Origin of the sequence: Stenotrophomonas sp. PE591 (assembly GCF_018320795.1) — a bacterium.
Classification (GTDB): Bacteria; Pseudomonadota; Gammaproteobacteria; order Xanthomonadales; family Xanthomonadaceae; genus Stenotrophomonas; species Stenotrophomonas maltophilia.
This window is the reverse complement of the sequence record NZ_JAAOKO010000002.1, coordinates 55,947-170,039: the sequence shown is the minus strand read 5'-3', so window position 1 is coordinate 170,039 and position 114,093 is coordinate 55,947. Positions and strand designations below refer to the sequence as shown.

At 67.1% G+C, this 114,093-nt stretch carries 98 protein-coding genes and 1 riboswitch (2 of these 99 running past the window's edge); of the genes, 38 read left to right on the top strand and 60 right to left on the bottom strand.

The annotated features are described in order from the left end of the window. Together JLDANKMP_RS05945 and JLDANKMP_RS05940 are read right to left on the bottom strand one after the other, a co-directional pair. On the bottom strand, positions 1-437 hold the beginning of the coding sequence (locus JLDANKMP_RS05945) for an amino acid permease (RefSeq protein WP_005410628.1). Its footprint begins 931 nt before the window's first position; only the first 437 of its 1,368 coding nucleotides appear in the window; the start codon lies at positions 435-437; the stop codon falls past the left edge of the window. Positions 438-519: 82 nt separating this feature from the next. Further along, positions 520-1,242 carry an AraC family transcriptional regulator gene (locus tag JLDANKMP_RS05940; RefSeq protein ID WP_005410629.1) on the bottom strand — a complete coding sequence of 241 codons (723 nt, stop codon included), beginning with the start codon at positions 1,240-1,242 and terminating at the stop codon, positions 520-522. A gap of 114 nt (positions 1,243-1,356) precedes the next feature. On the opposite strand from JLDANKMP_RS05940, the gene JLDANKMP_RS05935 reads away from it, so the two are divergent. Together JLDANKMP_RS05935 and JLDANKMP_RS05930 are read left to right on the top strand one after the other, a co-directional pair. Beyond that, on the top strand, positions 1,357-3,447 hold the full coding sequence (locus JLDANKMP_RS05935; RefSeq protein WP_005414177.1) for a catalase: 2,091 nt from the start codon (positions 1,357-1,359) through the stop codon (positions 3,445-3,447). Between the two features lie 22 nt (positions 3,448-3,469). Beyond that, on the top strand, positions 3,470-3,961 hold the full coding sequence (locus JLDANKMP_RS05930; protein ID WP_005414176.1) for a hypothetical protein: 492 nt from the start codon (positions 3,470-3,472) through the stop codon (positions 3,959-3,961). 9 nt (positions 3,962-3,970) lie between these two features. Here the strand turns inward: JLDANKMP_RS05930 and JLDANKMP_RS05925 are convergent, their stop codons facing one another. Beyond that, positions 3,971-4,711, bottom strand: coding sequence for an alpha/beta hydrolase (locus JLDANKMP_RS05925; RefSeq protein ID WP_212560726.1), 741 nt, complete (start codon positions 4,709-4,711; stop codon positions 3,971-3,973). A gap of 140 nt (positions 4,712-4,851) precedes the next feature. Here JLDANKMP_RS05925 and JLDANKMP_RS05920 point away from each other — a divergent pair, with 140 nt between their 5' ends. Continuing rightward, positions 4,852-5,391, top strand: a complete 540-nt coding sequence (locus JLDANKMP_RS05920) for a hypothetical protein (protein ID WP_171968980.1) — start codon at positions 4,852-4,854, stop codon at positions 5,389-5,391. A gap of 14 nt (positions 5,392-5,405) precedes the next feature. Next, entirely contained in the window at positions 5,406-5,696 is a 291-nt protein-coding gene (locus JLDANKMP_RS05915; protein WP_005410634.1) for a hypothetical protein, read from the top strand. A gap of 90 nt (positions 5,697-5,786) precedes the next feature. Here the strand turns inward: JLDANKMP_RS05915 and JLDANKMP_RS05910 are convergent, their stop codons facing one another. Next, positions 5,787-7,913: a methyl-accepting chemotaxis protein gene (locus JLDANKMP_RS05910; protein ID WP_212560725.1), complete on the bottom strand. Its 2,127-nt coding sequence runs from the start codon at positions 7,911-7,913 to the stop codon at positions 5,787-5,789. A 232-nt stretch (positions 7,914-8,145) separates the two neighbouring features. Between JLDANKMP_RS05910 and JLDANKMP_RS05905 the strand changes: the two genes are divergently transcribed. Both JLDANKMP_RS05905 and JLDANKMP_RS05900 read left to right on the top strand, forming a co-directional pair. Then, positions 8,146-9,108, top strand: a complete 963-nt coding sequence (locus tag JLDANKMP_RS05905; protein WP_111687559.1) for a L,D-transpeptidase family protein — start codon at positions 8,146-8,148, stop codon at positions 9,106-9,108. A gap of 4 nt (positions 9,109-9,112) precedes the next feature. After that, positions 9,113-9,790, top strand: coding sequence for a M23 family metallopeptidase (locus JLDANKMP_RS05900; RefSeq protein ID WP_212560724.1), 678 nt, complete (start codon positions 9,113-9,115; stop codon positions 9,788-9,790). Here JLDANKMP_RS05900 and JLDANKMP_RS05895 read toward each other — a convergent pair. The 5 genes from JLDANKMP_RS05895 to hflK all read right to left on the bottom strand — a co-directional run bounded on the left by JLDANKMP_RS05895 (position 9,726) and on the right by hflK (position 14,416). Beyond that, a complete protein-coding gene (locus JLDANKMP_RS05895; protein WP_005410638.1) occupies positions 9,726-10,388 on the bottom strand; it encodes a hypothetical protein in 663 nt (220 codons plus the stop codon). The two genes, JLDANKMP_RS05900 and JLDANKMP_RS05895, sit on opposite strands and share 65 nt — an antisense overlap. Positions 10,389-10,505: 117 nt before the next feature. Further along, positions 10,506-11,798, bottom strand: a complete 1,293-nt coding sequence (locus tag JLDANKMP_RS05890; RefSeq protein WP_005410639.1) for an adenylosuccinate synthase — start codon at positions 11,796-11,798, stop codon at positions 10,506-10,508. Positions 11,799-12,169: 371 nt separating this feature from the next. Further along, positions 12,170-12,355, bottom strand: coding sequence for a DUF2065 family protein (locus JLDANKMP_RS05885; RefSeq protein WP_212560723.1), 186 nt, complete (start codon positions 12,353-12,355; stop codon positions 12,170-12,172). A 67-nt stretch (positions 12,356-12,422) separates the two neighbouring features. Next, the gene (locus tag JLDANKMP_RS05880; RefSeq protein ID WP_005414169.1) at positions 12,423-13,286 is read right to left on the bottom strand and encodes a protease modulator HflC; all 864 of its coding nucleotides are present in this window, start codon (positions 13,284-13,286) and stop codon (positions 12,423-12,425) included. Continuing rightward, the gene (gene hflK / locus JLDANKMP_RS05875; RefSeq protein WP_005414168.1) at positions 13,283-14,416 is read right to left on the bottom strand and encodes an FtsH protease activity modulator HflK; all 1,134 of its coding nucleotides are present in this window, start codon (positions 14,414-14,416) and stop codon (positions 13,283-13,285) included. The genes JLDANKMP_RS05880 and hflK overlap by 4 nt, the downstream gene beginning before the upstream one ends. A 153-nt stretch (positions 14,417-14,569) precedes the next feature. On the opposite strand from hflK, the gene JLDANKMP_RS05870 reads away from it, so the two are divergent. Both JLDANKMP_RS05870 and pilH read left to right on the top strand, forming a co-directional pair. After that, complete coding sequence (locus JLDANKMP_RS05870; RefSeq protein ID WP_212560722.1) at positions 14,570-15,565, top strand: YhdH/YhfP family quinone oxidoreductase; 996 nt, start codon at positions 14,570-14,572, stop codon at positions 15,563-15,565. An 88-nt stretch (positions 15,566-15,653) separates the two neighbouring features. Then, a complete protein-coding gene (gene pilH, locus JLDANKMP_RS05865; RefSeq protein WP_005410644.1) occupies positions 15,654-16,025 on the top strand; it encodes a twitching motility response regulator PilH in 372 nt (123 codons plus the stop codon). An 88-nt stretch (positions 16,026-16,113) separates the two neighbouring features. On the opposite strand, the gene JLDANKMP_RS05860 is transcribed toward pilH, so the two are convergent. Then, positions 16,114-17,007, bottom strand: a complete 894-nt coding sequence (locus JLDANKMP_RS05860) for a DnaJ C-terminal domain-containing protein (RefSeq protein WP_005410645.1) — start codon at positions 17,005-17,007, stop codon at positions 16,114-16,116. Positions 17,008-17,267: 260 nt separating this feature from the next. On the opposite strand from JLDANKMP_RS05860, the gene JLDANKMP_RS05855 reads away from it, so the two are divergent. Continuing rightward, positions 17,268-17,750 carry a peroxiredoxin gene (locus tag JLDANKMP_RS05855; protein ID WP_212560721.1) on the top strand — a complete coding sequence of 161 codons (483 nt, stop codon included), beginning with the start codon at positions 17,268-17,270 and terminating at the stop codon, positions 17,748-17,750. A 29-nt stretch (positions 17,751-17,779) separates the two neighbouring features. Beyond that, a complete protein-coding gene (locus JLDANKMP_RS05850; RefSeq protein ID WP_005410647.1) occupies positions 17,780-18,355 on the top strand; it encodes a ferritin-like domain-containing protein in 576 nt (191 codons plus the stop codon). 72 nt (positions 18,356-18,427) lie between these two features. Here the strand turns inward: JLDANKMP_RS05850 and pbpC are convergent, their stop codons facing one another. From pbpC to prpB, 9 genes are all read right to left on the bottom strand, one after another. Then, positions 18,428-20,809, bottom strand: coding sequence for a penicillin-binding protein 1C (pbpC, locus tag JLDANKMP_RS05845; RefSeq protein WP_005410648.1), 2,382 nt, complete (start codon positions 20,807-20,809; stop codon positions 18,428-18,430). Positions 20,810-20,873: 64 nt separating this feature from the next. Continuing rightward, entirely contained in the window at positions 20,874-25,781 is a 4,908-nt protein-coding gene (locus tag JLDANKMP_RS05840; RefSeq protein WP_212560720.1) for an alpha-2-macroglobulin, read from the bottom strand. A 163-nt stretch (positions 25,782-25,944) separates the two neighbouring features. Beyond that, a complete protein-coding gene (locus JLDANKMP_RS05835; RefSeq protein ID WP_212560719.1) occupies positions 25,945-27,405 on the bottom strand; it encodes a bifunctional 2-methylcitrate dehydratase/aconitate hydratase in 1,461 nt (486 codons plus the stop codon). Positions 27,406-27,529: 124 nt separating this feature from the next. Continuing rightward, a complete protein-coding gene (gene prpF / locus JLDANKMP_RS05830; protein ID WP_005410651.1) occupies positions 27,530-28,708 on the bottom strand; it encodes a 2-methylaconitate cis-trans isomerase PrpF in 1,179 nt (392 codons plus the stop codon). Positions 28,709-28,711: 3 nt separating this feature from the next. Next, positions 28,712-29,074, bottom strand: a complete 363-nt coding sequence (locus JLDANKMP_RS05825) for a type II toxin-antitoxin system RelE/ParE family toxin (protein WP_005414161.1) — start codon at positions 29,072-29,074, stop codon at positions 28,712-28,714. Next, positions 29,071-29,313 carry a type II toxin-antitoxin system ParD family antitoxin gene (locus JLDANKMP_RS05820; RefSeq protein WP_049450973.1) on the bottom strand — a complete coding sequence of 81 codons (243 nt, stop codon included), beginning with the start codon at positions 29,311-29,313 and terminating at the stop codon, positions 29,071-29,073. The genes JLDANKMP_RS05825 and JLDANKMP_RS05820 overlap by 4 nt, the downstream gene beginning before the upstream one ends. A gap of 100 nt (positions 29,314-29,413) precedes the next feature. Beyond that, positions 29,414-32,032 carry a Fe/S-dependent 2-methylisocitrate dehydratase AcnD gene (acnD, locus tag JLDANKMP_RS05815; protein WP_212560718.1) on the bottom strand — a complete coding sequence of 873 codons (2,619 nt, stop codon included), beginning with the start codon at positions 32,030-32,032 and terminating at the stop codon, positions 29,414-29,416. A 97-nt stretch (positions 32,033-32,129) separates the two neighbouring features. Continuing rightward, positions 32,130-33,287: a 2-methylcitrate synthase gene (gene prpC, locus JLDANKMP_RS05810; protein ID WP_005410655.1), complete on the bottom strand. Its 1,158-nt coding sequence runs from the start codon at positions 33,285-33,287 to the stop codon at positions 32,130-32,132. A 36-nt stretch (positions 33,288-33,323) separates the two neighbouring features. Beyond that, the gene (prpB, locus tag JLDANKMP_RS05805; RefSeq protein ID WP_010482769.1) at positions 33,324-34,217 is read right to left on the bottom strand and encodes a methylisocitrate lyase; all 894 of its coding nucleotides are present in this window, start codon (positions 34,215-34,217) and stop codon (positions 33,324-33,326) included. A gap of 154 nt (positions 34,218-34,371) precedes the next feature. Between prpB and prpR the strand changes: the two genes are divergently transcribed. Continuing rightward, positions 34,372-35,955 (top strand): propionate catabolism operon regulatory protein PrpR, encoded by a 1,584-nt coding sequence (gene prpR, locus JLDANKMP_RS05800; protein WP_005410657.1) that lies wholly within the window; start codon positions 34,372-34,374, stop codon positions 35,953-35,955. Positions 35,956-36,182: 227 nt separating this feature from the next. Here the strand turns inward: prpR and JLDANKMP_RS05795 are convergent, their stop codons facing one another. From JLDANKMP_RS05795 to pdxH, 4 genes are all read right to left on the bottom strand, one after another. Further along, entirely contained in the window at positions 36,183-36,644 is a 462-nt protein-coding gene (locus JLDANKMP_RS05795) for a DoxX family protein (protein ID WP_212560717.1), read from the bottom strand. Positions 36,645-36,766: 122 nt separating this feature from the next. After that, positions 36,767-37,117, bottom strand: coding sequence for a hypothetical protein (locus JLDANKMP_RS05790; protein ID WP_005410659.1), 351 nt, complete (start codon positions 37,115-37,117; stop codon positions 36,767-36,769). Beyond that, positions 37,114-37,575 (bottom strand): aminoglycoside N-acetyltransferase AAC(6')-Iz, encoded by a 462-nt coding sequence (gene aac(6')-Iz / locus JLDANKMP_RS05785; RefSeq protein WP_099480907.1) that lies wholly within the window; start codon positions 37,573-37,575, stop codon positions 37,114-37,116. Before aac(6')-Iz ends, JLDANKMP_RS05790 begins: the two co-directional genes overlap by 4 nt. Next, positions 37,572-38,171: a pyridoxamine 5'-phosphate oxidase gene (pdxH, locus tag JLDANKMP_RS05780; RefSeq protein WP_005410661.1), complete on the bottom strand. Its 600-nt coding sequence runs from the start codon at positions 38,169-38,171 to the stop codon at positions 37,572-37,574. Before pdxH ends, aac(6')-Iz begins: the two co-directional genes overlap by 4 nt. Before the next feature lie 40 nt (positions 38,172-38,211). Here pdxH and JLDANKMP_RS05775 point away from each other — a divergent pair, with 40 nt between their 5' ends. Continuing rightward, positions 38,212-39,039, top strand: coding sequence for a hypothetical protein (locus JLDANKMP_RS05775; RefSeq protein ID WP_005410662.1), 828 nt, complete (start codon positions 38,212-38,214; stop codon positions 39,037-39,039). A 6-nt stretch (positions 39,040-39,045) separates the two neighbouring features. On the opposite strand, the gene JLDANKMP_RS05770 is transcribed toward JLDANKMP_RS05775, so the two are convergent. Continuing rightward, positions 39,046-39,249 carry a dodecin family protein gene (locus JLDANKMP_RS05770; RefSeq protein ID WP_005410663.1) on the bottom strand — a complete coding sequence of 68 codons (204 nt, stop codon included), beginning with the start codon at positions 39,247-39,249 and terminating at the stop codon, positions 39,046-39,048. 98 nt (positions 39,250-39,347) lie between these two features. Between JLDANKMP_RS05770 and JLDANKMP_RS05765 the strand changes: the two genes are divergently transcribed. From JLDANKMP_RS05765 to mdtD, 5 genes are all read left to right on the top strand, one after another. Next, positions 39,348-39,890 (top strand): shikimate kinase, encoded by a 543-nt coding sequence (locus tag JLDANKMP_RS05765; RefSeq protein WP_005414151.1) that lies wholly within the window; start codon positions 39,348-39,350, stop codon positions 39,888-39,890. Then, complete coding sequence (gene aroB, locus JLDANKMP_RS05760; protein ID WP_111687571.1) at positions 39,887-40,999, top strand: 3-dehydroquinate synthase; 1,113 nt, start codon at positions 39,887-39,889, stop codon at positions 40,997-40,999. The genes JLDANKMP_RS05765 and aroB overlap by 4 nt, the downstream gene beginning before the upstream one ends. 101 nt (positions 41,000-41,100) lie before the next feature. Beyond that, complete coding sequence (locus tag JLDANKMP_RS05755) at positions 41,101-41,340, top strand: WGR domain-containing protein (RefSeq protein WP_005410666.1); 240 nt, start codon at positions 41,101-41,103, stop codon at positions 41,338-41,340. Between the two features lie 26 nt (positions 41,341-41,366). Further along, positions 41,367-42,449 carry a uroporphyrinogen decarboxylase gene (hemE, locus tag JLDANKMP_RS05750; RefSeq protein WP_032965943.1) on the top strand — a complete coding sequence of 361 codons (1,083 nt, stop codon included), beginning with the start codon at positions 41,367-41,369 and terminating at the stop codon, positions 42,447-42,449. 92 nt (positions 42,450-42,541) lie between these two features. Further along, positions 42,542-43,951 carry a multidrug transporter subunit MdtD gene (gene mdtD, locus JLDANKMP_RS05745; RefSeq protein ID WP_005410668.1) on the top strand — a complete coding sequence of 470 codons (1,410 nt, stop codon included), beginning with the start codon at positions 42,542-42,544 and terminating at the stop codon, positions 43,949-43,951. Positions 43,952-44,466: 515 nt separating this feature from the next. Here the strand turns inward: mdtD and JLDANKMP_RS05740 are convergent. Both JLDANKMP_RS05740 and JLDANKMP_RS05735 read right to left on the bottom strand, forming a co-directional pair. Then, the gene (locus JLDANKMP_RS05740) at positions 44,467-47,994 is read right to left on the bottom strand and encodes a hybrid sensor histidine kinase/response regulator (RefSeq protein ID WP_099474504.1); all 3,528 of its coding nucleotides are present in this window, start codon (positions 47,992-47,994) and stop codon (positions 44,467-44,469) included. Between the two features lie 94 nt (positions 47,995-48,088). After that, on the bottom strand, positions 48,089-51,631 hold the full coding sequence (locus JLDANKMP_RS05735) for an ATP-binding protein (protein ID WP_212560716.1): 3,543 nt from the start codon (positions 51,629-51,631) through the stop codon (positions 48,089-48,091). A gap of 164 nt (positions 51,632-51,795) precedes the next feature. On the opposite strand from JLDANKMP_RS05735, the gene JLDANKMP_RS05730 reads away from it, so the two are divergent. Genes JLDANKMP_RS05730 through JLDANKMP_RS05720 form a run of 3 tightly spaced genes read left to right on the top strand, consistent with a single transcriptional unit; the run spans position 51,796 to position 53,587 of the window. Continuing rightward, on the top strand, positions 51,796-52,428 hold the full coding sequence (locus JLDANKMP_RS05730; protein WP_212560715.1) for a YceI family protein: 633 nt from the start codon (positions 51,796-51,798) through the stop codon (positions 52,426-52,428). Positions 52,429-52,438: 10 nt separating this feature from the next. Further along, entirely contained in the window at positions 52,439-53,011 is a 573-nt protein-coding gene (locus JLDANKMP_RS05725; protein WP_005410672.1) for a cytochrome b, read from the top strand. A 3-nt stretch (positions 53,012-53,014) separates the two neighbouring features. Further along, on the top strand, positions 53,015-53,587 hold the full coding sequence (locus tag JLDANKMP_RS05720) for a YceI family protein (protein ID WP_005410673.1): 573 nt from the start codon (positions 53,015-53,017) through the stop codon (positions 53,585-53,587). Positions 53,588-53,705: 118 nt separating this feature from the next. Here JLDANKMP_RS05720 and JLDANKMP_RS05715 read toward each other — a convergent pair whose 3' ends face one another. Then, complete coding sequence (locus JLDANKMP_RS05715; protein ID WP_212560714.1) at positions 53,706-53,936, bottom strand: glutaredoxin family protein; 231 nt, start codon at positions 53,934-53,936, stop codon at positions 53,706-53,708. 100 nt (positions 53,937-54,036) lie between these two features. Here JLDANKMP_RS05715 and JLDANKMP_RS05710 point away from each other — a divergent pair, with 100 nt between their 5' ends. Then, complete coding sequence (locus JLDANKMP_RS05710) at positions 54,037-55,419, top strand: L-serine ammonia-lyase (RefSeq protein ID WP_005410675.1); 1,383 nt, start codon at positions 54,037-54,039, stop codon at positions 55,417-55,419. A 193-nt stretch (positions 55,420-55,612) separates the two neighbouring features. Further along, positions 55,613-56,608, top strand: a complete 996-nt coding sequence (locus JLDANKMP_RS05705; protein WP_212560713.1) for an alpha/beta hydrolase — start codon at positions 55,613-55,615, stop codon at positions 56,606-56,608. Positions 56,609-56,713: 105 nt separating this feature from the next. Here the strand turns inward: JLDANKMP_RS05705 and JLDANKMP_RS05700 are convergent, their stop codons facing one another. The 3 genes from JLDANKMP_RS05700 to JLDANKMP_RS05690 are packed head-to-tail and all read right to left on the bottom strand — an operon-like array spanning position 56,714 to position 60,041. Continuing rightward, complete coding sequence (locus tag JLDANKMP_RS05700; protein ID WP_212560712.1) at positions 56,714-57,781, bottom strand: homoserine dehydrogenase; 1,068 nt, start codon at positions 57,779-57,781, stop codon at positions 56,714-56,716. Further along, on the bottom strand, positions 57,778-59,013 hold the full coding sequence (locus JLDANKMP_RS05695; protein ID WP_212560711.1) for an O-succinylhomoserine (thiol)-lyase: 1,236 nt from the start codon (positions 59,011-59,013) through the stop codon (positions 57,778-57,780). The genes JLDANKMP_RS05700 and JLDANKMP_RS05695 overlap by 4 nt, the downstream gene beginning before the upstream one ends. Continuing rightward, positions 59,010-60,041 (bottom strand): homoserine O-succinyltransferase, encoded by a 1,032-nt coding sequence (locus JLDANKMP_RS05690; RefSeq protein WP_005410679.1) that lies wholly within the window; start codon positions 60,039-60,041, stop codon positions 59,010-59,012. The genes JLDANKMP_RS05695 and JLDANKMP_RS05690 overlap by 4 nt, the downstream gene beginning before the upstream one ends. A 77-nt stretch (positions 60,042-60,118) precedes the next feature. Continuing rightward, positions 60,119-60,237, bottom strand: a riboswitch (SAM riboswitch). 148 nt (positions 60,238-60,385) lie between these two features. Between JLDANKMP_RS05690 and JLDANKMP_RS05685 the strand changes: the two genes are divergently transcribed. The 4 genes from JLDANKMP_RS05685 to JLDANKMP_RS05670 all read left to right on the top strand — a co-directional run bounded on the left by JLDANKMP_RS05685 (position 60,386) and on the right by JLDANKMP_RS05670 (position 65,794). Further along, positions 60,386-61,267, top strand: coding sequence for a M23 family metallopeptidase (locus JLDANKMP_RS05685; RefSeq protein ID WP_212560710.1), 882 nt, complete (start codon positions 60,386-60,388; stop codon positions 61,265-61,267). Between the two features lie 66 nt (positions 61,268-61,333). Then, positions 61,334-62,938: a peptide chain release factor 3 gene (locus JLDANKMP_RS05680; RefSeq protein ID WP_005410681.1), complete on the top strand. Its 1,605-nt coding sequence runs from the start codon at positions 61,334-61,336 to the stop codon at positions 62,936-62,938. Between the two features lie 160 nt (positions 62,939-63,098). Then, positions 63,099-63,737, top strand: coding sequence for a hemolysin III family protein (locus JLDANKMP_RS05675; protein ID WP_005410682.1), 639 nt, complete (start codon positions 63,099-63,101; stop codon positions 63,735-63,737). An 83-nt stretch (positions 63,738-63,820) separates the two neighbouring features. Further along, positions 63,821-65,794 (top strand): AsmA family protein, encoded by a 1,974-nt coding sequence (locus tag JLDANKMP_RS05670; RefSeq protein WP_212560709.1) that lies wholly within the window; start codon positions 63,821-63,823, stop codon positions 65,792-65,794. 170 nt (positions 65,795-65,964) lie between these two features. Here the strand turns inward: JLDANKMP_RS05670 and JLDANKMP_RS05665 are convergent, their stop codons facing one another. From JLDANKMP_RS05665 to mtgA, 3 genes are read right to left on the bottom strand one after another with little or no spacing between them, the layout of a single operon-like run. Then, positions 65,965-66,396, bottom strand: a complete 432-nt coding sequence (locus tag JLDANKMP_RS05665; protein WP_005414236.1) for a CBS domain-containing protein — start codon at positions 66,394-66,396, stop codon at positions 65,965-65,967. After that, positions 66,356-67,375: a glycosyltransferase family 2 protein gene (locus JLDANKMP_RS05660; RefSeq protein WP_212560708.1), complete on the bottom strand. Its 1,020-nt coding sequence runs from the start codon at positions 67,373-67,375 to the stop codon at positions 66,356-66,358. The genes JLDANKMP_RS05665 and JLDANKMP_RS05660 overlap by 41 nt, the downstream gene beginning before the upstream one ends. Before the next feature lie 46 nt (positions 67,376-67,421). Further along, on the bottom strand, positions 67,422-68,171 hold the full coding sequence (mtgA, locus tag JLDANKMP_RS05655) for a monofunctional biosynthetic peptidoglycan transglycosylase (RefSeq protein WP_212560707.1): 750 nt from the start codon (positions 68,169-68,171) through the stop codon (positions 67,422-67,424). A gap of 77 nt (positions 68,172-68,248) precedes the next feature. On the opposite strand from mtgA, the gene JLDANKMP_RS05650 reads away from it, so the two are divergent. After that, positions 68,249-69,142: an Hsp33 family molecular chaperone HslO gene (locus JLDANKMP_RS05650; RefSeq protein WP_005410687.1), complete on the top strand. Its 894-nt coding sequence runs from the start codon at positions 68,249-68,251 to the stop codon at positions 69,140-69,142. Positions 69,143-69,291: 149 nt separating this feature from the next. Further along, positions 69,292-70,104 (top strand): hypothetical protein, encoded by an 813-nt coding sequence (locus JLDANKMP_RS05645; protein ID WP_024956328.1) that lies wholly within the window; start codon positions 69,292-69,294, stop codon positions 70,102-70,104. 217 nt (positions 70,105-70,321) lie between these two features. Here JLDANKMP_RS05645 and JLDANKMP_RS05640 read toward each other — a convergent pair whose 3' ends face one another. Further along, positions 70,322-73,279 (bottom strand): TonB-dependent receptor, encoded by a 2,958-nt coding sequence (locus JLDANKMP_RS05640; RefSeq protein WP_049395373.1) that lies wholly within the window; start codon positions 73,277-73,279, stop codon positions 70,322-70,324. Positions 73,280-73,509: 230 nt separating this feature from the next. Further along, positions 73,510-74,109 carry a TetR/AcrR family transcriptional regulator gene (locus tag JLDANKMP_RS05635; RefSeq protein WP_005410690.1) on the bottom strand — a complete coding sequence of 200 codons (600 nt, stop codon included), beginning with the start codon at positions 74,107-74,109 and terminating at the stop codon, positions 73,510-73,512. 141 nt (positions 74,110-74,250) lie between these two features. On the opposite strand from JLDANKMP_RS05635, the gene JLDANKMP_RS05630 reads away from it, so the two are divergent. The 4 genes from JLDANKMP_RS05630 (at position 74,251) to JLDANKMP_RS05615 (ending at position 78,608) form a co-directional block, all read left to right on the top strand. Beyond that, positions 74,251-75,168, top strand: a complete 918-nt coding sequence (locus tag JLDANKMP_RS05630) for an alpha/beta hydrolase (RefSeq protein ID WP_005410691.1) — start codon at positions 74,251-74,253, stop codon at positions 75,166-75,168. Continuing rightward, positions 75,165-77,642, top strand: a complete 2,478-nt coding sequence (locus tag JLDANKMP_RS05625; RefSeq protein ID WP_005410692.1) for an acyl-CoA dehydrogenase — start codon at positions 75,165-75,167, stop codon at positions 77,640-77,642. The genes JLDANKMP_RS05630 and JLDANKMP_RS05625 overlap by 4 nt, the downstream gene beginning before the upstream one ends. A gap of 75 nt (positions 77,643-77,717) precedes the next feature. Beyond that, positions 77,718-78,197, top strand: a complete 480-nt coding sequence (locus JLDANKMP_RS05620) for a hotdog fold domain-containing protein (protein ID WP_014038166.1) — start codon at positions 77,718-77,720, stop codon at positions 78,195-78,197. Positions 78,198-78,224: 27 nt separating this feature from the next. Continuing rightward, on the top strand, positions 78,225-78,608 hold the full coding sequence (locus JLDANKMP_RS05615; protein WP_232289652.1) for a hypothetical protein: 384 nt from the start codon (positions 78,225-78,227) through the stop codon (positions 78,606-78,608). 29 nt (positions 78,609-78,637) lie between these two features. Here JLDANKMP_RS05615 and JLDANKMP_RS05610 read toward each other — a convergent pair whose 3' ends face one another. The 3 genes from JLDANKMP_RS05610 to JLDANKMP_RS05600 form a co-directional block, all read right to left on the bottom strand. Further along, positions 78,638-78,985 (bottom strand): DUF1304 domain-containing protein, encoded by a 348-nt coding sequence (locus JLDANKMP_RS05610; RefSeq protein WP_099562609.1) that lies wholly within the window; start codon positions 78,983-78,985, stop codon positions 78,638-78,640. A gap of 34 nt (positions 78,986-79,019) precedes the next feature. Further along, entirely contained in the window at positions 79,020-79,943 is a 924-nt protein-coding gene (locus JLDANKMP_RS05605) for a hypothetical protein (RefSeq protein ID WP_212560706.1), read from the bottom strand. Between the two features lie 79 nt (positions 79,944-80,022). Then, the gene (locus tag JLDANKMP_RS05600; protein WP_212560990.1) at positions 80,023-81,312 is read right to left on the bottom strand and encodes an MFS transporter; all 1,290 of its coding nucleotides are present in this window, start codon (positions 81,310-81,312) and stop codon (positions 80,023-80,025) included. Positions 81,313-81,636: 324 nt separating this feature from the next. Between JLDANKMP_RS05600 and JLDANKMP_RS05595 the strand changes: the two genes are divergently transcribed. Continuing rightward, complete coding sequence (locus JLDANKMP_RS05595; RefSeq protein WP_212560705.1) at positions 81,637-83,037, top strand: serine hydrolase domain-containing protein; 1,401 nt, start codon at positions 81,637-81,639, stop codon at positions 83,035-83,037. A 99-nt stretch (positions 83,038-83,136) separates the two neighbouring features. Here the strand turns inward: JLDANKMP_RS05595 and JLDANKMP_RS05590 are convergent, their stop codons facing one another. Continuing rightward, entirely contained in the window at positions 83,137-83,895 is a 759-nt protein-coding gene (locus JLDANKMP_RS05590; RefSeq protein ID WP_012481034.1) for an SDR family oxidoreductase, read from the bottom strand. 114 nt (positions 83,896-84,009) lie between these two features. On the opposite strand from JLDANKMP_RS05590, the gene JLDANKMP_RS05585 reads away from it, so the two are divergent. After that, positions 84,010-84,903 (top strand): LysR substrate-binding domain-containing protein, encoded by an 894-nt coding sequence (locus JLDANKMP_RS05585; protein WP_212560704.1) that lies wholly within the window; start codon positions 84,010-84,012, stop codon positions 84,901-84,903. 119 nt (positions 84,904-85,022) lie between these two features. On the opposite strand, the gene JLDANKMP_RS05580 is transcribed toward JLDANKMP_RS05585, so the two are convergent. The 10 genes from JLDANKMP_RS05580 to nudE form a co-directional block, all read right to left on the bottom strand. Next, positions 85,023-85,529, bottom strand: coding sequence for a hypothetical protein (locus tag JLDANKMP_RS05580; protein WP_005410700.1), 507 nt, complete (start codon positions 85,527-85,529; stop codon positions 85,023-85,025). Positions 85,530-86,303: 774 nt separating this feature from the next. Continuing rightward, positions 86,304-86,699: a glycine cleavage system protein GcvH gene (gene gcvH / locus JLDANKMP_RS05575; RefSeq protein ID WP_005410701.1), complete on the bottom strand. Its 396-nt coding sequence runs from the start codon at positions 86,697-86,699 to the stop codon at positions 86,304-86,306. A gap of 93 nt (positions 86,700-86,792) precedes the next feature. Next, positions 86,793-87,905 (bottom strand): glycine cleavage system aminomethyltransferase GcvT, encoded by a 1,113-nt coding sequence (gene gcvT / locus JLDANKMP_RS05570; RefSeq protein ID WP_212560703.1) that lies wholly within the window; start codon positions 87,903-87,905, stop codon positions 86,793-86,795. Between the two features lie 155 nt (positions 87,906-88,060). Continuing rightward, on the bottom strand, positions 88,061-88,501 hold the full coding sequence (locus JLDANKMP_RS05565) for an NfeD family protein (protein WP_005410703.1): 441 nt from the start codon (positions 88,499-88,501) through the stop codon (positions 88,061-88,063). Position 88,502: 1 nt separating this feature from the next. Then, positions 88,503-89,462: an SPFH domain-containing protein gene (locus JLDANKMP_RS05560; RefSeq protein WP_005410704.1), complete on the bottom strand. Its 960-nt coding sequence runs from the start codon at positions 89,460-89,462 to the stop codon at positions 88,503-88,505. A 66-nt stretch (positions 89,463-89,528) separates the two neighbouring features. Next, the gene (locus tag JLDANKMP_RS05555) at positions 89,529-89,831 is read right to left on the bottom strand and encodes a DUF962 domain-containing protein (RefSeq protein ID WP_005410705.1); all 303 of its coding nucleotides are present in this window, start codon (positions 89,829-89,831) and stop codon (positions 89,529-89,531) included. Positions 89,832-89,956: 125 nt separating this feature from the next. Beyond that, a complete protein-coding gene (locus JLDANKMP_RS05550) occupies positions 89,957-90,286 on the bottom strand; it encodes a YnfA family protein (protein WP_061478892.1) in 330 nt (109 codons plus the stop codon). After that, positions 90,283-91,122 (bottom strand): nucleoside triphosphate pyrophosphohydrolase, encoded by an 840-nt coding sequence (gene mazG / locus JLDANKMP_RS05545; protein ID WP_212560702.1) that lies wholly within the window; start codon positions 91,120-91,122, stop codon positions 90,283-90,285. Before mazG ends, JLDANKMP_RS05550 begins: the two co-directional genes overlap by 4 nt. Before the next feature lie 13 nt (positions 91,123-91,135). Beyond that, positions 91,136-91,939, bottom strand: a complete 804-nt coding sequence (gene cysQ / locus JLDANKMP_RS05540; RefSeq protein WP_212560701.1) for a 3'(2'),5'-bisphosphate nucleotidase CysQ — start codon at positions 91,937-91,939, stop codon at positions 91,136-91,138. Next, positions 91,936-92,499 carry an ADP compounds hydrolase NudE gene (gene nudE, locus JLDANKMP_RS05535; RefSeq protein WP_033833433.1) on the bottom strand — a complete coding sequence of 188 codons (564 nt, stop codon included), beginning with the start codon at positions 92,497-92,499 and terminating at the stop codon, positions 91,936-91,938. Before nudE ends, cysQ begins: the two co-directional genes overlap by 4 nt. 77 nt (positions 92,500-92,576) lie before the next feature. Between nudE and bioA the strand changes: the two genes are divergently transcribed. Together bioA and JLDANKMP_RS05525 are read left to right on the top strand one after the other, a co-directional pair. Further along, positions 92,577-93,968, top strand: coding sequence for an adenosylmethionine--8-amino-7-oxononanoate transaminase (gene bioA / locus JLDANKMP_RS05530; protein ID WP_249336816.1), 1,392 nt, complete (start codon positions 92,577-92,579; stop codon positions 93,966-93,968). Then, positions 93,959-94,696 (top strand): 16S rRNA (uracil(1498)-N(3))-methyltransferase, encoded by a 738-nt coding sequence (locus JLDANKMP_RS05525; protein ID WP_212560699.1) that lies wholly within the window; start codon positions 93,959-93,961, stop codon positions 94,694-94,696. The genes bioA and JLDANKMP_RS05525 overlap by 10 nt, the downstream gene beginning before the upstream one ends. A 102-nt stretch (positions 94,697-94,798) precedes the next feature. Here JLDANKMP_RS05525 and JLDANKMP_RS05520 read toward each other — a convergent pair whose 3' ends face one another. The 7 genes from JLDANKMP_RS05520 to pilG form a co-directional block, all read right to left on the bottom strand. Then, entirely contained in the window at positions 94,799-95,263 is a 465-nt protein-coding gene (locus JLDANKMP_RS05520) for a chemotaxis protein CheW (protein WP_005410712.1), read from the bottom strand. After that, positions 95,260-96,585: a chemotaxis protein CheB gene (locus tag JLDANKMP_RS05515; RefSeq protein ID WP_212560698.1), complete on the bottom strand. Its 1,326-nt coding sequence runs from the start codon at positions 96,583-96,585 to the stop codon at positions 95,260-95,262. The genes JLDANKMP_RS05520 and JLDANKMP_RS05515 overlap by 4 nt, the downstream gene beginning before the upstream one ends. Continuing rightward, a complete protein-coding gene (locus tag JLDANKMP_RS05510) occupies positions 96,572-103,249 on the bottom strand; it encodes an Hpt domain-containing protein (RefSeq protein ID WP_212560697.1) in 6,678 nt (2,225 codons plus the stop codon). Before JLDANKMP_RS05510 ends, JLDANKMP_RS05515 begins: the two co-directional genes overlap by 14 nt. 100 nt (positions 103,250-103,349) lie before the next feature. Beyond that, entirely contained in the window at positions 103,350-105,386 is a 2,037-nt protein-coding gene (locus JLDANKMP_RS05505) for a methyl-accepting chemotaxis protein (RefSeq protein ID WP_005410715.1), read from the bottom strand. 41 nt (positions 105,387-105,427) lie between these two features. After that, the gene (locus tag JLDANKMP_RS05500; RefSeq protein WP_005410716.1) at positions 105,428-105,958 is read right to left on the bottom strand and encodes a chemotaxis protein CheW; all 531 of its coding nucleotides are present in this window, start codon (positions 105,956-105,958) and stop codon (positions 105,428-105,430) included. Beyond that, positions 105,958-106,320 (bottom strand): response regulator, encoded by a 363-nt coding sequence (locus JLDANKMP_RS05495; protein WP_005410717.1) that lies wholly within the window; start codon positions 106,318-106,320, stop codon positions 105,958-105,960. The genes JLDANKMP_RS05500 and JLDANKMP_RS05495 overlap by 1 nt, the downstream gene beginning before the upstream one ends. Before the next feature lie 18 nt (positions 106,321-106,338). Continuing rightward, positions 106,339-106,740, bottom strand: coding sequence for a twitching motility response regulator PilG (gene pilG, locus JLDANKMP_RS05490; RefSeq protein WP_005418455.1), 402 nt, complete (start codon positions 106,738-106,740; stop codon positions 106,339-106,341). Between the two features lie 240 nt (positions 106,741-106,980). Here pilG and gshB point away from each other — a divergent pair, with 240 nt between their 5' ends. Next, on the top strand, positions 106,981-107,928 hold the full coding sequence (gene gshB, locus JLDANKMP_RS05485) for a glutathione synthase (protein ID WP_005410718.1): 948 nt from the start codon (positions 106,981-106,983) through the stop codon (positions 107,926-107,928). Further along, a complete protein-coding gene (locus JLDANKMP_RS05480; protein WP_212560696.1) occupies positions 107,928-108,812 on the top strand; it encodes an energy transducer TonB in 885 nt (294 codons plus the stop codon). Before gshB ends, JLDANKMP_RS05480 begins: the two co-directional genes overlap by 1 nt. 575 nt (positions 108,813-109,387) lie before the next feature. Here JLDANKMP_RS05480 and tsaB read toward each other — a convergent pair. From tsaB to mrcB, 4 genes are all read right to left on the bottom strand, one after another. Then, positions 109,388-110,101, bottom strand: coding sequence for a tRNA (adenosine(37)-N6)-threonylcarbamoyltransferase complex dimerization subunit type 1 TsaB (gene tsaB, locus JLDANKMP_RS05475; protein ID WP_212560695.1), 714 nt, complete (start codon positions 110,099-110,101; stop codon positions 109,388-109,390). 9 nt (positions 110,102-110,110) lie between these two features. After that, positions 110,111-112,159 carry an ATP-dependent DNA helicase gene (locus JLDANKMP_RS05470; RefSeq protein ID WP_212560694.1) on the bottom strand — a complete coding sequence of 683 codons (2,049 nt, stop codon included), beginning with the start codon at positions 112,157-112,159 and terminating at the stop codon, positions 110,111-110,113. Between the two features lie 554 nt (positions 112,160-112,713). Beyond that, on the bottom strand, positions 112,714-113,250 hold the full coding sequence (locus JLDANKMP_RS05465) for a hypothetical protein (protein ID WP_005414256.1): 537 nt from the start codon (positions 113,248-113,250) through the stop codon (positions 112,714-112,716). Beyond that, positions 113,247-114,093, bottom strand: the end of a protein-coding gene (gene mrcB / locus JLDANKMP_RS05460) for a penicillin-binding protein 1B (RefSeq protein WP_044571433.1). The gene runs 1,592 nt beyond the window's last position; only the last 847 of its 2,439 coding nucleotides appear in the window; its start codon lies off the right edge, out of view; the stop codon is at positions 113,247-113,249. Before mrcB ends, JLDANKMP_RS05465 begins: the two co-directional genes overlap by 4 nt.

The following is a 114,093-nucleotide window of genomic DNA, read 5'->3' as shown; positions in this document are numbered from 1 at the left end:
AGCAGGTTGATCGCGGTGAAGAACAGCATGAAGGCCAGCGCCGCCATCGGTACAGGTACTGCTGGCCAGACCGTGGCCAGCAGACCGGCCGCTCCCACCGCCTCGGCGGCGATCACGATCACCAGCTGCACCCACCACAACCAGCCGACGGTGGCACCGGCGGTGGCGCCCATGGCATCGGCGGCATAGACCGAGAACGCGCCGCTGGTCGGTTTGGCCGCCGCCATTTCGCCCAGAGCGTTCATCACGATGATCACCAGCGCGCCGGCGACCAGATACGACACCAGGACCGCCGGACCGGCCGCCTGCACACCCACGCCCGAGCCGAGGAACAGGCCGGCGCCGATGGCGCTGCCCAGGCCCATCATGATCAGCTGGCGGGGCTTGAGCGAATGTCCGAGGCGGGACGGCGAAGCGGTCGGAATCGAGTTGGGCATCGGCAGGGCTGGCGGCGGGCTACAGGGGCGACACCTTACCCTGTCCCATGCCCGCGGGGATAGGCACAGCGCAGCAGGCGGCTCAGGCCAATGCCGGCTCTCCGACACTGCCACCAATACGGGCGCGGTAGGCACGCGGCGAGAAACCGGTTTCAGCCTTGAACTTGCGGGTAAAGGCGCTCTGGTCGCTGAAACCGCAGGCCTGGCCGATGCTGGCGATGCTCTCGTCACCGTGCAGCAGGTGCATGGCCATCTGGATCCGCAGCCGGGTCAGCACCTGCTGCGGGGTCATCTGGAACACCTTGCGGAAGCTGCGCTCCAGCTTGGACAGCGAAAAGCCGGTGATGTCCAGCAGGGTCTGCATGCGCACGTTCTCGGCGTAGTGCGCGTTGAGGTGCGCCAGCGCCAGCCGCAGCTGCTCGTACTGGGTACCCAGACTGTCCTTCTGGCCAAGGTCGCGGGAAATGCCGATCAGGCCCTCGATGGCCCCATCGACCACCAGCGGACGCTTGCAGGTCAGGCACCAGCCCGGTTCGCGGTTGGCGAACAGGTGCAGCTCCATCAGGTTCTCGATCACCTCACCGGCCAGCACGCGGGCGTCCTGGTCCACGTAGTCGGCGCTCAGCCCGGTCGGGTAGATCTCCGCCGCGGTACGCCCGATCACGTCCTTGCGGGCGCGCAGGCCCAGCCGCCGCAGCATGGTCTGGTTGACGTGGGTGTAACGCCCCTGAAGGTCCTTGATGAAGAACAGCACATCCGGGATGGCGTCGAACAGGGCTTCGATGTCGGCGGGCTCGACTCGCATGGAGCAAGCATACCCGAGCCTGCTTTTGCCTGTACGTTCACCTTTGCCGGACCTCGGTTTAACGGGCCCGGTTCCAGTGTCGTGGTTCTCTTTGAGCATCCGGAGCCAACGTCAATGGCCGCCAGCAAGCCGACCGGCAAGCGCGCAACCACCCACGCCGAGAACCACCACCGCGGCAACGGCGATGAACTGCACCAGCAGGCCGGGGGCAGTCATCCGGCGATGACCACCGATCAGGGCATCCCGGTGGCAGACAACCAGAACTCCCTGCGGCAGGGACCTCGGGGGCCTACACTGCTGGAGGACTTCATCCTGCGCGAGAAGATCACCCACTTCGACCATGAGCGCATTCCCGAGCGCATCGTGCACGCCCGCGGCAGCGCTGCGCATGGCTACTTCGAGTTGACCCGATCACTGAAGGCGCATACCCGCGCGCGCATCCTGACCGAGGTTGGCGTGAAGACACCCGTGTTCACCCGCTTCTCGACCGTGGCCGGTGGCGCAGGTTCGGTGGACACCCCGCGCGACGTGCGCGGCTTCGCGGTGAAGTTCTATACCAGGGAGGGCAACTGGGACCTGGTCGGCAACAACATCCCGGTGTTCTTCATCCAGGACGCCATGAAATTTCCGGACCTGGTGCACGCGGTGAAGATGGAACCGGACCGTGCCTTCCCGCAGGCCGCGTCGGCCCATGACACGTTCTGGGACTTCATTTCGCTGATGCCCGAATCGATGCACATGATCATGTGGGCGATGAGCGACCGCGCCATACCGCGTTCGCTGCGGATGATCGAAGGCTTCGGTGTGCACAGCTTCCGCCTGCTGAACGAGGCCGGCGAGTCAACGTTCGTCAAGTTCCACTGGCGGCCCAAGCTGGGTATCCAGTCCACGGTCTGGGACGAAGCATTGAAACTGCAATCGGCCGACAATGACTTCCATCGCCGCGACCTGTTCGAGGCCATCCAGCGCGGCGACTTCCCGGAATGGGAACTGGCGGTGCAGTTGTTCACCGAAGAAGACGCCGACGCATTCCCGTTCGATCATCTGGACCCGACCAAGATCATTCCCGAATCGCTGGTGCCGTTGCAGGTCATCGGGCGCATGGTGCTGGACCGCTGGCCGGACAACTTCTTCGCCGAGACCGAGCAGGTGGCTTTCTGCCCGGCCAACGTGCCACCGGGCATCGACTTCAGCAACGACCCGCTGCTGCAGGGGCGCCTGTTCTCCTACCTGGACACCCAGCTGCTGCGCCTGGGCGGCCCGAACTTCCACCAGATCCCGGTGAATGCGCCCAAGTGCCCGTTTGCCAATCATCAGCGCGACGGCCACATGCAGATGCAGGTTCCCAAGGGCCGGGTGGCCTACGATCCCAGTTCGCTGCAGGAGGACACCCCGCGCGAGACGCCTGCCGGATTCCGCAGCCATGCCAGCGCCGACGATGGCCGCAAGGGTCGCACCCGCGCGGAGAGTTTCGCCGACCACTACAGCCAGGCCCGAATGTTCTTCCGCAGCCTCGAAAAGCCGGAGCAGGCCCACCTGGCATCGGCGCTGGTGTTCGAGTTGTCCAAGGTGGAAACGCTGAAGGTGCGGGTACGCACCGTCAGTCACCTGCGCAACATCGATGACTCACTGGCGCAGCGCGTGGCCGATGGTCTGGCGTTGCCTGCACTGCCCGACCCGGCGCCGACCGCTACTCCAGTGCGGGACATGCCCCCCGCCCCCGAGGTGCGCGTGATTGGGCGCAACAAGCCTACCCTGCAGGGTCGCTGCATCGGCATCCTGTTCGATGAGGGTTCTGATGCCCGGATCATTGCCAGCCTGAGCAAGGCAGCCAGGAAAGCAGGTGCGGATGTGAAGCTGGTCGCCCCCAGAGTGGGTGGCGCCACGCTCAGCGATGGCGCGCTGCAGGCGGCGGATGGGCAACTGGCGGGCACCCCGTCGGCCGTGTTCGATGCAGTAGCCGTGGTGCTCAGCCCGGAAGCGGCGAAGGCCTTGTCGAAAGAGAGTGCAGCCATCGAATTCGTCAGCCAGGCGTGGGCGCACCTGAAGGCCATCGCCAGCGATGCGGGCGGCCAGACGCTGCTGAAGGCGGCAAGGGTCGGCAACGACGCCGGCATCGTCGAAGCGGAAGACGCCAAGGCATTCCTGGCGGCGGCCGCCACCCGCCAGTGGGCGCGCGAACCCAAGCTGCGCCTGCTGGCCTGACTACAACAACAGGAGAACTGTCATGCCCCGTGGTGACAAATCCGCATACTCCGATAAACAGAAGCGCCAGGCCGAGCACATCGAGGAAAGCGAGCGCGAGCGCGGTGCCAGCGAAGGCACCGCCGAGCGCATTGCCTGGGCGACCGTGAACAAGCAGGATGGTGGTGGCAAGCGTAGCGGCAGCGCGCGCAAGGGTACGAAGAAGGCGACCAGCAAGAAGGCTGCCAAGAAGGCGCCTGCCAGGAAGTCGGGCACAAAGAAGGCCACGACCAAGGCGACGGCGGCGAAGAACGCACCTGCGAAGAAGACGACAGCCAGGAAGGCGGCGGCAAAGAAGGCACCGGCTCGCAAGACAGCCACAAAGAAAACCGCAAAGAAGACAGCGACCAAGAAGGCCGGTACAGCCGCCTCGCGCAGTGCTGCAGCGAAGAAGGCGGCGAAGACACGTGCGGCGAAGAAGACCGTGCGCAAGGTGGCGGCGAAGAAGGCCGCGCGTACCCGCGCGCGCGGCTGAGTCCTTCGATCAGGGCGACAGCGTCCTCATCCACGCGGCAACTTCGGCTGCGGCTGCGTCAGCGCGTGCCTGCAGCAGCAGATGCGGCCCTTCCAGCGAAACATGCCGGGCATCCGGCAAAAGGGCCTGCAGTTCTGCCACGCTGGGCGGCCACAGCAGGCGGTCATGGCACGCGTGCAGGCACAGCGTCGGCACGTCGATTGCCGGCAGCAATGCGCGTACGTCGACGCGCAGGGTCGCTGCGGCGCGTCGCCGCAGTGTGGCCGCCGGAATCCGGGCCAGCGCATCGCGCAGCATCGACAGGTGCTCGCGGGTGCGCCACCGCCCCAGCAGAAGGCGCGCCAGCAACGCCACGGGAGGCAGAGGCCAGGCCGGCGTCAGCAGGGCTGCGCTGGCTGCCGGCAATGGCACCGGCCGACACGCAAAGGTCGCGGCAAGCACCAGTCCGCGCAGCCCGGCGGGCTGCCGCGTGGCCAGTTCAACCGCCAACGGGCCCGAGAAGGACTCGGCAAGCAGGATGAAGGGATGGCCGGGCAGCTGCGACCACAGCCGTTGGGCCAGCGTGGCGTGATCCTGCCCTCCCTGCGCAGGCAGCGTAATCGCCTGCGTCGTCAGCCCATGAGCCTGGAGTGCTGACAGAAACGGGATCGACAGCCTGCCGGAGCCATCCAGCCCGGGCAGCATCAGCACGTGCTGCGGCGTGGGTGATGCTGAATCACAGCCCGGCTTTTCCTCGCTCCCGATTCCCATGTCACCTCCTTTGCTGGCAAGCATCGCCCACATCGGCAGGCAGCGGAACCTCTGCTCCGGCTCTCCTGCTGCTTTGCCGGTCAAGGTTGAGCGATACTGCCCGCTCTGCCGCGGGACGCGGCTGCCAAGGAGAGCCTCTGATGCGATGGACCTACGCGCTGGCCATGATGGCCATGATGCTGCCACTGAACAGTTCCGCCAACGATGGCTGGATAAACGGGGCAGGCAAGGCGATGCCGGAGACCGATGCCATGAAATCCAGCGGTGGCTTTGCGGCATCGCTGCTGGTCACCTCCGATGCCGACTGGCAGGCCAAGTGGGAGACCCCGCCAGAGACCACTCCCGGTTTTACCCAGGCCGACGAAGTCCACCCGGGCGGTGAATTGTTCCTGCTGACATTCCTGTCCAACCCGCAACTGGATGAGAACCGCGTACCCAAGGTGCACTGCGATCTGCGCATGCTGCGCCCGGACGGCAGTACCAGCATCGACGAACGCGATGTTCCCTGTTTCACCGCTGCCCTGCCCGGCCCGCCAACCCTGTTGTACATGACCAACCTGCACCTGAAGTTCGTGGCCGAGGCCAGTGATCCGAAAGGCACGTGGACTGCGCAGGTGGTGGTCAGGGATCTGCTGCGGAATGTGAGCCTGCCTCTGCAGGCTCACTTCGACGTCCGTTGAACGGAGGCATGCGGATGAAGATGCGGCGATTACTGAGCTGGACCGGTCTTGCGCTTTGCGTGGTCTACCTGCTGTTGACCGCATGGCTGGTTCACGGCGCGCAGTCGGATGCGGACCCGAAGGGGGCCTATATCCTGATGTCGCTCCCCATCACCCTGCAGTCTGCTGCACTCGATGCCATCGGCGCAGGCAGCCTGCTGTACGGCAAACCCTGGTCGACCGCGTATGCAGTACTGGTTCCGCCAACACTGCTGTTGCTGTACGCAGCCGGCTGGCTGATCGAACGCGCCGCGCGCGGCCGCTAGCCAGCGGCACCGACCGGTTGCGTGCATGCGGTGCCCTGCATGCGGGGCATCGCGATGCAGGGCGTCATCCAACATCCAGTCGCAGGTTGCTTACGCCGCCTGCGCAGGCACGATGGGCAGGCGCGCGCCCTGCTCCACTTTGAACACCGCCACCGACGTGGTCAGCGCATGCGCCTGTTCCTCCAGCGCGCGGCTGGCGGCAGTGGCTTCTTCCACCAGCGCAGCGTTCTGCTGGGTCACCTGGTCCATCTGCACCACCACCTGGTTGACCTGCTCGATACCGGCGGCCTGTTCCTTGCTGGCCGCTGCGATGTCGCTCATCAGCTGCGTGGTGCGCGAGCTGGCCTGGGCCACGCGGGCGATCGCGGCTTCCGATTCAACGGTCACCGCCAAGCCGCTCTTCACCTTGGCAGCGGCGTCTTCGATCAGCTCCTTGATTTCCTTGGCGGCGACACCGGCACGCTGCGCGAGCGTGCGTACCTCGCTGGCGACCACGGCAAAACCACGGCCCTGCTCACCTGCACGCGCGGCTTCAACCGCAGCATTCAGCGCCAGGATGTTGGTCTGGAACGCGATGCCGTCGATCACGGTGGAGATTTCCGAGATGCGTGCCGAGGACTGATCGATCTCACCCATCACCGACGCCATCTGCGCCATCGCCTGCTCGGTTTCGCGTACGGCGGCACCGGCGGCATGCGCCTCACTGTCGGCCTGACGAGCGAGCTCGGCATTCTGGCGCACAGTCGAGGTCAGTTCCTCCATCGATGCGGCGGCTTCTTCCAGGTTGGCGGCCTGCTGCTCGGTGCGGCGCGACAGGTCGTTGTTGCCGGCGGCCAGTTCCTGCGCCGCGTTGTTGATGCTGTCGGCGGCCACCTGGATGCCACGCACGATGCCGGTCAGCTGCGCGGTGGTGGTGTTGGCGTCGTCACGCATGCGGGCGAATACACCGTCGTACTCGCCGTCCATGCGTGCAGTCAGGTCGCCGTGCGAGATCGCGCGTAGCACGTCGGAAACGTCGGCGATGCTGGCCTGCGAACTGGCCATCATGCCGTTGAGGTGCTCGACCATCGCCTTGAACTGGAACTGGAACGCAGCGGCATCGCCACGCATGCTGAAATCACCGGCGCGCGCGGCCCGGGCCAGTTCATCGATCTGCGCGTTGATCGCCATCAGGCTCTGCTTCACTGCGGCCAGAGTGCGGGTCAGCGTACCCTTCTCGCCCGGGTAGTCCGGCAGGTCGCGGCTGAGGTCACCGATGGCGTAACGCTGCATCACTTCGGCCATCAGCAGTTCCACCTGCACGTGCGATTCGACCAGGCTGTTGGTGGCCTGCACCATGCGGCCGAAATCGCCGGGGAAGGCGCTGGCGTCCATGCGGTAGCGGATCGCACCCGCCTCGTGCTGTTCGGCCATCTGCAGCTGTGCGCCGATCGCCGCCTGCACGCTCTGGCGCACGCTGGCCATCGCCTCGCCCAACTGGGTCAGTTCGTCACGGCCGCCGAGGCGGAACTCCTGGTCCAGCTGGCCCTTGGACAGGCGTTCCGCCAGGTTCACCGCGCGGGCCAACGGGCCGGTCAGGCTGCGCCCGATCATCACCGAGGCACCGATGCCCACCAGCAGCGCGACGCCGCCCAGCACCAGCAACTGCAGCAGGCTACGCTCGCCCAGGCGGATTGCCTCGGCAGCAGCCTCACGGCTTTCCTTCTCCTCGAAGTCCACGCCATCGGACAGCGCCTTGTTCCAGCCGTTGGCGGCTTCCTGCACCGGGCCCAGGGTCAGCGCCACGGCGCCCGGGTAGTCGCCCTGCTCCATCAGTTCGCTGGTCTGCTTGTTGAGCGGACGCGCGATGGCACGCTTGGCGGCGATGGTTTCGGCAATGGCCTTGCCCTCGGCGTCGCTGGGCAGCGCCTGGTAGGCGGTCCAACTGGCCTCATAGCGCTTGACCAGATCGGCGATGCGCTGCTCATCATGGCCACGGTCATCGCCCTGGCGGATCAGCATCTCGCGGCGAACGACCATCATCTGGTTGTTGGCATCGAGCATCTGCGAGAGCAGACGCACCTTGGCCACGCTGACATCGACCACCTGCTGCATCGCGCGCTTCTGCACGACACTGGCGGTGGCGCCGGTGGCCACCACGGCCGCAACCAACAGCAGCAACAGGCCAAAGCCCAGCCCAAGACGCCAGGCAACCCTGACATTCCTCAAGTAGTTCATCGGTACATCCAAAACGGGGGGATGTGGCGTTATCGGCGGCCCGCCAGGCAATCTTGATCGCCGACCGCCAACGGCGTGGGGCACCATTCACCTTGGTGAGCCCTTGGCCGGCGGCACCCGCGCGGGGACGGTGGCGCAACGACCCGACTGCTCATGCAGACGTCAGATCTCTTTCACGGCGGCTCGGCGCGGCCTGCAGGCAAGGTGGTGGCGTCATCTGCTGGAGTTCCCAATGCCATTACCCGTGTACCGATCCACCCTGCTCGCTCTCTCGCTGCTGGCATCGCCGGCGTTCGCGCAGGCACCGCCGCCTGGACTGCCCGCCCCCATTGCCGAGAAGGCCGGACCGGACACCGCAGCACGTTCCGCCCTGCATGCCCAGGTGCTGCTGGATCGCGCGAATTTCTCGCCCGGCCAGATCGACGGTGAAGTAGGCAGCAACCAACGGCGCGCGGTGTCGGGTTTCCAGGCGGCGCACGGCCTGGCCGTCACCGGTGAACTGGACGACGCGACCTGGCAGGCCCTGCAGGCTGATACGGTCCCCCCCCTGGCCAGCTACACGCTGACCAGCGAGGATGTCGCCGGGCCGTTCCAGGCGGTGCCGAAGGGCCCCGCCGCACAGGCCAAACTGAAATCGCTGGGCTTCAACAACGTCGAAGAGTCGCTGGGCGAACGCTTCCACGCATCCCCTGAGCTGTTGAAGCTGCTCAATCCGGGCGTGGATCTGAGCAAGGCGGGCAACCGCATCCAGGTGCCCAATGTCGCACCATCGCCGCTACCGAAGGCGGCCAAGGTGGTCGTCGACAAGTCCGATTCCAGCCTGCAGTTGCTGGATGCGCAGGGCAAGGTGATCGCTCAGGTGCCGGTTTCCTCCGGCAGCCAGCATGATCCGCTGCCGATTGGCGAATGGAAGATCCTGGGCGTGTATCGCGACCCGCCGTTCCACTACAACCCCAAGCTGTTCTGGGATGCGCGCAAGGGCGAAAAGAAGGCGACACTGCCGCCGGGCCCGAACAATCCAGTCGGCCGGGTCTGGATCGACCTGTCCAAGCCACACTACGGCCTGCATGGCACGCCCGAGCCCGGCCATGTCGGCAAGACCGAGTCACATGGTTGCGTGCGCATGACCAACTGGGATGCGCTGCGCGTGGCCGATGCGGTGGATACCTCCGTCCCTGTGGTGATGCAGGAGTGAGCCGATGCGTCTTTCGCAGCTGATCGTGCTGGGTGTTCTGCTGGGACTGGGGGCCGGCTGGTGGCTGCGCCGCGATGCAGGCGAGCCGGTAGCCGCCTCGCTGCCGGAAGCACAACCGGCAGCAGCTGTGGCGCCGGCCAAGGGATCCGTAGCGCCGCTCGGCACGGCCCCTGCCCCCGCCGCCACCGTACCGTCAGCCGCGCGGACTGCGGATGCGCCGTCGGGTCTGCTGCTGCCGGTACAGGGCGTCCTGGCCTCCCAGCTGCGCGACACGTTCACCGATGCGCGCAGCGAAGGCCGCGTGCACGATGCCATCGACATCATGGCCGATGCCGGTACGCCGGTGCTGGCAGTGGCCGATGGCACGGTGGAAAAACTGTTCGACAGCGAGCGCGGTGGCCTGACGATCTACCAGTTCGAGCCCAGCGGACGCTGGTGCTACTACTACGCGCACCTGCAGCGCTATGCCGATGGCCTGACCGAAAAGCAGGTGATCAGGCGCGGGGAGGTGATCGGTTATGTGGGCAGTACCGGCAACGCCAGCGCTGAGGCCCCGCACCTGCATTTCGAGGTGCACGTGCTGGGACCGGAGAAACAGTGGTGGAAGGGCGAATCGATCAATCCGTACCCACTGCTGAATCCGCCTGCTTCGAAGCCCGGTGCTGCCAGCGCCGCAAAGTGAACGTGAACACCGCCAAGGCAGCTCCTGGAATCAACAGGAGCAGTGCCGCCACTTTCCAGAAGAAGAACGGCCACAACCAGACATAATCCAGGTCAGTCAGCTTCAACAGGTCCAGTGGCGGCTGCAGCTCGACGGTGGCCGCGCGATCGGCCAGCGCCGGGTCCACCTCCAGCACGGTTACCCGGACCCATGAGCGGCCGCGTGGCAATGCGTCGCCACGGCCATAGCCGAAGTAGGACGCCATGAGGCCGCTGGACTCAACCGAAGCCAGCCCACGATTGATACCCTGCCCGGCCACTCCCGAACGCTCCCCTGCGCGGAAGTCTCCATGATCGGTCGGAGTTTCGATGCGCAGCAGCACCTCGGGGTCAGCGTCCGTACCGTCCGCGGCATAGCGCAGGCGCAGCCGCAGTTGATCATCGATGAGGCGGTAGACGGTGATCTGGGCGGTTGCGCCAGGGCTCAGCACCAACGGCACCGTCTGCGTGCGCGAAGCCAGGGTATTGGCGGCCGCGCCCAGCACCAGTACCAGGCAGGCGATGCCCCACAGGCTCCACAACACCCACAGGGTGATCCGCACGACCGTTTCGCCCTTCACGCTGACATCCTGGTCATCGCTTTGCTTCCTCGCCGACCCCGCTGACACAGTAACGAAAAAGCCCCGCTTGCGCGGGGCTTTTCCTGTCACCTACGCCGGGCAGCGCCCGGCGTTACCTCAGGCAAACGGATCCTGCAGAACCATGGTGTGGTCGCGGTCCGGGCCGGTGGAGACGATGCTGATCGGGCAGCCGGCCAGCTCTTCCAGCGAACGCAGGTAGGCGCGCGCAGCCGGCGGCAGGTCGTCCCAGTTGGTGATGCCGTGGGTGTTCTCGCTCCAGCCCGGGAACTCCAGGTACACCGGCGTGCACTCTTCCCAGCCCTGCGCGTCCAGCGGCGCGTACTCGGTGCGCTTGCCGTTGTATTCGTAGGCGATGCAGACCTTCAGCTTTTCCATGCCGTCCAGCACGTCCAGCTTGGTGATGCACAGGCCGCTGATGCCGTTGATGGCCACGGCACGCTTCAGCGCGACGATGTCCATCCAGCCGCAACGACGCGGACGGCCGGTCGACGCACCGTACTCGGCGCCGCGGTCACGGATGCCCTGGCCGACTTCGTCGTCCAGCTCGGTCGGGAACGGGCCACCGCCGACGCGGGTGGCGTAGGCCTTGGCGATGCCCAGCACGTAGTCGATCGAATCGGCGCCGACGCCGGAACCGGCCAGCGCGCCACCGACGGTGGTGTTGGAGCTGGTGACGTACGGGTAGGTGCCGTGGTCGATGTCCAGCAGCGCGCCCTGCGCGCCTTCGAACAGCACGCGCTTACCCTGCTTGCGCAGGTCGTGCAGGATGCCGGCCACGTCGGACTTCATCGGCTGCACGTATTCGCCGAAGGCCAGCGCTTCGTCGAAGGTCTTCTGGAAGTCGACCGCATCGGTGTTCAGATACTTGGTCAGCACGAAGTTGTGGTAATCCAGCGCGGTGCGCAGCAGCTCTTCCAGCTGCTTCGGGTAATGCAGGTCGGCGATGCGGATGCCGCGACGCGCCACCTTGTCTTCGTAGGCCGGGCCGATGCCACGACCGGTGGTGCCGATCGCCTTGCCACCGGCAGCGCGCTCGCGCGCCTGGTCCAGGGCGATGTGGTACGGCATGATCAGCGGCGCGGCCGGGGAGATCTTCAGGCGCGACCGCACTTCCACGCCGGAGGCTTCCAGCTCGGCGATTTCCTTCTGCAGCGCGGCCGGCGAGATCACCACGCCGTTGCCGATCAGGCACAGCGCGTCGTCACGCAGGATGCCCGACGGGATCAGGTGCAGGACGGTCTTCTTGCCGTTGATGACCAGGGTGTGGCCGGCGTTGTGGCCGCCCTGGAAGCGCACGACGGCGCCGATTTCCTCAGTGAGCAGATCGACGATCTTGCCCTTGCCTTCATCGCCCCACTGGGCACCCAACACTACGACAGACTGACCCATGACGGGCTCCTCGATTTGTTGCGGCCATCGGGGCCGCGGACGGGTAAACCGTGGCGGGGCTGGCCAGCACCTGCAAGGCGGCTCCAAACGGGGAGCGGCCGGCGATGGAAGGCCCAGACACGGAAAAAGCCGGACGGGGAGGCCCGTCCGGCTTTTGTGCATTATCCGGGTTTCCGGGGTCGGGTGCCACCTTTCCGACGGGTGGCTTTACCGGCCGGTCAGCCGCCCCGCCCGGTCGTGCCGGCCGCCGGCCGGCAACGCCAACCAAGGTTGGCGTCTACCAGAGCCTGGCCACGCATGTGAACGCAGGCGGTAGTGCCGGCCGCTGGCCGGCAATCCCGGGTTGCCGGCCAGCGGCCGGCACTACCCTTTCAATGCCGCACCCACCACAGCAGGCTCAGGCCGGCCAGCAGCACCAGCCCACCGAAGCTGCGCAGGGCCGGGCTGGGCAGGTCCAGCAGACGTTCGGCCATGCGCTTCCAGACGAACGGTGCGACGAACAGGAACAGGCCTTCCAGCACCGCGACCAGGCAGACAGCGGCAAACAGATCTTTCATGGGGGACTCCGGAAAAAGCACGGGGCCCGGCATATGGCCGGGCCCCGTGGGGTACTGCCCTGCGACCTCAGCGGTCGTTCTTCAGGTACTGCAGGAACGGGTCGTTCTTGTCGAGCACGATCACGCCGTTGCCGTCGGTCATGGAGCCACGGTAGGCCTCCAGGCTGCGGTAGAACGCATAGAACGACGGATCGGCCGAGCCGGCCTTGCCGTAGATGCGGGCCGCCTCGGCATCGCCTTCACCGCGCAGGCGCTGGGCATCACGCTCGGCCTCGGCGATCAGCACGGTGCTGTCACGGTCGGCCTGGGCGCGAATGGTCAGCGACTGCTCCTCGCCCTCCGCGCGCAGCTTTGCGGCTTCCTGCTTGCGCTGGGCACGCATGCGCTCGTACACATCGTTGATCACCTGGCTGTCGGTCGGCAGGTCCACCTGCTTGATGCGCAGGTCGATCATCTGCATGCCCAGGCCGGCCACCGCCTCGTTGATCCCCTTCAGCTGCTCGGCGATCAGCTCGCTGCGGTCGCCGGAGACCAGCTGCTGCAGGGTGCGCGAGTTGATCTGGTTGCGCAGCGAGTCGGTGATGATCGGTGCCAGGCGGGCGTTGGCGATGCGCGGATCGCCGCCGGTGGCACGGAAGTAGTCACCCACGTTGGAAATGTAGCCGATGGCGAAGAAGTCGACGCTGACGTCCTTCTGCTCGGCGGTGAAGTAGCGCGCCGGCGCGGTGTCGAGCACCTGGAAGCGGCGGTCGAAGACCTTCACCGTTTCCACCACCGGCACCTTGAAGTGCAGGCCCGGCTTGATGTCCGAACGCACCACCTTGCCCAGGTTCAGCACCATGGCGGTCTGGTCCTCACGGACCACGTACACCGAGCCGAGCAGGCCCAGCACCACCGCCACGATCACGGCGATCCAGATAGGACTCTTCATCGGCTGCCCTCCTCACGGCCGCTCGGTCGCCCGGTCGGGCGGCCCACCGGCCGGCCCGGATCACGGGAAGCTTCCGTCGCTGCACCCGGCAGCGACGGCATCACCACGTCCGGGTTGGCCACTGCGGCCGGAGCCGACGTGCTCGGACGGGTATCGCCGGTCATCGGCACGTAGATCAGCTGGCGGCCATCGCCACCGATCACCTTGCGGTTCTCGCTCAGTACCTGCTGCACGGTCTCCAGCCACAGGCGCTTGCGGGTCACTTCCGGGGCGTCCTTGTACTGGGCCTGCAACAGGCTGAAGCGCTGCGCGTCACCCTCGGCCTTGGACACCACGGCCTGCTTGTAGCCTTCGGCGGTGGTACGGGCGCGCGAGGCCTGGCCCCGGGCTTCCGGCACGACCTTGGCGGCGTAGGCCTGGGCTTCGTTGATCAGGCGTTCCTTGACCTGCTGGGCACCGTTGACCTCGTCGAAAGCCGGCTTCACTTCTTCCGGCGGACGGGCATCCTGCAGGGTCAGGCCGGTCACGGTCAGGCCGGTCTTGAACGCCTTCAGCAGCGCCTGCAGGCGCTCCTCGGCGGCCACGGCCAGCGGGCCACGGTTGTTCAGCACGGCGTTGAGATCGGCGCGGCCGACTTCCTCGCGTACGGCGCTCTGCGCCGACTGCTCCAGCACCTGGTTGGCATCGACGGTGCCGAACAGGTACTGCTGCGGGTCGTCGATGCGGTACTGGACGTTCAGCGAGACGTTGACGATGTTCTCGTCGCGGGTCAGCACCGGCACCTGGATCGAGAACGTCTTGATCTCGGTGGCGTTGACCTTGGTGACCGATTCGATCGGCCACGGCAGCTTGAAGTTCGGGCCGGGCTGCAGGATGCGCGAGAACTGGCCGAAGCGCAGCACCACGCCACGCTGCTGTTCGCCGATCAGCTGGAAGCTGGAGAACAGCACCAGCAGCACCACGGCTGCCACCACCCAACGCACGATGCCGCCGTCGAACAGGTCCTTCAGCGGCCCGGGCAAACCGCCCCAGCCACCACCATTGCCACCGCCGCGTGACCCGAACGGCCCGCGTCGATTGTCCTCGGGGCCTTGTCCGCCCTTGTTGCCGCCGGGTGTATTCCAGGCCATGCACGCTCCATCAAGATTTGGGCTGCGGCGCGGGCCCTTCCCGCACCGCCAGCCGTGAAACCATCACCGATCATACAAGATGGGGCGGATCGGCAGGATCGAAAGGGGGGCAACGGGGTAAGGTGGCGTTTTCCTCGAAGTCAGGCAACGCCGATGGCCCCCACCACCCCGTTCACCGCCTTCCGCATCGAAAACGACGACGCCGGCTACCGCAGCGGCCTGGTCCGGCTCGGGGTCGACGACCTCAACCCCGGCCAAGTGCTGATCCGCGCCCACTGGTCCTCGGTCAACTACAAGGACGCGCTGGCCGGTACTGGAAAAGGGAAGATCCTGCGCCGCTTCCCGCTGGTGGGCGGCATCGATGTGGCCGGCACCGTGGTCGCCAGCACCGACCCGGACTGGCGTGAAGGCGACGCGGTGCTGGCCACCGGCTGCGGCCTCAGCGAGACCCACGACGGCGGCTACAGCCAGTACGTGCGGCTGGAATCGCGCGCGGTGATCGCCCAGCCGGCCGGGCTGACCCCACACGAGGCGATGGTGCTGGGCACCGCCGGCTTCACTGCGGCGCTGGCCCTGCTGCGCATGCAGGACAACCGCCAGACCCCGGAACTCGGCCCGCTGGCGGTTACCGGTGCCAGCGGCGGTGTCGGTGCGCTGGCGCTGTCCATCTTCAGCCGTGCCGGCTACAGCGTGCACGCGGTCAGCGGCAAGCCGGACCAGGCAGGATTCCTGCGCAGCATCGGCGCCACCGAGGTACTGCCGCGCGACGCGCTGGCCGACACCGGCGCGCTGCAGTCGGCCCGCTTCGGGGGTGGCCTCGATAATGCCGGAGGCGACATGCTGGCCAGCCTGCTGGCGCAGACCGTGCCCTACGGCAGCGTGGTCAGTGCCGGCCTGGCAGCCAGTCCGACGCTGGACATGACGGTGATGCCGTTCATCCTGCGCGGTGTCTCGCTGCTGGGCGTGTCCTCGGCCAATGCGCCACGCGGACTGCGTGAGGAAGTGTGGTCGCGGCTGGGGAGTGACTGGAAGCCGCAGCACCTGGACCGCATCTGCACCGCCGAAGTCGGCCTCGATGGCCTTCCTGCCGTGTTCGAACGGATGCTGGCGGGCGGTTCGCTGGGTCGCACCGTGGTGCGGATCGACTGAACGTCGCAGGCAGGCGACGGACGGCAGACGTGGCCCTCCCGCCGGTAATGGGCCCGCACTACACTGCGGGCATTACATGGGGAACAACATGGCACGCATTCTGATCGTCGACGACTCACCGTCGCAGCTGTTGGGGATACAGCGCATCGTCGAGAAGCTCGGGCACCAGATCCTGACCGCCACCGATGGCGCCGCCGGGGTCGAAACCGCCAAGGCCGAGCTGCCCGACCTGGTCCTGATGGACGTGGTGATGCCCAACCTCAACGGCTTCCAGGCCACCCGTACCCTCGCCCGCGACGAGGCGACCCGGCATATCCCGGTGATCCTGGTGACCACCAAGGACCAGGACACCGACCGCATGTGGGGCATGCGCCAGGGCGCCAAGGCCTACATCACCAAACCGTTCTCGGAGGACGAGCTGTCCGAGGTGCTGGAGCGCGTGTTCGCGGGCCAGGGCTGAGACGCGCGCGGTAGTGCCGGCCGCTGGCCGGCAACCACGCATCACCGTCCAGGGCAATGAAGTTGCCGGCCAGCGGCCGGCACTACCTTCAAATGGTCTCGCCGAACGCCTTGGCCAGATTGCGGTACGCCTTCTTCTGCGCCTCATCGGTCGCAGCCGGGGCCACGATCTCGATCTCGACGATCTGGTCGCCATCCGGGTTGCCCGGCAGGCCGCGCCCGCGCAGGCGCAGCTTGCGACCGGCATCGGAATCGGCCGGAATCTTCAGTTCCACCGCGCCGCCCAGGGTCGGCACGCTGATGCTGGTGCCCAGCGCGGCCTGCCACGGCGTGAGCGGCAGCGTATAGAGGATGTTGCGGCCATCGACCTCGAACTGCGGGTGGGCGGCGTATTCCACTTCCAGCAGCAGGTTGCCGCCATGGTTGCCCTGCCCTGCCAGGCGGATCACCTGGCCCGGGCGGATGCCTTTGGGCACGCGCACGTCCAGCTGCTTGCCGTTGACGGTGATGCGCAGGCTGTCGCCGCTGTAGGCCGCTTCCAGTGGCACCGACAGCTTGGCGCGGGTATCGCGGTTGGGCGCATGGCCCTGGCTGCTGAAGCCCGGACCGGCCCCCGCGCCCGCTCCACCGCGCTGGCGCGCGAACAGGCTTTCGAAGAAGTCGCTGAAGCCGCCGTTGGGGCCGCCGCCACCGAACACTTCCTCGAAATTGAAACCACCGGCGCCACCGTAGTTCGGCGGCACGTTGAACTCCTCGCCCGGGCGATAGCCCTGCGCGCGCAGCTGGTCGTAGGCCGCGCGCTTTTCCGGATCACGCAGCGCCTCGTAGGCCTCGTTGACCGCCTTGAACTTGTCTTCGGCCCCAGCCTCCTTGCTGACGTCCGGGTGATACTTGCGTGCCAGCCGGCGGTAGGCGGTCTTGATCTCCGCCTCGCCCGCGCTCGGTTCCACCCCCAGGGTGGCGTAGTAATCCTTGAATTCCATCCAGCTACCTCGATTCGCTTCGGCCGCGCCGGTGGCGCCGCCCCGGGTTCATTCTACGCGCCTGCGAGGCTACGCCGCCCCTCGTGCGGCCCCGGTGAGGCCGACTGATCCTGCGCAATGCGGCTGCCATCCCCGTGCGCCACGCTGTGGCTGGAAGCCCCTGCCACAAAGCCGGAAGATGGGGCCTGCACACCGGGTTTCCAATGTCTTGACGCCCCTGTCCCATCCGGCCCACTAGCCTGCCCCAGCAAGGAGTTCCCATGACCATCCATGTCGGCGACCGCATTCCGGAAGTGACCCTCAAGCGCATCCGCGAGGGCATTGAAACGCTTGATACGCATTCGTTGTTCGATGCGCGCAAGGTGGTGCTGTTCGCCGTGCCCGGCGCGTTCACCCCAACGTGCTCGGCACGTCACCTTCCCGGCTACGTCGAAAAGTTCGAGGCCTTCCGCCAGCGCGGCATCGACGTCTACTGCATGGGCGTCAACGACCCGTTCGTGATGAAGGCCTGGGCCGCCGACCAGAGCGTGCCCGACGGCCTTCTGATGCTGTCCGACGGCAATGCCGAGCTGACCCGCGCCCTGGGTCTGGAGCTTGATGCGAGCGCGTCGGGCATGGGCATCCGCTCGCGTCGTTTTGCCCTGTACGTCGACGACGGCGTAGTTCGAGAGGCCTGGGTTGAACAGCCCGGCCAGTTCGAAGTGTCTTCGGCCGAATACGTGCTGGAGCATCTCCCCACCTGATTCCCCACCGCAGAAGGAAACGGCCAGCCATGTCCAGCAAGCCAGCCAAAGCCAGCAAGCCCGCCGCGAACGTTCCTGGCATCAGCGATCGCGCAACCCTGCGCGAGCGCGCCCGGCGCAACCTCGAAGACGGCGCGATCACAGACAGCTACAGCGCTGACCGCGAGGTGGTGATCAAGCTGCTCAACGACGCCCTGGCTACCGAGTACGTGTGTGTGCTTCGCTACTACCGGCACTACTTCATGGCCAAGGGCATGCTGGCCGACGCGGTCAAGGCCGAATTCCTCGAGCATGCGCAGCAGGAACAGGCGCATGCCGGCAAGCTGGCCGAGCGCATCGTCCAGCTGGGCGGCGAGCCCGACCTCAACCCGGATACGCTGACCGCGCGTTCGCACGCCGAATACAAGGAAGGCAGCGACCTGCGCGACATGGTGCGCGAGAACCTGGTGGCCGAGCGCATCGCCATCGACAGCTATCGCGAGATGATCAACTTCATCGGTGACCGCGATACCACCACCAAGCGGATCCTTGAAGAGATCCTGGCGCAGGAAGAAGAGCACGCCGACGAGTTCGCCGACCTGCTGGATGGGTGGATCGGGGAATAGCGGCCCCGCATACGCCTTGGCAGATGCCCACCCTGGTGGGCGCATGTGTCGCGTGCCAACCAAGGTTGGCACCTACCGCAGGACGTTGAACCTTACCTGTGTCCACGCGCCATCTGCCGCCAGCGCGGTCAAGGTGTGCGCGCCCGGCTCGGCGAACTCGCGCTGCATCAGCTGCGCACCGCGCGTCTGTGCGATCCAGCGTCCATCGAGCAACCAGTCCACCGCCTGCTCGCTACCCAGCGCGCGCAGCTGCAGGCGTACGCCATGTTCCGAATTCGGCGCGCGCGCCAGCGTGGCGCCATCGTTGAGCCCATCGATGTGCAGCGCAACGCTGGCCTCGCGGCCATCATCACGGCAGTCCGGCGACAGCGCCGGCAGCTGCGAGGCTTCGCGCGTGGCCTTGGACAGCCACGGCGACAGCAACGCTGGCCAGCGCGCGATCTCGCGCGCGACTTCTTCGTGCGGCAAGCGGCAATCGGCTGACACGCGCAGACCGGTACGCGCATCGGCAAGGTAGCGCTGCCGACCTGGTTGCCAGCGCCGTGCCTCGCGTTCGGGGAAGGTCGGTGGTGCCGCGCCTTCCAGCAGATAGGCTGGCATCAGCCGCTGGCAGAGCGCAGCAGGCAGGCCTTCGGCACGCTCACCGGTCGGCCAGCAGATGTCTTCCTGGCTGACGCTGGCCGGCATCGGCGCAGCGGCCGAGTCACCGCGCTGGCGCGGCAGGCTGTCCACCACCTCGAACATCAGCGGCAGCGCGGTCACCGCGCCGTACTGGCCCGGTAGCGGTGTGCCGTCCGGACGCCCCACCCACACGCCCACGGTGTAGTGGCGGGTGCTGCCGATCGCCCACGCATCGCGGTACCCGTAACTGGTGCCGGTCTTCCACGCCACGCGCGGGCGGCCACCGACATCGAACGTCCCGACGCTATACCCCGGCCGCGGATTCGATTCCAGCATCTCGCGCACGATCCAGCTGGCGCCTGGCGAGGCCAGGCGCCGCTCGATCATCGGTTCTTCATCGGTGTAGCGCACGCGCCCGGCGATGCCGTTGCGGTTGAGCGCTGCGAACGCACCGACCAGATCTTCCAGCCGCGCACCGGTGCCGCCCAGGATCAGCGACAGGTTGGGCGTGCTGCCCGGCGGGAAGCGCAGCTGGATGCCGGAGTGCGACAGGCGCGCAGCAAAGCGCGCCGGACCGACCCGCTGCAGCAGGTCCACCGAGGGCACGTTGAGTGACAGCCGCAGCGCGCTGGAGGCGCCGATCGGTCCATTGAAGGCCATGTCGAAGTTGCCGGGGCGGTAGCTGCCGAAACTCTGCGGCGCATCGACCAGCAGGCTTTCCGAATGGATCAGGCCATCGTCCAGCGCCATTGCATACAGGAACGGCTTGAGCGTGGACCCAGGCGAGCGCCAGGCCTGCACCATGTCCACGTGGCCGAGCCGCTGGCGGTCACCGAACGCCAGCGTGCCGACATAGGCACGCGCCTGCAGGGTCTGGTTGTCGACCACCAGCAGGGCCGCCGAAGTGCGCTCGGGCAGCGTGGAGAAGTAGCTGGCCACGCGTTCTTCCAGGGTGCGCTGCAGGCCGATGTCGATACTGCTCTGGATGCGTGCCTGGCCCGGATGCGCCGAGTGCAGGCGCTGCGCCAGCAACGCGGCATGCAGCGGCGGCCGCAGCGAGCGTGCGACCACGTTCTCGATGCGCGCATCTTCCACCTCTTCCGCTGTCCACGCGCCCAGCTCGGCCATGCGTGACAGCACCTTGTCGCGCGCCTTCTGCGCCGCTTCCGGATGGCGGTCCGGGCGCAGCCGGCTCGGCGCCTGCGGCAGCACCGCCAGCAACGCGGCCTCGGCATGCGACAGCTGCGCCGCCGGCTTGCCCAGGTAGGCCCAGCTGGCCGCTTCCACGCCCTCGATGGTGCCGCCGTAGGGTGCGCGTTCCAGGTACAGGGCCAGGATCTGCTGCTTGCTCAGGTGCACTTCCAGCTGCACCGCACGCAGCATCTGCTTGAGCTTGCCCCAGGGCGTGCGCGTATGCGGATCGAGGATGCGTGCGACCTGCATGGTCAGGGTCGAGCCACCGGACACGATGCGACCACCGCGCAGCAGCTGGCCACTGGCACGCAGGATCGCCAGCGGGTTGATGCCCGGATGGCGCCAGAACCAGCGGTCTTCGTAGGTCAGCAGCGCCTGCAGGTACAGCGGCGAGACGCTGTCGGTCGATGCCGGATAGCGCCACACGCCCTCGGCGTCGGCGAACGCACGCAGCGGCGTGCCATCGGCAGCCACCACCAGGGTGCTGGTATCGCGTTGCTTCGGCAGCGGCGGCGGGAAGACGAAATCCAGCACCAGCAGAAGTGCCAGCGTGGCGGCCATACCCCAGCGCAGCCACGGCCACAGTGGCTGCAGCCGGCGGCGCAGGGCTGCCAGCCGGGTCGTCATCGTGTTCTTCATTGCAGCGTGCCGCATTGGAGCTTGCCAGCTGGACGGGCCGCACCGTCGCGGCCCGTCCGCGCGGTCACGGCTGTACCACCGTGATCGTGGTCGGGTTGCTGCGGCCGACGCCGCGCAGCTGCGGCCGGTACATGTCCTCCACCAGCGGCGGCGGCACCGAGTAGGTACCCGGGGTCACCGCGCGCACCAGGTAGAACACGTTGGCCTTGCTGCCACGCGAGAGCTTCAGCGCGGCCACGTAGCGGTCGTCGCGGAATTCCTCGTGCTTGGTATCGGCCGCTTCACCCCGGTCGCTGATGGTGATGCCATCGACCACCACGTCGGCCCACTGCTTGGCATCGCCCAGGTTGAAGTTCTCGATCTCCAGGCCGGCCGGCAGCAGGTCGGTCAGTAGTGCATCGGGCATCGTGGTGTCGGCAGTGACGGTGACGCGCACGATCAGGGCTTCGCCTTCCTTCAGCGGGCGCGGCGACCACGGCTTGCCATCGGTGCCGTAGTAGCTGCGCTCGACGCCCAGCACGCTGTTGTCCGGCGCCGGCGCGCTGCGCGGGATACCGGCCACGTCGATGCTGGCGAACATCGGCGGCTGGCCCTGCGGGGTGAAGCGCACGCCGCTGGCGAGTTCATTTGCACTGAAGTTGCGGCCGAACAGCTTGCGTTCGCCGATGGCTTCGGTGTTGCCACCGATCACCAGTTCACCGGCCACCAGCGCCTTCTGGTTGGCGGCCAGTGCCTTGCCAAGGCGGGCGATCGCTACCTGTTCCTGCGTGCTCAGCCACATCCAGCCGGCATTGCGGCGCGCATCCAGGCCACGGCCGAGGTCAACCGCACGTGCATCCCAGGCCGGCTTGGCCACCTTGTTTTCGTGGGTCAGCGCGATCATCAGCGCGTCATCACGGATCGCACTGCCGTAGTCGCCGAAGTACGACGGGCGTTCGCTGCTGGACTTGGCGAAGGCCGCCGCCAGCGCGGCCTGGCCGCGCTTGGCATCGCCCTGCAACGACAGCGCCACGCCCAGGTGGACCAGCGACAGGCCGCCGACCGCCTTGCTGCGCTCGTTGTCGTACAGCGTGCGCAGGGTACCCAGCGGCGCACGGTTGACCCTGGCCAGCACGTAGCCCGAATACGCCTGGTTGGCGAACTTCAGCTTCTCGCGGTCGTCCTGGCCATAGAACTGGTTGCCACCGGACAGCAGATCCTCGCTGAGGCGGTTGAGTGCCTTCTGCAGCACGTTGTCGGGCACGGCGAAGCCGGCGTCCTTGGCATCGAGCAGGAACTCGGTGATGTACGGGGTCAGCCACGGGTTCACGTAGCCGTCGTCACCCCACATCGAGAAGTTGCCATTGGCCACCTGCATCGACGCCAGGCGGCCAAACGCACCTTCCATGCGCTCGCGGCGGGTCTTGGCATCCAGCCCGTCGGCACCGAGCATCGACGAAGTGGCCTGGTCCAGGATCAGCGCGGCGTAGCCCTTGCTGGTGGTCTGCTCGGCACAGCCATACGGGTAGTTCAATGCACCCTGCAGCGCACTGGCGAACGGGATCGGCGGCAGCGGGCTGACCAGCAGGCGGGCATTCACCGACTCGGCCATCAGGCCATCGGTCAGGCTGTTGTCGAGGCTGACCGCGGCCAACGGATCAAGCGTGCGCACCTGCGAACGCAGCACCTGCGGCCACGCCGCACGCACCGGCAGGTCGTAACGGCGATCGGCCTTGAAGCCGTTGCCGTCCACCCGCACCCGCACCTTGGCCACGCTGTGGCCCTCGCGTGCCGAAAGCGGGAAGCTCAACGTGGTCTTGGCGTCGGCATTCAACTGCACGCTGCGGCTGCCTTCGCCCAGGTTCAGCGGGCCCTCGCTTTCCACCTTCACGTTGAACTGGCCCGGCTTGCCGGTGAAGTTCTGCACATCCAGGGTCACGGTGCTGCGGTCGCCCGGAGCGAGCACGCGCGGCATGCTGGCTTCGGCGAGGATCGGCGCACGCACAACGGTTTCCACGTCGCGCTTGCCGTACTGGTCATCGCTGTAGACCAGTGCCGACACCCGCAGGGTGCCGTTGAAGTCCGGCACCTTCAGGCGGATGCGGGCGATGCCCTTGGCATCGAGCTGCACCGGGCCAGAGAACAGGTCCACGGTCTGCACGCGCGCGGTCGGGCGCTTGGCCTGCGGCAACGCCTGCAGCGCCATGTCGCCACCGAACTTCAGCTTGCCGGCACCGCCGTCAAAGCTCTCGATCACCCGGCTGTAGATGTCGTAGGCATCAATGCCGAGACGACGCTGGGCGAAGAAGTGCGCACCGGCGTCGGGCACCGGGAAGCGGGTGATGTTGAGGATGCCCACGTCCACCGCCGAGACCGTGACGTGCGCCATTTTGCCGGCCAGCTGCGGTGCGCTGACCGTCACCGGCAGATCCTGTTCCGGTCGCATCTGCTTGGGCGCTGCCAGGCCGACGGCCACGGTGCGCCCCTTGCGGTCCATCGGTACGTGCACCACGCCCACCGCACGGGCCGGGGTGATCTTGCTCGGCGCACTGCCGCCGCGGAACACCAGCGCGGTGATGTAGACGTCGTGGCGCTCCCAGTCAGCGGTGACCGGAATCTTGAAGGTCGAACCCGGCTTGGCGTCGATGTCCTGCACGTAGAGCATGCGGTCGGTCTCGACCATCAGGATGCCCTTGCCGGCGTGCGGCGGGGTCACCGTCACCTCAAGCGTGTCGCCTGCCTTGTAGCCGGTCTTGTCCAGGCCCAGCTTGATCTTGTCCGGGCGCGCGTCCAGGCCGCGGTTGTCATCACCCCAGCTCCAGCCGGCGCGGAACGGGTAACGGCTGGTCAGGCCGGTGGACGGGTCGAACACGTCCACCCGGTACTCGCCCCACTCCACCGGGAAATCGAAGGCGACCGCACTGCTGCCGGCATCGACGGTGCGGGTTTCCTTGTTCTCGAAACGGCGGGTGAAATCGTAGTCCCAGCGATTGTCGTTGAAGGTCCAGTGGTAGTCGCGCAGCTCGCGCACCAGGGTGATCTTCAGGCCCTTGGCCGGCTGCGGCGTACCAGCAGCATCCACGCGCATCAATTCGAAGCGCGCGTTGCCGTTGGAATCGGCACCGTCCTCCGGGTTGAACAGCGGGCGTACACCGACCAGGGCGTTGGCCGGCCACATCACCCGCTTCAGGGTACGGGTGACCGTGCGGCCACCGGTTTCATACAGGCTGCCGGACAGCACTACGGCAATCGGCGCCTTGGCCTTGGCTGCCTCTTCCGGCAACGCGACGTCCTCACGCAGCTGGCCGTTGCCCGGCAGCGTGGTATCGATCACGTCCTTGGCCTCGCGCGGCAGCTGCAGGGTCGGGTCACCGAAGAAATAGCCCGGCAGGCCCTCCACCGGCTTCTGCTCGGCGGCCACCGCCATGCGCGCGGTGAAGCGGTTGCCATCGGCCGGCGCGCCATACAGATAGGCACCATTGGCCTGCAGGCGCAGGTCCTCACCGGGCTTCAGCGTCTTCTGCGCGCTGTCCAGGTCCAGCTTCATGCGCTCGGGCAGGAACTCCTCGATGCGCAGGGTCATGCCCTGGATCGCTTCCTTGCTGGCCGGGTCGGTGCGGAACTCGACCTGCCAGCGCCCGGTCGGCGCCTCGGCGGGAATGACCTGCTCGAAGTTGATGTAGCCCTGGTCCCCCGGCTGCAGGCGGGTCTCGCGGAAGGTCTTGCCGTCGGGCTGCTTCAGGCGCAGGAATACCGGCTGCGCCTTGACCGGCTTGCCGTCGTTGTCGCGCAGCAGGGCGGACAGGCGCACCGTCTCGCCCGGGCGGTACAGGTCACGGCCGGACCAGGCGTAGACGTCGAACCACGCATTGTCACGGCCGGCCACGGCGAATTCGCTAAGATCCAGCGCCGGCTGGTTGAACGGCAGGAAGCTGGTGTCCTTGCCGGTGCTGGCGACCAGCACGTGGGTGGCATCCAGGGTGTAGTTCAGCAGCGCGTTGCCATTGCCATCGGTGCTGCCCTTCAGCACCACCTCGCCCTTGGCATCGAGCACGCGCAGGTCGATGCCCTTCAGCGGCGCGCCGTCCTTCAGGCCGGCGGTATGGACGAACAGCTTGTCCTTGTAGGCGCGGGTATGCAGGCCGATGTCGCTGACCGAGAAGAACGCGGTATCGAACTCGCCTTCGTAGTCACCGGTGCGCTTGAGCAGGGCGAAGTACAGGCCCGGCTCCTGCAGTTCCTTGATGTCCTGGGTCGGCAGGTAGGTCAGCACCCGCTCGTTCTTCTTGCCGCCCAGGATGAAGCGGTTGACGTAGACCGGCTCTGCCAGCTTGTTGATCGGGCTGCGCTCGTAGTCGCTGCTCAGCTCCCAGCTGCCGCGGCGGCCACCGCGCTGGTACTGGCTGAAGAAGGTCGGCAGGTCCTTCTCGCGCACGCGCAGGAACTCGACGTCGACCTCCGGCACGTTCACCGAGACCACCGGCAGGCCACGACTGTCCTTGGCCGGCAGCACGCTGCCCTGCGAGGCGAAGCCGACCACCGGTTTCAGCTCGCCGCTGAACACCTTCTGTTTCAGTTCCTTGCCCAGGCGGCTGCCATCGGCGGCCAGCAGGTTCGGCGAGACCACCAGGCTGAACTCCTTGCCGGCCTCGACGAACGGGTAGCGCAGGGTCAGGCCGTCATCGGACAGCGTCCAGCTGCTGTCGTCGGTGCCGACCTTCTCTTCGAAGCGCACCAGCTTGTCGAAATCCTGGGTACCGACCAGCGGGCGCGAGAACTCCAGCGCCAGCGACAGGCCGTCATTCTTCTGGTCCGGGTAGGCACGTAGCAGGGTGAATTCCTTCACCTGCTCGGCCTTGGTGGTGATGGCTTCACCGCTGGCCTTGGGCAGCTGCCCGCTGTCATTGCGGCAGCCGGCCAGGCCCAGCAACAGGCCTCCTGCCAGTACCGCCGCCGCCCATCCCCACCGCTTCCGCCGTGCCGGACCGCTCATGTCGTCACTCCTTGATCGAGGCGGCCATTATAGGCAGGCCGCGTCAAGGTGTTGACGCGATTTCGGCAATTGCCCCAAGTGCGGGTAGTCCCGGCCGCTGCCCGGCAACCGGCATGGCAGGTTGGATGGAATTGCCGGCCAGCGGCCGGCACTACCGATCGCCCTAGCCCGGCAGGTACAGGTCCACGTAGTCGGTCACCGGCATTGCCGCCAGCGCCACCGGGTCCAGCGATGCGGCCAGGATGCGCTGCTGCTGGCTGGTCGGGAAGCGGTGGGCCAGGTGCCGGCGGAACTTGTCCATCAGCAGCGGAATGCCTTCCTCGCGACGGCGCGCGTGGCCCAGCGGGTACTCCGCCAGTACCTCGGGCAGCTCGGTGCCATCGGTGAAGCGCACGCTCAGGCCGTTGGCGATGCTGCGCTTGTCCGGGTCCAGGTAATCGGCGCTGAGCTGCGGGTCTTCATGGCAGGCCATCTTCGCGCGCAGTGCGTCGATGCGCGGGTCGGCGGCAACGTCGTCCTCGTAATCCTCGGCCGTCAACCGCCCGTGCAGCAGCGCGATGGCGACCATGTACTGCACGCAGTGGTCGCGGTCGGCCGGGTTATGCAGTGGGCCCTGCTTGTCGATGATGCGGATGCAGGCTTCCTGGGTCCGGATCGCGATGTGCGCGATGTCCTCGACCCGCCGCCCCATCGCACGCAACTGCTGGTGCAGCATGACCGCGGCCTCCACTGCGGTCTGGCCGTGGAACTCGGCCGGGTAGCTGATCTTGAACAGCACGTTCTCCATCACATAGCTGCCCAGCGGTCGCCCCAGCGTCAGTGCCTGACCGCGCATGGACACGGCCTCGAAGCCCCAGGTTGGCGCGCTGAGCACGCTGGGATAGCCCATCTCACCACTGGCCGCCATCAAGGCCAGGCGCACGCCACGGCTGGTCGCATCGCCGGCCGCCCAGCTCTTGCGCGAGCCGGTGTTGGGTGCGTGCCGGTAGGTGCGCAGCGCTTGGCCATCGACCCAGGCCAGCGACAGCGCATTGAGCATGCGCTCGCGGTCCAGCCCAAGCAGTTGGGCGACCACGGCAGTGGTGGCCACCTTGACCAGCACCACGTGGTCCAGCCCGACCCGGTTGAAGGAGTTCTGCAGCGCCAGCACGCCCTGGATCTCATGCGCCTTGATCATCGCCAGCAGCACGTCGTGCACGGTCGGCGGCGGACGACGCAGAGCCTGCGCGTTGCGCCCCAGCCAGTCGCAAACAGCCAAGATGCCGCCGAGATTGTCGGAAGGATGGCCCCACTCGGCAGCCAGCCAGGTGTCGTTGAAATCCAGCCAGCGCACCATTGCGCCGAGATTGAAGGCGGCCTGCACCGGGTCCAGCACGTAGTGCGTGCCCGGCACGCGCGCGCCGTTGACCACGCTGATGCCCGGCACCAGGGGACCGAGCAGCTTGCTGCAGGCCGGGAAAGAAAGTGCCTCCAGTCCGCACCCAAGCGTATCGAGCAGGCAGTGGTGCGCGGTCTGGAACGCCAGCGGTGAGTCGGTGCGTGCGTCGCGCACGTAATCGACGATGTCCACCAGCAGCGCATCCCACGCTGCACGCTCGTTGGATGGGGTGTGGCTGTCGGACATCGTCGATCTCCTCGTTGCGGTGCACGGTTGCCCGTGCACCATGCCAACCAAGGTTGGCATCTACCAAAGCAATCGATCTCTGCGGCCCGGTAGTCGCCAACCTTGGTTGGCGTTTACCAACGCATCACTCGGCCGGTACCCGCACCTTGCCTTCCATCAGCACGCGGGCGCTGCGGCTCATGATGGCCTTGGTCACCGTCCACTGGCCGTCAACGAGACCGGCCTGCGCACCCACGCGCAACGTGCCGGAGGGATGGCCGAACGTCACCGCTTCGCGTTCGCCGCCACCGGCGGCGCGATTGACCAGCGTGCCCGGAATCGCCGCGGCGGTACCGATCGCTACGGCGGCGGTACCCATCATCGCGTGGTGCAGCTTGCCCATCGACAACGCGCGCGCATGCAGGTCGATCGCCGAGGCCGGGATGGCCTTGCCACTGGACGACACATAGTCCTGAGCCGGTGCAACGAACGCCACCTTCGGCGTGTGCTGGCGCGTCGCCGCGTCCTCCAGGTTCTTGATCAGACCCATGCGCAAGGCGCCGTAGGCGCGGATCTTCTCGAAGCGCTCCAGCGCTCCCTTGTCCTCGTTGATCGCCGGTTGCAGCTCGATACCGGTGTAGCCGAGGTCGGCGGCGTTGAGGAAGATGGTCGGGATGCCGGCGGTGATCATGGTCACCTCGAAGCTGCCCACGCCGGGCACGTCCAATGTATCGACCAGATTGCCGGTCGGGAACATCGCGCCCGCATCACCGTCATCGGACGGATCGATGAATTCCAGCTGGATCTCGGCCGCCGGGAAGGTCACGCCATCCAGCTCGAAATCGCCGGTCTCCTGCACTTCGCCATCGCGCATCGGCACGTGGGCGATGATGGTCTTGCCGATGTTGGCCTGCCAGATGCGCACGGTGCACAGGCCATCGCGCGGCACCCGGGCCGGATCGATCAGCCCATGGGCGATCGCGAACGGACCCACCGCGGTGCTGAGGTTGCCGCAATTGCCGCTCCAGTCGACGAAGGCGGTATCGATCGAGACCTGGCCGTACAGGTAGTCCACATCGTGGTCCGGCACCGAAGCGGTGGAGATGATCACGCATTTGCTGGTGCTGGACGTTGCACCGCCCATGCCATCGGTCTGCTTGCCATACGGATCGGGCGAGCCGATCACGCGCATCAGCAGCGCATCGCGTGCGGCGCCCGGCACCTGCGCGGCCTCGGGCAGGTCCTGCAGGCGGAAGAACACGCCCTTGCTGGTGCCACCGCGCATGTAGGTGGCGGGAATACGGAGTTGCGGGAGGAAGGTCATGGATCAGTATCCTGGATGCGACGAACCAATATCGGGGTTGAGCTTCTCGTCTTCGAACAGTGCTTCCATGCCCCGCGAAGCATTCCAAATGCGCACGATGGAAACGTGCGCAGGTAGCTCCACGTAGTAGATCAGGTAGCCGTTGAAGCGACGAACCGGATGAAAACGCAACGGCGCTGGCAGCGAGGGCAATAGACCCGCATGCAGTGCGGAACCAGCACCCGGGTGGGCCTCGATCAGCTTTACAACGGATTCCACCGCATCGATGAAGCCGATTTCCAGCACTTCTCCGCCCTGATCTGCATACCAGCCTGCTGCCTGGTCAAGATCTCGAACCGCTGCGGGGGACCAGTGCGAGGGCTTCACTTGCGGTTCCGTGCACGCTCACGCAGCTTGTCAAAGTGATCCGGCGCCAGAGGCGCCGAATGACCAGAGGCCAGCCCCTCGGCAATCAGCTGCTTGAGCAGCTCTTCAGCCTTGCTGCGCTGGCGCTGGCGGATCAGGTCACGCACATAGTCCGACGTACTGGAGTAGCCGCCTTCGCGCACTTCTTCGTCCACGAACTGCTTGAGCGGATCGGTCAGCGAAATGTTCATGGTGGCCATGAAACTCTCCTTTGGCAGTTTTTGCCAAGCCAGTGTGCGCCCTGCCCTGGGGTCGGACAAGCCCGCCCCCGGCCTCCGGGGGCGGGCATTCAGCCGGCTATCACGCCACCTTGGCGCCTTCCAGGAAGTCCTGGGCGAAGCGCTGCAGCACGCCGCCGGACTCGTAGATCGCCACTTCCTCGTCGCTGTCCAGGCGGCAGGTGACCGGCACCACCACGTCCTGGCCGTCACGGCGGTGGATGACCAGGGTCAGCTCGGCACGCGGGGTACGCTCGCCGATCACGTCAAAGGTCTCGGTGCCATCGATCCCCAGGGTCAGCCGGGTGGTGCCCGGCTTGAACTCCAGCGGCAGCACGCCCATGCCGATCAGGTTGGTGCGGTGGATGCGCTCGAAGCCCTCGGCCACGATCGCCTCCACGCCGGCCAGGCGCACGCCCTTGGCGGCCCAGTCACGCGAGCTGCCCTGGCCGTAGTCGGCACCGGCGATGATGATCAGCGGCTGCTTGCGCTCCATGTAGGTCTCGATCGCTTCCCACATGCGCATCACCTTGCCTTCCGGCTCCACGCGCGCCAGCGAACCCTGCTTCACGCTGCCGTCGTCATTGCGCACCATTTCGTTGAACAGCTTCGGATTGGCGAAGGTGGCGCGCTGCGCGGTCAGGTGGTCGCCGCGATGCGTGGCGTAGGAATTGAAGTCCTCTTCCGGCAGGCCCATCTTCGCCAGGTATTCGCCGGCGGCACTGGACGCCAGGATCGCGTTGGACGGCGACAGGTGGTCGGTGGTGATGTTGTCCGGCAGCACCGCCAGCGCGCGCATGCCTGCCAGCGTGCGCTCGCCGGCCAGTGCGCCCTCCCAGTACGGAGGACGGCGGATGTAGGTGCTCTGCGGGCGCCAGTCGTACAGCGGGCTGACCGCGGTGCCGTGCTCCACGCGCACGTTGAACATCGGGTTGTAGACCTTGCGGAACTGCTCGGGCTTCACCGAGGCCTTCACCACCGCGTCGATCTCGGCATCGCTGGGCCAGATGTCCTTCAGGCGCACTTCGTTGCCGTCGGCATCCACGCCCAGCACGTCCTTCTCGATATCGAAGCGGACGGTGCCGGCGATGGCATAGGCGATCACCAGCGGCGGCGACGCCAGGAAGGCCTGCTTGGCGTACGGATGGATGCGGCCATCGAAGTTGCGGTTACCCGACAGCACGGCCGTGGAATACAGGTCACGGTCGATGATTTCCCGCTGGATCTTCGGATCCAGCGCACCACTCATGCCATTGCAGGTAGTGCAGGCGAAGGCGACGATGCCGAAGCCGAGCTGCTCCAGGTCCGGCAGCAGGCCGGATTCTTCCAGGTACAGCTGGACGGCCTTGGAACCCGGCGCCAGCGACGACTTCACCCACGGCTTGCGCTGCAGGCCACGCGCGTTGGCGTTGCGCGCCAGCAGAGCTGCGGCGATCACGTTGCGCGGATTGGATGTGTTGGTGCAGCTGGTGATGGCCGCGATGATCACCGCGCCATCGGGCATCAGGCCCTGCGCCTGCTCGGCCTTGCCCGCTTCCAGCTTGGCCTCGTCGGCGATGCCGCGCTCGGCCAGCTCGGCAGTGGCCACGCGCTTGTGCGGGTTGGACGGGCCAGCCATGTTGCGCACCACGCTGGACAGGTCGAAGCGCAGCACGCGCTCGTACTGCGCGGTCGCCAGATCGTCGGCCCACAGACCGGTGGTACGTGCGTAGTTTTCCACCAGCGCTACCTGCGACTCCTCGCGCCCGGTCAGGCGCAGGTAATCGGTGGTCTGCGCGTCGATGTAGAACATCGCGGCGGTGGCCCCGTATTCGGGGCACATGTTGGAGATGGTGGCACGGTCACCGATGGTCAGTGCCGCGGCACCCTCGCCGAAGAATTCAAGCCACGCGCCGACCACGCGTTCCTTGCGCAGGAACTCGGTCAGCGCCAGCACCACGTCGGTGGCGGTGATGCCCGGCTGCGGGCGGCCAGTCAGTTCGACACCGACGGTGTCGGGCAGGCGCATCCACGACGCGCGGCCCAGCATCACGTTCTCCGCTTCCAGACCACCCACACCAATGGCGATCACACCCAGCGCATCCACGTGCGGGGTGTGGCTGTCGGTGCCCACGCAGGTATCCGGGAAGGCCACGCCGTCCTGCACGTAGATCACCGGAGACATCTTCTCCAGGTTGATTTGGTGCATGATGCCGTTGCCCGGCGGAATCACATCCACGTTCTGGAATGCCTGCTTGGTCCAGTCGATGAAGTGGAAACGGTCTTCATTGCGACGATCTTCGATCGCGCGGTTCTTCTCGAACGCCTGCGGATCGAAACCACCGCACTCCACCGCCAGCGAGTGATCGACGATCAGCTGCACCGGCACAACCGGGTTGACCTTGGCCGGGTCGCCACCCTTGTCGGCGATCGCATCACGCAGGCCGGCCAGGTCGACCAGCGCGGTCTGGCCGAGGATGTCGTGGCAGACCACGCGCGCCGGGAACCACGGGAAATCGAGGTCGCGACGGCGCTCGATCAGCTGCTTCAGCGAATCGCCGAGCGTGGCCGGATCGCAGCGACGCACCAGGTTCTCGGCCAGCACGCGCGAGGTGTACGGCAGGGTGGCGTAGGCGCCGGGCTGGATCGCATCGACAGCGGCACGCGCGTCGAAATAATCCAGCGCGCTGCCGGGGAGGTTCTTGCGGTAATCGGTATTCATGGGCTGGCGGAGTACTTGGGGCGGGCCGGGTGCCGGCGGTGCGGCGGCGAAAGCACCCGGCCGGCACGCGGCCGGCCGGATGGGTACGGCAGGTGGATCAGACGCGCTTGTCGATGGCGACGAAGTCGCGGTCTTCCGGACCGATGTAGTTGGCGCTCGGGCGGATGATCTTGCCGTCGATACGCTGCTCGACGATGTGCGCGCTCCAGCCGGCGGTGCGGGCGATCACGAACAGGGGAGTGAACATCGCGGTCGGCACGCCCATCATGTGGTAGCTGACAGCGCTGAACCAGTCCAGGTTCGGGAACATCTTCTTGATGTCCCACATCACCGATTCCAGGCGCTCGGCGATGTTGTACATCTTCATGCTCGACTGCTCTTCGGACAGCTCGCGGGCCACGTCCTTGATCACCTTGTTGCGCGGATCAGAGACGGTGTAGACCGGGTGGCCGAAACCGATCACCACTTCCTTGCGCTCGACGCGGGCCTTGATGTCTTCCTCGGCCTCATCGGGACTGTCGTAGCGCTTCTGCACTTCGAACGCCACTTCGTTGGCGCCGCCGTGCTTCGGACCGCGCAGCGCGCCGATGCCACCGCAGATCGCGCTGTACATGTCGCTGCCGGTGCCGGCGATGACGCGGCAGGTGAACGTCGAGGCGTTGAACTCGTGCTCCGCGTACAGGATCAGCGAGGTGTGCATCGCCTTCACCCACGATTCCTGCGGCTTCTCGCCGTGCAGCAGGTGCAGGAAGTGGCCGCCGATCGAGTCATCGTCGGTTTCCACGTCGATGGCACGGCCGTTGTGACTCCAGTGGTACCAGTACAGCAGCATCGAACCGAGGCAGGCCATCAGCTTGTCGGCGATGTCACGCGCGCCCGGATGGTTGTGGTCGTCCTTCTCCGGCGCCACGCAGCCGAGCACGGACACGCCGGTACGCATCACGTCCATCGGGTGTGCCGACGGCGGAAGCTCTTCCAGCGCCGCCTTCACCGCAGCAGGAATGCCACGCAGCGACTTCAGTTTGGCCTTGTACGAAACCAGCTCGGCGCGGGTCGGCAGCTTGCCGTGCACCAGCAGGTAGGCGATTTCCTCGAACTCGCTGGTGTTGGCCAGGTCCAGGATGTCGTAGCCGCGGTAGTGCAGGTCGTTGCCGCTGCGGCCCACGCTGCACAGCGCGGTGTTGCCGGCGGCGGTGCCGGACAGGGCGACGGACTTCTTCGGCTTGAAGGTCGGGGTTGCGGTCGTATCGTTCATGTTTCCCTCCGAAAACTTGATGGTGCAGGGTACTGCTTATTTCTTGGCGGCGAACAGTGCATCGAGCTGCTGCTCGAAGGCGTGGTAGCCGATGCGGTCGTAGAGTTCTTCGCGGGTCTGCATGGTCTCCACCACATTGCGCTGGTGGCCATCGCGGCGCACCGCCTGGTAGACGTTCTCGGCGGCCTTGTTGGCGGCGCGGAAGGCCGACAGCGGGAACAGCTGGATCGCAACGCCGGCAGAAGCCAGTTCATCGCGGCTGAACAGCGGGGTGGCGCCGAACTCGGTGATGTTGGCCAGCACCGGCACCTTCACCGCGTCGACGAAGCGGCGATAGGTGTCCAGGTCGTAGGCCGCCTCGGCGAAGATGCCATCGGCACCGGCCTCGACACAGGCGATGGCGCGCTCGATGGCCTTGTCCACGCCGTCCACCTGGATGGCGTCGGTACGCGCGATCAGGAAGAAGTCCGGATCGGTCTTGGCATCGGCAGCCGCCTTCACGCGGTCGACCATTTCACCCTGCGAGACGATTTCCTTGCCCGGGCGGTGACCGCAGCGCTTGGCGCCGACCTGGTCTTCGATGTGGCAGGCGGCCGCGCCGGCCTTGATCAGCGACTTCACGGTGCGCGCGATGTTGAACGCGCTCGGGCCGAAGCCGGTGTCGATGTCGACCATCAACGGCAGGTCGCAGACATCGGTGATGCGGCGCACGTCCACCAGCACGTCTTCCAGGGTGTTGATGCCCAGGTCCGGCAGGCCCAGCGAGCCCGCGGCAACACCGCCGCCGGACAGGTAGATGGCGCGGAAGCCGGCGCGCTTGGCCAGCAGGGCGTGGTTGGCGTTGATCGCGCCGATCACCTGCAGCGGCGATTCGGCAGCCAGCGCCTCACGGAAGCGGGCACCGGCGGAGAAAGGAGTGGAAGCGGTCATGCGGCAATCCAGGTTGAAGTACGGGAAAGAGAGCGCAAGCACCATGCCAAGCTGCAAGCCGTTGATTTCACGGGAATGACGCCCATGCAACAGCGAAACATATGAAACATTGAAACAGATGTATCATGAAACATCCCGTCCAACGCGCGCCGCCATGTACCTGCCCCGCTCGCCCCTGCGCCACGCCGATGCCGACCCCAGTCGGCCGGTGATCTGGACCGTCAGCGTCTCGCGGCTGACCGGTCTTCTCGGCGACGTCATTCCCGAGTTCGATCGCCGCGCGCGTATCGAGCAGATCAACCTCGGCTTCGAGGAAGCGGTGGACGTGATCGGCCAGCGCCTGCGCCGCGAGCACTGCGACGTGGTCATCGCCGGCGGCTCCAACGCGGCCTGGCTGCGCAGCCGGCTGGAGCTGCCGCTGGTGCCGATCCAGGCCAACGGCTTCGACCTGATGGAAGCCTTGGCGCGCGCACGGCGGATCGCCGGCCGTATCGGCCTGGTCACCCACGCCAGCGACGTGCCGGTGTTCAGCAACTTCCAGCAGAGCTTCGGCCTGGACATCGAGCATCGCCGCTTCGTCACCCGCGAGGACGCCCGCGACTGCATCGCCGACCTGCGCGCCAACGGCATCGAGGTGATCGTCGGCACCGGCATGGCCATCGACCACGCCGAACAGGCCGGACTGCCCGGCGTGCTGCTGTACTCGGCAGATTCGGTACGGCAAGCGTTCGAGCACGCGTTGGAACTGACCCAGACCCTGGCCCGCTCCGGCGGCAGCCGGCCCGCGCCGCGCCGCCGTGCCGCACCGCGCAGCGATGCCCACGACCTGCTCGGCGACAGCGAGGCCATGGCACAGGTGCGCGCACAGATCGCGCTGTACGCCCCGCATGACAGCACCGTACTGGTCACCGGCGAAACCGGCACCGGCAAGGAACTGGTGGCGCGCCAGCTGCACGCCGCCAGCGGACGCCGTGGCCGCTTCGTCGCACTGAACTGTGGCGCGATCAGCGAATCGCTGCTGGAAGCGGAGCTGTTCGGCTACAGCGATGGCGCCTTCACCGGCGCACGCCGTGGCGGCCGCGTCGGCCTGGTCGAGGCCGCTGACGGCGGCACCCTGTTCCTGGATGAAATCGGCGAACTGCCGCTGCCACTGCAGACCCGCCTGCTGCGGGTGCTGGAAGAACGCGAGGTACTGCGTGTCGGTGCCACCGAGCCGACCCCGGTCGACCTTCGCGTGGTGGCCGCGACCCTGCAGTCGCTCGAGCAGCGCGTGGCGGCCGGCAGCTTCCGCCGCGACCTGTATTACCGCCTGGCCGCGCTGCGCATCGCCCTGCCCGCACTGCGTGCCCGGCGCGGTGACATCCCGCTGCTGGCGCAGCATTTCTTCCGCCAGCTGCGTGGTATCGACGCGCCACTGGATGCGGAGGCACTGGCGGTGCTGACCACCGCCGAGTGGCCAGGAAACGTGCGCGAATTGCGCAATCTGGTGGATCGGCTGCGCATCCATTGGCAACCCGGTGAAGGGCTGATTGATGCCGCGCGACTGCTGCAGCTGGCACCCGAGCTGGTGAATGAGGGCGCCGCTGCGCTACCGGTGGAAAGCAACGGCAAGCGGCCGCCGCGTGCGCAGTTGGAAACGCTGTTGCAGGAACACCGCAATGACCGCGAGGGCATGGCGCAGGCGCTGGGCGTCTCACGCACTACGCTCTGGCGCTGGCTGCGCGCAGAAGGGTTGTAACGTCCTGCCATCTGGCTGATGCACACCGATCTCTGGCAGGGGCGAACCGATGCCGATGTCTGTTTGGGGGCAAACCGATGCCCTCGGCGGTGCGAAGCGATTCCCGGTGGGTGCGAACCTTGGTTCGCATCGCTTTTCCCAATCACCCCATCCACGCACGGCGTGGATCTACTGGAGCGTCCAGGCGCTACAGCACGCTCGTCGGCCGGGCGCGGAATAAAGTGCAATCAGCGTGCCCAGCGCACTTCTATCGCGAACCGTCCACTCCCAACTGCGGCAATCCACAACAGCAGCACACCCAGCGGCACTTCGCTCAGATAGAAGAACCAGCTCAGCCAATCCGGCACGCTCAGCCCCGCAGGAATGCGCGCGATGCCATCGGTCAGCGCCGCCACCGCACAGATCCCCGCCAGCAGCAGGGCCGAAGGCCGGCTGAGCAGGCCCAGCACCAGCAGGCCGCCCGCAATCCATTCAATGCAGCCGAGTACCGGCGCACTGAACACCGGGAACGGGATCCCCGCATCAACCAGCGTATGCACCATGCGTTCGCGGCCCGCATCGGTGAACACCTTGTTCCAACCGGACACGCAGAACATCACACCGGCGACGATGCGGGCGAGCAGCAGCAGGAGTGCTTCCACGCCGCGGCGCGGCGGCGGCACCGCAAACAGGCAACGCCAGGAGGGCATGGCAACTCCGGAAGTCGAGAACATCCGTCGGAGTGTGCCGGTTAAGGGCCTGCTCGCAGATGAAGCAAGCCGGTCCATTTGCGACAGCCTGCTCTTGTGGAGTCGAGCCCTGCTCGACTGCCTCATGCGTCGGCCAGCAGAAGCTCGATTTCCTCCACCTGCACCACCGGCACCTGCCACGGATGATGCGGCACGATGCCCTGTTCGAAGATGCGCTGCAGCCGCTGCGGATCGCGCGGCAGGCAGAATTCCAGGCGTACGCTGTCGACCACTTCGGTGCGCCCCGCCTCACCCTGCACGGGCGACGCACCCACGCGCGGGCGGAACTGTTCGAACCCCGGCGCCGACCACCACATACCGTGCTCGTAGTCGCCGGCCGCCAGCGCATCCACCGCCAGGATGCCCTGCTTCACAGCGCCCAGTGCTGCCGACGGCACGAACACCACCACGCGGTACAGCGCCACGCGATTCACGCCGATGGCTCCAGCGGCATGCGGAAATAGACGACCCGTTCGGTCTCTTCGAAGCCGCAGGCCCGATGCGCGGCGTGAGCCTGCACGTCTTCCACGCGACTGTCCGAAGCCAGTTCGCGGCAGCCCGCATCGCGCGTCCACGCCTGCACCGCCGCCAGCAGGGCGCGGCCGACGCCGCGGCCTTGCCACTGCGGCTGCACGTACCAGCCCTCCAGGAACCCCACCGGCGAAGACTCGGTGCCGTTCACGTAGTCATGGCGCAGGCGCACTTCAGCGAAACCAACCGCCTCGCCATCCGCCGCACAGGCCAAGAACACAGCACCTTCGGCATCTGCCAGCGACTGCGCCAGTTCCTCCAGCGGATCATCGGCATCAGGCCACAGGCCGAGACGCAACTGCGCCCACGCGGCCGCATCGGCCGGCGTGGCCTGGCGGATCGTGGGCGCGCTGTCGATCACGGGTACAGCAGGCGCTTGCTCCAGCGCCCTTCGGCACCGGCTTCATAGCACCAGCGTTCGTGCAGGCGGAACTGCGCGCCGTACCAGAACTCGATGCGGTCGGGCACCACGCGCAGGCCGCTCCAGCCCTCCGGGCGCGGCACGTCCTTGCCCTCGAAGCGGGCTTCGACCTCGGCCACGCGCGCATCGAATTCCTCGCGCGTTGCCAGCGTCTTCGACTGCTGCGAGGCCCACGCGCCAATCTGGCTCATGCGCGGGCGGCTGGCGAAATAGGCATCGGCTTCGGCATCGGCGACCTGCTCGACACGGCCTTCAATGCGCACCTGGATACCGGCTTCGCGCAGGCTGCGCCACAGGAACAACAGCGCGGCCTGCGGATTGGCCTGCAGCTCCCGGCCCTTATGGCTGTCCAGGTGGGTGTAGAACACGAAACCACGCTCATCGAACGCCTTCAGCAGCACGGTACGTGCAGAGGGACGGCCGTGCGTATCGGCGGTGGCCACGGTCATCGCGTTCGGCTCGACCTCGCGGCTCTGTTTGGCCTCTTCGAACAGGCCGGCAAACGTGGACAGGGCTTCGGCGTACAGGTCGCTCATGATTGCGTTCTTCTCACACGGATTGGGCTATTGTGGCTGCATGGCCGCTGCTGCGTATATGCCCCAGGTGAAAGGATTCCCCGAAACATTGGCCGAACAGGTGCTGGACGATGCACTGGGCAACGCTGCAGCGGTTCCAGTATTGGCGATCAGCGGCCTGCAGGGGAGCGGCAAATCGACGCTGGCCGCGCAGGTGGTGGCGCGCGCCCAGTCGCGCGGCCTGAACGCCGCCACGCTGTCCATCGATGATGTCTACCTGACCCGCGCACAGCGGCAGCGGCTGGCCCGCCAGGTGCACCCGCTGCTGATCACCCGAGGCCCGCCGGGCACCCATGACCTGCCGTTGGCCCATGCAGTGCTGGACGCCGTGGCCACACGCCAGCCCTTCGCGATGCCACGCTTCGACAAGCTGGCCGATGAACGCCTGCCCGAAGCGCACTGGCCGCAGCTGCAACGACCGCTGGACCTGCTGGTCTTCGAAGGCTGGTTCCTGGGCACCCCCGCGCAGGATGAGGACGCGCTGGACAGCCCGTTGAACGCACTGGAGCGCGAAGCCGACGCCGATGGTCGCTGGCGGCGCTGGTGCAACCAGGCGCTGGCCCGCGACTACCCGGCGCTGTGGCAGCGCTGCGACCGCCTGTGGTTCCTGCAGCCACCGGATTTCTCGGTGGTACCGCGCTGGCGCTGGCAGCAGGAGCAGAACCTGCAGGCCGCGCAGCCGGGCCGGCACGGCATGAGCCGGCCACAGCTGGAGCGCTTCGTGCAGTACTACGAGCGGGTCAGCCGCCAGGCGCTGCATGCCCTGCCCGCCCTGGCCGACCACGTGGTGGTGCTGGACGGCCAGCGACAGGTGCAGGACGTGCGCTGAGCGCGCCTATTCCACCAGGAAGGTCACCCGCAGGTTGACCCGCCATTCGGTGATTTCGCCGCTGCCATTGGTCACCACCTTGGTCTCGTTCACCCAGGCGCCCTGGATGCCCTTGACCGTCTCGGAGACCTTCTTCAGACCGCTGCGCACGGCGTCCTCCACGCTCTTCGGCGAGGAGGCGGTGATTTCGATGACCTTGGCGACCGTCATGGCCTGTACTCCGGTTGGCGCGGGAAACCCCGCAGGAACGCCTACCCTGACGTGAAGGACGTAAAGGCCAGGGCACGGAGGTGTTAGCATCACAGGGCATGAATCCTGCTCCGAACCTGATCCTGATCGGCCCGATGGGCGCCGGCAAAACCTGCATCGGCCGCCGCCTGGCCGAGCGCTTCACGCTGGACTTCGTCGATGTCGACCAGGCCATCGTCGATGCCGCCGGCGCCAGCATCCCGACCATTTTCGAGCACTCCGGCGAAGCCGGCTTCCGCAGCCATGAACGCGAGGCGCTTGCCCGCGTGCTGGAGGGTCGCGGCCAGCTGGTCTCCACCGGTGGCGGCGCGGTGCTGGATCCTGGCAACCGCGCGTTGATCGCCCAGCGCGGCTTCGTGGTCTACCTGCGGGTCAGCGTGACCGCGCAGCTGGAGCGCCTGGCCCGCGACAAAGGCAGGCCGCTGCTGCAGCGCCCGGACCGTGAGCAGGTGCTGCACGATCTGGCCGCGCACCGCGACCCGCTGTACCGCGAACTGGCCGACATCACCCTTGATACCGACCCGTACACCGCTGCCGACGCGACCGCCCACCTGGTGGTCAAGCTGGCCACGCAATGGCAGCGCCAGGACCTGACCCCATGACTTCCCCCGCCCTGCTGCAGGTCGCCGTCGGCGGCGACCGCCCTTACCCCATCACCATCGGCGCCGGTGCGCAGGCAGACGGCACCGCGCTGGCCTCGCATGTGCGTGGCCGCCACGTGCTTTTGCTCAGCGACAGCGAAGTGGCCCCGCGCTATCTGGATGCCGTGAAGCAGACCCTTCTGACCGCACGCCCCGACCTGATCGTCGGCGAGCATGTGCTGGCCGCGGGCGAGGCCTCCAAGACGCTGGCCGAATTCGGCCGTGCCATCGAAGCCCTGGCCGCGCTCGGCGCCACCCGCGACGCCTGCGTGTTCGCCCTCGGCGGCGGCGTGGTCGGTGATCTCGCCGGCTTCGCCGCGGCCTGCTGGATGCGCGGCGTGGACTGCGTGCAGCTGCCGACCACCCTGTTGGCGATGGTCGATTCGTCGGTGGGCGGCAAGACGGCGGTCGACATCCCGGCCGGCAAGAACCTGGTCGGCGCGTTCCATCCGCCGCGCGCGGTGATCGCCGATACCCGTGTGCTGGCCACCCTGCCGCCGCGCGAGCTGCGTGCCGGCCTGGCCGAAGTGGTGAAGTACGGCGCGCTGGGTGATGCCGTGTTCTTCGAATGGCTGCAGCAGCATGCCGATGCGCTGCTGGCCGGCGAGGATGCGGTACTGGCCGAAGCCATCGCGCGCAGCTGCCGGCACAAGGCTGCCATCGTCGAGCGTGATCCGTTCGAGAAGGGCGAGCGCGCCCTGCTCAACCTCGGCCATACCTTCGGCCATGCCATCGAAACCGAGCAGGGCTACTCGGCCCCGGGCCGCGATGCACTGAACCACGGCGAAGCGGTCGCGGTGGGCATGGTACTGGCGGCGAAGCTGTCCACCGATCTGGGCCTGGCCGACGATGCCGATCGCGCACGCCTGCAGGCGCTGCTGGAACGGCTCGGCCTGCCGGTGTCGATCCCGGCCGGGCTGGACCCGCAGGCCCTGCTCGGCCGCATGCGGCTGGACAAAAAGAATGTGGCCGGCCGCCTGCGCCTGGTGCTGTGGCGCGGCATGGGCCGCGCCGAAGTGGTGCCGGACGTGGATGAGGCGGCGGTGCTGAAGGTGCTGTCGGCCCGGTAGTGCCGGCCGCTGGCCGGCAACGTCAGCAACGAGGAAGCCCGCCAGCCGCCGGCACGACCGCGTTGCGGCCGGGGTCACCCTGGCCCCGCTACAATCGGCCCATGCACGTCTACCTGCAACATCCCGACGCCGGTGCGCAGGCACCGCGCTTCCTGCGCCTGAGCCTGCAGCCGGACCTGTTCGGCGGCTGGGAGCTGCTGCGCGAGAGCGGCCGCGTCGGCAACCGCTCGCAGCTGCGGCGCGAGCTGTTCCTGCAGGCCGACGAAGCCCGTCATGCCTTCGAGAAGGCCCGCGATGCCGAACTGCATCGCGGCTTCCAGATCCTCTCGCACGGCGACTGACGCCGCTGCCAACTTTCGTCCAAGGAATGCCCATCGTGACCAGCCCTCTCCGCAACGATCGCCTGCTGCGCGCCCTGCGCCGCGAACCGGTGGACTGCACCCCCGTCTGGCTGATGCGCCAGGCCGGCCGCTACCTGCCGGAGTACCGCGCAACCCGGGCCAAGGCCGGCAGCTTCCTGGCCATGGCCAAGAACCCGGAGATCGCCTGCGAAGTCACGCTGCAGCCGCTGCGCCGATTCCCGCTGGACGCAGCCATCCTGTTCTCGGACATCCTCACCATTCCCGATGCGATGGGCCTGGAGCTCTACTTCGTTGAAGGCGAAGGCCCGAAGTTCCGTCATCCGGTGCGTGACGAAGCGGCCATCGCCCGGCTGGCGGTACCGGACATGGAGCAGGACCTGGGCTATGTGATGGACGCAGTGCGCCTGATCCGTCGGGAGCTGGACGGCCAGGTACCGTTGATCGGCTTCTCCGGCAGCCCCTGGACACTAGCCTGCTACATGGTGGAAGGCGGCGGCAGCAAGGATTTCGCGCGCATCAAGGCAATGGCGCTGAACCATCCGCAGGCCCTGCACCGCCTGCTGGAGGTCACCACCGACGCGGTGATTGCGTACCTGGGCGCGCAGCGCGCGGCCGGTGCGCAGGCGCTGCAGGTGTTCGACACCTGGGGCGGCGTGCTGTCGCCGGCCATGTACCGCGAGTTCTCGCTGCGCTACCTGCAGCGCATCGCCGAGGGCCTGGAGCGCGGCGAAGGCAGCGAGCGCACGCCGCTGATCCTGTTCGGCAAGGGTACCGGCCTGCACCTGGAAGCGCTGTCGCAGACCGGCGCCGATGCACTGGGCCTGGACTGGACGCTGGACCTGGACGAGGCGATGCGCCGCACCGGTGGCCGCGTCGCGCTGCAGGGCAACCTCGACCCGACCACGCTGTACGCCTCGCCGGATGCGATCGCCGTAGCCGCAGCGCGGGTGCTCGACACCTACGCCGCCGGCAATGGCGGTTCGCGCGAGGGCCACGTGTTCAACCTCGGCCACGGCATGTCGCCGGACATGGACCCGGCCCACGTGCAGGTGCTGGTCGACGCGGTGCACGCGCACAGCCAGCGCTGAGCATTCGGCATACGGTTGCGGCGCGATGTTGATCGCGCCGTGACCCACAGTGCGCGATCATGGCATCCCCCACGCTGCACCGGCCGCACCCCATGTCCACATCGCCATCGACCTACAACCGCCAGCGCCCCCTGCTGTGGCTGGTGTCCTTGGCGATCTTCATGCAGATGCTGGACTCGACCATCGTCAACACGGCATTGCCGGCGATGGCGGCCAGCCTGGGCGAAAGCCCGCTGCAGATGCAGTCGGTGGTGTTCAGCTACGCGCTGGCGGTGGCCACCTTCATTCCCGCCTCGGGCTGGATCGCTGACCGCTACGGCACCCGTCGCACCTTCCTGGTGGCGATCATTCTGTTCACCCTCGGCTCGCTGGCCTGCGCGCTGGCCCAGCACCTGCACCAGCTGGTGGGTGCGCGCGTGCTGCAGGGCATCGGCGGTGCCATGCTGCTGCCGGTCGGCCGGCTGGCAGTGATGCGATCAGTGCCGCGCGAGGATTTCCTGCGCGCGATGAGCTTCATCGCCATCCCGGCCCTGGTCGGCCCGCTGATCGGCCCCACGCTGGGCGGCTGGCTGGTGGAGATCGCCTCGTGGCACTGGGTGTTCCTGATCAACCTGCCGATCGGCGTGATCGGATTCATCGCCGCGATGAGGATCATGCCCGACCACTACGCCAGCCATCGCACCCGTTTCGACCTGCGTGGCTACATCATGCTGGCCTTCGCGATGGTGGTGCTGTCACTGGCGCTGGACGGCATCTCCGGACTGGGCACGCCACACGCGCTGGTGATGCTGATGACCGTTGCAGGGCTGGCGGCGCTGGTGGGTTACTGGCTGCACGCTGCCAATTCGACGGCGCCGTTGTTCTCGCTGGCGCTGTTCCGCGTACCCAGCTACCGCATCGGCATTCTCGGCAATCTTTTCTCGCGCATCGGCAGCAGCGCCATGCCGATGCTGATCCCGTTGCTGCTGCAGGTCGGCCTGGGCCTGGGCCCGATGAACGCCGGCCTGATGATGGTGCCGGTGGCAGCCGCCGGCATGGTCTCAAAGAAACTGGCAGTGAAGCTGGTGGAGCGCTACGGCTACCGCCGCGTGCTGATGGTCAACACCGTGCTGGTGGGCTTGGCGATGGCCAGCTTCATCCTGATGACACCCGGCCAGCACCTGGCCTGGCGCCTGCTGCAGCTGGCGTTCTTCGGCGCAGTCAATTCGCTGCAGTTCACCGTGATGAACACCGTGACCCTGCGCGATCTGGACCGTGAGTTCGCCAGTTCCGGCAACAGCCTGCTGTCGATGGTGATGATGCTCGCCGCCGGCTTTGGTGCTGCTGCGGCCGGCAGCCTGCTGGCCGCGTTCGGCAACCACCTGGACAGCAACAGCGCCACCGCCGCGCTGCATGCCACGTTCCTGTGCGTGGGCGCGATCACCCTGACCTCTACGATGATCTTCTGGCAGCTGCCCGATACCAAGCCGGAGCCACGGCAGGTCGAGCACGTTGCGGAGTGAGGGTGGCTCGGCAGGGCCTGCAGCCCTGCACCTGCAGAGGCTTCAAGCCAAGGCAACAGCAACGGCAAAAGCAGGCATTCCGTGGGTGGTGGGGCGGTGTGGGCTTGCAGGACACGCCGTAAACCCGTCCCCGGGGGCTCGATGGCGCCATCCATGGCGCCAACGGTCCTGCAATCCCACACCGCCCCACCTCTGACAGATTTTCGCGATCGGGTAGATCCACGCCATGCGTGGATGAATCTCCATCGAGATCGAATATGTCGAACTGAGATCGAAAACCATCCACGCATGGCGTGGATCTACTGCAGATCGCAGAATTCTGTCGAAGGCGGGGTGGTGTCGGAGTGCGGGGTGTCAGCCGCATGGATGCGGCTGCCAAGCCTACAAGGACGTACTTGCGGCGTCCCCGCACTCCGGCACCGCCCCGCCATCCCACGGGAAACCAGCTTTTGCTTCGGCTGTTGCTGTTGCTCCGGCTTGCAGCAGGTGCAGGGCTGCAAGCCCTGCAATAAGCCCTACCTGCCCATCGCCTTGGCGATCGCTTCCACCAGCAGCTCACCGGTCACCGGCTTGCGCAGGAAACCACCGATGCCGGCCGCTTCCACTTGCTGCTGAAGGTCCGGATCGGTCCGTGCCGTCACGGCGAGCAGTGGCAGCATGTAGCCCTGGTTACGCAGGTGCTGGGCCAGCTCGAAGCCGCTCAGGCCCGGCAGGTCCAGATCCAGCAGGCCGACGTCGAAATCCCCTGCGCTGATCTCGCGCAGTGCCGCCAGCGCATGGCCCGCATGCACCACTTCATGGCCGCGCGCACTCAACAGCCCGCGCACCACATCAGCCACGGTTGCATCATCCTCGACCAGCAGCACGCGCAATGGCGGCATGTTGGCCGCATCCTCGCGGTGCACTTCGCCCTCGGACTCTGCATTGGCATCGACCACCAGCGGCAACGGCAGGGTCACGCCAAAACACGTGCCGCGGCCGAGCTGGCTCTCGACCTGGATACGCCCCTGCATCGCCTGCGCCAGTTCGCGGCAGATCGCCAGGCCCAGGCCGCTGCCGCCGTACTGCGCCGCGGTGCGGGCGCCATCGGCCTGCTCGAAGCGGCGGAACAGGCGCTGCTGCTGTTCCTGGCTGATGCCCGGCCCGGTGTCGCGCACTTCGAAATGCAACGCGCGCAGCTCGCCGTCGCTGCGCGCATGCAGGGTGATGGTTCCGCGGCTGGTGAACTTGACCGCGTTGGAGAGCAGGTTGAGCAGGATCTGCCTTACCCGCATCGCATCGCCGGTCGCCTGCAGGCCCGGCGGCAACTGGTTGTCGAGGGTGAAGCGCAGGCCCTTCTGCGCTGCCAGCGGTCCCATCAGCGCGGCCAGGTCCTGCAGCAGGCAGCTCAGCGCGAACGGCTTGGACTGCAGCTCCAGCCGTCCGGATTCGATCCGTGCCAGGTCCAGTGCATCGTTGACCAGGTGAAGCAGGTGTTCGCCGGCGTGCCGGATCGACTGCGTGTAACCGCGCTGCTGCGGGTCCAGCGGCGAGGCCAGCAGCAGTTCGCTCATGCCGAGCACACCGGTCATCGGCGTGCGGATTTCGTGGCCGAGATTGGCCAGGAAGCGGGTCTTGGCCGCCGAGGCCTGTTCGGCCAGTTCCTGTTTATGCAGTGCCAGCTGATAGGCATGGCGCCGCTGCAGGCGACGGCGATACAACCAGGCAAACCAACTGGTCAGCAGAAGCGCGATCGAGGCCAGCACCAGCAGCCCGGACAGGCTGCGCCACCACGGTGGCTGTACACGGAATTCCAGGCTCTGCACCCGCGACCAGACATGGTCGGCCGAGCGCGCCTGTACCTCCAGGCGGTAGCTGCCCGGCGGCAGGCGCGAGAACAGGCGCTCACCGGCCGGCCCCACTTCCACCCAATCGGGGTCGTAGCCGGCCAGGCGGTAGCGGTAGCTGTTGGAGGCCGAATCGGCGAATGACAACAGTCGCGCGACGATGCGCAGGTCACGGTCACCATCGGCAATCTGCAAGGGCGTGTCGTGGGTCAGGTCGAGTACCTGCTCGTTGCGGCGGACTTCGACCCGTTCGATCACCAACGGCGCCCGCCGCACCGACGGCCGCACCTGTTCCGGGTCGAACACCACCACGCCGGCCGGGGTACCGGCCACCAGATGGCCATCGCCGGACATCGTCAACGTGTGCTCGCGGAACTCCTGGCTGGGCAGGCCGTCGTGGACGCCGTACAGGCGCACGCTCTGCCCGTCGGCGCCAACCCGGACCAGGCCGCGCGCACTGGTGGCCCAGGCCACGCCCTGTGCGTCGACCACCAGCCCGGAGGCGGAGATTGCCGGGTAGCCCTGCTCCGCGCCGACAACGGCCTGCCGCTCCAACCGGCCCTGGCTCCAGCGGTAGCGCGACAGGCGGCCATCCTCCGACAGCCAGACCTGGCCATCGCGGCCCACGTGCAACGCATGGATCGCCGTCGCCGGCGCGCCCGGCACCGGCTGGAAGCGCTCGCTTTCCGGCAGCCACTGCAGCAGGCCACGGCTACTGGCCAGCCAGATGTGGTCCTGCGGCCCGCATTCCACATCCAGGTTGAGCTGGCCCTGCTGCAGGCCGCGCTGGCCGTTTTCCAGCTGGCGGCGCAGGCGACCGTCGAGGTCACGCTGCTGCAGGCCTGCAGGCAACATCAACCACAGACTGTCGCCGTCACAGGTCATCATCGACTCGATGACCCCTTCCATGGTCGCGTCGGCCCCGGCATCACGGCCCCAGCGACGTAGCTCACGTCGCTTCGGGTCATAGCGGAGCAACGCATCGGTCGAGCCGATCCAGACCTGGCCACGGCGATCCTCGCGTACCGAGGACAGCCAGTACATGCCATTGACCCAGGTGCGGTGCTGCTCGATCTTGCCGGTCCTGGGATCGAACCGGTCCAGCGCGCCGTGGCTGCCGACCGTCCAGATGCCGCCATTGCTGGAAGGGCTGGTGCCGAGCACGAAGGCATTGCGCAGCGAACCGGTGTCGTCCTCCAATCGCGACAGCACCGAGAACTGCCACCAGCGCGGCAGCAGATGCCACAGGCCGGCATTGGTACTGGCCAACCAGATGCCGCCTTCGCGGTCCTCGTAGGCGCCCGTCCAGTTCGGCCGCACCGGCCCGCGCGCAACGGCGCTGTACAGCGGAACGGTCTGGTACTGCCCATCCACGGCCCGACCAAGCCCGGTACGGGTATCCAACCAATGCCCGCCCTGTTCATCGCGCAGCATCATGCCGAGCACCTGCTCGCCCGGCGGCAGTTTCCAGGGCGGCGATTCAAAACGCCCGTCGGGGCGACGCACCGTGGCGCCGGCCATCGTACTGATCCACAGGCTGCCATCGGGTTCGCTGGTCAACCCATTGATCAGCAGGCTGGGAATGACGTCCGTACCGACCCGCTCGAAGTCGGTGCCGGTCCAGCGCGCCACGCCATGCTTTGTGCCGACCCACAGGCTGCCATCGGCCAGCGTAGCCAGGTACGGCACCGAGGCGGCAGGCAGGCTGCGGGGATTGTTGGCCTCGGGCAGGAAACGCTGCAGGCGGTCCTGGCTGTCCAGCCGGTACAGCCCACCTTCGTGGGTCCCGAACCAGATCGCACCGTCCGGCGTGGTCGCCAGGCTCCAGACCGTGTTGGTCCCCATCAACGGCTGGCTGCTGCGGTCGTAGAAATGCAGCTGGCGGCGGTCGGCCGACATCCGTACCAGGCCCGCGTTCTCGGTCCCGATCCAGAGCTGGTTGCGCGCATCGACCAGGACCGTCCAGATGCGGTTGTCGCGCAGGCCATCCTCAGAACGCCAGATCCGGTAGTTGCGCCCGTCGTAACGGGCCAGGCCGTCGTTGGTGGCGATCCACAGGTAGCCATAGCGGTCTTCGGCCATGCGGTTGACGGTATTGGACGGCAGGCCGTCGAATACCGTCACCTGGCGCGGGCTCGGTGGCACCGGCTGCGCGGCAGCGGGTGACAGGCCGCACAGGAGGATCAGCAGCAGCATTGCCGCCCGCAGATACACCACCGATTGCCTCCTCACGCTGCCTGATGATTCCCGCGCCGCGGGCGTCGGCATGGTAAACCGAAAGTCACGCCGTTCACGCCCGGCGTCGACGTTTTCAAGTTGTGGTCTGTCGTTTGGCGCGAGCCTGGATGATCGCTGCCACCAGCATGTCGCCGGTCACCGGCTTGCGCAGGAAACCATCGAAACCGGCAGCGAGCACCTGCGATTCGGCATACGCATCGGAGCGGGCGGTCACCGCCACCAGTGGCAGTTCGTAGCCCAGGGTGCGCAGCTGGCGGGCGATCGCAGTGCCGTCCAGCGCAGGCAGGTCGAGATCGAGCAGGCCAACATCGAAGCCGTCGGTAGCGATCTCCGACAAAGCCCCCAGGCCATGCAGCACATGCACCACCTCATGGCCGCGGCTGCGCAGCAGGCCGGCGATGACCTCGGCCACGGTGGCATCGTCCTCCACCAGCAGGATGCGCAGTGGCGGCAGCATCGGCAGTGCCGGCGCTTCGCCCGTGGCGGCTGCCTGCCGGGTCCAGGGCAGCGGCAACCGCACCCGGAAACGCGCGCCCTTGCCTGGCTGGCTGTCCACTTCAATGCGCCCGCCCATCGCCACGGCCAGCTCCTGGCAGATCGCCAGGCCCAGCCCGCTTCCACCATAGCGCGAGGCCGTGCGCGGCCCCTCCGCCTGTTCGAATCGGTGGAACAGCCGCTCCTGCTGCTCGGCATTGATACCCGGACCACTGTCGTGCACTTCGAAGCAGAGACCGCCGCCGTTCTCTTCCAGATGCACGGCCAGGCCGACATGACCGCGCTCGGTGAACTTGATGGCATTGCCCAGCAGGTTGAGCAGGATCTGCCGCACGCGCATCTCGTCGCCACTGACGCTGATCGGGCCGGGCGGATCGTCGCCACGCTGGAAATCCAGCTTGCGCTGTTTGGCCATGGGCTGCATCAGCGCCTGCACCTGGTCGAGCAGGCCGGCCAGGTCGAACGGACGCAGATCCAGCTCCAGTCGACCGGCTTCGATGCGCGCGAGGTCCAGCGCATCGTTGACCAACCGCAGCAGATGGCTGCCGGCCTGCTGGATGGAGCCGGCATAGCTGCGCTGCACCGGGTCCAGCGGTGTGGCCAGCAGCAACTCGCTCATGCCAAGCACGCCGGTCATCGGCGTGCGGACTTCATGCCCCAGCGTGGCCAGGAACCGGCTCTTGGCCTGCGAGGCCTGTTCGGCCAGCTCCTGCTTGTGCACGGTCAGCTGCCATTGCTGGCGACGGCGCAGGCGCGCACGGATCGACCAGACCAGGACGAGCAGCAGCAGCGAACCGATCAGGATGTAGCCGAAGATCGCCATGCCGCTGCGCCACCAGGGTGGCAGCACCTTCACCTGCAGCTGCTGCGAAGGCGTCCATGCACCATTGGCAGTGGCCGCCTGCACTTCGATGACATAGCTGCCGGTCGGCAGTCGCGACAGCGTGCGCTGGCCGTCGCCGCCCTGCTCCACCCAGTTCTGGTCATACCCGCGTACCCGGAAGCGGTAGCGGTTGCCCTGGGGATTGGCATACGACAACAACCGTGCATCGATCTGCAGGTCGCGATCATCCGGTCCCAGCAGCAGGGTGCCGGTGTTCGGCAGCGGCTGCCAGCCGCGTGCATCGTCGCGGCGCACGCGCACCTCGGCAATCACCAGTGACGACCCGGGCAGCACCACGTCGTCGGCATTCACGTCGAATGCAACCAGGCCGGTCTGGGCGACGGCCAGAACGCGACCATCAGCATTCACCGCTGGCGGCCGGCTGGTGAACTCGGCATCGGACAGGCCATCGCGTTCATTGAACAACTGCAGGCGTCGTGCTTTCGGGTCCCAGCGCAGCAGGCCGCGCGGCGTGGTCGCCCACACCCGGCCATTGTCGGCCAATGCCAGGCCCCCCATGCTGACCGGCGGCACACCGGCGCTTCCATCAATGCGCTGGATCAGGCGTAGGCTCATGCCATCCCACTGGTAGCGCTCCAGCGCGCCCTGGCGGGCCAGCCACAACTGCTGCGGATCCACCCACACCAGGTCGTAGATCAGCCCGCGCGAGACCCCCGGCACCGCTTCGAAGCGACCGGCCTGCTCACGCCAGATGCCCATGTCGCCCATCACCCATGCCTTGCCATGGGCATCGAAGCGGATCTGCTCGATGGGTGAGTCGGCCGCCTTGCGGAAATCGTCGAGAGGATAGCTGCGCAGCACCCGGCCCTCCGCACTGCGCTGCTGCAGGCCCAGGTTCATCACCGAAAGCCAGACCGTGCCATCGGGTGCCTGCCGCATCAGGTCGATGCGCTGGCGCAGATCGGCGCCTCCACCGATGTGCCAGTCGTGCAGCGCGCGGGTGGCCGGGTCATACACGCTGATGCGGCCGGCACGCCCCAGCCACAGGCGCCCGTCCGACCGCGGCAGTACCGACCACACCGCACCGCTGCCGATCTCGCGGTCGCTGGCCAGCAGGCGCAACGTGCCGTGCGCGTCCAGCTGATACACGCCGTGCGCCGAACCCACGTAGTAGTTCTGGCCATCACTGGCCGCACCCAGCAGGTACTGGCTGTCCAGCGGCTTGCCATCGAGCTGGTTCCAGATCGAGAAGCGGCGCCAGTCCGGCGGGAGGTAGGCCAGTCCCTGGGTCAGCAGGGCGACCCACAATCCGCCTTCATGGTCCTGCAGCAGATCGAGCACACCGCTCTGTGCAGTGAGGAAACCACTGCCGCGGTCGCCGTCGAGCCGCCATAGCGCACTTGCGTCGCCACGCAGCAGGCCATCGGACGTGCCCGCCCAGTAGCCGCCCTGGCGATCGGCCAGCACCAGCGCCGAGCGCAGGTCGGCGCTGTCGCTCCAGCGCGGACGACTGACCCGGTCCTGCGCATCGATGCGATACAGGCCATCGTTCTGGCTGCCGACCCAGATCGAGCCATCCGGATCGCGGCTCATCCGCAGCACGCTCAATGCGCCCAGCGCGTGCGCTGCCACGGGCTCGAAGTCACGGCCATTCCAGCGTGCGACGCCGGCCTCGGTACCGATCCACAGGCGCCCCCGCGCATCGACCAGGCTGCTGTAGATGGTGTTGCTGGGCAGGCCGTCGGCACGGGCCGGGTCGTGCTTGAAGAAGCGCAGGCTGCCGTCCTCCCCGAACCGGCAGATACCCTGGCTGCTGGTGCCGATCCACAACGCATCCCCGGCGTAGGCCAGCGTCCAGAACTGGCCCAGGCACGGACCATTGACCGCATCGAAGGTCTTGAACCGCTCCCGGTCGGCATCCAGGCGGGCCACGCCCTTGCCATTGATGCCCACCCACACGCGGTCCAGCGGATCGACCAGCAGGGTCTCGATCTCGTTGCCGGGCAACGAGCCGGGCTGTTCCGGGTCATGTTCCCAGACCCGCAGCGAGCTGCCGTCGTAGCGCACCAGACCGCCATCGGTTGCGGCCCAGACATGGCCCTGGCGGTCCTCGGCCAGCGCCAGCACCATGCGCGAAGGCATGCCTTCGGCGGCACCGAAGCGCCGCAGGCGTGGTGTTTCTGCCATGTCCAGGGCTGCAGCCGCCGTGGCAGACGCCAACAGCAGCAGCCCCGTTGCCGCGATGCCCAGGCACCACAGGCGCCAGCTGCTCGTCATCCTGAACCCCCTGTCCTGTCCCGATTGTCACACAGGGCCGGGGTCATGGCTGCAACAGCCTGTTGCCGGGGCAGGACCACCACGAACTGTTGCAGCCATGCACGCATCCTTGGCAGGGGCCTGTGCGTATGATCACAGCGTCCCCCTTCCGGAGCCCGCCATCGATGCGTCCCTGCCTGGCCCTGCTGCCGATGCTGCTCGCCACCGCTCCCGCCTGGGCGGATGCAGATACCTATCGCCTCGATCCGGTGCACACGCGTGTGCTGTTCAGCATCGACCACGCGGGCTACTCGCAGGCGATGGGCACGGTCTCCGGCAGTGAGGGCCGCCTGCAGTTCGATCCCGACAACTGGCGCGAGGCCACGTTGGACGTCGAAGTCCCCGTGTCGCGATTGGACCTTGGTGACCCCAAATGGAACCAGGCCACGCTGGCCCGCAGCCTTCTGGATGGCGAGCGTTTCCCGAAGGCACATTTCGTCTCCAGCCGGGTCGAACCGATCGATGCCAGGCGCGCCCGCGTGATCGGCACCCTGACCCTGCGCGGGGTCAGCCAGGAGATCACGCTGGACGTGACCCTCAACGCCATCAAGCGCTACCCCCTCCCCCCGTTCCGACGCACCGCCGGTTTTTCCGCCAGCACCACGCTGAGCCGGCGCGCGTTCGGCATCACCGCCTGGCCGGGCGTCATCGGTGATGCAGTACAGCTGAGGATCGAGGCTGAAGCCACCCTCGACCGCAGCGACGCCCCGGGAACTCCCGCTCCCGTTCCACACTCCGACCCCAAGACGGCCCCCTAGAGGACCCTTCATGACCGCCAAGAACACCCCCGCCGCCTGGGGGAGTGTCAGCCAGATCCTGCATTGGTTGATCGCATTGCTGATCCTCGCCCTGGGCGTGGTCGGCCTGACCATGGGCGAACTGCCCAAGACCCCCAAGTATTTCTGGGTCTATACCGCGCACAAGTCGATCGGCATCACCGTGCTGGCGCTCGTGCTCTTCCGCCTCGGCTGGCGCCTGTATGCCGGTGCCCCCAAGCCGGTGCCGGGCGTGCCCAGCTGGCAGGAACGCATCGCCAGTGCCACCCACGTGCTGTTGTATGTGCTGATGTTCGCCATCCCGCTGTCGGGCTGGCTGTACGACTCGGCCAGCGGCCTGCGCCCGTTCCGCTGGTTCGGCCTGGTCGACGTGCCCAAGCTGAGCGGTCCCGACCCGCAGGTGGTCGCGGTATCGCATGCCATCCACGAGTACGGCTTCTGGCTGTTGATCGCGGTGGTGCTGGCCCATGCCGGCGCTGCCTTCTACCACCACCTGTTCCAGCGCGATGCGACCTTGTCCCGCATGTTGCCGCGCGGCTGGCTCGCCTCCCCTCAGAAGGACTGACCGATGAACCTGAAACTGACCACTCCGGCCGCCGTGGCCGCCGCCCTGGCCGGCATGCTGGCCACCACCCCGGTGTTCGCCGCCGACTACGCACAGGCGCCCGGCGCCGGCTCGATCCTGGTGTTCGCCACCAAGTACGACGGCGAAGTGTTCACCGGCAGCTTCCCGGGCTTCGCCACCAAGCTCAGCTTCGACCCGGCCAACCCGGCCGCCGGTTCGCTGGACGTGGTGATCCCGCTGGCCGGCGCCAAGAGCGGCAACAGCGACCGTGACTCGACCCTGCAGTCCGCCGACTTCTTCAATGTTGGCAAGTTCGCCACCGCACGCTACACCGCCAAGGGCTTCCGCGCGGTGGGCAATGACCAGTTCGCCGCCGATGGCACACTGGAGCTGCGAGGCGTCAGCAAGCCGGTCACCCTCACCTTCACCTGGAAGCCGGGCACCCAGCCGGTGCTGACCGGCAAGGCCACGGTCAAGCGCCTGGACTTCGGCGTCGGCGGCGGCGACTGGGCCGACACCAAGACCATCCCGGACGAAACCGCGATCAGCACGATCGTGAAGTTCGACGCGAAGTAAACCGCGTCTGGTAGTGCCGGCCGCTGGCCGGCATCACCGGACATGGCAACGCCTCTGGTAGTGCCGGCCGCTGGCCGGCATCACCGGGCATCGCGGGGTTGCCGGCCAACGGCCGGCACTACCGAACGTCGGCCAGCCAGGCCTGAACCGTGGTCGCGTCGAACGGCCAGTCCAGCTCACGACCACCAGTCTCGTCGCGCAGCACCGGCACCCGCGCGCCGTAGCGCGCTTCCAGCGCAGGCTGATCGTCCAGGAAAACCGATTCGAACTCTGGTGCCCGCGCCTTGGCCAGCTCGGCCAGGGCCATGTCGCACAGGTGGCAGTCATCGCGCTGGAACAGGGTCAACACCGGTTTTGCTCCCTCTGCCGAAATGCTGCGCCGCAGCCATGGAAGTGCGGCATGAACCGCTAGAATAGCGGTCTCCTCCGGTACCCGCAGTACGGCAACCATGGCTGTCAGCACGTTCGACGTTTTCAAGATCGGGATTGGCCCGAGCTCCTCGCACACCGTCGGGCCGATGAAGGCCGCCGAGCGATTCATCCATCGCTGGCTGCTCGACCCGGGTCGCCTGAACGAAGTCGCGCGCATCCGCGCCGATGTCTATGGCTCGCTGGCGCTGACCGGCCGCGGCCATGGCACCGACAAGGCGATCCTGCTGGGACTGGAAGGCCAGCGGCCGAACCTGATCGATCCGGACATCATTCCGGCCACCCTGGAGCGCATCCGCAGCAGCAAGCGCATCCAGCTGATGGGCCAGCACGAGATCGCCTTCGACGAGAAGCGCGACCTCGGCATGAACAAGCGCCAGAAGCTGCCGTACCACACCAACGGCATGCGCTTCACCGCGTACAACGCCGAGGACGAGGTGATCGCCACCCGCGATTACTACTCGGTCGGTGGCGGCTTCGTGGTCAACCAGGATGATGCGGCCGATGACCGTATCGTGCCCGACGAGACCCCGCTGCCCTACCCGTTCAAGAGCGGCGACGAGCTGCTGGCGCAGACCGCGCGCAGCGGCCTGAGCATTGCCCAGCTGATGTTCGAGAACGAGAAGTGCTGGCGCAGCGAAGACGAGATCCGCGCCAACCTGCGCGAGATCTGGAGTGCGATGCAGTCGTGCGTGGCGCGCGGCATCCGCGAGGAAGGCGTGCTGCCGGGTGGCCTGAAGGTCGGCCGTCGTGCACCGGCGCTGTACCGCGAGCTGTCGTCGAAGCCGGAAGCAGCGATGCGCGATCCGCTGACCACGCTGGACTGGGTCAACCTGTACGCGCTGGCGGTGAACGAAGAGAACGCCGCCGGTGGTCGTGTGGTGACTGCGCCGACCAACGGTGCAGCCGGCGTGCTGCCGGCGGTGCTGCACTACTTCGACCGTTTCTGCCCCGGCGCCAACGAGCAGCGTGTGTTCGACTTCCTGCTGACCTCGGCGGCGATCGGCATCCTGTACAAGGAAAACGCCTCGATCTCCGGCGCCGAAGTGGGCTGCCAGGGCGAAGTGGGCGTGGCCTGCTCGATGGCGGCCGGTGGCCTGGTCGCAGCATTGGGTGGCAACCCGAGCCAGATCGAGAATGCCGCGGAAATCGGCATGGAACACAACCTCGGCCTGACCTGTGACCCGATCGGCGGGCTGGTGCAGATCCCCTGCATCGAGCGCAATGCGATGGGCGCGGTGAAGGCGATCAATGCCTCGCGCATGGCGATGCGCGGCGACGGCAAGCACAAGGTGTCGCTGGACAAGGTGATCAAGACCATGCGCGATACCGGCCGCGACATGCAGGACAAGTACAAGGAAACCAGCCGCGGTGGCCTGGCGGTGAACGTCATCGAGTGTTGAGGTCGACCGGGCCCGGCGCGATGGCGCCGGGCCGCAGGTAGAGTCGACCGTTGGTCGACTATCGCGCGCAGCGCGGGATTTTCGCTCGTTGTGGGGAAGGTAGTCGACTAACAGTCGATCGAATCTGCCCGGTCGGACGACACCGTCACTGCGTTCCGGTTAGGCTCGGGGCTCCCCTATCCAGGACCGCCCCATGCGCGTGATCGCTGCCGCCCTGCTTGCCTGCCTTCCACTGCCTGCGCTGGCCTCGCCCACTTACGGGCCGCGGCTGGAGGGTTTCGACTACGGCTATCCGGTGAAGACCTTCGCGCTGGAATCGCAGCGGCAGCCGCTGGAAATGGCCTACCTCGACATCGCGCCGAAGAAGGCGCCCATCGGCGTGGTGGTGCTGCTGCACGGCAAGAACTTCTGTGCCGCCACCTGGAAGGAATCGATCAAGCCACTGGTTGCCGCCGGCTATCGGGTGATCGCCCCGGACCAGGTGGGCTTCTGCAAATCCAGCAAGCCCGAGCGTTACCAGTATTCGTTCGCGCAGCTGGCCGCCAACACCCATGCCCTGCTGCAACAGCTGCAACTGGGTGACGTCCCGGTGCACCTGGTCGGTCATTCGATGGGCGGCATGCTGGCGGTGCGCTATGCGCTGATGTTCCCGCAGGACCTGCGCAGCTTGTCACTGGTCAACCCGATCGGGCTGGAAGACTGGAAGGCGCTGGGTGTTCCCTGGCGCAGCGTGGACGCGTGGTACGCCGGCGAAATGACCATCAGCTATGACAGCATCCGCCGCTACCAGCTGGACGTGTACTACGACGGCAAATGGAAGCCGGCATATGAACCGTGGGCGCGGATGCAGTCGGGCATGTACGAAGGGCCCGGCAAGCAGGCCGTTGCATGGAGCCAGGCGCTGGCCTCGGACATGGTGTTCAACCAGCCGGTGGTCTACGAACTCAAGAATGTTCAGGTGCCGACCACGCTGTTCATCGGCCAGAAGGACCGCACCGCGATCGGTCGCGACCTGGCGCCACCAGCGGTGAAAGCGACGCTGGGCAACTATCCGGTGCTCGGGAAGGCGGCAGCCGCGGCGATTCCCGGCGCGACGCTGATCGAGTTCGCCGAACTGGGCCATTCGCCGCAGGTGCAGGACCCGAAGCAGTTCAACGCAGCGTTGCTGAAGGCATTGAAGGCGCATTGAACGGCAGCCCTCCCCTGTAGAGTCGAGCCATGCTCGGCTTATCCAGCAAGAGGGATCTCGCCAGTAGCAGCCGAGCATGGGCTCGGCTCTACAGAAGCAGTGCGATCAGCCGACGATCCGCAACACGTCATCCAGCAGCGCGGCGGCGGTGACTTCCGCGCCCGCGCCCGGGCCCTGGATCAACAACGGCTGGCGGTGATAGCGATCGCTGTGGATGGCCACGCGGTTGTCGGTGCCCGCGCCCTGCGCCAACGGGTGATCGGCAGGCAACTCACGCAGGCCCACCTGCGCACCCTCGCCATCGACACGGCCAACGAAACGCAGCACGCGGCCATTGTCATGCGCCTGCTGCCAGCGCGCCTGCAACGGCGCATCCAGCTGCTCAAGCGCCGCCACCGCATCCTCCAGCGGCAGCGCTGCCAGCGCTTCAGGCACCAGTGAATCCACCTCTACCTGCGACGCATCCAGCGCCAGCCCGCTGCTGCGCGCCAGGATCAGCAGCTTGCGGCGCACGTCTTCACCGGAAAGGTCCAGGCGCGGATCGGGCTCGGTGTAGCCGGCAGCCAGCGCCTCGCGCACCGCCGCCGAGAACGGCGACTGGCCGTCATAACGATGGAACAGCCACGCCAGCGAACCGGACAGCACGCCTTCGATGGCATGGATGTGATCGCCACCGGCCACCAGTGCACGCAGGCTGCTCAACAGCGGCAGGCCCGCGCCCACCGTCGCGCTGTCGCCATAGCGTGCGCCACTGTCGGCACAGCTTTCCGCAATGGCCTGCGCGCGGGCCAGCTGCGCACCACGCCCCAGCTTGTTGGCGGTCACCACATGCACGCCCCGCGCCAGCCACTGCACGTGGCGCGCGGCCACGTCTTCGCTGGCGGTGGCGTCGACCACCACGTCGCCACGCTCCAGTCCTTCGGCACTCGCCCACGGTGGCGAACTCTGGCCATCGCGCGGTGCACGCCGTGCCAGTTCCAGCGGCAACGCCAGGTCACGATCGATCTCCAGCGCAGTGCGTGAATTGGCCAGCCACTGCACGCTGGGCAGTTCCAGCCCACGCGCCCGCAATGCCTGGTAACGCTGTACGAAGGCCGAGCCGACCGTGCCGGTGCCCAGCAGCGCCAGGCGTCCCACGCCCAGAGCAGGAATGTCTGCGGCGAGCGCGCTCATGCATCCACCACCTGTTTGCGGCGCGCAGCCGCATCAATCACCGCTTCGGCACGCTGCAGCGCGGCGCCGAGATCGGCCAACAGGTCACGCTCGGCCTCGATGCCAACCGACAGGCGCAGCAGGCCTTCGCAGATGCCGGCCGCAGCACGCGCTTCGGCGGTCATCGCCGCATGGGTCATGGTGGCGGGGTGCGCGATCAGGCTTTCGACGCCGCCCAGCGATTCGGCCAGGGTGAAACAGCGCAGGCCATCGACGAACGCGCGCACCGCCGCGTGCGGATCATCACCCGCGCAGTGCGCCAGTTCGAACGACAGCATCGCGCCGAAGCCACTCTGCTGGCGAGCAGCGATGGAGTGGCCCGGGTGATCGGCCAGGCCCGGATAATAGACGCGGCCGACCGCCGGATGCTGGTCCAGCAGCGCAACGATCGACGTGGTGTTCTCCTGATGCACGCGCAGGCGCGCGTCCAGCGTGCGCAGGCCGCGCAGGGTCAGGAAGGCATCGAACGGCGAACCCGTCAGGCCCAGCGCGTTGCCCCACCACACCAGCTGCTCATGCAGTGCCGGATCGCGCGCGACGACCGCACCGCCCACCACGTCGCTGTGGCCGTTGATGTACTTGGTGGTGGAATGCAGCACCAGATCCGCACCGAACGACAGTGGTTGCTGCAGGGCCGGCGACAGGAAGGTGTTGTCGACCACAACCAGAGCACCTGCCTTGTGCGCGGCATCGATGACGAAGCGCAGGTCGGTGATGCGCAGCAGCGGATTGGACGGCGTTTCCACCAGCACCAGCTTCGGCTGGGCGGCCAGCGCCTGCGACAGCGCGCGCGGATCGGTCAGGTCGGCGGTGACCAGTTCGAAATGGCCCTTCTTCGCCAGCGCATTGAACAGACGCCAGCTGCCACCGTACGCGTCGTGCGGCACGACCAGGGTATCGCCCGGCTGAAGCAGCGCGTTCAGCACCAGGTTGATCGCGCCCATGCCGGTGGCGGTGATCACGCCGCCCGCACCGCCTTCCAGCTCGGCCAGCGCTTCACCCAACAGGTCGCGGGTCGGGTTGCCACTGCGCGTGTAGTCGTACTGGCGCTTGTTGCCGAAGCCTTCAAAGCTGAAGTTCGACGACAGCACGATCGGCGGCGTGACCGCGCCATGCGCGGTGTCCCGATCGATGCCGGCACGGACGGCGGCAGTGGTGCGGCTACAGGACGGCTCGTTGGCGTGCAGGCTCATGCGGACTCTCCAGAGGTGCGGAAGGCGGTGGCGAGGATCGCGTCGATGCGATCGGTTTCTTTGAGGAAGGCGTCGTGGCCATAGGGCGAGCGCAGCACGCGCAGGCTTCCGCGCGGCCCCAGCCCCTCGACCAGGCCGACCAGGTCGGCCAGCGGCACCAGGCGGTCACCCTCCACCGCGACCACCACGGTCGGCGGCAGGATGGCCGCGGGGTCCACGCGGTGCAGGTCGATCGATTCGGACAGGCGCAGGTAGGCGGTCACCGGCGTGCGCGCGACGTACTGCGCGCCGGCGGCGTCCAGATAGTCCTCGGCGGCGACCCGCACGCGGCCGTTGATCACTTCCGGCGCGGCGTCGAAGCGCTCGCCGAACTCTTCCGGGGTGCGGTAGCTGAGCATGGCGAACTGCCGGGCCAGCGCCAGGCCGTGGTCTTCGCCGCACTGCAGTTGGCCGAGGGCGACGGCGCGGCGCTGCAGTGCGCGCCAGGCCGCGGCATACGGGTGCGGACGATGCGCGCCGCTGGCCAGCACCAGCTGGCGCACCCGGGCTCGATGACGGATTGCGAACTGCTGGCCGACCAGCGCGCCATACGAGTAGCCGACGAAGGCCTTCAGCGTGCGGATACCCAGATGATCCAGCAGCAGTGCCAGCGCATCGGCCTGGTCAGCGGTATCGATCGGCACGTCCAACGCACCGTCGGCCCCGATGAAGTCGAACGCCAGTACGCGCAACTGCTGCGGATCCAGCGTGCGACCACTGCCGACCAGGTCTTCGGCCCAGCCCTTCTCGCTGAACTGTGCGTTGGACGCCACATGGCGATGGGCGGAAATGCCACCGGCCAGCACCACCACCGGCGCATTGGCCGGGCCGACCCACTCATAGCGCAGGCGCACCGGGCTGGGGCCAGCGTGACGCATCGACAGCACCGCGGCGAACTCACCGCGCTCGGCATGCACGCGGTCTTCGACCGGCACGCTGACGGGGACAAAGGGTTCGGGGCGAACGGCGGTACTGGCAGCGAAGCTCATGGCGGGATCCGGTTGGGGAATCGGCCATCGAGCCTTCGCGGGGCTCGCGTTCGAGATGCACGTGCGGTGCATGGATCGAACCATCTTTCGGTGGACGCCACGGTCCCCGCAGGATTTGGCACCTACGCGGACGCTTTCGCATCCGCGGGCTGCCCCGGCTTCAAAGGGCCTGTCCCTCTGCCGGTCTCGATGGTGAGGCCACGATGCCAGCGCTTCCGGGTGCTGTCAATCCCTTCATGCGGATAAAGCGATGAATATTTTCGCGACAGGTATGCGAGAGGCGTCGCGGTCGCTCCGTTCAGGATCGGGTACAGTCCGGACGGTCCGTTTTCCTGAATCCGCTGATGCCACGCCTGCCCTTGACCTGCCTGCTCCTGCCGCTGCTGGCCAGCGCCTCTGCCGGCGCCAGCGACTGGCGCCAGGGCTGGGGGATGCTGCCGAAGGCGCCTGCCCCCGCCAGCGCGGAGGCGAAGGCCCCCCTTCCGATGGCCCAGCTGCGCCTGCAGTCGATCGGCGAACAGTGGCAGGCCCGGATCGACAACACCCTGGCCGGGCCGTTGCAGATCGAACTGCGCGCCGCCCCTGGGCACCCGGTCGACGGCTTGCCGGTGCAGTCACTGATACAGGGCGACAGCAGTCTGGTCGTCGGCCACCTCCCCGCGCCGGTCAACGGCCGGATGCTGGACCTGCGCCTGCAGTCGGTACCAGGCAACCCCGCCGCACAGGCCGAGGATGTGGCCTACCGCCTGCCCTTCGATGATGCACGCCCGCGCGTGGACCAGGCGCCGCAGGGCCGGTTCAGCCATGACGACGAGGAGAACCGCGACGCGGTCGACTTCGCACTGCCGGAGGGCACACCGGTGCTGGCCGCGCGCGAGGGCACGGTGATGCAGATCCAGGATGGCTTCCGAGGCAACGGCCAGGACCGCGAACGTGATGGTGCCCGCGCCAACTTCATCCGCGTGCTGCACAGCGACGGCAGCATGGCCCTGTACGGCCACCTGCAGGCCGGCGGCATGCGCGTGCGTCGCGGCCAGGCGGTGGGCGCCGGGCAGCCCATCGGCCTGTCCGGCAACAGCGGCTTCAGCAGCGCACCGCACCTGCACTTCGTGGTACAGGTCAACCGTGGCATGGGCCTGCGTTCGGTGCCAGCACGCATCTTCGCCGAGCAGGGCCAGCTGCAGTTCGCCCGCCAGGGCGAGGCCGAGGGCGGCATCGGGCGCTGAACGGCCCCGGCCGGTATAATCGGGCGCTTATCTCTTTGAAAAGCGCCCCGGGCGGGCGCCACTGCCATGTCCGAAGTCGCCAACGAAGCGTCGCGTCGCCGCACCTTCGCCATCATTTCCCACCCTGACGCCGGCAAGACCACGCTGACCGAAAAGCTGCTGCTGTTCGGAGGCGCGATCCAGATGGCCGGTTCAGTCAAGGGCCGCAAGGCCGCCCGCCACGCCACCTCCGACTGGATGGCATTGGAAAAGGAACGCGGCATCTCCGTCACCTCTTCGGTGATGCAGTTCCCGTACGAAGACAAGATCGTCAACCTGCTCGACACCCCCGGCCACGCCGACTTCGGCGAGGACACCTACCGCGTGCTGACTGCGGTGGACTCGGCGCTGATGGTGATCGACGTGGCCAAGGGCGTGGAAGAGCGCACCATCAAGCTGATGGAAGTGTGCCGCCTGCGCGATACCCCGATCATGACCTTCATCAACAAGCTCGACCGCGAGGGCAAGGACCCGATCGAGCTGCTGGATGAAGTGGAAACCGTGCTGGGCATCCAGTGCGCGCCGGTCACCTGGCCGATCGGCATGGGCCAGCGCCTGAAGGGCGTGGTCCACCTGCTGACCGGCGAAGTGCACCTGTACGAGCCGGGCCGCAACTTCACCCGCCAGGACTCGACCATCTTCCCGTCCATCGACGCCCCCGGCCTGGCCGAGAAGATCGGTGCGCAGATGCTGGCCGACCTGCGCGACGAGCTGGAACTGGTGCAGGGCGCCAGCCATCCGTTCGACCTGGAGGCCTACCGCGCCGGCAAGCAGACCCCGGTGTTCTTCGGCTCGGGCGTGAACAACTTCGGCGTGCAGCCGCTGCTGGACTTCTTCGTCGAGCATGCGCCGTCGCCGCAGGCACGGTCCACCACCGGCCGCGAGATCGCCCCGGAAGAGAACAAGCTGACCGGCTTCGTGTTCAAGATCCAGGCCAACATGGACCCGCAGCACCGCGACCGCGTCGCGTTCATGCGGGTCTGCTCGGGCCGCTTCAGCGCTGGCATGAAGACCTTCCACGTGCGCACCGGCAAGGAAATGAAGCTGGCCAACGCGCTGACCTTCATGGCCAGCGACCGTGAGATCGCCGCCGAAGCCTGGCCGGGCGATGTGATCGGCATCCACAACCACGGCACCATTTCCATCGGCGATACCTTTACCGAAGGCGAAGCGGTCACCTTCACCGGCATCCCCAACTTCGCCCCGGAACTGTTCCGCCGCGCGCGCCTGCGCGATCCGCTCAAGCTCAAGCAGCTGCAGAAGGGACTGGCCCAGCTGTCCGAAGAAGGCGCGACCCAGTTCTTCCGCCCTCTCACCAGCAACGACCTGATCCTGGGTGCGGTGGGTGTGCTGCAGTTCGACGTGGCGGCCTATCGCCTGAAGGACGAGTACGGCGTGGAAGCCACCTTCGAGCCGGTCAGCGTGACCACCGCGCGTTGGGTCCACTGCAGCAACGAGAAGAAGCTGGAAGAGTTCCGCGAGAAGAATGCGCTGAACCTGGCACTGGATGCAGCCGGCCACCTGGTCTACCTGGCACCGACCCGGGTCAACCTGCAGCTGGCGCAGGAACGCTCGCCGGACGTGCGTTTCTCGGCCACCCGCGAAGCGGCGCATACCGTTTCGGTGGGCTGATGCCACGGGGTCGGATCCCTTTCCGGCAGGAAAGGGCTCTGACCCCAGCCAACGCAAGGCAGGCATTCACCCACCATACGGTGACAGGCGTGCACGCATCGCCCATCGCGGCGATGATAAGGGGGTGCGGGTCCCCCTCCCCGCGAACAATGCCTACGCCATGTCCACGACGTCCATTGCTTCGATCCGTGAAGAAATCGCCAGCGCCCTGACCCATGGCCTGGGCGCGGTATTCGCCCTGGCCGCCAGCGCGGTGTTGATCACCCTGGCTGCGATCTACGGCGACGGCTGGCAGCTGGCCAGCGCGATCGTGTTCGGCATCGCGCTGTTGCTGCTGTACACCGCCTCCACGCTGTACCACGCCATCCAGCATCCGGTCGCCAAGGGCCGGTTGAAGGTGTTCGACCACTGCGCGATCTATGTGCTGATCGCGGGCACCTATACCCCGTTCACGCTGATCGGCCTGCGCGGTCCGTGGGGCTGGGGCCTGTTCACCGCGATCTGGGCGCTGGCGCTGGGCGGCGTGGTGTTCAAGCTGTTCTACACCGGCCGTTTCAAGGTGCTCTCAACGGTGATCTACATCGCGATGGGCTGGCTGGTGGTCGTGGCGATCAAGCCGATGTGGGCCTCGATCGATGGCGGCACCCTCACCTGGCTGTTCGCCGGCGGCCTGTCGTACACGCTGGGGACCTACTTCTACCACCGTGAATCGATCCCGTACTCGCATGCCATCTGGCACCTGTTCGTGATCGGCGGCAGCGTCTGCCACTTCGTCGCGGTCACCATGCAGGTGCTGTAAACGGCCGCTCGACGGCGGCGTGTGCACGCCATGCACATGGTCGCTTCGCGCCCTGTCCACGAACAGGGGGCAACCATGGCAGCGTGAATGCTGCCGCCTCCCCTGCCGCAAAGCGCACGCCCCGCTGGCGCCTCCGCCGCCCCGGCCCACGAGGCCGGCGCTGGCTCACGATCCTGGTCTTCCTGCTGGCGGCGATCCTGATACTGCTCGCGTTGTGGGACTGGAACTGGTTCAAGGGTCCGGTGGAGCGCGCGGTGCAGGCACGCACCGGCCGAGTGCTGCACATTGGGAACCTTGATGTCGACCTCGGCCGCACCAGCACGATCCGCGCCGATGCGATCACCTTCGCCAATGCCAGCTGGGCGAAACAACCTGAGATGGCCAGCGCAGACCGCGTCGAGATCGACGTGCGGGTCTGGCCCCTGCTGCGCGGCAGCGTGCAGCTGCCCGAGGTGCGCCTGACCCGGCCGGACGTGCTGCTGGAAACCGCCCCGCGCAAGGGCGAGCCGGGCAACTGGGACTTCCTCGGTGACAGCGCCGGCGGCACAAGCCCGCAGCTCAAACGCCTGCGCATCGACGATGGTCGGCTGCAGTTCATCGATGCTCTGGGCCGCACCGACATCCGCGTGGGCGTGCGCAGCGGTCAGCCGAAACAGGCCGATGCCTCGCCGCCGCTGCTGGTGCAGGGCAAAGGCCACTGGCAGGGCAACCCGTTCACCCTGCGCGGTGGAACCGAATCACCGCTGGAACTGACCGACAGCGACCACCCGTTCCGCATCCACCTCGACGGTCGCGCCGGCGCTACCCACGCGGTGGCCAGTGGCACGCTGACCAATCCGTTCCAGCTGCGGGTGTTCGACCTGCAGTTCGCACTCAGCGGGCAGGACCTGTCGGACCTGTACCCGCTGCTCGGCATTGCCATCCCGCCCTCACCGCCCTACGCCTTGGACGGACGGCTGAAGCGCGACCACAACGTCTGGCGCTACGACAGCTTCACCGGCAAGGTCGGTGACAGCGACCTCGCTGGCAACCTGCAGTTCGAGGTGGGACGCGACCGTCCACGGCTGACCGCGACACTGGAATCCAGGCGCCTGGACTTCGATGACCTGGCCGGCTTCGTGGGAGCGCCACCGAAGACCGGCGGCGGCGAAACCGCGAATGCGGAACAAAAGGCACAGGCCGCCCGCGTCGCCGTCAGCAGCCGGGTATTGCCCGACACGCCCTACAACCTGGGCAAACTGCGTGCGATGGATGCCGACGTGCGCTGGAAGGCCCACCGCATCAATGCGCCCTCGTTGCCACTGGACGACATGGACGCGCACCTGCTGCTGGATGACGGCGTGCTGCGGCTGGACCCGCTGAACTTCGGCGTGGCCGGCGGCGATATCCGCAGCACGGTCCGCATGGATGCACGCCAGGCGCAGATTCGCACTGCGTTGAGGGCTAGCGTACGCGGCGTGCAGCTGGGCCAGCTTTTCCCGGATGCGAAGCTGGCCGAGCAGGCCAAGGGCGGCATCGGCGGCGAAGTGGACCTGAGCGGGCGCGGCAACTCGATCGCCGCCATGCTCGGCAGCAGCAGCGGCAAGGTCGGGCTGGCGATGGGCCGTGGCCATGTCGGCAACCTGGTGATGGAACTGGCCGGGCTGGATATCACCGAATCACTGAAGTTCCTGGTGACCGGTGACAAGCAGATTCCGCTGCGCTGCGCCTTCGCCGACTTCGGTGTGCAGGACGGCCTGATGACCAGCCAGGCACTGGCGGTGGACACCACCGATACCATCCTCATCGGCGAAGGCACGGTCAGCCTGCGCGACGAGACCCTGGACCTGCTGCTGAAACCGCGCCCGAAGGACAAGAGCATCCTGGTACTGCGGTCACCGTTGCATATCAGCGGCACGTTCAAGGACCCGTCGTTCCGCCCGGACTTCAAGGCGTTGGGTATCCGCGGCGCGGTGGCCCTGGCACTGGGCAGCATTGCCCCGCCGGCGGCGCTGCTGGCTACGATTGAACTGGGGCCGGGCAAGGATGCCAACTGCGGTGGGCAGTATGCGAAGTAGGAGCGTTCGTTCGTGGCGCCTGGATTGATCGTGGTTTGAGGGGGACGGGTGACGCAGGCAGGACACGCCCATGCCCTCAGCCTCCCCCCGCATCAGGAAGGCGCTGCTTTGGCCTTGGCTTTGAGCTTCGAAAAGCGGGCCGGCGGGCCGCAGGCCCGCCAGCGACACCCTCACCCGGCGACGATGTACTGCTGCAGCTGATCCAGCTCGCGCCGCTGCGCATCGATCACCGACTTCACCAGGTCGCCAATGGAAATCACCCCCAGCACCTGCGCGCCCTCCACCACCGGCAGGTGGCGGATGCGGTAGTCGGTCACCAGCTGCAGGCAATGCTCCACCTGTTCGCCCGGCGACACCGTCACCACCTGCGTCGTCATGATCTCGGCCACCGCCGTATCGCGCGAAGAACGATCACGCAACACGATCTTGCGCGCGTAATCGCGCTCCGAAAGGATCCCGACCAACCGCGGCCCGTCCATCACCAGGACCGCGCCAATGCCCTTTTCCGCCATCAACCGGATCGCATCGATCACCGCCGCATCCGGCGCGACCGCATGTACTTCAGGAGACTTGCCGTCCAACAGTTGCCGTACCGTGGTCATCTGCCTGCCCTCCGAGGGTGGGTTGCAGGGTCGAGTCTGCCACGGCGGATGCTAGCCACGCGTCAACCAGGTACAACGGCCGCTGCTTGGACTCTTCGTACAGGCGCCCCAGGTACTCACCGATCAGGCCCAGCGCGATCAACTGCACCCCGCCCAGGAACAGGATCACCGCCATCATCGTCGGCCAGCCCGCCACCCGGTCGCCGTACAGCGCGGCCTTGACGATCACCCACATGCCGAACACGAAGGCCACCGCCGCGGTTGCCAGCCCCAGGTAGGTCGCCGCGCGCAGAGGCACGGTCGAGAACCCGGTAATGCCTTCCAGGGCGAAGTTCCACAGCCGCCACAGGCTGAACTTGCTGGTGCCGGCCACGCGTGCGTGGCGGTGATAGGGCACCGCCACGCGCTTGAAACCCACCCAGCTGAAAAGCCCCTTCATGAAACGATGGCGCTCACGCATCTCGCGCAGCGCACTCAGCGCGCGTGGTGACAGCAGGCGGAAATCCCCGGTATCGGCCGGGATCGGCGTACGCGAAAGGCGCCCCATCACGCGGTAGAAGATCGCCGCCGTGGCACGCTTGATCCAGGCCTCGCCATCGCGCGCCAGGCGCGTGCCATAGACGTTGTCATGGCCCTCGCGCCAGCGCGCGACGAACTGCGGCACAAGCTCCGGCGGGTCCTGGCCATCGGCATCCAGGATCATCGCCGCCCCTTCGCGCACCAGGTCCAGGCCAGCGGTCAGTGCGGCTTCCTTGCCGAAATTGCGCGACAGCTTCAGCGCGGAGACCCGCGCGTCGGATTGGGCCAGGCGGGCGATCACCTCCCAGGTCCCGTCATGGCTGCCGTCGTCCACGTACAGAATGTGGCCGTCGATGTCGGGCAGCGCGTCGAGCACCGCGCACAACCGCGGATGCAGCAACGGCAGTGCCAGGGCCTCGTTGTAGGCGGCGATGACGAAAGTGAGCCGTTCGCGGGTCATGCCCGGATTGTACGTTGCCGCCGCCCGTAGATCAGGCGGCGCGCGCTCACTCTTCCGAAAGGTACGCGGCCCCGCCCAGCTGCCGTGCCTGGCGCTGGATCCAGGCGGCGCGCCGCTGCACGTACGGCCCTGGCTTTGCGGCGTTGTAGCGCCGCGGTGCCGGCAGCACCGCCGCCAACCGCGCGCTATCGGCCGGGCTCAACCTGGCCGCGTCCTTGCCCCAGAACTTCTGCGCCGCCGCCTGAGCTCCGTACACGCCATCACCAAACTCGGCGATGTTGGCGTACATCTCCAGGATGCGCTCCTTTGGCCACAGCGCTTCGATCAGCACGGTGTACCAGACCTCCAGCCCCTTGCGGATCCAGCTGCGGCCCTGCCAGAGGAACAGGTTCTTGGCCACCTGCTGGCTGATCGTGCTGGCGCCACGCAGTCGCCCGCCCTTGGCATTGTGGTCGCGGGCCTTCTCGATCGCCTGCAGATCGAAGCCGTTGTGGTCGGGGAAGCGCTGGTCCTCGGCGGCCACCAGCGAAATCGGCAGGCTCGGCGCCATCTGGTCAAGGTCGCGCCACTGGTAATGCAGGCGATAGGACCAATCGGCCTCGCCCAGCGCCTCGCCATAGCGCCACAGCATCACCATGGACACGGGCGGGTCGATGAACCGCAGCACCAGGACCTGCAGCCAGCTGAAAGCAGCCAGCAGCACCGGCAGCCACAGCAGCCGTTTCCAGCGCCAGCGCCTGCGGCGCGGGCCTTCTACGACAGCTTCCACCTTGTGCAGCTCTCCCCCTGCCCCCATTACTGGTGCATCCTTCTTCTATCTGGTTGTCGGCGCATTATCCGGCAACTGCCCCCGTTTACGCGCGATGTGAGCCGATGACCGCCAACTCCGATTCCCTGATCCGCTTCCTGCTCCCCGACGCCGGCGTCCGCGGCGTCCACGTGCACCTGCAGGCCACCTGGCAGGAAATCCTGTCCCACGCCGAGTACCCGGATACCGCCGCCGAACTGCTCGGCGAGGCCTGCGTGGCCTCGGCGCTGTTCACCGGCCATACCAAGATCGATGGACGCCTGTCGATCCAGCTGCGCAGCAGCACTGCCCTGCGCACCCTGTTCGCCGAATGCACCGCCGCCGGCACCCTGCGCGGCATCGCCCAGCTCAGCGAAGGCGGCGACGCGCCGCGCGACCTGTCCAGCCTGGGCGATGACGCGATCCTCGCCATCACCATCGAGAACCCCGGCCTGGACCCGCGCGAACCACAGCGCTACCAGAGCCTGGTCGGACTGACCGCACCGGAACTGGACGAGGCCTTCGAGGACTACTTCCGCCAGTCCGAGCAGCTGCCGACCCGCCTGCTGCTGGCGGCCGACCGCAATGGTGCCGCCGGCCTGCTGCTGCAGAAGCTGCCGGGCGACGAGGGCGACGAGGACGGCTGGGCGCGCGCCAGCGCCCTGTTCGAAACCCTGGGCAAGGCTGAACTGCTGGCCACCCCGGCCGAGCAGCTGCTGCACCGCCTGTTCCACGAGGAGAAGCCGGCGCTGATGGGCGAAAAGCCGCTGTCCTTTGCCTGCTCCTGTTCCCGCGAGCGGGTGGCGGCGATGCTGCAGTCGCTGGGTGAGGAAGAGGCCCGTGCAGCGGCTGCAGACACCGGCGCCGTCGAGGTCCGTTGCGAATTCTGCGGGCGTGAGTATCACTTTCCATTGACGGAGTTCGGCATACTGTTCCACGGCGCCCAGGGGGCTGTACCGGCGCCTGAACGGCTTCAATGAACGGCAGTCTTGTACCTGGGGAGGATCAAGGCTTGTTAAGAATTCATAAACACCCTAGGATCAAGTTCCCGTCCCCACGGGAACTTCCGTTGTCCGTCCCTGTCTGAACTGGTCCGATGCGTACCTTCCTGCGTCTACCGCTGGCCATGATGATCGCCCTTGGCGCGATCACGGGCGTGCATGCGCAGAGCAAGGACACCCGCACCGTGCTGCCGGTATGGAACAAGGGCAGCGGCAAGGTCGAGGCCCTGCTGTACCTGGAGCCGACCGGTGAGCAGGCGGCCGGGGCGCGCTGGCATTTCGGCCGCAACTCACTGGATGCGGCCTTTGGCCTGTCCTCCGGCGATTCGCTGGGGCTGCTCTGCAGCAGCAGCGGGACCAGCATGAGCGGCCTGGCCAGCCACTGCATGCTGGCCAGCCTCGGCGACGAGGACGACCTCAACAGCCGGCGTTTCACCGGCACCGCCGCATTGAACCGTGGCAGCAGCCGCCTCGGCATCACCGCCGGCACCGGCCGTGAAACCCTGCCGGCATGGCTGGCAGGCCCGAACAAGACCCCTTCGCTGCGCGCCGAGCAGAATGACCTGACGGTGTTCGCGCAGAAGAACATCGGCCGCGAAGGCTTCGTGTCCATCGCCGGCACCTACGCCAAGGCCCGCCTGGTACCGCTGGCCGACGCCTCGCCGGCCATTGCCGACCGCTGGGACAGCAAGAGCCTGAGCATCGGCGCCGGCTACGGCAATTTCACCGGCAGCATCATCGGCCGCGTCATCGACGTGCCCGGCAAGCCCGGCAAGTGGGAAGGCCTGGGTATCGGCCTGACCTGGCGCACGCCATGGTCCGGCCAGCTCACCGTGGGCGCCGAGAACGTGATCAGCCGCGGCAAGAATCCGTTCTCGCCACGCAACGAAAGCAACGACGACGGCACCGTGCCGTACGTGCGCTACGAGCAGGACCTGTAAGCTCCCTGCTGCCTCACCGCGACGTTTCCGCGCGCGCTCCCTTCGCCCATCCCCGTAATGACACCTCGCCGCCACCACGCGGCGATGCGCAAGCGCCTGTGCGCGGCCTGGTCCAGCACGGCTGCGCAAAGGCCTGCCATCAAGCCTGGCTGCCCCATGAAAAAAGCCACGCCCCTTTCGGGGCGTGGCCATGTCACACGTACATATTACGCCGCGATCAGAAGCGCTGGGTGTACTTCATGTACAGGAAGCGACCGATGTCGAAGCCACCGTAGTAGGAGACGTTCGCGCTCGGCTGGCTGTACATGGTCGGGCCCACGCGGCCGAACACGTTGTTGGCACCCACGGCCACGGTCGCATTCCACGGTGCGTTCCAGCGCAGCTGGACGTCGTTGAACACGGTCGCGCCACGCTGGTTGGTCGCGCTGCCCACCGCCACGCCCTGGTTGTTCGGCGAAGCGTAGTTCGGCAGGTTGCACTCTTCCGGGAACGTCACGGCGCTCAGGCACGATTCCTTCATGCCGGAGAAGTAACGGACGGTCCAGCTGGCGCCGAAGTCACCCATTTCCCAACCCAGGTTCAGGTTCGAACGCACGCGGAAGGCGCCGCCCGCCCAGCCCACGCCGGTGCGGGGATTCGGGTGGGTGACCGGGTTCTTGGTGGTGACCAGGTCATCACGCGAGGTGTAGGTGCTGGTCCACTGCGCGCTGAAGTTGCCGAAACGATCGGTCGGCAGGCGGTAGCTGACATCCAGGTCGAAGCCTTCCACCTCGCGGTAACCGGCGTTGATGCCGGTGCGCTTGAGGTTGTTGACGATGCCGGTCACCGGGTCACGCGTGAACGCCGAGCAGCGTGCCGCGATGTCGTTGATGTAGCAGTCGTTGAGGATCAGGTTGGCCGTGTCCGAGATGATGGTGTTCTCGACGCGGATTTCCCACCAGTCCAGCGACATGTTGAAGTTCTGGATGAAACCCGGGCTCCAGACGAAGCCCAGGGTCTTGGACGTCGAGGTTTCCGGGGTCAGCTGGTCGTTGGAGCCGGAGACGAAGGCCAGCGGGGTCTGCGACGATGCAGCGGTGGTCGGAGTGAAGCCCTGCTGCTGCTGGCGGAAGTTGGCTGCATTTACGCCGGCCGGCAGTGCGGCGGCGCAACGGGCACGCACCGCAGGATTGGTGCGCGCCGCACCGTAGACCGAATCGCACGGATCGGTGAAGAAGTCGAACGACTGCGAACCGCCGCTGTACAGGTCGGCGATGGTCGGGGCACGGAAGCCTTCCGCCCAGGTACCGCGGATGAGCAGCGAGTCGATCGGCTTCCACTTGAAGCCGAACTTGCTGTTCAGTGTGGTGCCGAAGGTGTCGTAGTCCGAATGGCGGGTGGCCGCGTTGAGGCTCAGCTCGCGGGCGCCCGGCAGGTCGGCCAGGATCGGCACGTTGAACTCGGCATAGACTTCGTCAACCTTGTAGCCACCACCGGTGGGGAAGTTGGCCAGGCCGGAGGTGTTGCCCGACTGCACCAGCGCGTCCGGGCTGAAGCTGCCGGTTTCCTTGCGGTGCTCGACACCCACGGCGAAGCCCAGGTCGCCGGCAGGCAGGGTGAACAGGCTGCCAGCCAGGTTGGCGGTGACGACCTTGGTGGTGGTCTCGGCGGTGGAGTGCGCGGACGGGAACAGCAGGTTCTGCAGGGCGGTGTTGCCGGTCAATGCGCCGTTGGCACCGTTGCTCTGGATGCCGGCATGCAGGAACGGGTTGTACGGCACGCACTGGTTCAGCCCGATCGGGTTGGCCACGGTACCGCACTGCGCCACGCCGCTGCTGTTGATGAAGGACGGACCCACCGCCGCACGCAGCGCGGTCAGGTTGAGGTCGCCGGTGCTGGTCTGGACCAGCTTGTTGTTGTTGTACAGGTAGCCGACATCCCAGTCGAACAGGCGGTCGGAGAACTCGAAGCTGCCTTCCAGGCCGCCGCTGAAGCGGAAGGTGGTCAGCTCGGCGCGGGTGTTGCGCGGCACTTCCGAAGTACGACGCCACCAGTTGGCGATGTCAGCACCCAGCGGATTGAACACACTGCTGGCCGAAATCGGCGAACCGAAGGCCAGTGCGCCGTACGGGTAGCCGGCGATCTGGCGGTTCGAATCGCGGAAGCTGTACAGCATGTTGGTGCGCAGGCGCACGTTGTCGGTCAGGTCGTAGATGCCATCGACGAACACTGCACGGCGTTCCTGCGGGGTACGCAGGTCGGTCTGCAGGTTGGTGTTGGTCTTGTCCTTGGTGGAGAAGCTGTTGACGTTCTGCGCGACGTAGTCGGCCTTGTTGTTCGCGTTGCCACCCTCACGCAGGATCACGCGCACTTCGCGGTTCGGGTTGGATGCGCTGGCGGCCGGATAGGTGACGCCCGGCAGGCCATCGGCCGGACGGCTGACGAAACCGCCGAACTCACCCACGGTGGTCCAACCGAAGTCCGGGTGGTTGGAGCTGCGCGGGAACGCACCGTACGGACGATCGGCCGCCCGCACCTTGTCTTCCTTGGCGTACTCGGCACCGATGGTCAGCGAACCGCGCTCACCCTTCACGCCCATGGTGAAGTCCATGGTGCGGGTGGCACCGTCGCCTTCACTGTACTGGCCGTAGTAGACGCTACCGGTGGCGCCTTCGAAGTTGGTACGGGTGATGATGTTGATGACGCCGGCGATGGCATCGGAACCGTAGATCGACGAAGCGCCGTCCTTCAGCACTTCGATGCGCTCGATGGCCGAGACCGGCACGGTCGAGATGTCCTGCAGGCCACCGGTGGTGATGCCCAGGCGCTTGCCGTTGAGCAGCACCAGGGTGCGGGTGGCGCCCAGGTCACGCAGGCTGATGTAGGTGCCGCCGACGGCTTCGCCCGAGGACAGCGGCTGGGCACGGCTGATCGGCGGCGTACCCACGGCGCTGATGTTCTGCAGGATGTCAGCGACCGACGAGAAGCCCTGCTTCTCGATGTCAGCGCGGTTGAGGGTCAGGACCGGCTGGGCGGTTTCGACGTCGACGGTACGGATGCGCGAACCGGTGACTTCGATGCGGTCCAGGTTGGTGGCGGTCTGGGCAGACGCCACCCCGGTACCGGCAACGGATGCGGCGCTGGCGGCCAGCGCAACGCACACTGCATCGCGCAGCTTGTTGCTGTTCAACTTCATGGGCTCTCTCTCCATGGATCTTGGGTTGTGTGCTGAGTCCAACCGACGTGCCCCAAAAGGGAGGCACAAAAAACGGCTGGTGACCCGATAGTAGCCACACTTGATCTGGAATTAAAGAGTCGTTAAGAAAATGCCCAAATCGCGTGAAACCAGCCTCACCACGACATACGTTGGCGCATTGAGGTCGCCTGCAAGGCGCATTCGGCACTTGCAGGGCGGCATTCTCCCATTCAGCTGGGAATGAGCGTCTCGATCAGATGCTCGACATAGGCCTCGAAATCCTCGCGGGCCTGCTTGGGTTGCTGCAGCTGCAGCGACAGCTGCAGGAAGCCGACGTAGGCGGCATAGGCCAGGCGCGCGCGATGCCGTGCATCGGTGGAGCTGAGCCCGGCCTGGCGGAACGAAGCAACCAGGTAGTCGAGCCGGCGCTGCGAAACGCGGTCGATCACCGGGCGCACCATCGGGTGGTCCAGCGCCTTCAGCAGTTCGCTGTAGATGATGTGCGGCTGCACTTCGTGCGCCACCATCTGGAACAGCTGGCGCAGGCGCACGCGCGGATCCGGCACGTCCTCCAGGCTGCCGAACACCTGTTCCTGTTCGAACAGTTCCCAGCGTTCCAGCGCCGCCTGCAGCAGTGCATCACGCGAGGGGAAGTGCCAGTAGAAACTGCCCTTGGTCACACCCAGGCGCCGCGCCAACGGTTCCACCGCGACGGCACCCACACCTTGTTCAGCAATCAGATCGAGAGCGGCCTGGGCCCAGTCTTCGGCACTCAGGCGGCTGTTGCGGCCGGCGCGCGGTTCGCCGGCGGAAGCGTCAGGTTGATTCATGGGCTGATTTAACCATACGCCGGGGTTCGTTGCAGTACGCGGTTGCGGCCGAAACCGTCGCGACGCCTGCCTGGGCACCTGCCGCAGCGCACCATACCGTGCAGTATTGACTTCCCTCGCAAGCGATCCATACTAGCAAGTATGGTTACGTCCCCTACTCCCGCTGCGTTCCATGATCTTCGCCTGGAGGCCGCCCATGGCGCACGCCTGGCCGCAACCGCCAGCGACCACGGCCGCCGTGGCCGCGTGTTGTTCGCGCATGGCTTCGGCCAGACCCGGCACGCATGGAACGCCACCGCGCGGGCCCTGTCTGCGGCGGGGCTGCAGACGCTGGCCTACGACGCCCGTGGCCACGGCGATTCGGACTGGAATTCTGCCGAACTGCCCTATCACGGCGAGCAGTTCGCTGATGACCTGATCGTGCTGGCCGGGGAACAGCCACGCCCGCCGGTGCTGGTCGCAGCCTCGATGGGCGGCCTGTTCGGCCTGCTGGCCGAATCGCGCTGGCCGGGCCTGTTCTCGGCGATGGTGCTGGTGGACATCACCCCGCGTTGGGATACCGCCGGTGTTGAACGCATCCTGGCCTTCATGACCGCCCATCCCGACGGCTTTGCCTCGCTCACCCAGGCCGCCGATGTGATCTCGGCCTACATGCCGCACCGTCCGCGCAAATCCGAGCAGTCGCTGCGCGCACTGCTGCGCGAGGACGGCCACGGCCGCTGGCGTTGGCATTGGGACCCGCGCCTGGTGGCTGAACTGGCCCGCGACAGCGAGCAGCACCAGGATGCGCTGGCCGAGGCCGCACGCCAGGTGAAGTGCCCGCTGCTGCTGGTCAGCGGCGGCCGAAGCGACCTGGTCACGCCACAGACCGTGGCCGAATTCCTGGCGTTGGCGCCGCACGCGCGTCATGTACAGCTGCCGCAGGCCACGCACATGGTCGCCGGCGATGACAACGACGCCTTTACCGCTACTGTGTTGGACTATCTGGACGTGTTGCCCGCAGCGGATGCTGCAGCTTCGTCCGCCACAAACGAGCACGTCACCGGAGCACGCTCATGAGCATCGTTCTTCCCTTCCTCGCCCTGCTGCTGGCAGGCGCGTTCGTCGCCTACCACCGCATGCGGCTGGTTACCTGGACGCTGATCAGCGTGGCCCTGCTGGTGGCCTGCTGGTTCATTCCCTACGTCAACCAGACCGCCACGATCGTGGCTGCCGCCGTATTGGCCGTCATCGCCGTGCCGCTGCTGCTGCCGTTCATCCGCAAGCCGCTGCTCACCGGCCCGATGATGAAGGTGTTCCGCAAGGTGCTGCCGCCGCTGTCGCAGACCGAGCGCATCGCGCTGGAAACCGGCTCGGTTGGCTTCGAGGGCGAACTGTTCACCGGTGATCCGGACTGGAACATCCTGCTCAATTACCCCAAGCCGCAGCTGACCGCCGAAGAACAGGCCTTCCTCGATGGCCCGGTCGAAGAGCTGTGCACGATGGTCAACGACTGGGAAATCACCCACGTCCACGCTGACCTGCCGCCGGAGCTGTGGGCCTTCATCAAGAAGAACAAGTTCTTCGGCATGATCATCCCGAAGGAATATGGCGGCCTGGGCTTCTCTGCGCTGGCCCACCACAAGGTGATCCAGAAGCTGGCCTCGGTGTCCTCGGTGGTCAGCTCCACCGTCGGTGTGCCCAACTCGCTGGGCCCGGGTGAACTGCTGGTGCATTACGGCACCCAGGAACAGAAGGACCAGTACCTGCCACGCCTGGCCGATGGCCGCGAAGTGCCCTGCTTCGGCCTGACCGGTCCGTTCGCCGGCTCCGACGCCACCTCGATTCCGGACTACGGCATCGTCTGCAGGGGCGAGTGGAACGGCGAGCAGGTGCTCGGCGTCAAGCTGACCTTCGACAAGCGTTACATCACCCTGGCCCCGGTCGCTTCGCTGATCGGCCTGGCCTTCCGCATGTACGACCCGGATGGCCTGATCGGCGACACCCGCGACATCGGCATCACCCTGGGCCTGCTGCCGCGCGACACCGCCGGCGTTGAAATCGGCCGTCGCCACTTCCCGCTGAACTCGACGTTCCAGAACGGCCCGATCCGCGGCAAGGACGTGTTCATTCCGCTGACCCAGCTGATCGGTGGCGCGGCCATGGCCGGCAAGGGCTGGAACATGCTCAACGAGTGCCTGGCCGTGGGCCGCTCGATCACCCTGCCGTCCACCGCCAGCGGCGGTGCCAAGGCCGGTGCCGCCGTGACCGGCGCCTATGCACGCATCCGCAAGCAGTTCGGCCTGTCGGTCGGCCGCTTCGAAGGCGTGGAAGAAGCGCTGGCCCGCATCGGCGGCAAGGCGTACAAGATCAGCGCGCTGTCGCAGGCCACCGCTGCTGCAGTCGACCGTGGTGACGTGCCGTCGGTACCGTCGGCCATCGCCAAGTACCACTGCACCACCATGAGCCGCGAAGTGATCTCGGACATGATGGACGTGATCGGCGGCAAGGGCATCATCCTGGGGCCGCGCAACTTCGCCGGCCGCAGCTGGCAGGCCGCGCCGATCGCGATCACCGTGGAAGGCGCCAACATCATGACCCGCAGCCTGCTGATCTTCGGCCAGGGTGCGATCCTCTGCCACCCGTGGGTGCTGAAGGAAATGAAGGCCGCGCAGGATCCGGATACCCGTGCCGGCCTGCAGGACTTCGACCGCAGCCTGTTCGGCCACATCCGCTTCGGCATCTCCAATGCCGTGCGCTCGTTCTGGTTCGGCCTGACCGGGGCACGCTTCGGTGCCGCCCCGGGTGACGCCTACACCCGCCGCTACTTCCGCAAGCTGGACCGTTACTCGGCCAACCTGGCGCTGATGGCCGACATCTCGATGATGACCCTCGGCGGCAAGCTGAAGTTCAAGGAATCGCTGTCCGGCCGCCTGGGTGATGTGCTGAGCCACGTCTACATGACCAGCGCCATGCTCAAGCGCTACCACGATGAAGGCGCACCGCAGGCCGACCAGCCGCTGCTGGCCTGGGCCTTCCATGACAGCGTGCACAAGATCGAGGAATCGCTGTCTGCGGCCCTGCGCAACTTCCCGATCCGTCCGATCGGCTGGCTGATGTGGGCGCTGATCTTCCCGCTGGGCCGTCGTGCCGAGGCCCCGGGCGACCGCCTGAGCCGCCGCGTCGCCGCCCTGCTGATGGCGCCGAACGAAGCCCGCGACCGCCTGGCCAGTGGCGTGTTCCTGACCCCGTGCGAGAACAACCCGGGTGGCCGCATCAACAGCTACCTGAGCAAGGCGATCATGGCCGAGCCGGTGGAGCGCAAGTTCCTGAAGGCGCTGAAGAGCAAGGGCATCGAGGCGCTGGACTTCAAGAGCCAGCTGGACGAAGCCGTGGCCGAGGGCGTGATCACCCAGGACGAGCGCAGCCTGCTGGAAGAGCTGCGCACGCTGACTCTGGATACGATCACCGTGGACGACTTCGACACCCACGAACTGCGCGCGGCCAGCTACTACGACCGCCAGCACAAGGATCCGCATTCGCAGGCCGCCTGATCGCCCGCGAAACGCGTTGCCTCGACGGCGGGCCTTGGCCCGCCGTCGCTTTATCCGCCGACAGGAATGCCCCTCATGTCCACGCCCCTGCTCTCGCTCTACCACCGCCTGCAGCGCTGGCCCGCCGGCAACTGGTTGTTCTCGCGCGCGGTGTGCTTCAAGGCGCCCTACTTCGCCAGCATCGCGCCCATCATCACCGCACTGGAGCCAGGCCGCTGCGAAGGCGTGATCCGCCAGCACCGCCGCATCAACAACCACATTGGCACGGTACATGCGATCGCGATGTGCAACCTGGCCGAGCTGGTCGGCGGAGTGATGGTAGACGCCAGCCTGCCGGCAGACATGCGTTGGATCCCCAAGGGCATGGAAGTGAAATACCAAGCCAAGGCCTTGGGCACGTTGAAGGCCGTGGCGACGCCAATGTTGTCCATCGTCAGTGCTGCGGACGGCTACGACCTGCCGGTGGGGGTCAGCGTGACCGATGCGGCAGGGACCGAGGTGTTCCATGCGACCATCGCAATGTGGGTATCGCCGCGCCCTCCGCGCACAGGCTGATCAACCATGACAACCACAGAACTACTGGTGCGCCTGGCAGGCATTCACAGTCTGGGGTTTGCCGCCTTCCATCTGGCGTTCTGGCGGCTGTTCGGCTGGAAACGCGAGCTCGCCCAGCTCGGCACAGCCAACCGCGCGATCATGCAGATCCTCAATCTGCGCGTGATCTATGTGTTCCTGGGAATGGGGCTGATCGCGCTGATCTTTGCCCCGGACCTGGTCGACACTCGTCTGGGGGTGGTCCTGCTGGGCTTCATGGCGGTGTTCTGGGTGGGCCGCGCACTTGAACAATTCGTCTTCCTGCGCATCAACGACTGGCGCGTACACCTGCTGACGGGCCTGTTCGTGCTGGGTGCGGCACTGCATGCCGTGCCGATGTGGCTGGGCTTCATGCGCGCCATCAGCCGCTGAGCGGCGACGCCTGCCAGCACGCACCGACTTCAGAACGCTCGCAACACCAGCGCCAGGATCGCAGGTACCGCCTGGATCATGAAAATGCGGCGGCTCACGCTGTAGGCGCCATAGCACCCGGCCACCACCACGCAGGCCAGCGAGAACGTCACCAGCACCGGCTGATCGATCACCAGCCCCACCACGATGCCCGCCGCCAGGAAGCCGTTGTAGAGGCCCTGGTTGGCCGCCAGCACTCGGGTGACCTCCGCCTTCTGTGGTGTGTTACGGAAGGTCTTCAGGCCCAGCGGGCGGGTCCACAGGAACATTTCAAGCACCAGGAAGTACAGGTGCAGCACAGCGACCAGCACGGTCAGCAACAGGGCGATCACTTGCATATCAAATCCAGCCTCCAGATGGTGATGGTGATGGTCAACGCCGCATTTCTGCACCCTTGGGCGACCAACCTCTACGCGGTGTCCCATCAGGGTACGGAAGCGCCAATGGCCCCGTCTCCACGACGGATAATGGCGAGGAGAGTTCCACACCTACTGGCTGGACCACCACCTTCCGCAGATGAACCCTTGGATGCTGCGACAACCGTTCCAGCATGTTCTCGTCAGAGCCGCGCCCTCCTGTTGCCCGCACGATCACCAACTGGATCCTGCGATAGCGACGCAGCAATTGGATGATGACATGGCAGCAATCACTGCAAGGGCGTCGCTCCGTAAAAAGATACAACACCCCCTCCATCCGCCTCCAATGGGAGAACCGGTAGAGCCGCCGAAGTGCCAGATCAAAGTAGTTGAGCAGCAGGAACTCCGAGTCGTGGTAGACCGATCGCTTGTGCGGGTACCCTGCACACTGATCGGCATGACGGAGTTGCTCCTCGCCTCCGCCAGGGCCCTGCCGCCTCTTCTGACCTCCCCTGCCGGCTCGAGACCCGCCTTTCAACCGCCCCGCGGTGAGTTGGGGAACAGCACTCAACCAGGCGTCTGGCTTCAGGTCATTGCTGCGGCGAAGGACGTTCAACTTTCCGTGTGTGGTGCGGGTAAGAACATCAAATTCCAGATCGCGTCGGGCTGCATCGACCACCCTCGCCAACGCTCGGGAGCTGGGGCCGATAACGTGCGGAAAGATGAGCCGACCGCCAAATCCACGCGCCGAGAAGTTCATCAGCCCGAGGTTGCCCTTGAGCCATCCTCCGACATCCTCCTCCTCATCAAGGGCGTTGGCGAAGAGCGTTCTCTCCAGGTTCCCATTTCGTAGCTGGCTGACCAGCTCCAGTACCGAAAACACCCATGCTTCCAACTGAGCCTCGTCCGGAACGTGGTCCTTCGCGCTCCCCTTGATCATCCCACTCTCCCCGAAACCAGACAATCAACAACCCTGCATGAGCCTATAGTTGCACGGCCTTCAAGCATCAATCGGCGCTCTATCGATCACGCGGCAGCTTCTTTTCTTCGCGCAGCACGCCGAACGCAGCCAGGGTCATGAAGCCGGCCACCAGCACGCCGCCGATGAACACCACATGCGAACCGAACAGGGTCAGCGCCTTGTGGATCCAGGTGAAGCCCAGGTCCGCGCCGCGGTACACCACCGTGTCGATCGCTGCGCCGGCCTTGTAGCGCCACTGCCGGTCCACGCGCGTGTAGATGGTCTCGCGCGCCGGCTTGGCCAGTGCGAATTCGCTGGCGCGGGTCATCACCTGCACCACCGCGACCATCAACGGCATCGGCGAGGCTGCCAGCACCGAGAAGCCGATCAGGATCGCGAAACCGGGAATCAGCAGCGCCGGCGCGATGCCGTGGCGCGACAGCAGCCAGCGGGTCAGGCCCACCTGCATCAGCAGCGCCAGCGCGTTCACCGCCAGGTCGATGCGCGAGAAGAACGCGGTACTGGCCGCCGGGTCAGTGAACGCCGCACGCACGATCGCAGCCTGCTGGTTGTAGAGCAGCGTCCCCACGCCCACGCCGAACACCACCATGATCGCCAGCCAGCGCAGCAACGGCTCGCGCACGATCAGTTTCAGGCCATCCAGCACGCTGCCGCCCATCGGCTTCTCACCCGATACCAACTGCTGCTCCTGCTCGCGCAGCACCGCCCAGTGCCGCAGGCGCCAGATGCAGAACAAGCAGATCGCCAGGAAACCGGCCGACACCAGCATCAGGTTGGCGATGCCCACACGCTGCACCAGCGCACTGGTGATGACCGGACCAAGGAACGCGCCGACGGTGCCCGCCGCGCCGATGTAGCCGTAGTACGCCCGCGCCTGCGCGTTGGAGAACACGTCGGCCATGAAACTCCAGAACACCGCCACCGCGAACAGGTTGAAGACGGTGATCCAGAAGAAGAAAGCCATGCCGCGGCCAGGCACGCCGCTGTCGAACATCATGTAGAAGCCAAGCAGGGTCACGATGAAGAACCCATACACCGCCGGCAGGAACACCCGTCGCGGGAAGCGGCTGACCAGCCAGCCGTACACCGGCTGCAGCACCAGCATGATCACGAACACGCAGGAGAACAGGAACTGCAGGACGAAGTCCTTCAGCGCGACGCCGTGACTGGCGAACCAGGCAATCAGCACGGGCGGGAACACCGTTTCCAGGTCCGCCGAGGCGGCCATGGCTTCACGCACCGGACGCAGCACGTAGTAGCCGCTGAGCAGGCAGAAGAAGTACAGGAACGACCACCACAGCGCCGGGGACTCGCGCAGTGCCGCCATCAGCCCCTGCAGCGGGCCTTTCCCTCGTACCGCGCTCACGCGGCGTCCCTCGCCAGATGACGGCGGTTGGACAGCGGCATGGCAGGCTCCGGGGCGGTGAAGCGCGTACGTTATCCAATGCACTGCAACATCGCCAGCAGGTAGCCGTTTGAAGGCCGCAACGCGGTGTCATGACCGGGTCCGGATGACACGTTCCGATACACACTTTCGAGGCGTCAAAATCCCAACTTTTTCAACGAGATGCGCATTCATCTTCGCTTTGTTTGTGCACAGAGGAAAAGCGGCGCTAGAATCGCCATCAGCAGTCGCGCACGGGTCCCACCGATGAAAAAGAACAGCCTGCGTCGTCCGATCCGTTCGGCGGCCACCGGTTTGCTGGGCATGTTGATGCCTGTTGCCTTGTCCACCACCGCGCAGACCCCGCCGCCGTTGCCGCCGATGCCGGCCAACATCGAGTCCGCTGCGGCCACCGCCGTTGCCCACACCCAGCCGGCGGCCTACCGTACCGGGCTGGTGCCGCAGGTGCAGGCGCCCGCCGCAGGCTTCAACGTCGCCAATATCGAATCGATGGCGCAGCAGCTCACCTATGGCGAGCGCGTGCCGGGCATGGCCGTGGCCATCGTGCAGGGCGGCCGCATCCTCAGCGCGCGCGGCTATGGCGTCACTGACGTCAACAATCCGCTGCCGGTCGACGCCCACACCGTGTTCCGCCTGGCGTCGCTGTCCAAGGCCTTCGCCGGCACCATGGCCGGACTGCTGGTCAACGACGGCACGCTGCGCTGGGACAGCAAGGTCACCGACTACGTGCCGGGCTTCCGCCTCAACTCGCCCGAAGCCACCGACCGCCTGACCGTGGCCGATGTGCTCAGCCACCGCGTCGGCCTGCCCTACAACGCCTACGACCGCGACATCGAAGGCAACGCCGAGTACTACGCGCTGACCCAGAAGCTGGCCAACACCAGCCTGAAGTGCCTGCCGGGCGACTGCTACGCCTACCAGAACGTGGCCTTCAGCCTGATCGGCGACGTCGTCTATGCCGCCTCCGGCAGCTTCTACGAGCAGTCGGTCGAGCGCCGCATCTTCAAGCCGTTGGGCATGAACGATGCCAGCCTCGGCCTGGCCGGCATCCAGGCCAGCTCGCGCTGGGCGCGTCCGCACGTGCGCAGCCGCAACGGCTGGGTGTCGCTGACACCGAAGCCGACCTACTACCGTGTTGCCCCGGCGGCTGGCGTCAACGCCAGCGCCAGCGACATGGCGCAGTGGCTGCTGGCGCACACCGGCCATCGCCCCGATGTGCTGCCGGCACCGCTGCTGGCCACCCTGCATTCGAGCCTGATCAACACCCCCGGCGAGATGCGTTCGGGCTGGCGCCGCGAGCGCCTGCACTCGGCCGGCTACGCGCTGGGCTGGCGCACCTTCGACTACGCCGGCCACGACGTGGTGTTCCATGCCGGTGCCGTACAGGGCTACCGCGGCCTGGTCGCGCTGGTGCCGGAACGCGATCTCGGCATCGCCATCATGTGGAATGGCGAGAGCGGCCTGCCCAGCGGCCTGCTGCCGACCGTGCTCGATTCCGCGCTCGGCCTGCCGGCACAGCGCTGGCTGGATGTGGACACCGACTTCGGCAGCGACAACCTGATGGCCGAAGGTGCAAGCCCGGCGCAGCAGGACAAGCGCAAGGGCAAGGGCGCTTCGAGCAACCGCGCGGTGGCGTCGCCGCACTGATCAGGCGGGCGCGACCGTGAGCATGAAGGGCGGCCTGCAGGCCGCCCTTTTTGTTGGCTGTTGTGGAATCGAGCCGCGCTCGACTCTACAAACGGAGGGCTAATGCGCGAAGTAGTGCATGCCGCCGTCCACCGGAATCACCGCACCGGTGATGTAACCGGCCAGCGGCGAGGCGAGGAATGCCACCAGCGGCGCCACTTCTTCCGGCTCACCGAAGCGCCCGATCGGGATGTTACTGGCGATGAACGCGCGTCGGCTTTCCTCGGTGGGATGCAGGCGGTCCAGGATCTGCGGGCTGTTGATCCGACCCGGCGCAATGGCATTCACTGTGATGCCCTGCCCGGCCACCTCCGACGACAGCCCCTTGCTCCACAGATGCAGCGCTGCCTTCGCCGCAGTGGCGGCATTCACCGAACGGGGCTCCATCGAACCGCTGAAGTTGATCACCCGCCCCCATCCCTGCGCCTGCATCGCCGGCAGCAGTGCCTGGGTCAGCCGTCGTGCGGCAGAGAAGTTCAGCGCCAATGCCTCCTCCCAGATCGTGTCGGCTGCATCGACCGTCGTTGGCCGCGAACCGCCAGCCGCGTTGACCAGGATGTCCACCCGCTGCAACGCCGCCAGCGACGCGTCAGCAATGCGTCGCACGTCCCCGGCGTCAGTGACATCGCCCAGCAGGATGATCGGCGCGGGTGCGCCCGCCGCTTCGATCCCTGCCGCCAGCGCCTGCAGCGGTGCCTGCCGCCGTGACGAGATGGCAACACGTACGCCCTGCGCGGCCAGTTGCCTGGCGACAGCGGCACCGATGCCACTGCCCGCCCCGGTGACCAGCGCTGTGCGTCCCTCAAGATTCAAATCCATCGTGTTCTCCTTTCAGCACGGCCGGTGGATCCGGCCCCTGCAGTGCATGCTGTTTGATCACCCGTGATTGATAAACTCCGCAAAAGTTTCAGCATTCAACACCCGGAGTGTCAGATGAACCTGCTGGAAAGCATGCAGGTGTACGTGCTGATCGTGGACAAGGGCAGCCTCAGCGCTGCAGCGGCAGCACTGGCCATCTCCCCGACGATGGCCGGCAAGCACCTGCGTGCGTTGGAGGCGCGGCTGGGCATGCAGTTGCTCAGTCGTACCACCCGGCGCCAGCACATGACGCCGTTCGGGGAGGACTACTACGCCCGCTGCCGGGAGATCCTGCGGCTGGTGGAGGAAACCGATGCTCAGGCCCAGTACCAGCACCTGGCACCTGCAGGCACGCTGCGCATCAGCGTGCCGGTGATCTTCGGCACGCATGCGCTGGTACCGGCGTTGGCCGATTACATGGCGCGCTACCCCGACGTGCGTGTCGACGCGGTGCTGACCGACCGCGTGGTCGACCTCGCAGAGGAGGGTTTCGAAGCAGCCCTGCGCATCGGCACGCTGGCCGACAGCAGCGTGCTGGTGGCGCGTTCATTGGCACCATATCGCTTGATGATGTGCGCCTCGCCCGGATACCTCGCCCGGCACGGTACGCCCTCCGACCTGCTGGCGCTTGCCCGGCACCAATGCCTGTCCTTCGAACCCAGCGCGCTGGCGCAGTGGCTGCAGGCCGATGCTGGCGGGCTCGGCCATGTGCCCACAGGTCGACTGCAGATCAACAACGGCGAAGCGCTGCGTACAGCGGCGCTGCATGGGCTGGGCATCGTGCTGCAATCGGCACTGCTTCTGGCCGCGGATGTCGAGGCTGGGCGGTTGGTGCAGCTGTTTCCCGAACACGGCCACGCGGGGCGGCCGATGCACGTGGTCTACGCCCACGACCGCTACCCCTCGACCCGCCTGCGCAGCTTCATCGATTTCCTGGTGGAGCGCTTTCCACCGGCGCCGCACCGCTAGCATCGACCGTCAGCAAGGCGGTCGAGCATGGCTCGACGCTACCAATGGCCCCATAAAAAAACCCCCTCCCCGCTGGGCAGCCAGGGAAGGGGTTTCAGGATGCGGCTATCGGGAAGTACTTAGATCAGCGGCGCCGGGGTTGCCGGCAGAGCGACCGGAGCGGCCTTCTTCTTGCGGGCGGCCGGCTTGCGCTTGGCAACCTTCTTCGCTGCCTTCTTCGGGGCAGCCTTCTTGGTGGCCTTCTTCGCGGTCTTCTTCACTGCCTTCTTGGCGGTCTTCTTGACGGCCTTCTTGGCAGTCGCCTTCTTCGCGACCTTCTTGGCCGGCTTGCGGGCCGTTGCCTTCTTGGCAGTCTTCTTGGTGGCCTTCTTGGCTACCTTCTTGACGGCCTTCTTCGCGGTCTTCTTGGCAGGAGACTTCTTGGCTACCTTCTTCGCCGCCTTCTTCACTGCCTTCTTCGCAGTGGCCTTCTTGGCGACCTTCTTCGCAGCCTTCTTCACTGCCTTCTTGGCGGTCGCCTTCTTCGCGACCTTCTTCACTGCCTTCTTGGCAGCGGCCTTCTTCGCGACCTTCTTCACCGCCTTCTTGGCGGCGGGCTTTTTCTTCGCAGCTTTCTTGGTTGCCATGGGATGGCTCCTCGTCAGTGATAGGGAGTTGAAACGCCCAGGTGGATCAAACCCGCGGATGCTGCGTGCGGGGACCGCCGGCGCGTCAAGCGCGCCGTTACGGATGCGGCAATGCCCGCCTCGATCGGCGGAGCGGGCATCGGAACGGGAGGTGCCTTGCATTTCTCCGGGGGAAGCGGGGCCATGTCCACCGTCATCTGGGTCGCGGTGGTCTTGAAGGGGCTGCTTCGCATCGGACGATTGATTCTGCGCACTCGGTTTGGCAGGCAAGGTCTGCTGAGGCGAAACCTAATCACGGTTTTTTTTACTGTCAACAACCCCCGCGAAAAATTTTCACATCCGCGCCATCCACGGTGTTGCCTGCACGGTCGCGACGCTCCGCCCTCGACGACCAACGAAGCACCACGCACGCGCGTTGCCTGCAGCAACAACAACGCAAGCGTTGAACAAAAACCACTTGAAATAGGCACTCTGCGCAGATGCATGCATGTTGGCAGCCACTGCATGCACGCAACGCCGGCACCGGCCGGCGCCGGCATCAGCGCCAGCACAACGGCACCGCAACGGGGGGCGAAAAGTTTTCACATCCGGACGCGTCGGCGCGGGGCGGAAACGCGGATTTGCGCAAAACTGCGCACGCCCCTCGGTACCGTTCGCGGGTCTGCTGATGCCGCGTCGAGGGCGCGCAGCGAACCCTGCGTCATGAGCCGACGTACTCGCCAAAACAAAAACGGCCACCCGAAGGTGGCCGTTGCAGAACCCGGAAACGACGACTCAGTGGTCGTCGTTCTCCAGGGCTTCGGCGTACGCGTCCGGGTCCAGCAGCTCGTTGACCTCTTCAGCGTTGGTCAGTTCGACCACGAACATCCAACCTTCGCCGTAGGCATCTTCGTTGATGGTTTCCGGCTTGTCGGACAGGGCCGAGTTGACCTCGACAACCTTGCCGCTGATCGGGCTGTAGACGTCCGAGGCGGCCTTCACCGACTCGACGACGGCGATCTGTTCGCCGGCCTTGGCGTCGGCGCCGACTTCCGGCAGTTCGACGTAGACCAGGTCACCCAGCAGGCCCTGGGCATGGTCGGAAATACCGACGGTGACGCGGCCATTGCCTTCGACACGGGCCCACTCATGGGACTTGAGGAACTTGAGGTCGCCGGGGATCTCGCTCATGGGACTGCTCCAGAGATATGCAGGGGTGGAAAAAACGGGGCTAGTGTAACCAACCGGCCGCCACTGCTGTCAGTGACGACCGGCATGTCCGGATCAGGCGTCGGCGAGCACGCCGGGCTGGGCTTGGCCTTCGCGCACGAACGGGAACTTGACCACGCGCACCGGCACCTGCCGGCCGCGGATGTCGACGGTGACCTCGCCGAGTTCACCGGCGGGCACGCGGGCAAAAGCGATGCCCTTGGCCAGGGTCGGCGAGAAGGTGCCGGACAGGATCTCGCCCTGGCCGCCAGCGGTGGTCACCGTCTGGCCATGGCGCAGCACGCCCTTCTCGTCCATCACCAGGCCGATCATCTGGCGTGCTGTGCCGGCAGCCTTCTGCGCTTCCAGCGCGTCGCGACCGATGAAGTCGCGGCCTTCGTCCAGCGAAACCGTCCAGGCCAGCGCCGCTTCGTACGGGCTGATCTCTTCGTCCATGTCCTGGCCGTACAGGTTCATGCCGGCTTCCAGGCGCAACGTGTCGCGTGCGCCGAGACCGGCCGGCTTCACGCCCGCCGCCAGCAGGCGGTTCCAGAACGCGACCACCGCGTCCTGCGGCAGCAGGATTTCGAAGCCGTCTTCGCCGGTGTAACCGGTGCGGGCGACGAACAGCTCGACGCCGTCGTCGGACTGCACCTGCAGGGCGGCGAAGCGGCCCAGCTTGGTCAGCGCCTCGCGCTCGGATTCGCGGGCCAGGCCGATCACGATCGCGCGCGCCTGCGGGCCCTGCACGGCCAGGATGGCCAGGTCCGGGCGCTGCTCGACGCTGACGCCGAACGGCGCGGCCTGCTCGCGCAGCCAGGCCAGGTCCTTTTCGCGGGTGGAGGCGTTGACCACCATGCGGAAGAAATCGTCGCCCAGGTAGTAGACGATCAGATCGTCGATGACGCCGCCGCGCGGATTCAGCATGCACGAGTACAGCGCCTTGCCCGGCACCTTCAGCTTGTCGACCGAGTTGGCCAGCAGGCGGCGCAGGAACGGCTTGACCTGGTCACCGCGCAGGTCGACCACGGTCATGTGGCTGACGTCGAACACACCCGACTCGCGACGCACCAGGTGGTGCTCGTCCAGCTGCGAGCCGTAGTGGATGGGCATGTCCCAACCCCCGAAATCGACCATCTTGGCGCCAAGGGCGCGGTGGGTATCGTTGAGCAGCGTCTTCTGGGTCATGACCGGGTCCGGCAGCAGAGGAAACAAGAATCCCCATTATCCCAGATCGGTCGCCCGCAGGCGTGCCGCAGCGCAGCGGCCATCTGCAAGCACACCTCATGCGACCGCGCCCGCTGGCCTTGACGACCCGCAGACGCGGCCAAACCACCGCAGCCTCAGCCCTGGGCCACCGCCTCGACCACCAGCACCGTGCCCTGCACGCTGCGCACCCGCACCCACGTACCTGCAGGCAACTCCGGGCCGCTGACCTGCCAGTACGCGTCGTCGATGCTGACCCGGCCCTGCCCACCAACGATACCCTGCTGCAACGGCACCACCCGTCCAACCAGTTGTTCGGCGCGGCGGTTGAGCAACGGTGCATCGCTGGGTCGCGCCCTTGCCTTGCCCCAGCGCCGGTAGCACTGGATCGAGACAACGCTCAGCACGACGAAGGCAACGACCTGCCACAGCAATGGAATGCCGCTGAACACCGCAACCAGTACGAACACCGCCGCCGCGCCAATGCCGATCCACAGCATGAACGCCCCGGGCGCCAACGCCTCGGCGGCAAACAGCAGCAGCGCCAGCGCGCCCCAACCGACGACTTCCCAGCGCATGTCAGCCTCCGAGCGGCGGCGGCCGCTTGCCGGCGGCCTTGTTGTCCTGGCTGGCCAGCGCCTGCTTCGCCAGTTCGGCCACGCCGGCGATCGAACCGATCACGCCACTGGCCTCCATCGGCATCAGCACCAGCTTCTGGTTCGGCGAACTGGCCAGCTCCTTGAACGCTTCCACGTACTTCTGCGCAACAAAGTAGTTGATCGCCTGCACGTCGCCCTCGGCAATCGCCGCCGACACCACCTTGGTCGCCATCGCTTCGGCCTCGGCCAGGCGTTCGCGCGCCTCGGCATCGCGGAACGCAGCTTCGCGACGGCCTTCGGCCTCCAGCACGGTGGCCTGCTTTTCGCCATCGGCACGCAGGATCTCCGACTGGCGGGAACCCTCTGCCTCTAGAATCTGCGCGCGCTTCTCGCGCTCGGCCTTCATCTGCCGCGCCATCGCATCCAGCAGGTCGCGCGGCGGCTGGATGTCGCGGATCTCGATGCGGTTGACCTTCACGCCCCAGGGATTGGTGGCATGGTCGACCACGCTCAGCAGCTGGGCATTGATCACCTCGCGCTGGCTGAGCGATTCATCCAGGTCCATCGAACCGATCACGGTACGGATGTTGGTCTGCACCAGGGCGATCATCGCCACTTCCAGATTGGCCACCTCATAGGCAGCCTTGGCGGCATCCAGTACCTGGAAGAACACCACGCCGTCCACGCGCACGGCGGCGTTGTCCTTGGTGATCACTTCCTGGCTGGGTACATCCAGCACCTGCTCCATCATGTTCACCTTGCGCCCGACCCCGTACACGATCGGAATCAGGAAGTGCAGGCCGGGGGTCATGGTGTGCGTGTAGCGCCCGAAGCGCTCGACGGTCCACTCGTAGCCCTGGGGCACCATCCGTACCGCCTTGAACAGGATCACCACGGCCACGAAGGCCAGCACCACGGTAAAGAACATGGTCGGGAACATCTTGCTTTCCTTATCTATGACGTCCAGGCCCCAGCATAGCGCGTGAAGGCCGCATTCACAGCGGAGCTACCAGGGCATGCGCCCGCGAAGGATGTCGGCGAACATCACCCAGTCGCCCATGAACGAGTACAGCGGGTGCTGGAAGGTGGCCGGGCGGTTCTTCTCGAAGAAGAAATGGCCAACCCAGGCGAAGCTGTAACCGCAGAACAGGGCAGCCAGCAGCAGCACCGGCTGCCCACGCAGGATCGCTGCCGCGACCAGCAGCAGTACGCCGCAGCTGCCGATGAAGTGCAGCCGGCGCGACACCGGGTGGCGATGCTCGCTGAGGTAGAACGGATAGAACTCGCGGAAGCTGGCGAAGCGGGACATGCGCGTGCTCCGGGAACCAGGGTCGTCGCCATCATGCACCATCGCTGACCTTGTGGCGCCGAGCCATGCCCGGCTTGCGCGCGCCAGCGCGGTCGGAAGGAGGCGCAGCCACGCATGGCCCGGCGCTACACCGATGAGGTGCGCGGCCCGAACATGATCACCGCCATGCCGGCCAGGCACAGGGCTGCACCGAACAGGTCCCAGCGGCTGGGGCGGATGCCGTCGACCAGCCACAACCAGAACAGCGCGGTGCCGATGTACACGCCACCGTAGGCGGCATAGACCCGTCCACTGGCAGTCGGATGCAGGGTCAGCAGCCAGGCGAACAGGGCCAGGCTGGCCGCGGCCGGCAGCAGCAGCCAGACGCTGCCTCCCTTGCGCAGCCACAACCACGGCAGGTAGCAGCCAACGATCTCGGCCAGCGCTGTCAGCAGGAACAGGCCGAGTGTCTTCACGCCTTCTCCGCCGCCTTGGCGTGCTGCCACAACGCCTCCTGCGCATCCAGGCCCATCGCAGCCAGCGCCCCACCCTGCGCGTCGGCCTGCGCTTCCATCGCGCGGAAGCGCCGCTCGAACTTGTGGTTGGCCCCGCGCAGCGCCGCACCCAGGTCGATGTCGGCATGGCGCGCCAGGTTGGCGCAGACGAACAGCAGGTCGCCCAGTTCTTCCTGCAGCCGCGCCTTGTTGCCGGCGATATCGCCGCGTTCGAACTCCTCGCGCAGTTCCTGCAGTTCCTCGGCCGCCTTGTCCAGCACCGGCAACGGGCCGGGCCAGTCGAAGCCGACCTTGGCCGCACGCGACTGCAGCTTCACCGCCCGCTGCCATTCCGGCAGCCCGCGCGAAATGCCGGCCAGCGCGGAGGTGTCCTGCTCGCCCTTGGCGGCACGCTCGGCGCGCTTGATCGCCTCCCAGTTGCGCATCACCCCATCGGCATCGTCGACGCTGACATCGGCGAACACGTGCGGGTGGCGGCGCTGCATCTTGTCGCTGATCGCGCGGGCGACCTCGGCGAAGCCGAACGCGCCCTGCTCCTCGGCCATGCGCGCATGGAACACCACCTGCAGCAGCAGGTCCCCGAGCTCGTCGCAGAGATCGTCGAGGTCGCCACGGTCGATCGCATCGGCCACCTCGTAGGCTTCCTCGATGGTGTACGGCGCGATGGTTGCGAAGTTCTGCTCCAGATCCCACGGGCAGCCGCCCTGCGGGTCACGCAGGCGCGCCATGATCGCCAGCAGGCGCTCCAGCTCGTGGGCGGCGGCGCTGCCGGTGGTGGGGGTGTCGTGCGCGCTCATGCGGCCTCCAGGGTCAGTCGGACAACCAGTCGCGCCACGGCAGGCTGGTATCACCAAGGGCAATGAAATCACCGTTCAACAGGGTTTCGCGGCGGTTGTAGCGGAACGGCTTGCCGGTCGCCGCCGACAGCACCGCACCACCAGCCGCGTGCAGCACGCACTGGCCGGCCGCGGTATCCCATTCGGAGGTCGGGCCCAGCCGAGGGTAGACATCCAGGCCACCTTCGGCGATCCGGCAGAATTTCAGCGACGAGCCCTGCGCGATGGTCTCGATGCGGCCCATGCGTGCCAGCAGCGCCTCGGTTTCCGGCGAACGGTGCGAGCGGCTGGCGGCGACGCGCAGCGGGGCGGTGGCCGGCGTGCGGGTGCGCAGCACGGTGTCGTGCAGGCCCTGCCGGCGATAGGCCAGCTCGCCACGCATGGCATGCCAGACGATGCCGGTCACCGGGGCCAACACCACGCCGAACGCTGGTGCGCCCTGGTAGATCAGCGCGATGTTGACGCTGAACTCGCCATTGCGCTTGACGAACTCGCGGGTGCCGTCAAGCGGATCCACCAGCCAGTACGCGCCCCAGTGGCGGCGGTGCTCCCACGGCACCTGCGCCGATTCCTCCGACAGGATCGGCAGGTCCGGGGTCAGCTGGCGCAGGCCCAGTTCGATGACCTGGTTGGCGGCCAGGTCGGCGGCGGTGACCGGGCTGTCGTCGTCCTTGATCTGCACCTCGAAGCCATCGACGTACACCTGCATGATGGCCTGTCCGGCTTCCTGGGCGATGGCGATGGCGGTCTCGCGCAGGTCCGTGGTCAGTTTGATCATCGCGTTCCCTGCAGCCACTGGCGAGCGATGAACAGCGCCGCCAGCGAGCGTCCCTCGGAGAAGTCCTCGCGCAGCATCAGCTGGTCCAGTTCGGCCAGCTTCCACGGCACCACCTCCAGTTCTTCCGGCTCGTCGCCGGCCAGCTTTTCCGGATACAGGTCGCGTGCCACCACCAGCCACGACTGGTGGCTCATGTAGGTGGGGGCCAGGGTCATCGCGCGCAGCACGTCGACCCGGCGTGCACCGTACCCGGCCTCTTCCTTCAGCTCGCGGTCGGCGGCCTGCCCGGGGGTTTCGCCGGCGTCGATCCGGCCCTTGACCAGGCCCAGTTCATAGCGGTGCATGCCGGCGGCGTATTCACGAACCAGCAGCACCGTCTCGTCATCGAGCATCGGCACCACCACCACCGCACCATGGCCACGGCTGACCAGGCGTTCGAAGCGGCGGCGTTCACCGTTGGAGAACTCCAGGTCCAGGTGCTGGCGCTGGAAGGGGCCGTTCTCCTCATCGGTGATCCGATGGATGATCGGCAAGCGCCGGCCGGCACGGTCATCGTTCATGCGGAATCTCCGCGGCGGCCGGCGCCAGCGCCGGGGCCGATAGAATGTGCAGGCAGCAACATGTTCATGAGCCCGAAATGCTAGCAGACCCAACCCCCTCCCCGCTGGCCCAGCACTGGCGGCAACGCGACCTGCAGGTGCTGTGGCATCCGTGCACGCAGATGCGTGAGCACCCGCATACCCTGCCGCTGGTGCCGATCGCCAGTGGTGAAGGCGCATGGCTGATCGATCACGACGGCAACCGCTATCTGGACGCCGTCAGCAGCTGGTGGACCAATCTGTTCGGCCATGCCGAGCCGCGCATCGGCGGCGCCATCGCGGCGCAGGCCGGGCAGCTGGAACAGGTGATGCTGGCTGGCTTCGGCCATGAGCCGGCGATCACCCTGGCCGAGCGCCTGCTGGCGCTGGCGCCACGCCAGCCCGGCCGCGAGCCGCTGGCCAAGGTGTTCTATGCCGACAACGGCTCGGCCGGCGTTGAAGTCGCGCTGAAGATGGCCTTCCAGTATTTCCAGAACCGCGGCGAGCCAAGGCGCACGCGCTTCATCGCGCTGGAGAACGGTTACCACGGCGAGACCCTTGGAGCGCTGGCGATGGCGGACATTCCGCTGTACCGCCGCGTCTACGCGCCGCTGCTGGCCGAAGGCCTGTTCGCGCCCTCGCCCGATGCCTACCTGGCCGAGCCGGGCCAGAGTGCGGCTGATCGCGCACGCCAGGCCGCTGATGGCCTGGCCACCCTGTTTGAACAGCATCCCGGCGAGATCTGCGCAGTGATCCTGGAACCGCGCCTGCAGTGCGCCGGCGGCATGCGCATGCATGACCCGGTGTACCTGCAGCGGGTGCGCGAACTGTGTGATGCGCACGGCGCATTCATGATCGCCGACGAGATCGCCACCGGCTTCGGCCGCACCGGCACCCTGTTCGCCTGCGAGCAGGCTGGCGTGATGCCGGACCTGATGTGCCTGTCCAAGGGCCTGACCGGCGGCTTCCTGCCGCTTGCCGCGGTGCTGGCCACGCAGGCGCTGTACGACGCCTTCCTTGATGACTCGCGCGAGCGCGCCTTCCTGCATTCGCACAGTTACACCGGCAACCCGCTGGCCTGTGCGGCTGCGCTGGCGACGCTGGACATCTTCCGCGACGACGATGTGATCGCCCGCAACCGTGGCATCGCCTCGGTGATGGGCGCGCTGGCTGCGCCATTGAGCGACCATCCGCACGTGGCCGACGTCCGCCAGGCCGGCATGGTGGTGGCCTTCGAGCTGTCGCGTGATGGCAACAAGCGCACGCCGTTCGATCCAGCGCTGCGACTGGGCCTGCACGCCTACAAGGCTGCCCTGAAACGTGGCGTGGTGCTGCGTCCGCTGGGCGACGTGCTGTACTGGATGCCACCCTACTGCGTGGATGACGAACAACTGGAGCTGCTGGCACATACCACGCTGGCGGCGATTGACGAGGCGATTGCATGCGCGTGACCCGCTGCCCCATCGACCTGGCGCTGCACAGCGGCCAGACCGTGACCCTGCCGGAAGAGACGGCCAACCATCTGGTGCGGGTGATGCGCCTGCGCGAGGGTGATACCTGCGTGCTGTTCAACGGCGATGGCCACGACTACAGCGCCACGCTGACCGCCGCCGGCAAGCGCGAGGTGCAGGTGCGCATCGATGCGGTGCAGGCGGTGGACAACGAATCGCCGCTGGCGATCACTCTGCTGCAGGGCATTGCCCGAGGCGAGAAGATGGACCTGATCCTGCAGAAGGCCACCGAGCTGGGCGTGAGCGCCATCGTTCCGGTGAATGCCGAGCGCACCGAAGTGAAGCTGGATGCCGCGCGCGCGGAGAAGCGCGTAGCGCACTGGAACAACGTGGTGACCTCGGCCTGCGGCCAGTCCGGGCGCGCGCGCATTCCGCAGGTTGGATCGCCGGTGTCACTGGCGCAGGCGGCGACGACGCTGCCGGCCGATACGCTGCGGCTGACGCTGGACCCGCACGGTGCCCATCGCCTGTCGATGCTCGACGCGGCGCCGACGGGCGGCATCGTGATCGCGATCGGCCCGGAAGGCGGCTGGTCGCCGCGCGACCGGGATCAGCTGGCAGCGGCAGGATTCCAGGGCCTGCAGCTGGGGCCGCGCATCCTGCGCACGGAGACCGCCGGGCTGGCCGCGATCGCGGCATTGCAGGCGCGGTTGGGCGACCTGGGGTAAGGTTGATTGGTGGTAGTGCCGGCCGCTGGCCGGCATCCGAGGGATCACGAGGTTGCCGGCCAGCGGCCGGCACTACCGGGAACCCGACCGGCGGATTGCCGATCAGGCCGCCAGCGAATCCAGCGCGGCTTCCAGCGCATCCAGGTTCGGCAGCAGCGCGCTCTGCTCACCCAGCAGCACGCGCATGTGCACGATCTGCGGCAGGGTTTCCTCGGAAGCATCGGCCAGCAGGCCATCGCGCGGCACCGAGATCAACTGCGGGAAATTCTGCGTCAGCAGCGCGTAGTACGGGCGCTGCGCGTTGCCGCTGAGGGCCTTCAGCACGACGACCTTGTTGTGGCCGCCCACGGCTTCCTCGCCCAGGCCGGAAAGGCGCGCGAACGACACCAGCGGCACCTGCCAGCCGTGCCAGCCGATTTCGCCGACCAGCCAGCGCGGGGCGTCGGAAACCGGCTGCACCGGCACCCGCGACATCATTTCGGCCACGGTGGCATTGGGCAGCAGCACGCGCTCGTTGCCGGCCTGGATCAGGACGCCGCGGATTTCGTCATTGCTGGCATAGCTCATGGTGCCTCTCCGTTATCGTCTTCCACGCCCCAGCGCGCGGCGATGGCCTGCGCCAGTTCCTGTGGCTCACCCGCCACCATGCCAGCGGCGACCACCGCCGTGGCTGCGGCAGGGTCATAGCAGCCCTCGCCGACCTGCCCGGCCACCCAGGCACCGGCGGCGGCCAGATCCAGCGCCGGACCCACATGCGCAAGGTCGGCGCCGCTGAGCAGGACCAGCGCAGTGTGGTCGGCCGGCAGCCCGGCAATCGAAATGCCTTGCGCGTCGCTGACGAAATGCAGGCCGTCGCTGGCTGCCTGCACGCCGATGTCATCGGCCAGCACGTGCACTTCACCGGGTGTTGCACGCTGGCCGGCTTCGGCCAGCTGCACCGGCAGCGGCGACACCCGTGCCATCTGCTTGACCAGGTTGCCGTAGCGGCCACCGTCCAGGCGCATGTGCACCAGCACCGGCACGCTCAGCGACGACGGCAGCGCACCGAGCAGGCGGCGCAGCGCATCCGGGCCGCCAATGCCGGCCAGCACGAGCAGCGAGCCGGCACGTGCGCCCGCAGACGCCGCAGTGTCCAGGTCCACCAGGCTGAGGTGATCGGTATCGAAGGACGGCAGCGGGGCTTCCATCGCGGCGCTGTACCCGGTGGCTGCGGGTGCGTCTGCTACGTCCTCGACCAGCGACCACGCGGTGTGGTCGAAGGACACCGGAGGCGTTGCCGGTGCGGCAACCGGCTGCATCGGCGCTGCCTCCAGCGGCTCCGCCACCACCGGCTGCAGCGCGGCCAGTGCCTGCTCCAGCGCGATCGGTTCGTGCAGGTGCGCCGGTGGCGCATACAGGCTGTCCGCCGGCACCTCGTCGGCCCAGCTCAATGCCTGGTCCAGATGCGGCTGGAGCGCTTCTTCCCGTGGTGCCGGCGGCGGTGCCGGGTGACCCGGTTCCAGCTGCAGGGCGGGTTCGTCTTCCGCACCCGGCGGCAGCACCTGCTGGTGGCCGTGCAGCTTGGCGGCCAGATGGCGGCCCCAGCGCTGTGCCTCCCAGCCATCACGGCGCGCCGCCAGCTCGGCTTCGTCGAAGACCAGGGTCAGGCCTGGTGCGGACAGCACCGCTTCAAGCCGCTCCAGAGCATCCTCGATGGCCGCTTCCAGCGCGATCACCACGAACTGTGGACGCGCGTCCTGCAGCAGCTGCGGCTCCAGGCCGTTGGGGTCGTCTTCCAGCACCAGCTGCACATCGGCATGCGACAACGCCTCGCGCAGGCGCTCGCGCGCCGCGCCAGGACGGGCCAGCAGGGCGACGGCCGGGGCCGCCTGGGCTTCACTCACGGACACGGGCGATCCCCAGCAGGTCGTACACGTTACGCATCAGGTCCAGCTCCTGGTACGGCTTGCCCAGGTAGCGCTGCACGCCGATCTCGAAGGCGCGCTGGCGGTGCTTGTCGCCGCTGCGCGAGGTGATCATCACGATCGGCACGTCCTTGTAGCGCGGGTCGGCGCGCATCGCGGTGGCCAGCTCGTAACCATCCATGCGCGGCATCTCGATATCCAGCAGCATCAGGTCGGGCACGCGTTCTTCCAGGCGCTCCAGTGCTTCCACGCCGTCGCGGGCGACGCTGACCTCGAAGTTGTGGCGTTCGAGGATGCGCCCGGTCACCTTGCGCATGGTCAGCGAATCGTCCACCACCATCACCAGCGGCACCTGGCGCTCCTGGCGTGGCGCGTTGGCCAGCACCGGCAGCGTCGGGTTGGCGAGGAAGCGGCGCACCAGCGGCGCGACGTCCAGGATCACCACCACGCGGCCATCGCCGGTGATGGTTGCACCGTAGATGCCCGGCACCGACGCGATCTGCAGGCCGACCGGCTTGACCACGATTTCGCGGTTGCCCAGCACCTGGTCGATCGCCACGGCGGCACGCAGGTCACCAGCACGGACCAGCAGCAGCGGTACCTGGTCCTGGCCATCGGCACGCGCCGGGGCCTGCCCGACCAGGCTGCCGAGGTCGTACAGCGGATAGTCCTCGCCGCTGTAGCGATAGCTGCTGTCGGCCGCTTCGAAACGCTCGCGCGACAGGCGGCCGATGCCACTGACCGATGCGACCGGCACCGCAAAGGTGGTTTCGCCGATCTGCACGAACACCGCCTGGGTGACCGCCAGCGTCTGCGGCAGGCGCAGGGTGAAGCGCACGCCCTGGCCCCGCACTGACTGGATATCGACCGAACCGCCCAGCTGGCGCACTTCGTTGCGCACCACGTCCATGCCCACGCCACGGCCGGCCAGCTGGCTGACCTGGTCGGCGGTGGTGAAACCAGAGGCGAAGATCAGGTTGTCCAGTTCCTGCTCGTTCGGCTGCGCATCGGCAGCCAGCAGGCCACGGTCGATGGCGCGGCGGCGGATCGCCTCGCGGTCCAGGCCGGCGCCGTCGTCGGCCACTTCCAGCACGATTTCCGAGCCTTCGCGGTGCAGGCGGATGGCGATCTCGCCCTCCTCCGGCTTGCCGGCGGCGCGGCGCTGTTCCGGCGCTTCCAGGCCATGCGCCACGGAGTTGCGCAGCATGTGTTCCAGCGGCGCGACCATGCGGTCGAGGACGTTGCGGTCCAGTTCGCCGTGGGTACCTTCCAGGGTCAGGTGGACCTGCTTGCCGGTATCCATGCCGGACTGGCGGACCACGCGGCGCAGGCGCGGCACCAGACCGTCGAACGGCACCATGCGCGCGCGCATCAGGCCATCCTGCAATTCCGAGCTGACGCGCGACTGCTGCTGCAGCAGGGAGTCGTACTGGCGCGACAGATCGTCCAGGACGCCCTGCAGGCCGCCAAGGTCGGCGGCGGACTCGTTCAGCGCACGGCTGAGCTGCTGCAGGGTGGAGAAACGGTCCAGTTCCAGCGGATCGAACTTCTGGTCCGCCTGGTCCTGCTCGCGCTGGTAGCGGGCGACGATCTGCGCCTCGGTTTCCAGGTCGAGTCGGCGCAGCTGGTCGCGCAGTCGCGCATTGGTGCGCTCCAGTTCGGCCATGGCACCACGGAAGGCACCCAGCTGCTGTTCCAGACGCGAGCGATAGATCGCCACTTCACCGGCATGGTTGACCAGGCGGTCGAGCAGGTCGGCGCGCACCCGCACCTGCTCCTGCTGCGGACGCGCCAGCGGATCTTCGTCGGCCACGCCTTCGGCCGGCAGTGGTGCCGACAGCGGGGCATCGGCCGGCGTCGTCAGCGGGCCCACAGCCTGTGCCGGCACGGCCTCGGCCTCGCTGGCCGCACGCGCGGCCGCAGCGGCCGCCGCGATATCGGTGGTGGTGCGGACCTCGAAGGCCTCCACCAGGTCCTGTGCAGGCGCCACCACGCGGTGGGCACCGGTCCGCGTCAGCAGCTGGTGCAGGCGGTCGAAGCCGCGCTCCAGCAGCTGCACGTCGCGGCGTTCGATCTCGGTGCGGCCGGCCGCCACGGCTTCCAGCAGGGATTCGATGCTGTGGCCAAGGTCGCCGATGGCATTGATGCCGGCCATGCGTGCGCCACCCTTCAAGGTGTGCAGGTCACGCTGCAGGCCGGCCAGCACCTCGCGATCCTGAGGCGCATTGCGAAGCTCGCTGATCAGGCCATCGCAGTGGTCGAGCAGATCCTTGCCTTCCTCGACGAAGATGTCGACCAGTTCGCGGTCGTACACACTGAAGTCGAGCGCATCGGCGCCATCCGCGGTGTCTTCCAGGGTGGAGGCTTCATCGTGGAGCGGCGCCCGCTCTCCGGCGTCGGCCTCGGCAGGTTCGGCATCGGTATTGGCCGTGCCGTGCCCCGGCGCTTCTTCCAGTTCGAAGAACCGCACCGGCTCGGCGGTGGCCTGCAGTGCTTCGGCAGCGCTCACCTCGTTCACCGTCGCCGGGGACGGCTGATCGGCGCTCTCTCCTTCGCCGACCGCCGCCTCCCCGCCGACGTCCGCATCCTCGGCAAAGGCTTCCGCCTCGCCCGGCGCGAGTTCGCTGGCCTGGAGGCCGAGCACGGGCCATTGCCCGTCGTCGTCCAGGGTCTGCTCTTCTTCGATCACGTGCAGGCCGGCCTCGAGCGCGGCTGCCAGCGTGACCGGTTCTGCAAAACCCGGCGCAGCCATTTCATCCTGCAGGCTCGACAGCCCGCTGTCGAGTGGCAGTGCAGCAGTGGCGTCAATGTCGCTGTCATCGCCACTGCCCGAATCAAAGGACAACGGCGTATTCAGGTCGATCGCGTCAACTTCCGCAGGCACCGGCCGCTCTTCCGCGTCGCGGTCATCCACCGGCAGCGCACTGGCGTCGAGGTAGGGCGACAGATCGTCGGCCATGGTCAGATCAGCGTCGTCGACCGTCGCGATCGTGGGCACGGCATCTGCTTCGGCCACTTCGACAACAGGCGCACTCTCGACCGGCTGGATCGATTCAATCGCGCCGGTGTCCGCCACGGCAGGTTCACCTTCGCCCGGCACCGACGGCCAGCCGGCGTCGAAGTAACGCGAAAGATCGTCGCTGGCGGTCAGCTCGCCCACGTTCAGGCCGCTGTCGGCCGCGATGTCCAGCGTCTGCGGGTCGGTTGCAGCTGGAACCGGTTCCAGCGCATCTTCGGCAAGCGGCTGCGGCTCGGCACTGAGATCGGGCGCCGCGTCGAAAGCGGACGCCATGCTGGTTTCGTCCAGCGTGTCCAGCCCGGCCAGCGGCGCTTCGGCTTCGGATGCCTGCCCGGCATCAGGCGCCAGCTCGATGCCCTCTTCATCCTCGTCCTCCAGCCCGACCATCGGCCAGCGCGCTTCCGGCAGTTCACCGGCCAGCGCCTGCAGGCGCTGTACCAGCGCTTCCTGTGGCGTGATGCGCGGCTGCTCGGCCTGCAGCGCTTCCATGGTCGCGGTGATCGCCTGCGCGGTCGCATCCAGCGCGGCCACGCCCTCGTCGCCCGGCACCACGTCTGCAGCCAGCGCGCGCTTGATGTAGGACTCGGCACCGCCGGTAACGGCAGTGATTTCCGGCACTTCGGTCATCGCGAAGGCGCCGTTCATGGTGTGCACCGCACGCAGCAGTGCGTCGCTGACCGGCTGCGGCGCCTGCTGCGCCGAGCGCAGCCAGTCCTGCAGGGTCGCCTGGTGGACTTCCACTTCGGCTTCCAGGATCTCGCGCAGCACGCTGTCGATGTTGGCCGGCGTGCCCAATGCTTCAGGCGCCGGGTCCGCATCGGCTTCAGCCTGCACCGACGCCATTGCTTCGGCTTCGAGAATGCGGCTGATCTCGTCCTCGCCATCGGCTTCGACCACCGGTGCGGCGGGAGCGGCCGCAACCGGCAGCGGTACGTAATAGGTTTCCTCACCCGCGCCGACGCGATCGGCAATGGCCTGCATCGCCTGCAGGTCCACGCTGATCCGCTGGCCATGACGCAACGCGGCGTTCAGCTGCGGCAGCGCGGCATGCGCGTTGTCGACCATGGCCAGCACGGCTGGCGTCGCCGGGCGGCTGCCGTCGAGCACGCGGTTGAGCATGCCCTCGATCTTCCACGCGAATTCGCCCAGGGTGCGTGCACCGACCAGTCGGCCACTGCCCTTGAGCGTATGGAAGATGCGGCGGATGGGACGCAGACGGTCCATGTTGTCCGGCTGCATGCGCCATGCCGGCAGCAACGTTCCGAGGTTGGCCAGTTCGTCGTCGAACTCTTCCAGGAACACCTCGCGGATGTCCTCGTCGATGTTCTCGGCATCGTCGTCGAAGCCGGCCTCGAAGCCGGCGTCTGCATCTTCCGCGCTGCCCACGGCGACTGGCGCTTCCGCATCGGCCGGCGTCGGGGTCGCCTGCGGATTGAAGTCCGCGGCGGCAGCGCTCAGCTCGGCAAAGAACTGCGCGTCGGCTTCGCTGAAATCAATCGGTGCGATGGTGTCGATGTCGATCATCGACACCGCCGCTGCCGGCACATCGGCAAGCGGTGCGGGCGCTTCCACCGGCACATCCACAGGGGTGATGTCCGGCTCTGCGGCAGCCGGGCTCTCTTCCACCACCGCAGGGGCAGTGGCATCGACGCTCTCCAGCGACGGATGCAGCCCGGCAGCGTCCTCCAGCGACAATGCCTCCATCGCATGCAGCGACAACACGTCGTCGGCATTGTCCAGCGCATCGGCATCGAAACGGAACACGACGTCGTCACTTGCAGAAACCGCGTCATGTTCGGCGGCCACCGGGTCGAACCCCGGTGCGGCATGCGCGCCGGTCTCGATGGACAGCGAGGCGTCGGCGGCGTCCTCTACGTCCAGGCCGCTTGTCGCATCGGACTGCACTGGCAGAGCCGCCTCCGACAGCGTCCACTGGGTGGCGGCGCCCTGCCCTGCATCAAGCTGTTCGAAACTGACCGGATCGAAGCTGGCAAACGTCGGACTGCGCTCATCGTCCGCTGGAGCGAGCGGATCGGCCTCAGGATGGAACGGTGCCAGATCCCATTGCGGGACCTCGGGTGCAGGTGCACTGGAGGCGGCAAAGACCAGCGGTGCATCCGACTCGTCACGCAGCGACAGCGGCGCGGAGGCGACGGATTCCAGCCCACCGAACATCAAGCTGTTGTCCGCCGCTGCAGGCGAAGGCCTGGGCGGTGGCGGATCGAAGGTGAAGTCCGGCAGCGGTACCGGCACCTCACCGGGTGCCGGCGCGGCCGACTGTACCGGGATCTCGATGTGCTCTGGCTGCAGTGCCTCGCCCTGCAGCACGACCGGCTCACGCTCGATCGACTGCGGCACGGACGCTGCCGGCTCAGCCGCATCGTGGTCCGGCAACGGCCAGTAGCGCAGCGCCTCAAGGCTGCTGCGGGTGATGTCGAGGATGTCCTCGCGACCCGGACGACGGTCGCGCAGGGCTTCCAGGTAGTACTCCAGGCTGGCCATGGCGTCGGCCAGGGTGTCCAGCTGGCGGCCACTCGGCACGCGCTGGCGACCGATCAGCTCGGCTTCGATGTACTGCTGCACACCGCGCAGGTAATCGGCGGCGGTACCCAGGTCGAGCATGCGCAGCGCACCGGACACATCGCCCAGCAGGCGCGGCACATCCTGCAGCTCGGCATGGTTCCAGCTGGTTTCAATGAACGCGACGAAGTGCTCGCGCGCGGCGGCGAAGTTGGCGATGGCCTCGTGCGCCAGCACCTCTACCGTGCGCCGGTTCTCCACTGCGCTCGGATCGTCCTGGCCACTGCCGCCGGCGCCCAGGTGGGCGACCTGGTCATCCAGCGACGCATCCACGTAGAGCAGCGCCCCGGCGATATCCAGCAGCAGGTTTTCGTCGATCTGCTGGCGGCCCTCGACCACGCCACGCAGGGCATCACGTTGCTGCACGACCACGCCGCGGGCCACGCCCAGGCCCATCATGCCCAGCGTATCGGCGACCGCACCGAGCTCGTTGGCCTGGGTCTGCAGCTGCTCCGGCGCACCGCCGGTACGCAGGTGCAGGTCCAGCGCATCCTTGATGCGCAGCAGTTCTTCCTTCACTGCACTGCCCACGGTATCGAGCAGCTCGCGGTTGCGCCCGCTCAAGCTGCCACGGGCATGGTCCAGCTCGGCCTCGGTGGCAGTGATGCTGTCCGGTGCGAATGCCAGCAGCACGCTGTCATGCACGCCCTCTTCGCCACGTGCGGCACGGATCTCATTCAGCAGCGGCATCAGCACGATCGGGATGTCACGGTGACCGTTCTGCAGGCGCTCCAGGTAATCGGGCAGCAGCACGCTGCCACGCATCAGGGTCGCGCAGGCTTCATCCCGATCGGCCACGCCACCGGCGCCGATGGCATTGGCCAGCTGTTCCAGCTCCTCGGCCACCATGGCCGGGGCGTACAGCTCGACCATGCGCAGGGTGCCCTGTACCTGGTGCAGGTAGCCGGCACAGATGCGCATGCGGCTGGCGTCGGTCGGGTCTTCCGCGTAGTACTCGACTTCGTTGCGCACCTGGCGCAGGGTCTCGTCCAGCTCGGGCTTGACCCAGCCCAGCGCTGCGTGGCTCATCGCATCGCGCAGACTGCTCATGGACGCGCTCCGTTCGCCGCCGCGCGGAAGCCGCGCGAGTTCTGGCGTGGGGAATGGAAATGCTTCATCGACTGGTTCCTTGCTCGCCGCCCTGCCCGCGTCACGCCGGCAGCTTGAAGTCGGCGACCGAACGACGCAGGTCGGCCGCCAGCTGCGCGAGGTGGCCGATCGATTCGGCGGTCTGCCCGGCACCCTGCGAGGTCTGGCCGGTGATCTGCCGGATCACGCCCATGGTGCGGGTGATGTCCGAGGCCGCAGCCGACTGCTGCTGGGCGGCGATGGAGATGTTCTTGATGAGGGTGTTCAGTGCATTGGACACGCGCTCGATCTCGGTCAGCGCGGTGCCGGCGTCCTCGGCCAGGCGTGCACCGGACACCACTTCGGCGGTGGTCTGTTCCATCGAGGTGACCGCTTCGTTGGTATCGGCCTGGATCGCCTGCACCAGGTTCTCGATGCGTCGGGTCGCGCCGGAGGTACGTTCTGCCAGGCGCTGCACTTCGTCGGCCACGACCGCGAAACCGCGACCCGCTTCACCGGCCGACGCCGCCTGCACTGCCGCGTTCAACGCCAGGATGTTGGTCTGTTCGGAAATGTCGTTGATCAGTTCCACGATCGAGCCGATTTCCTGCGACGACTCACCCAGGCGCTTGATGCGCTTGGAGGTTTCCTGGATCTGGTCACGGATCTGGTCCATGCCCTGGATGGTCTCGCGCACCACGCCGGCACCTTCGGCGGCGATCACCACCGAACGTTGTGCCACGTCGGCCGACTCGGCCGAGTTGCGCGACACCTGTTCGATGCTCGCCGCGATTTCGCCGATGCGGTCCGACGCCGAGGTGATCTGGTTGGCCTGGTGGCCCGCCGCCTCTGCCAGCTGCATGGCGGTGGCCTGGGTTTCCTGGGTGGACAGCGCGACCTTGGCCGAGGTGTCGTTGATGGTGGTCACCAGGTGGCGCAGCTCGTCGACGGCGTAATTGATCGCGTCGGCGATGGCGCCGGTCATGTCCTCGGTCACCGAGGCCTTCACCGTCAGGTCGCCCTCACCCAGCGAGGAGATTTCGTCCAGCAGCCGCATGATCGCCTGCTGGTTGCGGCTGTTGAATTCCACCTGGGTCTGGTAACGCAGTTCCTGCTCGCGCGAGCGGCTGCGCACGTTGGTGGAAACGAAGCCGATGATCGCGATCAGCGACAGCGCACCGGACACCACACCGATCCAGAAGTTCGGGAACAGGCGGGTGTCAGACACCGAGCCGAATGAGGAGAACGCGTCGAACAGCTTGCGGCTGTCATCCAGCATGTGGGCCGAACCCTGGCCCAGCGCGGTGGCTGCGGACTGCGCCGCGAACAGCTGGCGCGAGCTGGCCAGGATCGCGTCAGCGTCCTGCTTCATCGCTTCCCACTTCTGCTGCGACTGCTCCAGTGCGGCGACGGCGGCGGCACCGCGCACGGCGGTGATGCCCAGTTCCTCGTTGCCGTTGCGCAGGCCGTCGAGCACCTGCGAGAACACGGTGATGTCGCGTGCCAGTGCATCGCCGGACGTCGCTGCGGCGCTGCCACCGGCGCGCATTTCGGTCACGCGACGGGCCATCGAGCCGGCCACCACCACCTGCTGCAGGGCGCTGTACACCTGCGACGACGGCGCGCCGGAGGCCGACATCGCACGCACCAGCTCGTTCAGCTGGGCCTGCAGGCCCGGCACCGCACCGGTGAAGTTGTTGGCGTTGCCAGCCAGCGCCAGCACCGCCGGTTCACTGGCGACCAGCTGCCCGGCCTGCTTGCCCAGCGGCGCCCAGGTCTCGCCCAGGGTGGCGATGGCACCGGACACGCCCGGCTCTTTGCCGTAGCGCCCCTGCAGTGTCGACACGTTCTGTTCGATCGCGTTGCGGGTCGCCTTGAAGGCGGTGAACGCCTGCGCGTTGCCGCCCACCGCGTCACGGCCCTGGTTGGCCAGCTGCTGCGACAGCACCTGCAGGTCGGCCGCCTTGGAACCGGCATCGGCCAGGCGACTGCCCTGCCAGGTGGCGACGCCGGTGTTGACGCCGAACAGGATCATCGATGCCAGCAGCAGGAACAGCCAGAGGTTGCTGCCGCCCAGCCGCAGCTTGCCGGTCTTGGTGGCGTCCGAAGCAGTACTCATCGTTCAACCTCGATCTTCAGTGCAGGGGGCGATGCCCGGCCTCAGGCCGCGGCTTGCCGGAATTCAGGGGTACGCGACAGCAGCGAGAGGGAGAACACGCCCCAGTCGTGGCCGTCGGCGTGGAAGGCGCGATCGACGAAGTGGCCGTAGCGCCCTTCGGCCAGCGTGCCGGCCGCGATCTGCTGGTCCAGTTCAAAGCTGCGCTGGCCGAACAGTTCATCGATGGTCAGGGCGACGTCGCCGCCGGCCTGGCGCATGATCAGCACGCGCTGGCCTTCCTGCTGCACGGTACGCGTGCCTTCCAGGAAGTACTTCAGGTCGACCACCGGGAACAGGTTGCCGCGCAGATTGCCCACGCCCAGCAGCCACGGCTGCGCGCACGGCACCGGGGTCACCGGCGGCATCGGCACGATTTCCACCACTTCGCGGAAATCGGACACCAGCCGGCGCTGGCCGACGCGGTAACCCACGCCACGCCAGAGGTCCTGGGCGAACTGCCGCTCGGGCAGCTGCACCGCGTGGGCCAGGCTGCGCCGTTCGTAGGCTTCGAGAATGTCGAAGGGCGAGCGCATCAGGCCACCAGTTCGTTGATCCGCGCGATCAGTTCATCCTCGCGCGGCGGCTTGACGATGTAATCGGCCGCGCCCTGGCGCAGGCCCCATGCCTTGTCGGTTTCCATCGCCTTGGTGCTGACGATGATCACCGGGATGTGCTTGATGGCCGCATCACGGGCCATCGCGCGGGTGGCCTGGAAGCCGCTCATGCCGGGCAGGACCACGTCCATCAGCACCAGCTGCGGCACCTGGTCGCGGACCAGCTGCAGTCCATCCTCGGCATTGTCCGCCTCCAGCACCTCGTGGCCGGCACGGCGCAGCCACTGGGTGAACACCGCGCGGTCGGTCGGTGAATCCTCGATCAGAACGATACGAGCCATTGTGCCTTTCCCCCCTGGTCAGGCGTTGACGTATGTGCGGATGGCACCCAGCAGTTCTTCACGCGTGAAAGGCTTCGTCAGGTACTGCTCCGAGCCGACGATGCGTCCCCGCGCCTTGTCGAACAGGCCATCCTTGGACGAGAGCATGATGACCGGGGTCGCCTTGAACAGCTGGTTGCCCTTGATCAGCGCACAGGTCTGGTACCCGTCCAGGCGCGGCATCATGATGTCGACGAAGATGATCTGCGGCTGCTGGTCTGCGATCTTCGCAAGCGCTTCGAAGCCGTCGGTGGCGGTGACCACCTCGCAGCCTTCGCGCTTGAGCAGCGTTTCCGCAGTCCTGCGGATGGTCTTCGAATCATCGATGACCATCACCCGGAGTCCTGCGAGTTCCCCGCCCGCAGTCGTGTTTTCAGTCATTGCCTATCCCCAAGCGCACGGCCCGATCTCTGGCGGGGGCCGCTACGAAAGCGTATCTATATCGCACTTTCCGCGCCCGCTTCAAGGCCGCCCCATGGCGCGGGGCATGGCACCCGCCTGAACGTGACGGGTTTCGCAATGCGTGCGCGACCGCCGGGCGGACGCTGCGTTGCAGGACGGCGGGGAGGCGCGCGAGCGGCGTTGCCGCTACCATCAACGCCTTGCCTGACAGGTGCGCCCATGCCGTTGAACGTCATCGTGGTGATGGATCCCATCGCCCACATCAAGATCGCCAAGGACACCACCTTCGCCATGCTGCTGGAAGCCCAGCGCCGCGGCCATGCCCTGCACTACGTGCGCCCGGGCGGCCTGGCCCTGGAGGGTGGCGTAGCGGTGGCCCAGACCGCGCCGCTGCAGGTGCGCGACGACCCGGCCGGCTGGTATGAGCTGGGCGCGTTCAGCCGCACCGAGTTCGGCCCCGGCCAGATCGTGCTGATGCGCAAGGACCCGCCGGTCGACGCCGAGTACATCTACGACACCCAGGTGCTGGACGTGGCCGCAGCGGCTGGCGCCTGCGTGGTCAACAACCCGCAGGGCCTGCGCGACTACAACGAGAAGCTGGCCGCGCTGCTGTTCCCGCAGTGCTGTCCGCCGACCCTGGTCAGCCGCGACGCGAAGGTCTTGAAGGCCTTTGCGCTGGAGCACGGCCAGGCCGTGCTGAAGCCGCTGGACGGCATGGGCGGCCGCTCGATCTTCCGCAGCGGCCAGGGCGATCCGAATCTGAACGTGATTCTGGAAACCCTGACCGACGGCGGCCGCAAGCTGGCGCTGGCCCAGAAGTTCATTCCCGACATCACCGCCGGCGACAAGCGCATCCTGCTGGTCGATGGCGAACCGGTGGACTACTGCCTGGCGCGCATCCCGCAGGGCGATGAATTCCGCGGCAACCTGGCCGCCGGCGGCCGTGGCGAAGGCCGCCCGCTGAGCGAGCGCGACCGCTGGATCGCCGCCCAGGTCGGCCCGGAGATGAAGCGCCGCGGCATGCGCTTCGTCGGCCTGGACGTGATCGGCGATTACCTGACCGAGGTCAACGTGACCAGCCCGACCTGCGTGCGCGAACTGGACGCGCAGTACGGCCTGAACATCGCTGGCACCCTGTTCGACGCACTCGAGGCCGGCCTGCGCTGATGTCTGCCGCACCTGCCGTCCTGCCCCCGCCGCCGCGCGAAGCGCAACGGCTGGGGGCGACCATCGCGCTGTCGGTGCTGGTCCACGCCCTGCTGATCCTGGGCGTGGGCTTCGCCGTGAAGGGCGATGCGCCGCTGGTGCCGACACTGGAAGTCATCTTCAGCCAGACCCGCACCGTGCTGACCCCGAAGCAGGCCGATTTCCTGGCCGCGGCCAACCAGGAAGGCGGTGGCGAGCACGACCGCGCACAGCGTCCGCGCGACAACCAGGCCGGCATCGTGCCGCAGGCCCAGTCCGGAATCAGCCCGGTTCCACAGCAGCAGCAATCGGCCGCGCCGGTTCCGCCGCCACAGGCACGGGTGGTCAGCAGCCGCAATGGCGAAGAGGTGGTGGCGCAGGCGCAGTCCCGCCCCACGCCGGATCAGCCCGAACCGGATGCGCCCTTGAGCGCACGCGAACAGCGCGACGTGGAGATGGCGCGGCTGGCTGCCGAAGTACATCTGCGCTCGGCGCAGTACGCCAAGCGCCCGAACCGCAAGTTCGTGTCGGCCAGCACGCGTGAGTATGCCTATGCCAATTACCTGCGCGCCTGGGTCGACCGTGCCGAGAAGGTAGGCAACCTGAATTACCCGGATGAGGCGCGGCAGCGCCGCCTCGGCGGCCAGGTAGTGATCAGCGTGGGCGTGCGCCGCGATGGCAGCGTGGAGAGCAGCCGGATCCTGCGTTCGAGCGGGACGCCGCTGCTGGATGAGGCCGCCCTGCGGGTGGTGCAGCTGGCCCAGCCGTTCCCGCCCTTGCCGAAGACCGAGGATGAGATCGACATCCTGCAGGTTACCCGTACGTGGGTGTTCCTGCCGGGCGGCACCCTGCACGACGACCGATAGGGTTTTGGTGCCCGGGCCTGCGGCCCGGGACCCGCTGGAAGGCTAGAGCAACGGCAACAGCAACAGCGGCGGTTGGGCCGTGGGTTTGGCGGGGCGGTGTGGGCTTGCAGGACACGCCGTAAACCCGTCCCTGGGGGCTCGATGGCGCCTTGCTCGTGTGCGCTGTCCTGCGCACACGGCAAGACCGGGGTTGGGCGTCCTGCCCAACCCGCCCGAGGCATGCCTCGGGCCCATGGCGCCAACGGTCCTGCAAGCCCACACCGCCCCACCTCTGACAGATCGCGGCGCATTTTTGCTATTGGTAGGTGTCGACCTTGGTCGACACACATCCACGCTACGCGTGGATGCGAGCGAAGCGATCCGCTTTTGACTTTGATTTTCTTTTTTGATTTTCCGTGGCGGACGCACACGGAAACTGTCAGAGGTCGGGCGGGGTGGGTTCGCGGGGGTGTCCGCGGCATGGATGCCGCGGCCAAGCCCCCATGGACGGGTTTACGGCGTCCCCCGCGAACCCACCCCGCCCGGCCAAGCGCGGCTTTTGGTTTATGCGATCAACCAACCCCGCCACGAGGGGCTCAGCCGTTGGCCTTCGCCTTCGCCTCGCGCGCGGCCTGCTGCTCGACCAGGGTCAGCGCCACATTGTCACGCAGGTACGCCGGCTCGACCTTCTCCGGTGCAATGGCTTCGCCGCGAGCGAACGCCGGCACCGCCAGTGCCAATACATCCGACGCCCGCGGCAGCGCCGTCGCATCAAAGCCGCACAGGCCGGTGCCCAGCTGGGTCACCAGTGCCCCCTCGGCTGCACCGAAACCGGTGCCGACACCGTAGGCCGACATCCCTTCCGGCAGCGCAACTGCAGCGGGTGCGCACACGCGCTCGGCATCACGTGCCACCGGCAGGCCGTCTACACGCTCGAAGCGCGCGACGTACAACTCCCCCATCCGTGCGTCGATCGCCGACAGGATCTGCGTTTCGTCCGCCGGTGCCCGCAGCGCCAGCGCCTGCAGTGTCGAGACCGGCAGCAACGGCCGATCCAGTGCCAGCGCAATGCCTTGCGCGATGGCGATCGCCAGGCGCACGCCGGTGAACGCACCCGGGCCGCGGCTGAGCGCGATACCGTCCAGCTGCCGGCGGCTGATGCCGGCTTCGGCCAGCAGCGCCTCCGCCCACGGCAGGCTCAGTTCGGCATGCCGGCGCGGGGCGATCTCGAAGCGTTCCAGCACCTGCCCATCGACATGCAGGGCAACGGAACAGGCTTCGGTGGCGGTTTCAAAGGCGAGCAGTTTCATCGGATCGGGTCAGAACAGGGGGAACGTGGCACCGGGCGCCGGCTCGGGGCCGGTCGCAACGGCGGCCGGAGCAGCCGCATCATCGGCCACGGGCGCCCATTGTGGCGTAAAGAAGGCCTGCACATCGGCCAGGCTGCGGGTACGGCGGAATGGCGGCAGTGAATCGAGGAAGACCCGGCCATAGCCACGGTTGAGCAGGCGCGGGTCGCACAATACCAACACACCACGGTCGCTCTCGCTGCGGATCAGGCGACCGACGCCCTGTTTCAGCGCGATCACCGCCTGCGGCAGCTGCTCATCGCGGAACGGATTGCCACCCTGGCTGCGGATCGCCTCCAGCCGTGCCTCGTACACCGGATCGTCCGGCGCCGCGAACGGCAGCTTGTCGATCATCACCACGCTCAGCGCCTCGCCCACCACGTCCACGCCCTCGCGGAAACTGGCCGAGCCCAGCAGCACGCCATTGCCCGATTCGCGGAAGCGCTGCAGCAGCGTCGCGCGCGGCGCCTCGCCCTGCACGAACAACGGCCATGGCCCATCACGCAGTGCCTCGGCGGCCTCGCGCAATGCACGGTGCGAGGCAAACAACAGGAATGCCCTGCCCTGCGACGCCTGCAACACCGGCCGCAGGGTCTGGATCAACGCAGTACCGAAGCCCCGCGCAGCCGGATCAGGCAGGCCTTCGGGCAGGTAGCACAATGCCTGCTCGGGCCAATTGAACGGACTCGGCTGGACCAGGATGTGCGGATCGTCCAGGCCCAGGCGGGTGGCGATGTGGTCGAAGCCACCGCCCACGGTCAGCGTCGCCGAGGTGAAGATCCATGCCGCGCGACTGCGTTCGCGATGCTCACGCAACGGGCCGGACACATCCATCGGCGTGCGCTGGCAGCGAAAACCACGTGGCGTGAGCTCGTACCAGAGCACATCAGCGGCAGTGGCGGTTTCCGCCGGGTCGGTATCGAAATCGAGGGCAGGTTCGTCATCGCCCAGCCAGCGGCTGAGCCGCGAGACCGCCTCGCGCGCCCGCGCATGGCAGGCATCCAGGCCCGCCGCGGCTTCGCGCAGCGGCTGCAGTGCCTGCTCCAGCGTCACCAACCCCGCCATCACCGTATCGAATCCATCGCGCACCTGCGGCATCGCCAACGCGCGCCATTGCGTGCCACGCGGCGGTAGTCCCTCCATCGCCGAACGCAGGGCCAGCAGCGCCTGCTGCAACTGGTCGACCGGTTCCTGCAGCGCCGACTGCGCGCCGCCGACGCCACGCGCTTCGGCCAGGCAGTCGCGGCCCAGTTCCTGCCACGGGCGCATGCCGAAACCTTCGCCGAAGAACTGCGCGGCCAATTCGGGCAGCTGGTGTGCCTCGTCGATGACGAAGGCCTGCGCCCCCGGCAGCAATTCACCGAAGCCATCCTGCTTCAGAGCCAGATCGGCCAGCAGCAGATGATGGTTGACCACCACCACGTCGGCGGCCTGCGCACGCTGCCGCGCGCGCACCACGAAGCAGTCATCCCAGAACGGGCAGTCGGTACCCAGGCAGTTGTCGACCGTGGAAGTGACCATCGGCAGCAGCGGCGAGTCATCGGCCAGGCCTTCCAGTTCGGCGATGTCACCGAACTCCGAACGACCGGACCAGGCCAGGATGCGCTGGAACTGCGCCGCCTGTTCGGGGCTGGAAAAACGCGGCTCGCCGCGCGCCTGCTGCAGGCGATAGCGGCACAGGTAGTTCGCGCGCCCCTTCAGCAGCGCACTGCGCAGGCCGACACCAAGTGCCTGACGCACCCGTGGCAGATCGCGGTGGTAGAGCTGGTCCTGCAGCGCGCGGGTTCCGGTGGAAATGATGGTACGCAACCCGGACAGCAGCACCGGCACCAGATAGGCAAAGGTCTTGCCAGTGCCGGTACCGGCCTCGGCCAGCAGCAGGTCACGCTGCTGCAGCGCATCGGCGATGGCTTCGGTCAGGTGCAGCTGTGCCGGACGCGGGACGAAGGCATCCAGGTGCGAGGCGAGCGCGCCGCCGTCGCTGAGGGCTTCGCGGCTGGCATGGACTAGGTCGGACATCAGAGGGAAAGGATACCCGGCCGGGCGCTGCCCGGCACCCGTTTCAAGCCAGAGCCGGAGCAACAGCAACGGCAACGGCGGTCATGGCTCTGGGTTGCACGGAGGGCTGGCGGGGGACTGTGGGTTTGCGGGGACGCCGTAGACCCGTCCTTGGGGGCTTGGCCGCGGCATCCATGCCGCGGACACCCCGCAAACCCACAGTCCCCGCCTTCGACAGTTTCCCGGTGACGGAGGGACGTGCTTCGCAAAGTCGAGCTTGCTCGACTGGCAGTTCAGAAGCGGTGGGAGGAACGGGGAAAGAGGATGAATTACCGCGAGCGCGCGCAGCGTGCGACCCGCTTTTGATTTTCTTTTTCTCTTCCGTGGCTGGACGCACACGGAAACTGTCAGGGGCCGGGCGGGTGGGCTGCGCAGGGGCGTGAGCCGCATGGATGCGGCGACCGAGCTTACATGGACGTACTTGCAGCGTCCCCTGCGCAGCCCACCCGCCCGGCCCAATCACATGACCCGCATTTTGCGGCCAGCCACGAGGGGCTGCGCCGTTGGCTGAAAACTCAGTACCGCTTGATCCCCGGCACCGTGCAGCCCTCAATCTGCGCATGCGCCGACACCGCATTCTCCTTCTCGCCCCGCGCCAGGCGCGACTGCTCGATCGTCGCCCAATGCCGGCGGCACAGCGGCCCTGTCTTCGAGCCCAGGTCGACCGCCTTGCGCGCGAACGCCTCCGCCTGCGCCCACTGCCCCTGCAGCAGCGCCAGCTCGGCGCGCTCCTGCAGCACCGCCGGGTCACCAGCGACGATCTCCAGCGCATGGTCCAGGCTGCTGGCGGCACCGGCCAGATCGTTGGCCTGGCGTTGTGCCTGCGCGGTCACCCGCAGATCTTCCACCTGCGAGTCACGCAACGGCTGCACCGACAACTCCTTGTCATCCGGGCCAGCGGCTGCGTCAACTGCGGCCAGGCGCTGCGCCGGCGTGGTGGTATCGACCGGCTTGACCACCGGCGGTGCACTGCTCACGCAAGCGGCCAAGGCCAGGCTGAGGCCGGTCAGGGCCAGGGGCTGCAGCAGGGATCGCATGTTCATCGGCATCATCGGCTCGGGGGAGGAGTGGCGGCGGCGGGTGTCGCGGCAGGTTCGGCAGGCGCTTCCGGCTTGCGGTCCAGGCCGAACCAGCTGCGCCAGCCACCACCCTCGCCTTCGGCCTCGCCCTGCCCATCCGGCGACACCGCCGGTGCACAGGGCGCATAGGCCGGCGCATAGCCGACCACGAACGGGAAGCGGCGCGCTCCCGGGCAGCCTTCGTCGGTCGTGTTGAGGCCGCTGGCGGCCACCGACTGCCAGTCCAGGCCTTTGTTGCTGACCCGCAGCGGCGCACTGGGAAGACGCTGGAAGATGCCCGACCAGACCCGCATCGCGCCGGTGGCACCGTACAGGCCAGCCTGCTCGTTCTGGTCGTTGCCGATCCAGATCACCGCCAGGTGATCCCCGGTGTAACCGGCATACCAGCTGTCACGACCATCGTTGGTGGTACCGGTCTTGCCGGCCGGCTGCAGGCGGCTGAGGCCATCGGCGTTGAGCCGCTGCGCGGTGCCGCTGGCAACCACCTGCTGCAGACCGACACTGATCAGGTTGGCGGCAATCGAATCGCCTTCCTGGGCCGGTGCCGGGGTCTTGTCGTAACGCTTGAGCAGCTTGCCCTGCGGATCGAGCACGCCACGCACCGCATGCAATGGCTGGATTTCGCCACCGGACGCGAGGAACTGGTACAGCTGTGCCATCGCGTATGGGCTCTGGTCGGTCGAACCGAGGATCACCGCCGGATTCGCTTCGGCCTTGATGCCGGCCAGCACGTGGATCAGCTGGGTCACACGCTCGGGGCCGACCTGCATGCCCACGCGCACCGTGGCCTGGTTGTAGGAATGCGCCAGCGCGTCG

Coding starts and splice junctions, on each gene's coding strand:
- JLDANKMP_RS05940 (WP_005410629.1), bottom strand. CDS start 1,242: ATGCGAGTCGAGCCCGCCGACATCGAAGCCCTGTTCGACGCCATCCCG.
- JLDANKMP_RS05935 (WP_005414177.1), top strand. CDS start 1,357: ATGGCCGCCAGCAAGCCGACCGGCAAGCGCGCAACCACCCACGCCGAG.
- JLDANKMP_RS05930 (WP_005414176.1), top strand. CDS start 3,470: ATGCCCCGTGGTGACAAATCCGCATACTCCGATAAACAGAAGCGCCAG.
- JLDANKMP_RS05925 (WP_212560726.1), bottom strand. CDS start 4,711: ATGGGAATCGGGAGCGAGGAAAAGCCGGGCTGTGATTCAGCATCACCC.
- JLDANKMP_RS05920 (WP_171968980.1), top strand. CDS start 4,852: ATGCGATGGACCTACGCGCTGGCCATGATGGCCATGATGCTGCCACTG.
- JLDANKMP_RS05915 (WP_005410634.1), top strand. CDS start 5,406: ATGAAGATGCGGCGATTACTGAGCTGGACCGGTCTTGCGCTTTGCGTG.
- JLDANKMP_RS05910 (WP_212560725.1), bottom strand. CDS start 7,913: ATGAACTACTTGAGGAATGTCAGGGTTGCCTGGCGTCTTGGGCTGGGC.
- JLDANKMP_RS05905 (WP_111687559.1), top strand. CDS start 8,146: ATGCCATTACCCGTGTACCGATCCACCCTGCTCGCTCTCTCGCTGCTG.
- JLDANKMP_RS05900 (WP_212560724.1), top strand. CDS start 9,113: ATGCGTCTTTCGCAGCTGATCGTGCTGGGTGTTCTGCTGGGACTGGGG.
- JLDANKMP_RS05890 (WP_005410639.1), bottom strand. CDS start 11,798: ATGGGTCAGTCTGTCGTAGTGTTGGGTGCCCAGTGGGGCGATGAAGGC.
- JLDANKMP_RS05885 (WP_212560723.1), bottom strand. CDS start 12,355: ATGAAAGATCTGTTTGCCGCTGTCTGCCTGGTCGCGGTGCTGGAAGGC.
- JLDANKMP_RS05880 (WP_005414169.1), bottom strand. CDS start 13,286: ATGAAGAGTCCTATCTGGATCGCCGTGATCGTGGCGGTGGTGCTGGGC.
- hflK (WP_005414168.1), bottom strand. CDS start 14,416: ATGGCCTGGAATACACCCGGCGGCAACAAGGGCGGACAAGGCCCCGAG.
- JLDANKMP_RS05870 (WP_212560722.1), top strand. CDS start 14,570: ATGGCCCCCACCACCCCGTTCACCGCCTTCCGCATCGAAAACGACGAC.
- pilH (WP_005410644.1), top strand. CDS start 15,654: ATGGCACGCATTCTGATCGTCGACGACTCACCGTCGCAGCTGTTGGGG.
- JLDANKMP_RS05860 (WP_005410645.1), bottom strand. CDS start 17,007: ATGGAATTCAAGGATTACTACGCCACCCTGGGGGTGGAACCGAGCGCG.
- JLDANKMP_RS05855 (WP_212560721.1), top strand. CDS start 17,268: ATGACCATCCATGTCGGCGACCGCATTCCGGAAGTGACCCTCAAGCGC.
- JLDANKMP_RS05850 (WP_005410647.1), top strand. CDS start 17,780: ATGTCCAGCAAGCCAGCCAAAGCCAGCAAGCCCGCCGCGAACGTTCCT.
- pbpC (WP_005410648.1), bottom strand. CDS start 20,809: ATGAAGAACACGATGACGACCCGGCTGGCAGCCCTGCGCCGCCGGCTG.
- JLDANKMP_RS05840 (WP_212560720.1), bottom strand. CDS start 25,781: ATGAGCGGTCCGGCACGGCGGAAGCGGTGGGGATGGGCGGCGGCGGTA.
- JLDANKMP_RS05835 (WP_212560719.1), bottom strand. CDS start 27,405: ATGTCCGACAGCCACACCCCATCCAACGAGCGTGCAGCGTGGGATGCG.
- prpF (WP_005410651.1), bottom strand. CDS start 28,708: ATGACCTTCCTCCCGCAACTCCGTATTCCCGCCACCTACATGCGCGGT.
- JLDANKMP_RS05820 (WP_049450973.1), bottom strand. CDS start 29,313: ATGGCCACCATGAACATTTCGCTGACCGATCCGCTCAAGCAGTTCGTG.
- acnD (WP_212560718.1), bottom strand. CDS start 32,032: ATGAATACCGATTACCGCAAGAACCTCCCCGGCAGCGCGCTGGATTAT.
- prpC (WP_005410655.1), bottom strand. CDS start 33,287: ATGAACGATACGACCGCAACCCCGACCTTCAAGCCGAAGAAGTCCGTC.
- prpB (WP_010482769.1), bottom strand. CDS start 34,217: ATGACCGCTTCCACTCCTTTCTCCGCCGGTGCCCGCTTCCGTGAGGCG.
- prpR (WP_005410657.1), top strand. CDS start 34,372: ATGTACCTGCCCCGCTCGCCCCTGCGCCACGCCGATGCCGACCCCAGT.
- JLDANKMP_RS05795 (WP_212560717.1), bottom strand. CDS start 36,644: ATGCCCTCCTGGCGTTGCCTGTTTGCGGTGCCGCCGCCGCGCCGCGGC.
- pdxH (WP_005410661.1), bottom strand. CDS start 38,171: ATGAGCGACCTGTACGCCGAAGCCCTGTCCACGTTTGCCGGCCTGTTC.
- JLDANKMP_RS05775 (WP_005410662.1), top strand. CDS start 38,212: ATGGCCGCTGCTGCGTATATGCCCCAGGTGAAAGGATTCCCCGAAACA.
- JLDANKMP_RS05770 (WP_005410663.1), bottom strand. CDS start 39,249: ATGACGGTCGCCAAGGTCATCGAAATCACCGCCTCCTCGCCGAAGAGC.
- JLDANKMP_RS05765 (WP_005414151.1), top strand. CDS start 39,348: ATGAATCCTGCTCCGAACCTGATCCTGATCGGCCCGATGGGCGCCGGC.
- aroB (WP_111687571.1), top strand. CDS start 39,887: ATGACTTCCCCCGCCCTGCTGCAGGTCGCCGTCGGCGGCGACCGCCCT.
- JLDANKMP_RS05755 (WP_005410666.1), top strand. CDS start 41,101: ATGCACGTCTACCTGCAACATCCCGACGCCGGTGCGCAGGCACCGCGC.
- hemE (WP_032965943.1), top strand. CDS start 41,367: ATGCCCATCGTGACCAGCCCTCTCCGCAACGATCGCCTGCTGCGCGCC.
- mdtD (WP_005410668.1), top strand. CDS start 42,542: ATGTCCACATCGCCATCGACCTACAACCGCCAGCGCCCCCTGCTGTGG.
- JLDANKMP_RS05735 (WP_212560716.1), bottom strand. CDS start 51,631: ATGACGAGCAGCTGGCGCCTGTGGTGCCTGGGCATCGCGGCAACGGGG.
- JLDANKMP_RS05730 (WP_212560715.1), top strand. CDS start 51,796: ATGCGTCCCTGCCTGGCCCTGCTGCCGATGCTGCTCGCCACCGCTCCC.
- JLDANKMP_RS05725 (WP_005410672.1), top strand. CDS start 52,439: ATGACCGCCAAGAACACCCCCGCCGCCTGGGGGAGTGTCAGCCAGATC.
- JLDANKMP_RS05720 (WP_005410673.1), top strand. CDS start 53,015: ATGAACCTGAAACTGACCACTCCGGCCGCCGTGGCCGCCGCCCTGGCC.
- JLDANKMP_RS05710 (WP_005410675.1), top strand. CDS start 54,037: ATGGCTGTCAGCACGTTCGACGTTTTCAAGATCGGGATTGGCCCGAGC.
- JLDANKMP_RS05705 (WP_212560713.1), top strand. CDS start 55,613: ATGCGCGTGATCGCTGCCGCCCTGCTTGCCTGCCTTCCACTGCCTGCG.
- JLDANKMP_RS05700 (WP_212560712.1), bottom strand. CDS start 57,781: ATGAGCGCGCTCGCCGCAGACATTCCTGCTCTGGGCGTGGGACGCCTG.
- JLDANKMP_RS05695 (WP_212560711.1), bottom strand. CDS start 59,013: ATGAGCCTGCACGCCAACGAGCCGTCCTGTAGCCGCACCACTGCCGCC.
- JLDANKMP_RS05690 (WP_005410679.1), bottom strand. CDS start 60,041: ATGAGCTTCGCTGCCAGTACCGCCGTTCGCCCCGAACCCTTTGTCCCC.
- JLDANKMP_RS05685 (WP_212560710.1), top strand. CDS start 60,386: ATGCCACGCCTGCCCTTGACCTGCCTGCTCCTGCCGCTGCTGGCCAGC.
- JLDANKMP_RS05680 (WP_005410681.1), top strand. CDS start 61,334: ATGTCCGAAGTCGCCAACGAAGCGTCGCGTCGCCGCACCTTCGCCATC.
- JLDANKMP_RS05675 (WP_005410682.1), top strand. CDS start 63,099: ATGTCCACGACGTCCATTGCTTCGATCCGTGAAGAAATCGCCAGCGCC.
- JLDANKMP_RS05665 (WP_005414236.1), bottom strand. CDS start 66,396: ATGACCACGGTACGGCAACTGTTGGACGGCAAGTCTCCTGAAGTACAT.
- JLDANKMP_RS05660 (WP_212560708.1), bottom strand. CDS start 67,375: ATGACCCGCGAACGGCTCACTTTCGTCATCGCCGCCTACAACGAGGCC.
- mtgA (WP_212560707.1), bottom strand. CDS start 68,171: ATGGGGGCAGGGGGAGAGCTGCACAAGGTGGAAGCTGTCGTAGAAGGC.
- JLDANKMP_RS05650 (WP_005410687.1), top strand. CDS start 68,249: ATGACCGCCAACTCCGATTCCCTGATCCGCTTCCTGCTCCCCGACGCC.
- JLDANKMP_RS05645 (WP_024956328.1), top strand. CDS start 69,292: ATGATCGCCCTTGGCGCGATCACGGGCGTGCATGCGCAGAGCAAGGAC.
- JLDANKMP_RS05640 (WP_049395373.1), bottom strand. CDS start 73,279: ATGAAGTTGAACAGCAACAAGCTGCGCGATGCAGTGTGCGTTGCGCTG.
- JLDANKMP_RS05635 (WP_005410690.1), bottom strand. CDS start 74,109: ATGAATCAACCTGACGCTTCCGCCGGCGAACCGCGCGCCGGCCGCAAC.
- JLDANKMP_RS05630 (WP_005410691.1), top strand. CDS start 74,251: ATGGTTACGTCCCCTACTCCCGCTGCGTTCCATGATCTTCGCCTGGAG.
- JLDANKMP_RS05625 (WP_005410692.1), top strand. CDS start 75,165: ATGAGCATCGTTCTTCCCTTCCTCGCCCTGCTGCTGGCAGGCGCGTTC.
- JLDANKMP_RS05620 (WP_014038166.1), top strand. CDS start 77,718: ATGTCCACGCCCCTGCTCTCGCTCTACCACCGCCTGCAGCGCTGGCCC.
- JLDANKMP_RS05610 (WP_099562609.1), bottom strand. CDS start 78,985: ATGCAAGTGATCGCCCTGTTGCTGACCGTGCTGGTCGCTGTGCTGCAC.
- JLDANKMP_RS05605 (WP_212560706.1), bottom strand. CDS start 79,943: ATGATCAAGGGGAGCGCGAAGGACCACGTTCCGGACGAGGCTCAGTTG.
- JLDANKMP_RS05600 (WP_212560990.1), bottom strand. CDS start 81,312: ATGGCGGCACTGCGCGAGTCCCCGGCGCTGTGGTGGTCGTTCCTGTAC.
- JLDANKMP_RS05595 (WP_212560705.1), top strand. CDS start 81,637: ATGAAAAAGAACAGCCTGCGTCGTCCGATCCGTTCGGCGGCCACCGGT.
- JLDANKMP_RS05590 (WP_012481034.1), bottom strand. CDS start 83,895: ATGGATTTGAATCTTGAGGGACGCACAGCGCTGGTCACCGGGGCGGGC.
- JLDANKMP_RS05585 (WP_212560704.1), top strand. CDS start 84,010: ATGAACCTGCTGGAAAGCATGCAGGTGTACGTGCTGATCGTGGACAAG.
- JLDANKMP_RS05580 (WP_005410700.1), bottom strand. CDS start 85,529: ATGGCAACCAAGAAAGCTGCGAAGAAAAAGCCCGCCGCCAAGAAGGCG.
- gcvH (WP_005410701.1), bottom strand. CDS start 86,699: ATGAGCGAGATCCCCGGCGACCTCAAGTTCCTCAAGTCCCATGAGTGG.
- gcvT (WP_212560703.1), bottom strand. CDS start 87,905: ATGACCCAGAAGACGCTGCTCAACGATACCCACCGCGCCCTTGGCGCC.
- JLDANKMP_RS05565 (WP_005410703.1), bottom strand. CDS start 88,501: ATGCGCTGGGAAGTCGTCGGTTGGGGCGCGCTGGCGCTGCTGCTGTTT.
- JLDANKMP_RS05560 (WP_005410704.1), bottom strand. CDS start 89,462: ATGTTCCCGACCATGTTCTTTACCGTGGTGCTGGCCTTCGTGGCCGTG.
- JLDANKMP_RS05555 (WP_005410705.1), bottom strand. CDS start 89,831: ATGTCCCGCTTCGCCAGCTTCCGCGAGTTCTATCCGTTCTACCTCAGC.
- mazG (WP_212560702.1), bottom strand. CDS start 91,122: ATGAGCGCGCACGACACCCCCACCACCGGCAGCGCCGCCGCCCACGAG.
- cysQ (WP_212560701.1), bottom strand. CDS start 91,939: ATGATCAAACTGACCACGGACCTGCGCGAGACCGCCATCGCCATCGCC.
- nudE (WP_033833433.1), bottom strand. CDS start 92,499: ATGAACGATGACCGTGCCGGCCGGCGCTTGCCGATCATCCATCGGATC.
- bioA (WP_249336816.1), top strand. CDS start 92,577: ATGCTAGCAGACCCAACCCCCTCCCCGCTGGCCCAGCACTGGCGGCAA.
- JLDANKMP_RS05525 (WP_212560699.1), top strand. CDS start 93,959: ATGCGCGTGACCCGCTGCCCCATCGACCTGGCGCTGCACAGCGGCCAG.
- JLDANKMP_RS05520 (WP_005410712.1), bottom strand. CDS start 95,263: ATGAGCTATGCCAGCAATGACGAAATCCGCGGCGTCCTGATCCAGGCC.
- JLDANKMP_RS05510 (WP_212560697.1), bottom strand. CDS start 103,249: ATGAGCAGTCTGCGCGATGCGATGAGCCACGCAGCGCTGGGCTGGGTC.
- JLDANKMP_RS05505 (WP_005410715.1), bottom strand. CDS start 105,386: ATGAGTACTGCTTCGGACGCCACCAAGACCGGCAAGCTGCGGCTGGGC.
- JLDANKMP_RS05500 (WP_005410716.1), bottom strand. CDS start 105,958: ATGCGCTCGCCCTTCGACATTCTCGAAGCCTACGAACGGCGCAGCCTG.
- JLDANKMP_RS05495 (WP_005410717.1), bottom strand. CDS start 106,320: ATGGCTCGTATCGTTCTGATCGAGGATTCACCGACCGACCGCGCGGTG.
- pilG (WP_005418455.1), bottom strand. CDS start 106,740: ATGACTGAAAACACGACTGCGGGCGGGGAACTCGCAGGACTCCGGGTG.
- gshB (WP_005410718.1), top strand. CDS start 106,981: ATGCCGTTGAACGTCATCGTGGTGATGGATCCCATCGCCCACATCAAG.
- JLDANKMP_RS05480 (WP_212560696.1), top strand. CDS start 107,928: ATGTCTGCCGCACCTGCCGTCCTGCCCCCGCCGCCGCGCGAAGCGCAA.
- tsaB (WP_212560695.1), bottom strand. CDS start 110,101: ATGAAACTGCTCGCCTTTGAAACCGCCACCGAAGCCTGTTCCGTTGCC.
- JLDANKMP_RS05470 (WP_212560694.1), bottom strand. CDS start 112,159: ATGTCCGACCTAGTCCATGCCAGCCGCGAAGCCCTCAGCGACGGCGGC.
- JLDANKMP_RS05465 (WP_005414256.1), bottom strand. CDS start 113,250: ATGATGCCGATGAACATGCGATCCCTGCTGCAGCCCCTGGCCCTGACC.